Here is a 113,094-nt window from a genome sequence, read left to right as displayed (position 1 = left end):
AGCGAAATGGTCAAGCTGTTCTCGCACAAGGTCGACTTCGACCGCGATCTGAAGCCCGGCGACGACTTCACCATGATCTTCGACCGCAAGGTCACCGAGAGCGGCCGCACCATCGAGACGGGCGCCCTCGAATACGCCGCCATCAAGGGCGTGCAGTTCTACCGCTTCGAGCGCTCCAACGGCGACGTGCAGTACTTCGACGAGACCGGCAAGAACATCAAAGGCTTCCTGCTTCGCACCCCGGTCGACAACGCCCGCATGACCAGCCGCTTCGGCATGCGCCGCCATCCGATCCTCGGTTACAACCGCATGCACCAGGGGATCGACTTCGGGGCCGGCAGCGGCACGCCGGTCTTCGCGGCGGGCGATGGCGTGGTGGTCGAGGCGCGCCGATGGGGCGGGTACGGCAACTGGGTGCGCATCCGCCATTCGGGCGGTTTCGAGACCGGCTACGCGCACCTTTCGCGCTTCGGCAAGGGCGTGCGCGCCGGCCAGCGCGTCAGCCAGGGCCAGGTCGTGGCCTATGTCGGCTCGACCGGCGCCTCCACCGGCCCGCACCTGCACTACGAGATCTGGCAGCACGGCAAGCGCGTGAACCCGGTCGGGGCCAAGGTGCCTCAGGGCACCGTGCTGGCCGGCGGCGAGCTGGCCGCCTTCCGCGCCCAGAAGGCCCGCATCGACGCCATGATCAAGCGGCAGGACGCCGAGGACGGCGCCGGCCGCCTGGCCTTGGCCGACACCGTCCAGGCGCCCTCCCTGCGGCGCTGACGCCCAAGGCGTTCGGTGGCGCTTCCAACCATCGCGCGCGCGCACTAACGTCGCCCGTCGAACCGTGTTCGAGCGGAGGATCGTCTTGACCGCAGCCGCCCAGTCCAAGCCCCGCGCGCGTTACGCCGCCAAGCGAGACGCCATCATGGCGGCCGCCACCGAGGTGTTCGCCCAGCAGGGTATGAGCGGGTTCACCCTGGCGGCCGTCGCCAAGCGGATGGACCTGCACCCGGTCAGCCTGACCTACTACTTCAAACGCAAGGAAGACCTGGCCGCCGCGGTGCTGCACGACACCATCGGCCGCTTCGCCGCCATGCTCGACCAGGCCGAGGCGCGCAGCGCGCCGGCCGACCGGCTGACCACCTTCGTCGCCGCCTATTTCGAAACCCGCCGCCGCATCGCCCTCGGCGAGGAAGGCCCTCTGGCGCCGTTCAGCGAGGTCTATCTGATCGAGGGCGACCAGAAGCAGCCGGTGATCGACGCCTTCGAGGCGCTCTATGTCCGCATCGGGCGGCTGCTGAAGTCGGAGGACACGCCCTGGGTCGCCACCCTGCGCCGCCAGGGCCTGGCGCGGCTTGTGGTCAACCTGCTGACCTGGTCCGACAGCTGGCTGCCAGCCTATGCGCCCGACGACTACGGCCGCGTCGCCGCCCGCCTGGCCGACATCCTGGTGAACGGTCTGGCCGCTCAGGGCCGGGCCTGGCCCGGCCTGCCGTTGGTCGATCTGGGCGGCCCGGTCGCCGAGAACGACGAGGTGACGCGCGACCGCTTCCTGGTGGCCGCCACCAAGCTGATCAACCGTGAGGGCTATCGCGGCGCCTCGGTCGACAAGATCTCGGCGGAGCTGAAGGTCACCAAGGGCTCGTTCTACCACCACAACAGCGACAAGGACGAACTCGCCGTCGCCTGCTTCCAGCGCACCTTCGATCTGATCGAGCGCGCCAGGCGCGAGGCCGGCAAGGCTGGCTCGGGATGGGAGCGGCTGTGGCTGGCGGTGGTCTCCCTGGGCATGCACCAGGCCGAAGGCGGCGGCGGGCGAATCCTTCGCCACCATGCCTTGGCGGCGGTGCCGACGGCCATGCGCCGGCGCATGCTGCTTCGCTTCCAGCAGATCGGCAATTCGTTCGCCGGGATCATCTCGGACGGAATCGCCGACGGCTCCATCCGGCCCGTCGATCCGCTGCTGGCCGCCTACACCTCGATGGTGGTGTTCAACGCCTGCCTGCCGCTGGAGCCGAAAAAGACCCCGCCGTCGACCGAGGGCGTGATTGAGGAATACCTGCGGCCCTGCCTGCTCGGCTTCTTCGTCAAATAGGAAAGACGCCCGGGGTCCGGCCCCCGGGCGTCCTATCCCCTTCTTGTTGACGCTTACTTCTTGGCCACGGTCGCCGCCGGCTTGGCCCCGGCGACGCACTTGGTGAAGTGACCCTTGGCGTCGCGGCACTTTTCGGGCTTGGCCGCCGCGGCTGCAGCGGCCGGGCACTTGGCGAAGTGGCCCTTGGCGTCGCGGCAGGGCGCAGCCGAAGCAGCCCCCGCCATCGACAGGCCGGCCGTCAGCGCAAGCGCCGCGGTCCAGGCAAGAGTGCGGGACATGGCGTTCTCCCTGGGCTGGCGCGGCTACTTGGCCGCCGGGGTCGCCGCGGCGGCCGGAGCGGCCTTCTTCGCGCGGTGATGCTTCTTGTGATGAGTGGTCTTCGCCGGAGCGGACGCGGCCGGCTGGCCGCTGTCGGCGGAGGCCGGGGCGGGGGTGGCGGCGACCGCGGCGCCGGCCAGGACGAGCGAGGCGGCCAGCGAACCGGCAAGGAGGACGGAAGACTTCATTTGCTTGCTCCATGTGGCGGTGACGTCCGCCTGAGAAGGAGCTTCAGCCCGCCACCTCGCATCGGTCGGGCCGCCGTCTTACAAAAAGTTGAGCCGCGAACGAAAAAGCCCTCCCCGAAGGGAGGGCCGATATCGTCCGGAAAAGCGGGGCGATCAGTCGAAGACGATGACCGAGCGGGCCAGTTCGCCCTTCTTCATTTCCTCGAAGCCTTCGTTGACCTGCTCCAGCTTGATCCGCTGCGAGATCATCTCGTCCAGCTTCAGCTTGCCCGACATGTAGAAGTCGACCAGGCGCGGCATGTCGACCGGGAAGCGGTTCGAGCCCATCATCGAGCCCTGGATGCGCTTTTCCGACAGGAACGCGAACCCCGGCAGGGTCACGCTCTGGCCGATGGGGATCATGCCGATGACGTTGGCGGTGCCGCCGCGGCGCAGCATGCCGAAGGCCTGCTCGGCGGTCTTGGCCAGCCCGATGGCTTCGAAGGAGTGGTGGACGCCGCCCTTGGTCATCTCGATCACTTCCTTGACCGCGTCGGTCTTGGAGGCGTCGACGAAGTCGGTGGCGCCGAACTGCGAGGCCAGGTTGCCCTTCGAGGCGACCATGTCGACCGCGATGATGCGCGAGGCGCCGGCGATCGCCGCCCCGTTGATCGCCGCCAGGCCGACGCCGCCGCAGCCGATGACAGCCACGGTCTCCCCCGGGCGTACGTTCGAGGTGTGGATCGCAGCCCCCACGCCGGTCATCACCGAGCAGCCGATCAGCGCAGCGCGGTCCAAGGGCATGTCCTTGCGGATCGCAACGCAGGCATGCTCGTGGATCAGCATCTGCTCGGCGAAGGACGACAGGTTCAGGTACTGCTGCATCGGGCCGGTCGTGGCCTTCAGGCGCGGCTCCTGCTCGGCGTCCCGCTTGGTGTCGGGCGAGACGCACAGCGACAGGTGGCCGGTCAGGCAGAATTCACAATGGCCGCAATAGGCCGACAGGCAGGTGATGACGTGGTCGCCGGGCTTCACCGTGCGCACTTCCGAACCGACCTGCTCGACGACGCCGGCGCTCTCGTGGCCCAGCACCGCCGGCAGGGCGGTGGGGTACGAGCCCTGCATGAAGTGCAGGTCCGAATGGCAAAGGCCGGCGGCCTTGGTGCGGATCAGCACCTCGTGCGGGCCGGGCTTGTTGATCTGGACGTCCTCGATCTGAAGCGGCTTGCCCACTTCACGCAGCACTGCGGCTTTCATCTATCGCGATCTCCCCAAGCGTTTATCGAAGCCACGGTATGGCCGCAGCCTTGGTCACGCCAACCTTATCGCTGTTCAGGTGACGCTGGCCAAGGCGTTTTTGAGGATGTTCGCGGACTCGGTTCCCGGTCGCCGCGGGGAGGCCGGGAGCCAGGCAGGGCGATCCTACTTCGGGCCCCAGATCTCGGCCTTGCTTGTCGAGGACACCAGGCCGGTTCCGGACTTCGACAGGCTGGAGAGCGGCACGGTCTTGGTCTTGCCCTTGGACGACAGCGTCACCATCGCCGAGTCGCCTGTTCCCTCGACCTTGGAGATGGTCCCGATCGCGGCGCCGCTCTGGTCGGTGACCGAGGCGCCGGGGCGCAGGTCGGAATCGGTCAAGCGGGCGGCGGCGTCGCTTGCCCGGCCGGTCATCGCGTCCGGCGAGGGGCCGGTCATCGGATCGGGATTGACCGGGGGCGTCGCGGCCGCCGGCGGCGCCATGCCTGGACGTCCGCCGGGCGGTTCCTGGGCCAGCGCAGGCGTCAGGCTCACGCCCGCCAGCGCAAGCCCTGCGAGTAGCTTTACGATCATGTCTTTGCTCTCCTCGGGAGAGCCCACCCAGCCGGCCACAACCGCCGCCCGCGGCCTCCGGTTCCGGGCGTCAGGCGCTGACGTGCGTTCCCATGGGCCCCAGCCGCAGCCAAGCCGGCCGCGTCCAGGCGATCTTCGGCCAGGCCAGCAGCGGCCGGCGAACCGGAATGCAGGCCTCCAACGCGGCCAGCAGCGGTTCCACCGGGCCGTCGTTCAGGAAGTGATTGGCCCCGGGCACGCGCTCGAACCGGATGGGCCGCCGCGTCTTGGTTTCAGCCGCCAGCCGCTCGGCGGTTTCGATGGGCGCGAAGTCGTCCTTGTCCCCGTGGACGACGTGCACAGGGACCCGCACCCGCGCGAGCGCCCGGTGCAGATGCGCCAGTTGGCCCGGCTGGCCCGAGACCTCCAGGACTGCATGGCGCAGGTCGCGTGGGATGATCGCCAGCAGCCGCGCGCCCATGCCGACCAGCCAGCGCGCCGTCGGCCCGGACTCGCCGAAATAGCCTGACAGCAGCACCAGCCCGTGGACCCGCCCGGGGTTCTGCTCGGCCATGATCGAAGCGATCGCCGCGCCGTAGGATTGGCCGACCAGCAGCACTTTCTGGCCCGGCCGCGCCTGCAGCAGCGGCGCCAGGGCGCGCGCCTGGACCTCGATGTCGCCGACATACTCGACCGGCTCGGATCCGGCGTAGCCCGGCCGGTCGACCACCGTCATCTCGCGGTCCTGCGGCAGGGCGGCCAGGGCCGGTGCCCAATACTCAGCCCACGACGGGGCCCCGGTCACGACCACGATCTTCCACGGCGCCGGCCGCTCGCGCGGGGTCGTTATCGCCGACAGCTTCCAGCCCAGGCCTCCGCCAGCCTCGAAACGGACCCGGCGCACCAGGGTGTCCGGATAGTCGTCGGATGTCGGGACATGTTCAGTGCGGCCGGTGGCGGCGCACTCGATGCACGCCCATCCCATGGACAGCACGCCCTTGGGTCTCTTGCGGGACAATTCCTCAGCTCCAAACCAGGGATCCTGATCTGGGTGTGGAACGCGGCAGATCAAACGCGGTTCGCAAGGCCGGGCCTGTTTCGCGTCGGCGCAATCGCCGGTCAGGGGATCATCTGGATCTCGCGCACCTCGATCGGCAGGGTGATGGCCCGCGAGAGCTTTTCGGCCCAGGCGAGGGCCGCGGCCATGTCGGTCGCCTCCACGATGGTGAAGCCGCCGACATGCTCCTTGCTCTCGACGAAGGGGCCGTCGCTGATCCGCGCGACGCCGTCCTGCACGGTGACGACCTTGGCCGCCTCGGCCGGATGCAAGGCGTTCGAGGCGACCCAGGCGCCGGCCGCGATCATTTCGTCGTTTACCTTCTGCAGGTCACGCATGATCGGCTCCAGCACCTCGGGCGGCGGCGGCGGCCCGTCGGGCTGGCAGATGTTGAGCAGGTAACGCGGCATGGGATGTCTCCTTTGGCCCTGCCTCAACGACGAACGGGGCCGGCGCGGATCGACAGGCCGCCGGTCAGCCGGCGACCTTTTCCCGGATTTCGCGCTTCAGCACCTTGCCTGTCGGGCCGATCGGCAGAGCCTCCACGATGCGCACCTCGTCGGGCGTCCACCACTTCGCCACCCGCGCGGCCACGTGCGCCTTCAGCTCCTCCGGATCGGCGCTCTGGCCCGGCCGCAGCACGACCAGCAGCAACGGCCGCTCGTCCCACTTGGGATGCGGCACGCCGATCGCCGCGGCCAGCGCCACCGCCGGGTGCGAGGAGACCGCATCCTCCAGGTCGAGGGTCGAGATCCACTCGCCGCCCGACTTGATCACGTCCTTCGCCCGGTCGGTCAGGCGCAGATAGCCATCGGCGTCGATCGTGGCGATGTCGCCGGTGTCGAACCAGCCGTCCGCCTGGAAGGCCTGGGCTCCGTCGTTCTTGAAATAGGCGCTGGAGACCCATGGCCCGCGCACCTGCAGCGCCCCGGCGCTGACCCCGTCGTGCAGCAGCTCGGCGCCGTCGTCGCCCATGATCCGCAGGTCGACGCCCCACAGGCCCCTGCCCTGCTTCAGCTTGCGCGTCGTCGCCGCGCTCTCGTCCTCGCCGGCGTGCTTGGGCAGCGGTGTGTTGATGACGCCCAGGGGGCTGGTCTCGGTCATTCCCCAGATCTGGCGCACCGTCGCGCCGAGTTGCGTCTCCACCCGACTGATCAGCGAGGCGGTCGGCGCCGATCCGCCGATGGCGACGGTGCGCACCGTGGTCAGGGTCTGGCCAGTCTTGTCCAGGTGGTCCAGCACCCCGACCCAGATGGTCGGCACGCCCAGCAGGAAGCTCGCCCCCTCGTCCACCGCCAGCTCGCAGATCGACGGCCCGTCCAGCAGCCGTCCCGGCAGGATCAGCTTGGCCCCCACCAGCGGCGCCGCATAGGGCGTGCACCAGGCGTTGGCGTGGTACATCTGGGCGCAGGGCAGCACCGCGTCCCGGGCCGATAGGTTGAAGGCGTCCGGCGCGACCAGCGCCATGGCGTGCAGCACCGTCGAGCGATGGCCATAGAGCACGCCCTTGGGGTTGCCCGTCGTCCCCGAGGTGTAGCAGAGGCCCGAGGCGGTCCGCTCATCCAGCTCGGGCCAGTCGAACTCGGGCGAATTGGCCTCGATCAGGTCCTCATAGATCAGCGTGCCGGCCGGCGCCTCGGGCGGCAGGTGCGCGCGGTCGGTCATCGCCACCAGGGTCTTCACGGTCGAGAGCTTCGGGGCGATGTCGCGAACCAGTTCGCCGAAGGTGATGTCGAACAGGAGGATGGCGTCCTCGGCGTGATCGGCCACCCAGACCACCTGATCCGGGTGCAGGCGCGGATTGATGGTGTGCAGGACCGCCCCGATGCCCGAGACCGCGAAATAGAGCTCGAAGTGGCGGTGGGTGCTCCAGGCGAGCGTCGCCACCCGGTCGCCGGGCTTGACGCCCAGGGCGATCAGGGCGTTGGCCATCCGCTTGGCGCGGGCCAGGGCCTCGGCGTAGCCATAGCGATGGATCGGTCCCTCGACCGTGCGCGTCACCACCTCGCGCTCGCCATGATAGGCGGCGGCATATTCGAGGATCGACGGCAGATTGAGCGCGCGGTCCATCATCAGGGCCAGCATCCCGGGGTCCTCCAGTTCCGTTTTCGTTGTTTGGCAGGACCCTAAGTCGCCGGCCGGCGCGAAGCTAGCCGTCCAGACGTCCGCAATAGGCGAACACGACGCCCATCCACGGATGGGCGGTCAGCACCCGGAACCGATAGACCCCGTCGCGCGCGAACGAGACCGCCCGGATCTTGGGCGCCAGCGCCTTCGGCAGCCGCAGCCCCAGCAGCCGCCAGGAGTCGAAGCGCCAGGAAAAGCCGTCGCCCCGCACATGCGGCGAGAACCGGAACCGCAGCAGCCCCAGCCGCTCCTCGAACTCTCCGGGCGCATCGAGGTCGGTCAGCCAGGAGGAGAACCGCCGCGGCCCGAAATCGCGGGTCCAACGCTCGCCGCCGGGGCCTGGCGAAATGGTGACCTTGAGGTCGCGATAGGTTCCCGGCTCGGGCAGGCCGATCATCGCCCGCGACAGCCGTGCGATCAGGCTGCGCGCGCCCCGCGCCCTGCCAAGCCCCCCGAAGGTCCGCGCGGCGCGACGGTCGTGAACCGCGATCACCGGCTCGGGCAGCCGCGCCGCCTGCGGCCCCAAAAGCCGTCCCAGCAGGGCCGGCGCGGCCGGTGCGCCGACGTCCAGCCGCGTGACGATCGGCAGGTGCGCCAGCTCGGCCATGATCTCGTCCAGCGTGACCAGGCCGACGCAAGGCCCCGCGCCCGGCGCCGCCAGCCGGCCCTCGATGAGGCCGCGCAGCACCGCCGCGGCGGCCGCCACCGGCACATTCGGCCCGGCGTTCGCTTCGGCGGCCAGCGACCAACGGCCCCGCAGCGGCTCGCCATTCGCGCCCAGGCCCTCGGCTTCGACCACCATGCCGCCGCGGTCCGAGCCCAGCGGCGCGACCAGATCGGCCACGGCGCGCAGCGGTCCGGCCGCTGGCTCCAGAGACTTCACCAGACCCAGCCGCACCGCCCAGGCCAGCAGCCACAGGCCCAGGTGCAACGGAACGAGCTCCAGTCCGGCCAGGAACCTCGCCCGCGTGCGCGCACGTCCGGCCAGCACGTCCAGGTCCGGGGTTTCGCACAGACTGACCAGCCGCGGACCGACACCGGGGAAGTCGATGCGGCGCAGCCCGCTCCAGCCGGGCTCGGTCCGCCATTCGCGCCCGGCGAACACTCTCACGGGCCGCCCCGCATAGGAGAGGATGGCCCGCACCACCGACAGGCCGCGCGGCGCCCGGGCGCCGGGCGAGATCGCCACACTGGCCGTCTCGATCTCGCGCCACCCTTCGGTCAGCGCGTCGAGGGCTGCGTTGGAGAGCGCCGGGGTCGAGCTCGCCCCCGTGGCCGCCAGCACGCCGGCCTCTCGCGCCGCCGCGTCCAGGTCGGCCGCGAAGCTGGCGACGAAGGCGCGCCCGTCGGCGATGTCGACGTAGTGCGCGCCGGCGGCTACCGCCGTGCGCGCCAGGCGCAGATCGCCGGTCTGGAACGGTCCGGCCGCATCCACCACCGCCCAGGGGGCCAGATCCGCGAGGGTTTCTGGAAGGTCGCGGTCGAAACCTGCCGCTTGGCAGCCCAGTTCGTCGGCCAAAGCCTGCGCCCTGGCCAGGCCTCGCGCGGCCAGCACCAGTTCGACCTGGGGCCAGGGCGCCAGCAGTCGCGCCAGCCGCTCGCCGAACGCGCCGGTCGCGCCGACAAGGACGATCCGCCGCCTCACGCCTGCGGCGCTTCCAGGATGAACCGCGCCCGCATCTCGGGCGTGGGGACCATGCAGGTCCGACGCTTGCCCATCAGCTGGTAGCGATTGCGTGCGATCCAGCCATAGGCCGCGTCCCGCCAGGGCTTGGGAACCACGCGCACGGCCGCCAGCCAGCGCCAGGGCGCCGGCAGCCGCCGCGCCAGCCCGATCACCGCGTCCGAGCCCTCCAGCGCCCGGCCCTGGTCCATGAAGATGAAGCTGTCCGGCTGGTCAGGGTCGATCCCCGCCGCCTGCGCCAGGGCGCGGCCGTAGGGGGACTTGATCGGTGTGAAGCGCAGCGTCCCGCCGCGATCCAGGGCCAGGGCCAGTCGCACCGATCCTGAACAGAAGTTGCAGACGCCGTCGAACACCCAGACGCCGTCCGCCGCTTGGGTCATGTCAGGCCGCCATCCGCGCCTTGAACACCCCGTCCGGCAGCTCGCCCGCCCGCATCGGGTGGACGAAGAAATAGTCCTTCCAGGGCAGATCGGGATCGACGCAGGTCGTCTCCTCAAGCCGGTCGCCCTTGACCTCGAACATCCGATAGCCGCGCGAGCGGAAGACCTCGAGCACGGCCTCCGCCGAGCCGCCGAACCGCGCCTCCAGCATGACCGGGTGGATCTCGATCAATACGTGCGGACGGTCGCGGTCGATGATGTGTTCGGCGCCCTTCAGCGCCTTCAGTTCCGCGCCCTCGATGTCCATCCGGATGAAATCGACACGCCCCAGCCCCTGGCGCTCGCAATAGCCGTCCAGCGTCACCACCGGCGTGGGCTGCAGCTCCAGGCCCGCGTCCTCGAGGTCGGGCCGCACCTGGCCGGTCGGCGGCTCGGTCGCCACATAGGCGTAGGCGCGTCCCATGCGACCGGAGGTCTTCTTGGGTGTCACCAGCAGCAGTTCTCCCGGCATGTCGGCGACCGCGGCGTGCACCGGCCGCACTTGGCCGGCGATGCGGTGCCACGCCAGGCAGATCTTCAGGACCTCGAAAGTGAAGGCCGATGGCTCGAAGGCGTGGACCTGCGCCTTGGGCGCGACCTGGGTCATGACGTACGAATGGCGCCCGTCGCTCGCCCCGACGTGCAGGCACACTGGTGAACCGTTCAGAAGATCGGCCAGGTAGGGCGTTTCAGGCTCGTGCTTGGCCCAGCGCTTGTTCCTGCGCCAGGCGCGGAAGGCGTGACCAAGCACCCGTATCGAAGGCATGGGTACTTCCTCTTACGCCGCCTCTTTACGCCGCGTCCCGCGTGACCGTCATCATGTAGTTGATGTCGCAGTCGGAAGAGCGAGCCCAGCGTCCCGTCAGCGGCTCGTAGGCGACTCCATAGGGGCCCTGCACCGCCACCGGCTCCCCGTCGAGGAAGCCGCGCAGTTCCTCGGGCTTCAGGAACTTGTTCCAATCATGGGTGCCGACGGGCACCCAGCGCAGCACGTACTCCGCCCCGATCTTGGCCAGGGCCAGGGCCTTGAGCGTGCGGTTCAAGGTGGCGACGATCATCAGCCCGCCCGGCGCCACCAGCCGCGCGCAGTCACGCAGGTAGGCGCCGGGATCGGCCACGTGTTCGATGACCTCCATATTCAGCACCACGTCGAACGGCGCCTCGCCGCCCGCGAGCAGGTCCTCCGCGGTCGAGGCGCGATAGTCGATGGCGAGCCCCTGCTCGGCGGCATGGGCGCTGGCCGTGCCGATATTGCGCGCCGAGGCGTCGACCCCCGTGACCGCAAAGCCCAGTCGGGTCATCGGCTCGCACAGCAGGCCGCCGCCGCAGCCGATATCCAGCAGCCTCAACCCCTCGAACGGGCGGATGGCCTTGGCGTCGCGCCCGAACCGCAGCAGCGCCTGCTCGCGGATGAAGGCGAGCCGGCAGGGGTTGAACTTGTGCAGCGGTGCGAACTTGCCCTTCGGATCCCACCATTCGGCGGCGATGCGGGAGAACTGTTCGACCTCTTTCGGATCGATGGACGAAGCGGACGCGGAAGCCATGGAACCCTTTTCCTACCGCGCGGCGCACGGCGCCAGTCCCTATCGCCCCGAAAGGCCCCGAATGGGCGCCATCTTGCGCGCAACGCGGCGTTTCGACCCTCGGCAAGGCAGACATTGCCCCTGGCCGTCCACCCCGCTATTAGGCGCAGCCTTCCCTCTCAAGCGGAGCTCCTGCGCTGTCTCGGCTAGTGATGAAATTCGGCGGCACGTCCGTCGCCGACCTTGAGCGTATCCGGCGCGTCGGCCGCCTCGTGGCCGCCGAAGTCGCGGCCGGCCACAAGGTCGCGGTCGTGGTCTCGGCCATGGCCGGCAAGACCAATGAGCTGGTCGCCTGGACCGATGGCGCGGGCGCCGCGGCCCAGGGCCTGCCCTCGTCGGACGACGAGTACGACACCGTCGTCGCCTCGGGCGAGCAGGTGACCGCCGGCTTGCTGGCCATGACTCTGCGCAACATGGGCCTGCCGGCCAAGTCTTGGCTCGGCTGGCAGATTCCGATCATCGCCGATGACGCCCACGGCCGCGCCCGCATCGACGACATCCCGCCTGAGACGCTGAGCGCGGCGCTCGACGCCGGCGAGGTGGCGGTGATCGCCGGCTTCCAGGGCGTGACCCGCGACGGCCGCATCGCCACCCTCGGCCGCGGGGGGTCTGACACCAGCGCCGTGGCCATCGCCGCGGCGGTGAAGGCCCTGCGCTGCGACATCTATACCGACGTCGACGGCGTCTACACCACCGACCCGCGCATCGAGAGCAAGGCCAGGAAGCTCAACAAGATCTCCTACGAGGAGATGCTGGAGATGGCGTCGCTGGGCGCCAAGGTCCTGCAGACCCGCTCCGTCGAACTCGCCATGGCTCAGAACGTGCCGGTGCGGGTGTTGTCCAGTTTTGTCGAGCCCGGCGAAGCGCCCGGCCAAGGCACCATCGTGTGCGACGAGGAAGAGATCATGGAAAAGCGCATCGTGAGCGGCGTCGCCTACAGCCGTGACGAGGCCAAGATCAGCCTGTTCGGCCTGCCCGACCATCCGGGCGTGTCGTCCGAGATCTTCGGCGCGCTGGCCGACGCCAACGTCAATGTGGACATGATCGTCCAGAGCCACGCGCGCACCGCAGACACCGCGAACATGGAGTTCACCGTCGGCAAGCGCGACGCCCAGCGCGCGGTCGAGATCGTCCGCGCCGCCCAGCCGAAGATCGGCTTCGATGACGTGCAGGTGAACGAGGACGTCGCCAAGGTGTCGGTCATCGGCGTCGGCATGCGCAGCCACACCGGCGTAGCCAAGACCATGTTCCAGGCCCTGGCCGAGAAGGGTGTGAACATTCAGGTCATCTCGACCAGCGAGATCAAGATCAGCGTCCTGATCGACGCGGCCTATACCGAACTGGCCGTGCGCGCCCTGCACGCCGGCTTCGGCCTCGACCAGCTCTAGATCCTGAGCAGCACGCGACCCTGCTTTCCGCGGGTCGCGAACCGATCGAAGGCGGCGTCCGCGTCCGAAAGGTCGTAGACGCTGTCGATCACCGGCCGCAGCGTCCCCGCGCACCACGCCGCGATCAGACGCTTCAGCCGCGCCGGATCAGCGCGCAGCAGCATCAGCCACCCCGCCCGTTTCGGTGAGAGCATCGCGCGGAGGAACCCGCCGAGGTCCGCCGTCGGATTGGTGCTGACATAGGTTCCGCCGCGGGCCATGTACCGCGCCGCCTCGCCGAACGACGACCTGGCGGGCGTGTCGAGCACCAGGTTGAAGGCGTCGCCCTGCTGATAGGCCGCCGCCTCGTAAGTCCGCACCTCCGCCGCTCCCTGGCGCCGGGCGAAGTCCGCGTTCGCCGCTGAGCAGACGGCCGTGACCTGCGCGCCCCGGCTGGCCGCCAACTGCACGCCATAGGCTCCGACCCCGCCGGCCGCGCCGATCACCAGCGCCTTCTGGCCCGCCTTCAGGGGTGCGATCGCCTCCAGCACTTCGATCGCGGTCAGGCCCATGACCACCAGAGCCGCGGCGTCCTCGTCGAGCAGCTCGTCCGGGATCGGCGCAAGGTCGCGCTCGTCGATGGCGGCGAACTGCGCATGAGTGCGCGGCCCGTCCAGCACCGGCGAGTAGCCGATCACCCTCTGGCCGGCGCGGATACGGGCTCCGTCGCTACGCGCCACGCCGGCGAACTCGAAGCCGGTCAGCACCGGCCCTGTCTTGCGAAATTGCCGGACTTGCCGCGCCCAGCCTCCGGCTCGGACCTGGACGTCCATTTCGTTGACGGCGGAGACCTTCATCTCGACCAGCACCTGGCCCGGTCCGGGCCTCGGCGCCGGCGCCTCGACGATCCGGCAGGCGCCGGCCGCCACGTCCACCGCCAGGGCGCGCATGGTCATGACAGGGTCTCCATCCGCACGCCGAACCCGGTCAGCCGCTCCATCGCGCGGCGGGGATCGAGCGTGCCTTCCGGGAACCTCGGCCCCGGCGGCGGCGGAGCTGCGCCGTCCAGGCCCAGCAGCCGCTCGGCGCCGAGCAGCACGCCCAGCGCGGTCAGGTGCGCCTGCCCCTTCGGATCGCTGACCAGCACGCGCCGCTCGGCCGCCGTTCCATCGGAAAGGACGCCCGCGATCTCGACATACATGTCGTGCGACGCCGCCCCGCCGGCCGCCGTTCCCAGCGACCGTCCGGTCCCGAGATCGAAGCGCACGTCGCGCGCGCCGGTCGTCGCCGCCAGGGCCGGGGTGTCCATCACTCCCATCGGCACGGCGTCGAACGGCTCCAGCCCCGCGCCCCGCGACACCCGCCGGCCGCTGACCGCGGCGTCGAGGCTGGTCCAGGTTCCGGCCTCGCGCACCAGCGCCCGGCCGATAAAGCCGCCCGCATCGCTCGCCGTCATCGGCCCGATCGGGTCGGCATAGTCGTAGAACGCCGCCATATGCACCCGTTCGACGCTTGCGAAGGCCTCCGCGGCCGCCTGCGCCGCCAGGGTCAGCACGCCCGCCTGCCAGTGCCCCAGCATCAGCACCGGCGCCTTGGCCAGGGCCGCGGCCGCGATCACGGTCGAGCCCATGGTGTCGGTCGTCCGCGTGATCCCGATATGGGCGGCGCCCGCCTTCAGCGCTGCGGCCAGCAGGTTGTCGCCGGGGTCCTGCAGGGCGGCGATCACCAGGTCGACCGACCCGATTTGCGCCAGGCCCGGCCCCGGATCGTCAACCTCCAGCCGCACGGTCCGGGCGCCCAGTTCGGCGGCCAGGGCCGCGCCCGCCTCCGGCTTGCGCCCGCCCAGCACCAGTTCCAGGTCGTGGCCCGCCGCCCGCAGATGCCGCGCGACCCAGCCGCCGACCAGCCCGTACCCGCCCGCGATCAACACCCTCACAGCGTCACCGCCATGCGATATTCGGCCGGGAAGCGGTGGTCACGGGTCAGCTCGGGCGAGCGCAGCTCGGCGCGGATCCGCAGGCCCATGGCCTGGTAGAAGGCCACCGCAGGATTGTCCGCCAGCACGTCGAGCTGCAGCTCGCGATATCCGGCCGCCTTCGCCCGGCCGATCGCCGCCTTCAGCAGGTCGCGCCCCACGCCCTTGCCCCGATGCTGCGGCGGCGTGGACAGTGCGTGCAGGTAATAGACGTCATCAGGCACATGGGCGTTGAGGTAGCTCGCCTTCTCCGCCCGTTCGGCCAGGCCCGCGAACGCCTCGTAGGCGATCTCGCCGCGCGCGATCATCCCCGGCGCCAGCGCCGCCAGATTGTTCTTGAAGACGTAGAAGTTCGGTCCCGCGAAGCCGAGCTCAATTCCCAGCAACTCGTCGCCGTCCATCGCAGCGGTCGTGCAGGCCGCGCAGAACAGGGTCTCGGACGTGCGCCAGGAAACGGCGACAACCGCCTCCAGCAGGTCCGGTCCGCCGAACTGATAGTCGTAGCTGACCGGCCCGGTCGCGCGGATGAGGCCGGCGATCTGCGGCGCAAGCCGTTCCATCAGATCGCCGGCGTCCGCCGCCGCCAGCTCAAGGGTCTTGGCGCTCATCCCTACCTCCGCTAGGTTCTTATTACGAATCGTAAGTTACGAAACGTAAGTTATCTGTCAAGCGGGAGAAGGCGCCCTGTCCGCCAAGCGCATGTCCAAGGACCAGCGGCGCGCCCAGTTGCTGGAAACCGCCGCCGTCATCGTCCGGGCCGAGGGCACCGACGCCCTGACCCTGGCGCGACTGGCCGAACAGGCCGGTGTCACCAAGCCCATCGCCTACGAGCATTTCGGCACGCGCGCGGGGTTGCTGATCGCCCTCTATCGCTATTTCGACGAGCGCCAGGCGCAGGCCACGCAGGCGGCCTTGGCCAGCGACGCACGCACCCTGGACGACGCCGTCGCCATCCTGGCCGCCGCCTATGTCGACTGCGTGCTGCAGGCCGGCCCTGAGTTCGGCGCCATCGCCGCGGCGCTGTCGGCCAGCGAGGAGATGGAGGATTTCCGCCAGACCCTGCGCGACGGCTATGTCGACCTCTACCAGAAAGCCCTGTCGCGCTATGCCGACCTGCCGGGCAAGGCCGGGCGCGCGGTGCTGCACGGCCTGATCGGGGCGGCCGACACGCTCGGCGCGGCCGCGGCCGCCGGGCGGATAAGCCGCGCGGAAGCGGTCGCCGCGCTGTCGCGCATCATGCTTGGGGCGCTGTCGCTTTCCCGGTGAGGCGGAAGGCGCCCATCGCGCCCAGCACCGCCACCGGCAGCACCGAGGCGAACACCCAGAGCCCCGCCGCCCCGGCGGTATCGTCCGTCAGGCCTCCGGAGAAGCCGACCAGGTTCGCCACCGCGCCGGCCGCTGCGGCCCCGACCGCCGAGCCGGTCAGGCGCACCGTGGTCATGGCCGCCGCCCCGATCGCCCGCTCCTCGCCCTCGGGCAGGGAGGCGAGGATGCGCTGGCTCATGAACGCCCACGACAAGCCGAAGCCGCCGCCGAGGAACAGGCCGGCCACGATCACCCCGATCACCGAATGGGCGGGAAAGGCGAAGATTGAGAACAGCACGCCCAGAGCCGCGACGATCGATCCCAGACGGATCATCCTGACGGGCCAGGCCCCGCTCAGGTGCGCGACCAGCAGGCCCATGGCGGTCCAGGCCGCGGCCTCGCCGGCGACCACATAGCCGGCCTCCAGCGCCGTCAGGCCGTTCAGCTTCTGCAGGATCGCCGGGCCGTAGATCGAAAAGCCCATGGACGCGACGGTCATCAGAAACATCGCCGCAAAACCGGCGCCTGGAATGCTGGACAGGCTCCCGGCGCCGCGCGGCAGCAGCCGCACCCTCGTGCGTCCGTCCAGCCAAACCATCGCCCCCAGCAGCGCCACGCCCAGCGCGATCAACAGGCCCGAGCGCGTAAAGTCCCCGGCCAAATCGGCCAGACCGATGGCCGCCACGCCGGCGGCGATCAGGCCGAGCTGCGCCCACGCCACCTTCGCACCGGCGTCGCCCTGTTCGCCGCGGGGCAGCATCACATAGGCCGCCCAGGCCACCGCGAAGCCCTGGATCGCGAACAGCCAGAACACCCAGCGCCAGGCGTTCAGATCGGCGAAAATCCCGCCGATCATCGGTCCCAGCAGGCTCGCAACGCCCCAGATCGCCGTCACCGTCGCATAGACCCGCGGCAACAGTCGGTCGGGGAACATCAGGCCGATCGCGACCGAACAGAAGCCGACCACCCAGCCGCCGCCCAGTCCCTGCAGCACGCGCCCGATCAGGAAGCTCCAGATATCCGGTCCCGCCGCGCTCAGCGCGCAGCCCACGGCGTAGAGGATCGCCGCCGCGGCCGTCGCGCGCCGCAGCCCGAACCGCAGGGCCAGCAGGCCCGAGCTCGCCCCCGCCATCACCGACCCCAGCAGGAAGCCCGCCGTCGCCCAGCCGAAATAGGCGTAGCCTCCCAGGTCCGCGCCGACGCTGGGCATGATTGTCGCGGTGACCATCGAGTCGGCTGCGCTGATCCAGACGCCCAGGCAGATGAGCACGAAGCGCGGCAGCCGCCCCTCGCCGATCACGTCGGCCCAGCTCCCGTCGGCGCGCATTTTGACAATCTCCAACTTTGCATATTCGGCCTAGACCCGACGCCACGATTTTGCAATCATTCAGTTGTCAAATGCGCTCGACCTCCGAACAGATCCTGCTGCTGCTCAAGAGCAAGGGCCCGGCCTCGACCCGTTCCCTGGCCGAACAACTCGGCGTGTCGCGCCAGGGCGCTTTGCAGCAGCTTGAAAAGCTCGAGACGGAAGGGCTGGTGCAGTACGACCTGGAGCGCCAGGGCGTCGGCCGCCCCAGCCGCTCGTGGTCGATCAGCGCCAAGGGTCAGGACCGCTTCCCCAACACCCACGCCCAGCTCACCGTCGAACTGCTGGACGCCGTGCGCGCCGAGTTCGGCGAGGCCGGGCTTGAACGGCTGGTCCAGCGGCGCGAAGCGGCGACGCAGGCCGGCTATCGCCAAGCCATCGCCGAAACCGCCGACATCGCGGCGCGGCTCGACCGCTTGACCCGCCTGCGCGCGGCCGAGGGCTATATGGCCGAGTGGCGGCCGATCGAGGACGGCTATCTGCTGATCGAGAACCACTGCCCGATCTGCGCCGCCGCCGCGGCCTGCCAAGGCTTCTGCCGCTCGGAACTGGCGATGTTCCGCGCCCTGCTGGCCCCCGCCAGCGTCGAGCGCACCGAGCATGTCCTGGCGGGGGCGCGGCGCTGCGCCTATCTGGTCAGGCCATGGACATCATCGTCTTCGAGCACCTGACCGCCGAACAGCGCGCGCAATGCGCCGAGATCCTTCGAGAGGCCTTCGCCGCCGTCGAGGCCTACAGCGAACCGGGCGAGGCCGAGGCCGAGATTGAAAGCTTCTTCGTCGATCCCGACCGCTTCGCCATGGCCGCCGTCGAGAAGGGACGGGTGCTGGGTCTGGTCGGAGGGATCATCGCCTACACCCACGCAGTCGAGTTGCATCCGCTGGCGGTGGAGGCCGGCCATCGCGGGCGCGGGATCGGCGCGGCGCTGACCCGCGCGCTGGAGGAACGCGCCGCCGCGATGGGACGACTGACGGTCTATCTGGGAACCGACGACGAGGTCGGCGGGACCAGCCTCTTCGGCGCCGACATTTTCCCCGGCGCCCTGGCCAAGCTGGCGGCCATCGCGCCGACCACCGGCCATCCGTTCTTCTTCTATCGCAAGCTCGGTTACGAGCCGGTCGGGCTTATCCCCGACGCCAACGGGTTCGGCAAGCCGGACCTCTTGATGGCCAAGCGCGTGAAGGCGCCTTAGCCGGGCATCGGCAGCTGGAACTGCGGCGACCAGTGCATGGCCGTCCCGGCCACGACGTACCAGGTGACGAACAGCGCGCTGATCAGCGCGCCCGGCAGGTGGCTGCCTGTCCGCCGGTAGGTGAAGACCGCGACCACTGCGACGATGGCCATCAGCGGCACGAACTGGATGGCGATGATGGTGTTGAGCGCCTCGTCCGGCAGGGCCAGTCGGCCGGTCGTAAACAGCGCGCCGTACTGCACCGCCAGCAGCAGCACGAAGCCCGAGGCCAGCGCGGCGATCGCTACCGCATACTGGCGTCCCCGCCGCTGGCCGGCCAGGGCCAGCTGGCCGTGCAGGCTGCGCAGGGCGACGACGAAGAAGACCGTCCAGAACGGCAGATAGGCTAAGGCGACGACGGCGTGGGCCATGTCCAGCGGTCGCAGACCCACCACCCAAAAGCGGAAGTCGACGTGCAGCAAGCGGTCGACGACATGCACGGCGCCGACTGCGACGGCCAAGGTCAGCAGCGCGGCCGCCGCTGACCGCGGCCAGTCCGCTCGCAACGTATTCGGCGTCTTCAGCCACAGTCCCGCCAGCAGGGTGATCACCGCCCCGGCCATCGCCCAGACCACGAGCTGGTTGCCGATCCATTGCGGAAAGAGCGGCATTGGAAAGAACAGCATCCCCAGCTTCATCACCGGGAAGTAGGTGGCGGCCGGAACCAGCACCGTCAGCGCCAGGGCCGCCCACCAGCGCCCGCGGCGGGCCGACTGCTCGGGCTCGGCCGGCCGCGCCAGCCGCCGCAGCCAGCGCACGCCTAGCAGCAGCTCGAAGGTCGCCAGCATCAGGACCACCAGCCCGGTCAGCGCGATCAGCGTCCCGGCCTCCTTCCAGATCCAGATCTGGTCGCTCGGCGCCAGCGGCCGCGCCTCGCCGTCCAACACGGTCTGGAACCAGCCCACCGCCGGGGCGACGCCGCCGGCCGAGAAATGCTCCCACGGATGGGTGATCGGCGGGGTGTAAAGGACCTTGGCGCCGCCCGCGCCGATGTCGCCGTAGACGCGGCCGGGCTCAACCGGACCCGAGAGGCCGAACAGCGCCTGCATCGCCGCCGAGCGCGGGGCGTCGAACCCGCGCGGAACCTGCCACATCAACGGCGCGAACTCGTCATAGCCGCCGAAGACGATGGCCAGGTTGCGCAGATCGGCCTTGGCTTTCGATCCGAACACCGCCCCGATGGCGGGGGTCGAGCCCTCCAGCACCGCCGCCTTGTATCCGGTCGGATCGGAAGCCGCGGCCCCGACCACCGGCCCGCCGCCCAGGCTGTGGCCCTCCAGGCCGATATTGGTCTTGTCGACCTGCGGCAAGCTCTTGAGATAGCGCAGCGCCGCCGGACCGCCGAAGTCGTTCGCGCCGACGATGGCGTCCGACCCGCCATGCCCCGGCTGGTCCATCGCGACCACCACGAAGCCGCGCCGCGCCAGCTCGATGGCGAAGGCCGACTGCATTTCGCGGGTGTTGATGTAGCCGTGCGCCAGCAGCACGCCAGGCGCCGGCCGCGCGGGGCTCGCGCTCGGCGGCGTATAGACCAGGGCCGAGATCGTCGTGCCCCGGTCGCCCGCGATCCGCACGTCCTGCACCAGCGTCCCGCCGGCCGTCTGCACCAGATGCGCCAGCAGCGCGCCGATGAAGATCACCGCCCAACCGCCGACGAACGCCAGCCACCCCTTGCCCATCGCCGCCTCCCCAGACGAACCGCGTTCTGCGGGCGACTATGCTGTGGCGCCGGGCTGCGCGCCAGGGTCGCACGGCTGCGCTTAATGCGCGCAGCTTGACCTCACAAAGTCGCGCGGAGGGCTTTTCGTCTCCGTTCCGACGTTCAAAGCTGCTAGAGGGCGGTTGAGACAGGGAGAGAAGCCGTTTGATGGCCATGCCGGGCGTCGCCGTTCGCGGACAACGCAGCCTGCTGCGGCAGATACGCGAAGCGCTCGCCTCGGGCGGGCCGGCTCAGTCTCGCCTGGACATAGTGGTGCGCATCATCGCCGGGTCGATGGTCGCGGAGGTCTGCTCGCTCTACATGCGCCGCGCGAGCGGCGACATGGAGCTGTTCGCGACCGAGGGCCTCGATCCCGGCGCCGTGCACGTCACCCGCATGAAGCCGGGCGAGGGCCTGGTCGGCGAGATCATGCGCCTGGGCCGCCCGCTCAACCTGTCGGACGCTCCCAACCACCCAGCCTTCTCCTATCGCCCGGAAACCGGCGAAGACCCGTTCCACGCCTTCCTCGGCGTGCCGCTGCTGCGTGGCGGGCGCGCCATCGGCGTGCTGGTGGTCCAGAACCGCACCGAGCGCATCTATACCGACGACGAGGTCGAGGACCTCCAGATCGTCGCCATGGTGCTGGCCGAGATGGTCGCCGGCGGCGAGCTGGAAGGCGAGCTGAAGGGCGTCGAGATCGCCCCGCACCGGCCCGAACGGCTGATCGGCTCGCGCTTCGCCGACGGCCTGGCCCTGGGCGTGGCGGTCCTGCACGAACCGCCGGTCGCCCCCAGCCAGCTGCTGGCCGAGGACGTCGCCGCCGAGGAGGCCAAGCTGAAAGCCGCCGTCGCCGGCCTCCAGGCCCAGATCGACGACATGCTCAGCGGCGAGCACGGCTTGGTCGACGCCTCGTTCGAGGTGCTCGAGACCTACAAGATGTTCGCCCACGACCGCGGCTGGAACCGCAGCCTGGAGGACGCGGTTCGCAACGGCCTGACCGCGGAGGCCGCGGTCGAGCGCGTGCGCTCCGAGCATCGCGCGCGCCTCGGCCAGGCGCGCGATCCCTATCTGCGCGAGCGGCTGCACGACTTCGAGGATTTGGCCGACCGGCTGCTGCGCCACCTGTCCGGCGACGGCCACGCGGCGCGCGACCTGCCCGAGAACGCGATCCTGATCGCGCGGAACCTCGGCCCGGCCGACCTGCTCGAGTACGACCGCACCAAGCTGGCGGGCCTGCTGTTGGAGGAAGGCTCATCGGCCAGCCACGCGGCCATCGTCGCCCGCGCGCTCGATATCCCTTGCGTCGGGCGGCTGCCCGGCCTGCGTGACAAGATCTCCGAGGGCGACCCGGTCATCGTCGACGCCGAGACCGGCGAGGCCTATCTGCGCCCGCGCGCCGACGTCGTGAAGGCGCTCCAGGCCCGCCTGGAGGTCCGCAAGCAACGCCGCGCCGAGTTCGCCAAGCTGCGCGACACCCCGGCCTTCACCCGCGACGGGGCCAAGGTCACGCTGCTGATGAACGCCGGCCTCGACGTCGACCTCGACATTCTTGAGGAGACCGGCGCCGAGGGCATCGGCCTCTTCCGCACCGAATTCCAGTTCATGGTCGCCGAGGAGATGCCACGCTTCAACGCCCAGACGGCGCTCTACGGCCGGGTGATGGACGCGGCCGGCGACAGGCCGGTGACGTTCCGCACCCTCGATCTCGGCGGCGACAAGGTGCTGCCCTATCTGGAAGCCGAGCGCGAGGAGAACCCCGCCCTAGGCTGGCGCGCCATCCGCATGGGGCTGGACCGCCCCGCCCTGTTGCGATTGCAGCTCCGCGCCCTGATCGCCGCCGCCCGCGGTCGTCCCTTGCGGATCATGTTCCCCCTGGTGGCCAGCGTCGATGAGTTCCGCGCCGCCCGCGCCCTGGTCGACCACGAGGTCGCCTGGGCTCAGCGCCGCGGCCGCCCCGCCCCCTCGCGCCTCGATGTCGGCGCGATGATCGAGGCGCCGGCCGTGGTCTGGCACCTGGACGCCCTGTTGCCGATGACCGACTTCGTCAGCGTCGGCACCAATGACCTGATGCAGTACCTGTTCGCGGCAGACCGCGGGAACCCGCGGGTGTCGGACCGTTACGACTTCCTGTCGCCCCCGGCCCTGCGCGCCCTGGAGACCATTCAGAAGGCCTGCGAGGAGACCGGCACCCCGGTCTCGGTGTGCGGCGAAATGGCCGGGCGCCCGCTGGAGGCCTTCGCCCTGGTCGCCCTCGGCTTCGACCGCCTGTCCATGCCGCCGGCCGGCATCGGGCCGGTCAAGCAGATGGTGCTGTCCTGCGATCGCGAGGCCGCGCGCCGCGGCGTCCTCAGCCTGATCCGCGGCTCGGCCGGCTCGATCCGCAACGAGATCGAAACTCTCGCCCGCAAATTGTATCTGGCCATCTAGACTTCGTGCGGCGCGCGCAAGCGGTTCTTCATGACCGCGTCCGACTAGCGCATTGAATTTCAACGGCTCGAATGATATTCACAATAGAATATTAAGACCTTCACAGTAACGATGGCCGGGCGTGGTTTCGCCTTTAGATCGCAGCACCAGCAAGAGGCGCCAAGTAGCCATGCCGCTCGATACTGGCGGGGTTACCAACCTGAATTTGCGCGCCGATGGTCGCCGGCAAACGAACCGCCGCGAGACGCTGATTCCCACCATTGACGCGGGCCCCGATATTGGCGCGGCCCTGAAGGCGGCTCGCGAGTTCCGCGGCCAGGACCTGCAAGAACTCGCCGACTCCACTCGAATTCGCCGCAGCTATCTTGCCGCCATCGAGGAGATGCGGCTGGAAGAACTGCCCTCGCGGCCCTTCACCATCGGCTACATCCGCGCTTACGCCATCGCGCTGGGCTTCGACGGCGACGCGGCCGTCGAGCGGTTCCGCCGCGAAGAGCCGGCGCCGGACACCGCTCTGCGCGCGCCGGTCGGCGTCCAGGACGGCAAGGACCCGCGCCTGACCCTGATCGTCGGCGGCGGCATGCTGATCCTAGGCGCCATCATTCTATGGAACGTGGCGCAGCGCGCCATGACCCAGGACGCGCCGCCGCCGCATACCGCTCCGCCGGCCGCGGTCGCAAAGGCCAAGCTCGGCGCGGCCAAGGGGCCGGTTTCGCTGGGCGCGCCGCTCCCGGCGCCGGTCGAGTCGACCACGCCCGATCTCTACGAGACGCCCGGCCTCGCCGCGGCCACCGCCGCAGGCGGCCAGGCCGACGCCGTCTCGGCGGCCAAGAAGGCCGCGGCCGCCAATCCCCAGGCCCAGCCCCAGCAGCCGCAACAGCCGCTGCCGCCGACCTTCGCGCCCAAGGGCGCGGTCTACGGCGCTCAGCCGCAAGACTCGGTGATCACGCTCCAGGCCCGCAAGGGCGCTTCGCTGATCGTGCGCGGCGACGGCGGGGCGGCCTATTTCGCCCGCCAACTCTCGCCGGGCGAGGCCTATCGCGTGCCCAACCGCGCCGGCCTTGGGCTCGAGGTCTCCGACCCGGCCGCGTTCCAGGTCTTCGTGGGCGGCCAGAGCAAGGGCCTGATGCCGGCTCCGACCATGCCGGCCGCCAAGCTGCTGGACTAGCTTCCGCCTCCGGTCTCGGCGAAGTTGCCTCCTTTCGAGTACAGGAGGTTCCCGGTATGGCGGCTGACGCCAATCCCCCCAGCAACGCGGCCCAGATGGCCTCGCCGTCCTATCGCCTGGCCGCGCTGGACGAGGACTTCCTGCTCGGCGATTCGATGCGCGGCGTGCGCTTCCTGCTGGAGTACGCCAAGGCCGAGGAAGCCCTGCGCGCCTGGGGCGTGCGCTCCACCATCGTCGTCTTCGGCAGCGCCCGTATCGGCGAAAAGGGGCCCGGTCGCCACGCGGGCTGGTACGCAGCGGCCCGCGAGTTCGGCAAGATCGCCTCCGAACGCGGCGGTGCGATTCTGCGCAACGGCGGCCCCCGCGACAACGTCATCGCCACCGGCGGCGGGCCGGGGATCATGGAAGCGGCCAACCGCGGGGCGAGCGAGGCTGGCGCGCCCACGGTCGGCTTCAACATCACCCTGCCCTTCGAGCAGGAGCCGAACGCCTATTCCACGCCCGACCTGACCTTCCGCTTTCACTACTTCGCCATGCGCAAGATGCATCTGGCGATGCGCGCCAACGCTCTGGTGGTCTTCCCGGGCGGCTTCGGCACGTTTGACGAACTGTTCGAACTGCTGACCCTGCGCCAGACCCAGAAGGCGCCGCCCATCCCGATCGTCCTCTTCGACGAGGCCTACTGGCGCGCAGCGATCAATTTCGACGTCCTGGTCGCCGAAGGCATGATCCACCCGTCCGATCTCGACATCTTCCGCTTCGCCGAATCCGCTGAAGGCGTGTGGAAATGCCTCCTGGACTGCGGCCTCAAGCCCGGCGAGGACATCACCTAGCGGCCTCGCGTTTTGCCTCGGGAAGCCCTATTTTCCACGTCCATGAGCGTTCAAGACCATACCCACGTCCGCCCCTGGCGCATGATCGACCGTCGCGCCTCGCGCAAGATCCGTGTCGGCAAGGTCGAGGTCGGGGGCGATGCGCCCATCACCGTCCAGTCGATGACCAACACCCTGACGGCGGACGCGGCGGCCACCCTCGGCCAGATCCGCCAGTTGGAGGAGGCGGGCGCGGACATCGTGCGGGTCTCCTGCCCGGACGAGGATTCGACCAGGGCGTTCAAGACCATCGCCCGCGAGGCCAAGGTCCCGCTCGTCGCGGACATCCACTTCCACTACAAGCGCGGTATCGAGGCGGCCCAAGCCGGCGCGGCCTGCCTGCGGATCAATCCGGGCAACATCGGCTCGCCCGCGCGGGTCAAGGAAGTCATCCAGGCCGCGCGCGACCACGGCTGCTCGATGCGCATCGGCGTCAACGCCGGCAGCCTGGAGCCGCACCTTCTGGAAAAGTACGGCGAGCCTTGTCCCGCGGCCATGGTCGAGAGCGCGCTCGACCACGCCCGCATCCTTCAGGACAACGACTTCCACGAGTTCAAGATCAGCGTGAAGGCCTCCGACGTCTTCATGACCGTGGCCGCCTATCAGCAGTTGGCCGAGGCGATCGACTGCCCGCTGCACGTCGGCATCACCGAGGCGGGCGCGACCCGCACCGGCACCGTCAAGTCGTCGATCGGCATGGGCTCGTTGCTCTGGGCCGGCATCGGGGACACCATCCGCGTCAGCCTGGCCGCCGATCCGGTCGAGGAGATCAAGGTCGGCTTCGACATTCTGAAGTCGCTGGGCCTGCGCCACCGCGGGGTGAACATCATCGCCTGCCCGTCCTGCGCGCGTCAGGGCTTCAACGTCATCCAGACCGTTGAGGCGCTGGAACAGCGCCTGGCCCACATCGCCACGCCCATGAGCCTGTCGATCATCGGCTGCGTCGTGAACGGTCCCGGCGAAGCGCTGATGACCGACGTCGGCTTCACCGGCGGCGGCAAGGGCGCAGGCATGGTTTATCTGGCCGGCAAGCCGGACCACAAGATGGACAACGACAGGATGGTCGACCACATCGTCGAGCTGGTCGAGGCCAAGGCCGCCGAACTCGCCAAGGCCCAGGAAACGCTCGAAGCGGCCGAATAAAGCAGGCCGCTTCACATCTTGTTGGCGAAAGCGCTGCTAACCTCTCCCGCGGGGGATCGAGGTGCGCCGTGACCACTATTGCCGACAGCATGACCGATAACCGCCGGGCGATCGTCCGTATCGTCGCCGCCGAGATGGTGCACAACGCGTCTTCCATGGCGCGCGTCCACAACAACGACGTCATCGAATACATCGTCTTCACCGCGATCTGGGTGCTCAATAGCCAGCACCTGATCGGCGATCCGCGTTTCGCCGAGCTGAAGAACATTCCGCCCAACGCCACGCGCAAGCCTGTCGCAGTCGCGGAGCTCAAGCGCACCATTCCGATGCCCGAGGAAATCCTGCTGTCCTATCTGGAGCGGCTGATTGAACAGGGCTGGGTCGAGAAGATCGCTGGCGGCCTCGTCGTGCCGACCGCCGTCTTCACCCAGCCTGCCATGCTCAACGGGACATCGGAGCTGTATGAACGGGTCGTCGCCATGGTCCAGGCCATGCGCGTCGCCGGCTTCTCGTTCGGAGACGACGGCGCATAGACGGTTGACCGGCGGCGCCAAGCTTAAGCATAGATTGCTGCAGTGCAGTAAGAATGGGTGAGCGCGATGAGTGCAGGCCGGCCCGACAAGGACAATCGCCGCGCGGTGCTGCGCGTCTCGGTCTTCGAGATCATCAAGATCCTCAAGGCCTTCTCGCGTCTCCACGGCGGCGACATGTTCGCCCTGATGATCTTCAGCGCCATCTGGAGCGCCAACGGCGAGCACCTGATCGGCGACGCCCGCTACACGGGGCTGAATGAGATCGGCCCCGACAGCACCAGCGTGCCGGTCCCGCTCGAGGCGCTGTACCGCACCATCGGCGCGCCGCCCCAGATCATCGACGCCTACGTCGCCTCCTTCATCGAGATGGGCATCGTCGAGCGGGTGGGCGGGGGCCTGCAGGCCCCCGGGGCGGTCTTCACCTCCCCCGAGATGATGGAGGCGGCCAACGAGTTCTATGATCGCATGCTTGGCCTGGCGGCGGCCTTGCGCTCGGTAGGCTTCTCGTTTGGCGCGCAACCGCTTTCAAAATGAACATTGTCAAAGATGACGCCAGCGTCACCTCTTGCGCTTACCCGTCAGCCTTGATTAGGTGCCCGACCTAAACCCCAGGGAGGGACACCATGTCCGCGGACGGCAACTGGAAGATCACCATTCAATCGCCCATGGGCGCCCAGGAGGTCGAAGCCTCCATCACCACCAGCGGCGACACCTTCACCGGCTCGACCAAGGGCCGCATGGGTGAGCAGACGATCGAAGGCAAGGTCGCCGGCGACACCCTGACCTGGTCGACCGCCATCACCCAGCCGATGCCGATGACGCTCGAGTTCACCGCCACCGTGGCCGGCGACTCGATGAGCGGCAACGTGAAGCTCGGCGCCTTCGGCAACGCCCCGCTCTCGGGCGTGCGCGTCTAAGACGTCGCCGCGAAAGCGGACGGAAAGGGCTCCTCCTGGCGAGGAGCCCTTTTTGCTGCGCGTTTGGCAAGAACGGCCGAGAGCGTTAGAGAAGCCTCCCTCTTCGACAAGGTGACCGGCAGCCGTGCGTCTTCCCCAGGCCAGATTGGATCAGGTCCTCGACCGCTTCCGCGAGATCGAGGCGCGCATGGGCGCGGCGACCGACGGCGCGGAGATCGTGCGCCTGTCCAAGGAGCACGCCGAGCTCAAGCCGGTGGCCGACGCGGTGACCGCCGTCGCCCGCGCCCGCGAGGAACTGCCCGAACTGGAGGAAATGGCCAAGGCCGGCGACGCCGAGATGGCGGCCCTGGCCCAGGACGAACTGGCCGCCCTCAACGAACGCCTGCCCGCGCTTGAGCGCGAGGTCGCCCTGCTGCTGGCGCCCAAGGACAAGGACGAGAACGCCTCGGCCATCCTCGAGGTGCGCGCCGGCACCGGCGGCGACGAGGCGGCGCTGTTCGCCGGCGACCTCTTCCGCATGTACCAGCGCTACGCCCAGAACCAGGGCTGGCGGGTCGAGATCGACAGCGTCTCCGAGGGCGAGGTCGGCGGCTACAAGGAAATCATCGCCTCGATCACCGGCGACGGGGTGTTCGGCCGGCTGAAATTCGAGAGCGGCGTGCACCGCGTCCAGCGCGTCCCCGAGACCGAGGCCGGCGGGCGCATCCACACCTCGGCCGCCACCGTCGCGGTGTTGCCCGAGGTCGAGGACGTCGAGATCGAGATCCGCGACCAGGACCTGCGCATCGACACCTACCGCTCATCAGGGGCCGGCGGCCAGCACGTCAACAAGACCGACTCGGCGGTGCGCATCACCCACCTGCCGACCGGCATCGTGGTCACCTCGTCCGAGAAGTCCCAGCACCAGAACCGCGCCCGCGCCATGAAGGTGCTCCAGGCGCGGCTCTACGACATGCAGCGCGAGGCGCTCGATACCGCCCGCGCCGACGCCCGCAAGAGTCAGGTCGGCTCGGGCGACCGCTCCGAGCGTATCCGCACCTACAACTTCCCGCAGGGACGGGTGACCGACCACCGGATCAATCTGACCCTCTACAACCTGGCCAAGGTGATCGAGGGCGAGGCCCTGGACGACGTGATCAACCCGCTGATCGCCGAGGACCAGGCCGCGCGCCTGGCCGCCCTGGAAGACGAGTACAACTAGCGCCGCAAGACCTGGCGCACGCGCTCAGCCTGGCGGCGGCCGTCCTCGACCGCCTTTTCCCTCAGTTTCGAGACGTCCAGATGGAAGGCCAGGCCGACGCTGTCGGCCATGGCCGCGCCGCGCTCGCCCATGGGCGCAGGGGCGCCGGTCGTCGAATCCAGGGCCGTCTGATGCTCGATCTCGGCGTTCAGCTCCGCGCCCAGCAGCACGACCATCACCGAGAACCAGATCCAGGTCATGAACGCCACGACGGCCCCCAGCGAGCCGTAGGTGACGTCGAAATGAGCGACGTTGTTGAGATACCAGGAAAAACCCAGCGAACCGCCCAGCCAGGCCGCCGAGGCTAGCACCGCGCCCAGCGACACCCACCGCCAGCGCGCCCGCGCCCGGCAGGGCGCATAGCGATAGAGCAGCGAGAAGGCTCCCGCCGCCATGCCCCAAAGGATCAGCCATCGCAGCGGGATCCAGACCGCACCGAGCGCGGCCAGGCCCAGCCGCTCGAACATCAGGGGCGCGGCCACCAGCAGCGCGGTCATGATCACCAGGAACAGCAGCGCTCCGAAGGTGAAGAAGTAGGTCAGGGCCGTGCGCCGCACGATGTGACGCTTCTCCTCCTCGTCATAGGCGATGTTCACCCCGTCGAAGAGCGCCTTCATCCCGGCGTTGGCCGACCAGATCGACAGGAGCAGGCTGACCAGGAACGCGACCGACAAGGTCGCCTGGGGGCGCGTCGCCAGCCGCACCATCTGGTCGCCCACGATGTCGACCACCTCGCGCGGGAACACGCTCGACATCTCGCGCAGTTGGGTCTCCACCGCCGCCAGGTCGGCGAAGATTCCGTATAGCGAGACGAACACGCCAATCGCCGGGAACAGCGCCAGCAGGGTGTAGAAGGTCACCCCGCCAGCCACGGCCGGCAGGCGGTCGCGGCCGATCTCCTGATAGGTGCGCCAGGCGATATCCTTCCAGCCCAGCAGCGGGATGTGATGCGGCGCGCGCGCCAGCCGCCCGCGTCCCGGTTCGGCCGTATCGAAGGCGTCCGGCGGCGCTTGAACCTCCACGCTCAGATTGCCCGGTGCGGGCTTGCGGCTGCGCCGCCAGAGCTCGGTCATGGCGATCAGGCCAACCCAGGGCGCGGCGCGCCAGGCCAGGGACGCAAGGCGCTTCGTCCTGCTCGCGTCGCGATCCTGCGCCATGTTTTCTCCGCCTTCAGCCGCCCGAGCGCCAGAAACACCCCCGCTTCCGGGACGTTCCAGCCAAGCCTTACCAATCGGTCATTGGACTTGTCTCGGGCGCCCGGTGCACACCCGCCGTGGATGGGAGCAGACCTCATGAGAACCTGGATCGCAATCGCCGCCGCATTCGGGCTGGCCCAGGCCGCCGCCGCCCAGGCCGCCGAACCGGCCGCCCGCTGCCATGTCGGCGTCTATCGTCTCGCTGACGGCTCGCTCGTCGATGTCGCGCCCACCAAGGACGCCATGCGCTGGCGGCTGATGGACGGGCGCAGCGGCGAACTGAAGCTCGACTCCACCGGCGGCTTCGCCAGCACCCTCGGCTGGACCGGCCGCCCTGACGGCGTGCAGGTGGCCTTTGGAACCTGCGAGGACGAGCGCATCACCTTCGCCGGCCAGGCCGGGCAGAAGCTGAAGTTCAAGGCGATCGACACCACCTTCATGGGCGACGGCGTGAAGCTCGCCGGCCGCCTGGTCCTGCCCGAGGGTGACGGCCCGGTCCCGATCTCGATCCTGGTCCACGGCTCGGAGGATTATTCGGGCCGCGACCGCTACTTCGAGCAGCGCGCCTGGCCGGCCCAGGGCGTCGGCGTCTTCGTCTACGACAAGCGCGGCACAGGCGCATCGGACGGCAAGTACACCCAGGACTTCCGCGTCCTGGCCCGCGACGCCGTCGCCGCGGTCAAGGAAGCCCGCCGCCTGGCCGGCGCCCGCGCCGGCCGCGTCGGCCTCGACGGCGGCAGCCAGGGCGGCTGGATCGCCCCGCTGGCCGCCAGCCAGACACCGGTCGACTACGTCATCGTCCGCTTCGGCATGGCCGAGAGCGCGCTGGCCGAAGACCGCAGCGAGGTGCTGCTCGGCCTGAAGGAGAAGGGCTACGGCGAGGACGTCCTCGCCAAGGCCCGCAAGCTGACCGACATCACCGGCAAGATCATGGCCACCCGCTTCGAACAGGGCTGGGACGAGCTGGACGCCTTGCGCCAAACCCACGGCCGGGAGCCGTGGTTCAAGGACGTCGAGGGCGAGTACAGCGGCGAGATCGTCCACCACACCCGCGCGGAGGCCATCGAGCTCGGCCGCAAGGCCGACGTCGGCACCTCCTGGGACTACGAGCCGCTGCCCGTCCTCCAGAAGCTGGACACGCCGATGCTCTGGATCCTGGCCGGATCGGACCGCGAGGCCCCAGTCGAAGAGACCCGCCGCCGCCTGCTCGCCCTGGCCCAGGCCGGCCGCCCGGTCACGGTGATCGAGTTCCCCAAGACCGACCACGGCATCCTGGAGTTCGAGACCGCCGCCGACGGCGAGCGCACCCCGACCCGCTACGCCGACGGCTACTTCCGGGCGGACGTCGACTATGCGAAGACGGGAACCCTGCCGGGGCGCTACGGAGCGGCGCTGAGGTTGGCCGAGGCGCCGGCCAGACCCTGACCGGCTGCGGAACGCGCCGGCGCTTCGATCGAGGGAACATGAGCGGCCACGTCGCGGCGATCTATCGCCACCCCGTCAAGGGATTCACCCCGGAACGGCTGTCCCATGCCGACCTGACCGCCGGCGGGCCGTTCCCCTGTGATCGCCTGTTTGCGGTCGAGAACGGCCCCTCCGGCTTCGATCCCGCCGCGCCCGCCTGGGTGACCAAACAGAAGTTCACCGTCCTCGCGGCGATCCCGCAGGTGGCCAAGGCGCGCACCGCCTATGACGAGGAAACCGGCGTGCTGAGCGCCGCCGCAGAGGGCCTGCCGCCGTTCTCGGGCCGCCTGGCCGAGCCGCAGGCCCGCGAGGCCTTCGAGGCCTGGCTGGCTGACCTGATCGGCGAGGAGGACGTGCGCGGCCCGCTCAAGGTCGTGGACGCCCCCGGCCACCGGTTCATGGACCATCCCAAGGGCGACGTCTCGATCATCAACATGGCCAGCCTCCGCGACCTGGAGACCCGGATCGGCCGCCCGGTCGATCCGCTGCGCTTCCGCGCGAACCTCTATGTCGAGGGCTGGCCGGCCTGGGTCGAGAACGACTGGGAGGGGCGCGACCTGATGGTCGGCTTCGCCAAGGCCAGGGTCTTCAAGCCGATCGTCCGCTGCGTGGCGACCCATGTCGATCCGACCACCGCCGAACGCGACATGGATGTGGTCAAGGCGCTGTTCGACAACTATGGCCACATGAACCTGGGCATATACGTCCACGTCACCGAATCCGGGCGCGTCACCGTGGGAGACGCCGCCACGGCCCCCACCCTGGAGCCCATCGCATGACCATGACCCTGCTTCAGGCCTGGCAGTCGGCCAAGACGCGGCTCGAAGCCGTCGGGCTGGTCGGGCCGGTCATCGACGCGCGCCTGCTGGTGGAAGCTGCGGCGGACGCCACCCGCGCCGACATCGTCACCGATCCGCACCGTCCCCTGACGCCTGAACAGGAAAGCCGCCTCTCCGACTATGTCTCGCGCCGCGAGCGCCGCGAGCCGGTCAGCCACATCCTTGGTCGGAAGGGCTTCTGGAAGGTCATGCTGGCGGTCAACGCCGACGTCCTCACCCCGCGCCCCGAGACCGAGGTCATCGTCGACTACGTGCTGAAGCAGTTCCCCGAACAGATGGCCTTCAACATCCTCGATCTGGGCGTCGGTTCGGGCGCCATCATCCTGTCGATCCTGGCCGAGCGGCCGGCCGCCAAGGGCCTGGCCACCGACATCTCGGACGAGGCCCTGGCGGTGGCGCGTGAGAACGCCGCCAATCTGGGCCTGGCCTCTCGCGTGGCCTTCGCGCGCGGCGACTGGACCGCGGGCCTCGCCGACGAGAGCTTCGACGTCATCGTCTCCAACCCGCCCTATATCGCCAGCGACGTCATCGAGACCCTGGATCCCGAGGTGAAGCACTTCGACCCCCGCCTGGCCCTGGACGGCGGCCCGGACGGCCTCGACGCCTACCGCGCCCTGGCCCCGGAGATCATGCGCGTGCTGAAGCCGGGCGGCCTCTTCGCCGTCGAGATCGGCTACGACCAAAAGGACGCAGTCGAGGCGCTGTTTAACGCTGCGGCAGCCAGCGACGTATGGACGATCAAGGACTTGTCCACTCACGACCGTGTCGTCGTGGGCGTGAAAAACCCCTTGGAAACCCGCAAGTGAATCGCTAAGTCTTTATCTCGTCTCCACCCAATTCGCCGGTGCTAGAGGTTTGGGCCGTCCTGAGAAACCGGGACGGAAAACCGCTCCGGCAGGCGCGCAGGCTTAGCGTGTCTCGCGCCTCAAGGTCAGGGCGGACGACGGAGAACACTTACGTCTTCAACACGGACTTTCGGGCGAACCGCCCGATCAAGGCGAGAGGATAGACCGCGCGCACCCCGGCGAAGACCGACGCGGCGGCGGACATAAAGAATGAGAGATTTCAAGGGTATGAAGCGCCAGCGCGGCCGCAATCGCGGTGGCGGCGGCGGCAAGCCGCAGCAGCAGAACGCGAACCGGGCCTTCGACTCCAACGGGCCCGACGGCGTGAAGGTGCGCGGCAACGCCCAGCACGTCTTCGAGAAGTACCAGCAGCTCGCCCGGGACGCGTCGTCGTCCGGCGACCGCGTGCTGGCCGAAAACTACCTGCAGCACGCCGAGCACTATTTCCGCGTCGTGCGCGCCATGCAGCCGACTAAGCCCGCCGCCGAGATTCTCGGCCGCGACAACTTCTCCGGCGGCCTCGACATCGACTTCGAGGACGAGAGCGGCGCGCAGGCTGCGGCCGAGGCTGAAGCCGCCGCTGCTGCGGCGGCCGCGGCCGAGAGCGAAGGCGGCGAGGCCGGCGAAGGTGAAGGCCAGCAGGCGCGCGGCGAGCGCTGGCGCGACCGCGACGACCGCCAGCGTGATGATCGTCAGCGGGATGACCGTCGTGACCGTGACGACCGCCCGCGCGGCGACCGTTTCGAAGGCCGTGGCCGCGACCGTTGGCGCGACCGCGATGATCGTCAGCGCGATGACCGTCCCCGCGACGAGCGCCAGCGCGACGACCGCCCCCGTGAGGACCGCCAGCGCGACGACCGGCCGCGCGGCGAGCGCGAAGACCGCCGCGACCGTGACGACCGCCCGCGCGGCGAGCGTTTCGAAGGCCGCCGCGACCGCGATGAGCGCCCTGAACGTGGCGAGCGCCAGGAACGCGGCGAGCGCGATCCGCTGGCCGTCGTTGAGCCGCAGGCCGCCCCGCTGGTGTCGAAGGAAGACCGCCCGTCTCCCGTCCTGCGCGACGAGGACGGCGGCGAGAGCCACGCCCCGGCCTTCCTGAAGGCCCCGCGCGCGCCGCGTACGCCCAAGGCTCCGGCTGAGACGGCCGCGGTCGAAGGCGACGACAAGCCCAAGCCCCGCCGTCGCCGCGCCCCGCGCAGCTTCGAAGGCGGCGACGCCAACTCGAACGAAACTGAAGACGCCTGAGTTAATCTCCCTCCCCCTTGTGGGGAGGGTGGATCGCCGCGGAAGCGGCGAGACGGGTGGGGCCTTATGCATATCTGCAGTCCCCACCCAGTCCGCGTCGCGGTCTGTCCCTCCCCACACGGGGGAGGGAGCTCCTACCTAGAACCGATACCCCGCCCCGATGCGGAAGCTGCGCCCCGGCAGCGGCGCGTACTCCTTGAGGAACGAGGCGTGCTCGCGCGCCTCGACGTCGTTGATGTTCCGCGCCTCGACGAACACCTTCAGGTTCTTGTCGTGGAAGGGCGTGGCGGTGACCGAGGCGTTCAGCATCCGGTAGCTGTCGGTCGGCAGCTCGTACTCCGCCACCCGCTTCTGAGCCCCCACCTGGCGCAGCTCCAGCTTGCCGGTCCACCAGCCGCCCTCGAACACCGCCCGGCCGGTCAGCGACCACGGCGGGATGCGCGGCGGCACGCCCAGGTCGGTCTCGCCGCGGACGTAATCGGCCGCGCCCTCCAGGGTGAAGCTGCGATCCCCGTCCTGCCAGAGCTTGTAGGCGGCCTCCGCCTCGGCTCCGTAGAACTTCGCGTCGGTCTGGACGAAGTGATAGATGCGGAAGCCGGAGTCTTCGTCCACGTCGCCGGTGGCGCGCAGGTCGATGAAGCCGTCGTACTTCACCGCGAAGGCGTGCAGGTCCATCGACCACGGCCCGCCTGAATAGTGGAGGGTCGCGTCCAGCGAGTACGAGATCTCCTCGTCGAGGGCGGCGTCGCCGACCTCGAACTGCTGGGTCGCCGGGTGCGCCCCTTCCGAGAACAGCTCCTCCTCGGTCGGCGCGCGGCTGGTGCGCGAACCGCTGACGCCCATGAACCAGCCTTCGGCCGGGCGCAGGAACGCCCCGATCGAGGCTGAGACATTGGTGAAGTCGCGCTTGGCGATCTCGCTGTCCAGGGTGCGCTTGTCGACCCGCAGGCCGCCCTCGATCCCCCACGTATCCTTATCCAGCCGCTGCAGGGTGAAGATCCCCTGCTCGGTGATCTTGGTCTTGGGGATCAGCGCTTCTTCACCGATGGCGTCGAAGTTGCGCTGCAGAGCCTGGAAGCCGATCGCCCCCTGCCAGCCGTTACGGTCGGGCTGCACCAGTTCCAGGCGCCCTTCCCAGCCGTCGGACAGGAACTTGGTGCCGGCCTCCGCGCCCTCGTATTCGGTGTGGGTGTAATCGGCCCAACCGCCCGAGAAGCGGACCTTGTCGAACGGCCCCAGGTCCATGTTCAGCTCGCCCTGGGCGTCGACCCGCGTCTGCTCCAGGCCGATGGTCACGTCCTCCTCGGCGGCGATGCCGTAGGTGGTGTCGGTCTTCTTGATCGAGAGGCCCGCATACCCCTGCGAGCCGACGTAGGAGACGCCGCCGCCGTAGTTGGTCAGCTCGACGGCGCTGTTGACCACCTTGGTCTTCTCGCGCAGCGGGATCGGCAGGCCCTCCTGCTCGGCCAGCCGGCGCGACGTCTGCTCGACCGGGACCTCGTAGTCCTCGCTCTGGCGGCGCAGGCCGTCCAGGCTGAACACCCAGTCGCCGACCCCGTACTTGAAGGCGGCCGAGGCCATGTGCCCACGGTCGCCGCTGGAGCCCGACGCGAGCATCCGGCCGTGGAAGCCGTCCTCGATCTTATTGGGGATGCGGTCGTCGATGACATTGACGATGCCGCCGATGGCCGACCCGCCATAGGCCAGGGCCGAGGGCCCGCGCAGCACCTCGATGCGCTCGGCCTCCTGCGGGTCGGTCGCCACCTGATGGTCGGGCGAGAGGGCCGAGGCGTCGATCATGCCGACGCCGTTGGTCAGCACCAGCACCCGCGGGCCGGCCAGGCCCCGGATCACCGGCCGGCTCGCGCCTGGACCGAAGAAGGTCGAGCGCACGCCCGGCAGGCCCGACAGCACGTCCCCCAACCCCGCCGCCGGCGCAGTATCCAGGTCGTCCCGGTTGACCACGTCGACGCTGGTCGTGGTGGAGTCCATCGACACCACATAGGGCGCGCCTGTGACCACCACCTCCGACACTTCCTTGGGCGCGTCGTTGGCCAGGGCGGGGCCTGCCGCCAGCGCAAGGAGACTGGCTGCGGCAAGCAGTTGCGGCTTGATCATCGGGGCGCCTCGCGCACTGGCGGTCGCCCTTGAAGACTCGGGCGGCCGTTACGAAATAACACAAGCCCGTTATGAGATAACATAACCAGCCGTCAAGCGCCTTTGCTTGCCGATATGCGCGCGGAGAGGTAGCCAATGCACATGGGAACCGAGTGTCATCACGCGGACGGCGCGCATCCTGGCCTCAAGGGCGTGGCGCTCAACCGCGCGCTCAGCGCGGCCGAAAACCGTTGCGCAGCAACGCAGGAGCGGCTCACCACCCCCCGTCGGCGGGTGCTGGAGCTGCTGCTCGAATCCGACTCGCCCCAGAAGGCCTACGACCTGATCGCCGCCTTCGGCGAGCATGGCGAGCCGGCCAAGCCGCCGACTGTTTATCGGGCGCTCGAATTTCTCGAACGCCTGGGTTTTGCGCACCGGATCGAGAGCCTCAACGCCTACGTCCCCTGCCGGATCGACGGCGCCGAACATCGCGCCGCCTTCCTGATCTGCGACTGCTGCGGCGCGGCCGAGGAATTCGAGCCCGATTTCTCCAGCCAGCTCGCTGCGGCCGAGACGGCCGGCTATCAGGTCTCGACCATCACCCTGGAAGCCCGCGGCCGCTGCGCCGCCTGCCGGGCCGACTAGCCGCGCAGCCGCGCCATGCCGAGCGCGTCGACATACTCGCCGTCGCGGAACGCATAGCGCCGCATCACGCCTTCTCGCTCGAACCCAAACCGCTCATAGAGCGCGATCGCCCGCATGTTGTCGGTCCAGACGAACAGCTCGAGCCGCGTCAGGCCGAGCCACCGGTCGGCCTGCTCCACCGCCGCAGCCATCAGCGCCGTCCCGGCCCCGCGCCCGGCATAGGCGTCGTGCACGGCCATGCCCAGCACGCCGGCATGGGCGCGCCGCCCCTCCTGACGCCCAAGACCGAGCGTCCCGATCACCTTGCCCTCGATCACCGCCACCAGATGGGTCTCGGGCCGGCTTTCGAACTTCCTGGCGCGCTGGGCGACGCCGGTGAACGGAAACTGCATCGTGCCCCACACCGCGCGGGGCTGGTTCAGCAGTTCGGTCAGGTCTGGAACGTCCTCCGGCTCGGACGCCCGGATCGTGATTTCGCTCATGGTCTCTCCTCATGTCGGGGGAGGGACGGGCGCAAACAAAAAGCCCCGTCCGTCGCCGGCGGGGCTGGTGGTGGATGCGGCGGCTCGCCTCTAGCGCACGACGTCCCTCACCGGCCCGGCCTGGGCGGCGCAACGGGTCACATGCATAAGGATTACGACGGCTCGCATGGTTTAAGCTTAGAGCGAACGAAGGAATCGGAAAAGCCGGTGATCGAAGTCACCCCCGCCATCAGCCTGTCGGAAGACGAGATTGTCGAGCGGTTCATCCGCGCGGCCGGTCCCGGCGGCCAGAACGTCAACAAGGTCTCGACCGCGGTCGAGCTGCGCTTCGACGTGCGCCGCTCGCCCTCGTTGCCCAACGACGTCGCGGTGCGGCTGATGCGTCTGGCCGGGCGCAAGCTCACCCAGGACGGGGTGCTTGTGCTCACCGCCATGAGCTTCCGCACCCAGGAGCGCAATCGCGCCGATGCGCTGGAACGCTTGCTGGACCTGATCCGCAAGGCCGCCGAGCCGCCGCCCCCACCGCGCAAGAAGACCAAGCCGACCAAGGCCTCGCAGAAGCGCCGGGTCGACACCAAGGTCCGCCGCGGCGGCGTCAAGGCCATGCGCGGCAAGGTCCGCGGCGACGACTGACGCGCATTGATTTGACCTTCCGGCCCTTGGCGTCGGCGCCCTGCGGCGCATAAGGTGCGCGCGCCATGTCACGCACCCGCATCGTTTCCGCTTCCGCCGCCCTGCTGCTCGTCGCCGCCTGCGCGCCGACCCTGGGACCGCCCCCGCCGCCGCCTCCGCCGCGTGGGCCGCCACCCTCGGCCGGCGCCTTCCGGGCCGAAGACTTCTCGTGGTCGGCGGTGCCCGGTCCCGGCCGCATCGAGGGCCGCCTGGCCTATAAGGCCGGCCAGGTCCGCTATTCCTGCTCCGGCGCCGGCGTGGTGCTGACGCCCGAGACGCCCTGGACGCGCCGGCGGATGACCATCCTCTACACCTCGGCCGAGCGCGCCGCCCTGCCGGCCGACGAAGTCCGCGCCCGCACGCCCTCGGCGCCCAGCGGCGACTACTCGGCCTTCGTCAAGCGCACGGTCTGCGACCAGAACAGCCGCTTCAGCTTCTCAGGGCTCGCCAGCGGCGCCTGGTACGTAATCACCGTCGCCAAGCCGGTCGGCGGCCCAGGTCCAGACATCGCCATCATGAAGCGCGTCGAAGTCCGCGGCGGCCGCGTGGTTGCGGTGGATCTGTAGACAGGCGCCCAGCCCAGAACGAAAACGCCCCGGAGATCGCTCTCCGGGGCGTCGCTCGTTAGGCGGCCTTGGCGCTAGTGGACCTTGGCCTTGCCGATCTCCAGGCCCTCGGCGCCGGCGCCGACCTGGATGACCGATCCGTCCTCCAGCTCGCCGGCCAGCAGCTTGCGGGCGATGGGGTCGACCAGTTCCTTCTGGATCACGCGCTTCAGCGGGCGCGCGCCATAGACCGGGTCGTAGCCCTTGTCGGCCAGCCAGTGCATGGCGGCCGCGTCCAGGGCGATCGACATGCGCCGGTCGGCCAGCAGCTTCTCGACCCGCTGCAACTGGATGCCGACGATGTTGTCCATCTCCCCGCGGCCCAGCCGCTTGAAGAGGATGATCTCGTCGATCCGGTTCAGGAACTCGGGCCGGAAGTGGCGGCGGACCACCTCCATGACCATCGGCCGAGCGTCCTCGACGTCCTCGCCCTCGGCCTGGTTGGCCAGGAACTCGGACCCCAGGTTCGAGGTCATGATCAGGATGGTGTTCCGGAAGTCGACCGTGCGGCCCTGGCCGTCGGTCAGGCGACCGTCGTCCAGCACCTGCAGCAGCACGTTGAACACGTCCGGGTGCGCCTTCTCGACCTCGTCGAATAGCACGACCTGATAGGGCCGGCGCCGCACGGCTTCGGTCAGCGCCCCGCCTTCGTCGTAGCCGACATAGCCGGGAGGCGCGCCGATCATCCGGCTGACCGAGTGCTTTTCCATGTACTCGGACATGTCGAGGCGGGTGATCGCGCTCTCGTCGTCGAACATGAACTCGGCCAGGGCCTTGGTCAGCTCGGTCTTGCCGACCCCGGTGGGACCGAGGAACAGGAACGAGCCGATCGGCCGGTTGGGATCCTGCAGGCCGGCGCGGGCGCGGCGGACGGCGTCGGACACGGCGACCAGCGCCTCTTCCTGTCCGACCACGCGGCCGCGCAGGGCGTCCTCCATCTTCAACAGCTTTTCGCGCTCGCCCTCCAGCATCTTGTCGACCGGGATGCCGGTCCAGCGGCTGACCACGGCGGCGATCTGTTCGGCGTCCACGACCTCGGGCGAGATCGGGTTCTCGGCCGCGGCGTTTTCCTCATCGGCAAGACGGCGCTCCAGGGCCGGGATCTCGCCATAGGCGATCTCCGAAGCGCGCTGCAGGTCGCCGCGGCGCTGGGCCGCGACCAGCTCGGCGCGCAGCCGGTCCAGGGCCTCGCGGGCCTGGGCGGCCTGGCCGACCTTTTCCTTCTCGGACTTCCAGCGCGCGGTCATCTCCGCCGACTGGCCTTCCAGGTCGTCGAGCTCCTCTTCCAGCCGCTCCAGCCGCGCCTTGGAGGCGGCGTCCGGCTCCTTCGACAGGGCCTCGCGCTCGATCTTCAGCTGCACGATGCGCCGGTCGATCTCGTCCAGCTCCTCGGGCTTTGAGTCGACCGCCATGCGCACGCGGCTGGCCGCCTCGTCCACCAGGTCGATGGCCTTGTCCGGCAGGAAGCGGTCGGTGATGTAGCGGTTCGACAGGGTCGCGGCCGCCACGATGGCGCTGTCGGAGATGCGCACCCCGTGGTGCACCTCGTACTTCTCCTTCAGGCCGCGCAGGATCGACACCGTGTCCTCGACGGTCGGCTCGCTGACGAACACCGGCTGGAAACGGCGGGCCAGGGCGGCGTCCTTTTCGACGTGCTTGCGGTACTCGTCCAGCGTGGTGGCGCCGACGCAGTGCAGCTCGCCGCGCGCCAGGGCGGGCTTGAGCAGGTTCGAGGCGTCCATCGCCCCGTCGGTCTTTCCGGCCCCGACCAGGGTGTGCATCTCGTCGATGAAGAGGACGATCGAGCCCTCGGCCGCGGTGACCTCGCCGAGCACGGCCTTCAGCCGCTCCTCGAACTCGCCGCGATACTTCGCGCCGGCGATCAGCGCGCCCATGTCGAGGGCGTGCAGCTGCTTGTCCTTCAGGCTTTCGGGCACGTCGCCGTTGACGATGCGCAGGGCCAGGCCCTCGACGATCGCCGTCTTGCCGACGCCCGGCTCGCCGATCAGCACGGGATTGTTCTTGGTCCGGCGGCTCAGCACCTGGATGGTGCGGCGGATCTCCTCGTCACGGCCGATCACCGGGTCGAGCTTGCCGTCCCGCGCGGCCTGGGTCAGGTCGCGGGCGTAGCGCTTGAGCGCGTCATAGCCTTCCTCGGCCGAGGCGCTATCGGCGGTCTTGCCCTTGCGCATGGCCTTGGCGGCCTCTTCCAGCGCCGAGACGTTGGCGCCGGCGTCCTTCAGGGCCTTTGCCGCCTCCCCGCCTTCCTTGGCGATGGCGATCAGCAGCCGCTCGGTGGTGACGAAGGCGTCGCCGCCGGCCTTCGCCCCGGCCTCGGCCTCGGCGAAGACGCGTGCGGTCTCGGGCGCCATATAGAGCTGGCCGGAGCCGCCCTCGACCTTCGGCCGTTTGGCCAGCAAGGCGTCGGCGGCCTTATCGGCCTCGTCGGGACGTCCGCCCGCGCTCTGGATCAGTGCGCGGCTGAGGCCGTCCTTTTCTTCAAGCAGCACCTTCAGCAGATGCTCGGGCGCGAGTTGTTGGTGGCGCCGCGCCAGCGCCAGGCTCTGGGCCGACTGGATCGCCTGCTTGGCGCGGTCGGAATAGAGGTCGATGTTCATGCGTTCCCCTCGATAGGCGGATTGGCGAGGACGCCTTCACTAAGCACGGCCTCGCCTCGACGGGATGTAGTGTGGCCAAAGCGCCACACAAGCGGTTCGGGTTCCCGAATTCAGCTCGGCGGGTTGTTCTTTTCCAAAAACGCCGTGACCGCATTGAGCATAAGCAAACGGGTGTCGCCCCGCGACAACCAGTGATCCTCGCCGTCCATGATCGTCAGCTCGGCCTCCTGCCCCGCTGCTTTCAGGGCCTTCTGCATGATCTGACTCTGCTCCAGCGGCACCACCGTATCGTCGCGGCCGTGTATCAGCAGGATCGGCGTGGTCACGCCCTCGACCTTGGCCGCTGGGGAGCGGGCGACCAGGATCGGGTCGTTCGGGTCCTCGGCCCCCATGAACCGGATCCAGTAGCGCTGGGCCGTGCGCCCGTTCTGGGTCCGCGACCAGGCGACCATGCGCTTCAGGTCCGAGACGCCTGCCACGGAGGCTGCGCAACGATAGACGCCGCGGTCCAGGGTCGCCCCGGCCAGGGCCGCATAGCCGCCGTAGCTTGCCCCCACGATGCAGACCCGCTTCGGATCGATCACCCCCTGGCCGGCCAGGTGGCGCACCCCGTCCGACAGGTCGGTCTGCATCTTGCGCCCCCATTCGCCGAAACCGGCGCTGAGGAAGCTCCAGCCATAGCCGTCCGAGCCGCGGTAGTTGACCTGCAGCACCGCATAGCCGCGCGAGGCCAGCGCCTGGGCCCACCAGTCGAAGCCGGGCCGGTCGCGCACCGCCGGCCCGCCATGCGGCAGCACCACCAGCGGCAGGCGCTTCTCGGGCCGCCCTCGCGGCAGAGTGAGGTAGCCGTTCAGCTCCAGCCCGTCGGCGGCCTTGTATCGCACCGGCCGAACCGGCGAAATGTCCTGCGGCTTGAGCCGCTGATAAAGCCCGCCGATCCAGCTCGCCTTCTTGGTCGCCAGGTCGACATAGGCGTAGGCCGGCCCTTCGGTCGGCGAATCCACCTTCACCACCACCCGGCGTCGGTCGTCCGACCACGAGACCAGCCTTACGCCCTGGCCCGGATAGGCCTTCACGATCGCCGCCCAGACGCGCTGGTCCTGCGGCGCGAAAAACGACAGCTTGTCCTCGTCCCCCACCAGCGCCCCGACCCCGATCAGCTTGTGCGACACAGGGTCGAAGATCAGGCTGTCACCGTCGGAGTCGCCTAGCGGCTCGCCCATGGCGCCGGTCTCGGGCGAAAGTTCGCGCAGCACCCATTCCTCGCCCTGCTGGGTCGCGATCAGCACCGAGCGGCCGTCGCGGCCCAGCCCCATCAGTGCGGGCCGCTCCTGTCCCGCCTCGACGACCTTGACCTCGGGCCAGGCCGCGCCGCGCTTGATCCGCAGCGTCCAGCGCCCGGTCGCGTCGTTGATCGTCGCCTGGGCGGCCGGCTCGCCGCCCGCGTCCACCACCCAATCATAGGCGCCGTCGAAGCCTGGATGGACCAGTTTGGAGCGCCCGTACTTCAGCTCGACGCGATAGAGCGCCTGGCGTCCGACACCGCTGACGAAGTGGACGCCGGTGACCAGCACGACCGGCTTGCCGTCGATCATGCGGATCTCGGGCATGCTGGTGATGACGTTCAGCCCGTTCTCGGCGTCGCGCATCAATCGCTGCACCTTGCCGGTGTGCCGATTGTAGGCGGCCAGCATCAGGTACTCGCGGCGCGCCGACAGCACGAAGGCCACCCGCGCGGTCGTCGAGCTGGCGATCAGCAGGTCGTCCGGCCCGGCCCACGTCAGCTGGCGCACCTTGATGTCGCCGACCGACATCAGCTTCTCGCCGCTGCCATCGACCTCGCGGATCAGGATCCGGCGCTCGCCGCCCCCGGCGACCAGCACCGCCAGCCGCGCGCCGTCAGGCGAGATCGCCACCTGCTCGATGTCGGGAAGCTGGCCATAGGCCTCGAGCGGCGCAGCACCCGCCGCCCCCGCCATGATCGCCACGGCCGCAGCCAGCACCAGCGCCTTGATCACCAATCAGCCCTCCCCCGAAGACCGATCGACATTGGCCAAGCCTCGCCGCAGGCGCAACCCCCAGTTGGAGCGACGGACAGCTACTCGCGCGCCATCTCCGCCGCGCCGACCGCATCTCCGTCGAGGGCCTGGTCGGCGTCCATGGTCACGGTGACGGTCCTTAGCGCCCCGGTGAACCGGAACGGCTCGGCATAGTCGCCTACCGGGCTGCCCCGGTCGCGGCCGATGTCCAGGCCCGACCAGGAGATCAGCGTCATGAAGCCCATGTGGGTGCGGACTGTCCCGGCGTCCTTGCCGTCCACCGTCAGGGTGAAGCTGCGTCCATCGCCCTGGATCACCCGCACCCCCAGCCGGCGGCGGCCGGGCGCGATCGCCCCGTCCGAGCTGACCGTGGTCTTCGCCCCGCCGACATTCAGGGTGTGATGCAGCCGCCCGTCCCGCACGAACAGCGAATAGCCGCTGGTGGCGTCGCCGTGGGCGACCAGCACCCCTTCGTCGCCCTGGGCCAGGTTGACCTCGGCCTCGATGAAGTACGAGCGCGAGCGCACGTCCGGCGCGCAGTCGCCGGGCAGATGCCCCATGCCCTTGTGGAACACGAACCGCTTGCGCCCGCCCTGGTGGCGCAGAGCGTTCTCGGCGAAGCGTGGCCCGAAGCGGTCGTCCAGCGGCAACACCTTGCAGCGCTCGGCCTGCCGCCACCACTCCCCGACCAGCGCGGTCAGGCGCTCCGGTTCCTGCTCGGCCAGGTCCTGACTCTCCGAGAAGTCCTGCGCCAGGTGGTAGAGCTCCCAGCGATCGTTATCGAAGGGCGCGCCCGGTGGGTGGAACGCCACCGCCTTCCAGCCGTCCTGCACCAGGCCCCGGTGCCCGAACATCTCGAAATACTGTGGCTCGGCCTTCGACGGGGCGGCGGCGTCGGCGAGCGAGGCGGCGAAACTCGTCCCCTCCATCGGCGCCTGGACGACCCCGTTGATCGTCTCCGGCGGCGTAATTCCGATCAGGTCGAGCAGGGTCGGCGTCAGGTCGCAGGCGTGAGCGAACTGGCCCCGCGTCTCGCCCCGCGCGGCGATCCCGTTCTTCCACGAGACGACCAGAGGGTCGCGGATGCCGCCGCCATGGGTGTTCTGCTTGTAGCGCTTCAGCGGCGTGTTCGAGGCCATCGCCCAGCCGTGCGGGAAGTTCGAGTGGCTGTCGGGCCCGCCGATGTCCTCGATCCGCGCCAGCTTCTCCGGCATCGGTTCGAACTTCATGTTGTAGGGGCCCATGGCGTTGACGAAGCCCAGCGGCCCGCCCTCCTGGCTGGCCCCGTTGTCCGACAGCACCAGGATAAGGGTGTCGTCCTTGACGCCCGCCTCCTCCAGAAAGGCCACGAGGCGCGCCAGGTGGCGGTCGGCGTGGTCCAGCATGCCGGCGAAGGCGCTCTGCAGCCGGGTGAACACCTTCTGCTCGTCCGGCGAATGATCGGCCCAGGCCTTCACCCCGTCGTTGCGCGGCGGCATCCGCGTGTCCGCCGGCACGATCCCCATCGCCTTCTGACGCGCCAGCCGGCGCTCGCGCTCGACGTCCCAGCCATCCTGGAAGACCTCGTCGTAGCTGCGGATGATGTCCATCGGCGCCTGGTGCGGCGCATGGCAGGCGCCCAGCCCCATCCAAAGCAGCCAGGGCTGCTCAGGCGCATCGGCGAGGTGGTCGGCGATAAACCGGATCGATTCGTCCACCAGGTCCTCGGTCAGGTGGTAGCCGTCCCTGTACTTGCCCGGCGGATCGATCGGGGTGTTGTCGCGTACCAGCTCGGGCGAGAACTGGTCGGTCTCGGCGTCCATGAAGCCGTAGTAGCGATTGAAGCCCCGCCCCAGGGGCCAGCCGTCATAAGGGCCGGTCGCCCCGGTCTGGTTCAGCGGCGTCGCGTGCCACTTGCCGACCATATAGGTCCCGTAGCCGCTGGCCCGCAGGATTTCGGCCAGGGTGCCGGCCTCGGGCGCGATCTTGCCGCGATAGCCAGGGAAGCCGCTGTCGAAGTTGGCCAGGCATCCCATGCCCACCGAATGGTGGTTGCGTCCGGTCAGCAGCGCTGCGCGCGTGGTCGAGCACATCGCCGTGGTGTGGAAGCCCGTGTAGCGCAACCCCTGCGCCGCCAGGGCGTCGATGGTCGGGGTTCGGATCGGCGAGCCGTAGCAGCCGAAGTCCGAGAACCCCACGTCGTCGAACAGCACCACCAGGATGTTGGGCGCGCCCTTGGGCGGACGCGCCGCTTCCGGCCAATACGGGACCGAGTCCGCCAAGGTCCTGCCGATCTTCGCCGCGCCCGATCCCGACATTTTGGCAGACTCCATGCTAATTTATCGAGGTTGTCGCCTGGAAACGCCCGATTGGCAAGCCGGTGTTCTGCAACCAAGCCGGGCTTTTCCGGGTTTGAGGCCCAGGCCGCGCAAGCGCCTCCACCTCCCCGAAAGACACTTCCCATGATCCGTACCCTTCTTTTCGCCACGAGCGCCGCCGCGCTCGCCATGGCCGGCCAGGCCCATGCCGCCGGCTTCTATCTCCAGGAACAGTCGGTGAAGGGCGCCGGCCGCGCCTATTCCGGAGAAGTCGCCGACCAGGGCGTCTCCTCTCTCTGGTGGAACCCGGCCGCCATCGCCCGTTCGGGCCGTGAAGCCTATGTCGGCCTGCATGCGGTGTTCGTGGACGCCACGGTCGAGAACAAGGGCTCGACCATCACCTACCCGGGCGGGACGACCCTTCCGGTCCAGGGCGAGCCGCGCGGCTTCAACCCGATCCAGAACGGCGTCGCCCCGAACTTCGCCATCGCCATGCCGGTGGGGGACCGCTTCGCGCTCGGTCTGTCGGTCGCCGCGCCCTTCAATTTTACGACCGAGTACCGCAACAATTCTTGGGCCCGCTACGACGCCCTGACCTCGCGCCTGACCACCGCCGACCTCCAGCTCACCGGAGCCATGAAGGTCACCGACTGGCTCGACCTGGGGGTGGGCGTCAGCGGCCAGTACACCGACGCCAAGCTTTCGACCGCCTATCCGAACCTCTCGCCCCTGCTCGCCGACGGCGTCTCGCAGCTCAGCGGAGACGGCTGGGACTTCGGCTGGACTGTGGGCGCCCAGGCCCATCTGGGTGCGGTGACGCTGGGGGCCAGCTACCGCTCGGCCGTCGAGCACGACCTGGACGGCCGCGTCCTGGTCATGGGCCTGGTCGGTCCGCTGGCCGGCGCCAACCGCGACGTTTCCGGCTCGGCCAAGTTCACCACGCCGTGGATCGCCACCCTGGGCGGCCGCTGGCAGGCCACCGACAAGCTCGCCCTCAACGCCCAGGTCCAGCGTATCGGCTGGAGCGAGTTCGACGCCATCGAGGTGAACTTCGCCGGCGGCGGCGAAAGCCTGCGCCAGGGCTACAAGGACGTCACCTCGGGCGGGGTGGGCCTCGACTACGCCGTCAACGACCGCCTGACCCTGCGGGCCGGCGTCCAGTACGACCCGACTCCGACGCCGGACGGCGACCGGACCGCACGCGTGCCGGACGGCGACCGCTGGCTCTACGGCGTCGGCGCGACCGGCAAGGTCACCGACAGCCTCCAGGTCGACGCCGCGCTGGCCTATATCGACTTCGACAAGTCGGCCATCGCCCACGACACGGTCTTCTACGAAGGCACGCCTGCGGCCACGACGACCCGCCTGCGAGGCGAAGTCCAGGGCGAGGGCTACGTGATGTCGCTCGGCCTGCGGAAGACGTTCTAGGGCTGCTCGCACACCAAAGCGTGTCATCCCGGTCTTCGGCCAGAAGGCCCGGAACGGGATGACACATGGTGGGTGTCACTTCTGGTTCGCGTAGAGCTTCACCACCTCGTAGAGGAAGTCGCGCCCCTCATAGAGCGAGCGCACGCGGATTTTCTCGTTGAGGCCGTGGGCGCCGTTGCCGCCGATCTCGCCGAACATGCCCGAGAGGCCGTAGGTCGGCACGCCGACCGCGTTCAGGAACCGTCCGTCCGTCGCGCCCGTAGCCATGACCGGAACCACCGGAACGCCCGGCCACAGCTTGGCCGCGACCTTCTCGACCGGGCCCATGATCTGCTTGCTGAGCGTCGGCGGCGGGCTGACCGGGCTCGGCTCGCCGACGGTCGTCACCTTGATCGCGTCGTCGGCCAGCACCTTGACCAGGGTCTGACGCACGCTCTCGACGCTCTCACCCGGCAGGATGCGGCAGTTCACGTTGGCCTTGGCACGTTGCGGCAGGGCGTTGGGCGCGTGGCCGGCGTTGACCATGGTGGCGACGCAGGTGGTGCGCATCATCGAGTTGCGGCCCGGATCGCGCGCCACGATCGCTACCGCCTCGGCGTTGCCTGGGTCCTTTGCGACCTCGGCCATGGCCGCGCCGTTCGGCCCGCCCTCGATCTTGGCCATCTGCTCGAAATTGGCCTTCACCGCGTCGTTCAGCTTGATCGGGAAGTCGTACTCGCCCAGCCGGCTGAGCCCCTGCGACAGGTGATAGATCGCGTTGTCCTTCACCGGCGCCGAGGAGTGGCCCCCCTTGTTGGTCACTTCCAGGGTGTAGTCCTGGTAGACCTTCTCGCCGGCCTGAATCCCCAGCGAGACACGCGTCCCCTTCTCGTCCAGCCGCCCGCCCGCGCCCTCGTTCAGCACGAACTCGGCGTCCATCAGGTCGCGGTTGTTGGCGATCAGATACTGCACGCCGTTGAAGGTGTCGGGGGTCTCCTCGCCGCAGGTCAGGGCCATGCGGATGGTGCGCTTGGGCTTGAAGCCCTCGGTCTTGTAGCGGGCCAGGGTGTCGACCCACACCGCCGCCTGGGCTTTGTCGTCGCTGGCGCCGCGGGCGTAGAAGAAGCCGTCTTCCTCGACCAGCTTGAAGGGATCGCGCTCCCAGTCGGCGCGATTGGCCTCGACCACGTCGATATGGGCCAGCAGCAGGATCGGCTTGGCCTTGGCGTCGGTCCCCCTCAGCGTCGCCACCAGCGCCCCGTCCTTGGGCCGCTGCGGCGGCACGATGACCTGCAGCTCGGCGTCGGCGAAGCCTGCCGCCTTCAGCCGCGCGGCCATGGCCTGCGAGGCCGCGGTGCAGCTGCCGACCGACAGGGTCGTGTTGATCTCGATCAGCTCCTTGTAGAGGTCGCGGAAGGCTAGCTGGTCAGGCCGGGCCGTTTGTGCGGCCGCAGGCGAGGCGACGGCCGCGGCGGCCAGCAGGGCCGCAGCGGAAAATGTACGGATCATCGAACGCTCCCGAATGAATTGCAGGGACCGTATGGGGCGTGCGCGGCGGGAGCAATGGCGAGGGTTGTTCGGGCGGTCCCCGCAAATCCCGTCACCCAGACGACGGTTCAGTTCACGTCCGACTTCTTCGGCGGGCCAGGCGGCAGGGGCGCCACCGGCACGCCGTCCTCGGCCAGCTTGCGCACCTCGGCGGGCGAGGCCTCGCCATAGATGCCGCGGTCCTCGGACTTGCCCTCGTGGATGGCCCGCGCCTCCCTGGCGAAGGCGTCGCCGACATAGTCGAAGTTCTCCTCGACATGGGCGCGCACCTTGCCCATCGCCTCCATCACCATCGAGCGCATCTGCGGAGAGAGGTCGGGGGGAGCGGTCTTCTTGGTCCCCGACACCGCCGGGGCCATGATCTGCTTGGCCACCGCATGGCTGTCGCAGACCGGGCAGGCGATCAGTCCGCGTTCCGACTGGTCGTCATAGTCGGCGGAGGAGCCGAACCACCCCTCGAACGCGTGGTCGTGCTCGCAGGCAAGCGCATAGCGGATCATGCGATGGATATAGGCGTCGCGAAGGCCCGCGCATTGGGCAGGGCTGGAATCGCCGACCGCGCCTTGGCGACCGCCGCCAGGTCCAGGTCGACGACCAGCACGCCCGGCTCGTCGTGGTCCAGCTTGCCCAGCACCTCGCCCCACGGCCCGATCGCCAGGCTGCGCCCCCAGGTGCCGCGGCCATCCTCGTGGAAACCGCCCTGGGCCGGCGCCAGCACGAAGCTGCCGGTCTCGATGGCGCGGGCGCGCAGCAGGGTCTCCCAGTGCGCCTCGCCGGTCGGGCGCGTGAAGGCCGCAGGCGTCACGATCACCTCGGCCCCGGCCTGGGCCAGCGCCCGGTAGAGCGCCGGGAAGCGCACGTCGTAGCAGATGGTGAGGCCGAGCTTCAGCTCGCCGGCCCGCGCCGCCACCGCCCGATCTCCGGGCTCGTAGGTCTCGCTCTCGCGCGCGGTCTCGCCGGTCGGCAGGTCCACGTCGAACATGTGCAGCTTGTCGTAGAAGGCGGCGATCTCGCCGTCGGGCGTGATAAGGGCCGCCCGGTTCGCCGCCTTGCCGTCTGGCCGCTTCACCAGGGCCGAGCCGGCCAGGATGGTCACCGCCAGCTCCCTGGCCAGGGCCTGCAACCCCTTCACCACCGGGTCTTCTTCCAGCAGGGTCAGGACCGGCAGCAGCGCGGCCTTGTCCTTCTGCAGGATGTTCACGCCCTCGGGCGTGGCGATGAAGGTCGCCCCCTGCGCCGCAGCCTCGCGCACCAGCGGCGCCACATGCGCCAGGGCGGCCGCATGGCTGGCCGGGGTTCTCGTCTGGATCAGTCCGACGCGTACGGTCATGGCTTACCCGATAGGTCAGCCGGGCGCGCTTCTCAAGCCGCCAGCAGCGCGTCCAGCTTGCCGTCGTATTCCAGCGCCATCATGTCGTCGCAGCCGCCGATGTGCTGTCCGCCGATGAAGATCTGCGGGAAGGTCGCCCGGCCGTTCGAGCGCTGGATCATCTCCTGGCGCTTCTCGGGGTCGAAGGCGGCCTCGATCTCATTGAATTCCACGCCCTTCTTCTCCAGCAGCGAAACGGCGCGGATGCAGTAGGGGCAATAGGGCTTCGTATAGATGGTGACGTCGGCCATGGCTCATCTGGTACGGGTGGGACAGGTCGCTTCTATATGGCGCGATTTGCCGCTTCTTTAACCCTTGCGACGACTGCGACATCCACGCGCACGGCGCCGGCGGCCTTCAAGGCGCGCGCACAGCCTTCCAAGGTGGCGCCCGTGGTCATGACGTCATCGACCAGCAGCACCGCCCGTCCCTCGACCTGAGCGCGCCGCGCAGCCGGGACTTCGAAGGCGGCCGCCACGTTGCGCCGCCGCCCGCCCGCGGACTTGCCGCCCTGGCTGCCGGTGTCGCGTCGCCGCACCACCGCCTCCGCAAGGTAGGGCCTGGCCCACATCCGGGCCAGGGGCCGGGCGATCTCGGCCGCCTGGTTGAACCGCCGCCCCAGCAGGCGCGAGGGGTGCAGCGGCACAGGCGCTATCGCGTCCGCGTCCTCCAGCAGGTCCCGCGCGGCGCGGCTGACCCAGCGGGCCAACAGCGGCGCCAGGTCGGTGCGGTCGGCGTGCTTGAGCTGGAGGATCGGCCCGCGCGAGGCCTCGTCGTAGAGACACGCCGCCCGCCCCGGTCGAAGGCCCGCGGCCTGGCCATGCAATCAGCGCAGCGCACGCCGGCGCCGAGGTCGTACTCGAATGGCGCCCCGCAGCCGTCGCACAGCGGCCCGTCGATGAAATGGATGCGGCTCCAGGCGCCGGCCTCCAGCCCGATCGACAGGCTCGCGGCCCCGCGGTCGAGCGATTGGGGTGGGAAAAGCAGGTCCAGCGCGCTACGAACCGCCGCCTTCGTGCTGGCGCCGGGTTTCCACCAGGGCTCCGCATCGCCATCTGGATAGCTCAATGTCCGCCCCGCCCCGCCTCTTCGACCGCGATCTGCTCCGCGCCCGCCTGGATCGCGCCGCGCCCGGCTACGGCGCGGCCGACTTCCTGAAGGCCAGAGCCGCCGAGGACGCCGTCGTCCGCCTCGAGGCGATCATGCGCGACTTCCCGCGCGCCGTCGATCTCGGCGCTCGCAACGGGGCGTTCGCCAAGGCGCTGGCGCAAAGCGACGCGGCCGTGCGCGTCGGCTTCCTCGTCGAAGCCGACCTCTCGGCCCGCATGCTGGCCGGCCGCCCCGGCGCGCGGCTGGTCGCCGACGAGGAGCGCCTGCCCTTCGCGCCCGCCAGCCTCGACCTGGTGGTCTCGACGCTCGCCCTGCACTGGGCCAACGACGTGGTCGGCGCCCTGATCCAGATCCGCCTGGCGCTGAAGCCGGACGGCCTCTTCATCGGCTCCCTGCTCGGCGGCGCGACCCTGACTGAGCTGCGCCAGTCGCTGCTGGCGGCCGAAGCCGAGCTGACCGGCGGCGCCGGGCCGCGCGTCTCGCCCTTCGCCGATCCGTACGACGCCGCCGGCCTGCTCCAGCGCTCGGGTTTCGCCCTGCCCGTGGCCGATGTCGACCGCGTCACCGTCCGCTATTCGCACCCGCTGAAGCTGCTCGCCGACTTGCGGGCCATGGGCGAGACCAGCGTGCTGGCCGAGCGCCACCCCAAGGCGCTCACCCGGCAGGTTCTCGCCCGCGCCTTCCAGATATACGCCGAACGCTTCGCCGAGCCCGACGGGCGCCTGCCCGCCACCTTCGAGATCCTGACCCTCACCGGCTGGGCGCCCGATCCCAGCCAGCAGAAGCCGCTGAAGCCCGGCTCGGCCAAGATGCGCCTGGCCGACGCCCTGGGCGTGGTCGAGAACCCGCTGCCGCGGGACGAGGACTAGGCTCCCTGCGCCTCCGACCAGATAGTTGGAGACAAAATTTGATGGAAACCGAGGCGCCGCCTTCAAACTTGCGCGTTAGCATGGTGAAGCCGGGTCGCATTTTGGCCGCGTCTGGGCTTTAAACGCCGACCTCGGCTCGACACACCACCATAGGAACCCCTGTAGATGCGTATTGCTATCCTGGCCGCCGGCCTCCTCGGCGCCGCCGCCTGCGCCGCGTCCGCTCAAGCCCAGACCGCTCCGGCGGCCCCGGCTCCTGCCGCCGCCGCTCCGGCCCCGGCCCAAGGCGGCTTCACCGACGAGGACCTGAAGGCCTTCGGCGCAGCCATGGCCGAAATCCAGAAGATCAACGGCGAGTACGGCCCCAAGCTGGCGGCCGCCGACGCCGCGACCAAGACCGACGTCCAGAAGGAAATGATCGGCAAGATGGGCGCGGCCGTGCAGGCCAGCGGCCTGTCGCCCGACAAGTACAACGCCATGTCGGCCGCCGTGCAGAAGGACGCCGCCCTTCGCCAACGCCTGACCGAAGTGCTGAACGCCGCCCCGGCCGCCTAAGCGGACCTTTGCGGCGTAGCGAGATCGGCCGTCCGGGTTCGCCCCGGGCGGCCTTTTTCGTGCCCAGAGCGCCAACCCGTCAAAGCCTTTTGAGCACCGCCTTCCGCGCGGCGTCCAGCGCCACGACCACATCGGCCCGCGCCGGCATCTCGGCCAGGATCCAGCGGGTGAGCCGCTCGTAGTGGGCGATGAAATGAGCGACCTCGGCGTCGCTCATCGCCCGCTTGCCGCCGGCGCCCTCGCGCGCCAGCCGCTCGCGCAGCTTGCGCTCCTGCTCCCTGCGCCAGGCCAGCACGACCTCGAAGCCCGGCGCCTGCAACAGGGCCAGCAGGTCGAAACCGTCGAACAGGCCCCGATAAGATCCTGCGAGTTGCGCGTTCGCATAGCCGCGCCAGGTTCCGTCGGGGTCCAGCTCACGTTCCAGGTCGTTGACCGGGTCGGACAGGTCGACCGCCGGCTGCGGGAGCGCCCCGACGCACCAGCCCTCGAAGATCACGACGTCGGCTGGCCCCTCGAAAGCCGTGCTCTCGCCGCGGTCATCGGCGGCCTTGTCAAAGCGCGGCAGGACGGTGCGGCCCGGCCCCCGCAATTCGTCCAGCACCCGCATCCCCAGCGCGACGTCGTGGGTGCCTGGAACCCCACGGGTGGCCAACAACGGATGCACCCGCCGCCCCAGCGCCGTCCGCTCGGCCCGGGTCAGGTAAAGGTCGTCCAGCGACAGCACCGCGGCCCGCAGGCCCCGCTCCTCCAGAAGCTGCGCCAACACCGCGGTGAGGGTGGACTTTCCGCTGGCCTGCGGACCGCACAGCCCGACCACCACCCCGCCGGGCCGCGCCAGGTCGGCGATGCGCCCGGCGAGGGGAGCAGCGACCGCCGCGACCGTCTCGGCGTAGCTGGCCGGCAGGCGCTCGCGGGCCAGAAAATCGTCCATCCGCTTCAAACGCCTGCCTCCTCGGCGATCTGCGCCGCGATGGCCTTGAGCTGGCGTCGACGCGGCGATCCGGCTCGCCAGGCCATGACCACCTTTCGCCGCGGCTGCGGCTCGGGAAAGGCCGCCAGCGCGATGCGCGGATCAACCAGGTCGCGGGCGGCGATCTGCGGCAGCAGGGTGACGCCCTGGCCGTGCGCCACCAGTTGCAGCAGGGTCGTCAGGCTGGTGGCGCCGAAGGTCGAGAGGTCGGTCAACTCGCAGGCCGCCAGCGCCTGGTCGCGCAGGCAATGCCCCTCCTCCAGCAGGAGCAGACGGTCAGGCGGGACCTCGCGCGGGCTGGCGACGGCCAGCGGCTGGTCGGCCGGGCTGGCCAGGAGGAACGGGTCGTCGAACAGGCGCGCCGTCTCCATTCCCTCGCCGGCCAGCGGCAGGGCGGCGATCACCGCGTCCAGCGTCCCGGTCGCCAGCTCGTCCATCAGCTGGGTCGTGCGCGTCTCCCGCACCTTCAGCTCCAGCTCCGGCACGGCCGCCTCCAGGATCGGCAGCAGCCGGGGCAGCAGGTAGGGCGCGATGGACGGGATCATGCCCAGCGTCAGCCGCCGCGCGCGGGCGCCCTTCTGCTGGCGGGCATAGTCCTCCAGGTCCTTCACCCCCGCGGTCAGCGCCCGCGCCCGCGCCGCCAGGGCCTCGCCCTCCGGGGTCAGCGCCGCGCCGCCGCGCGCCCGGTCCACCAGCACAAGATCGAGCTCGGCCTCCAGGTCGCGGATCTGCATCGAGAGCGCCGGCTGCGTCACGTGGCAGGCTGCTGCCGCACGGCCGAAATGCCCCTCGTCGGCCAGGGCGGTCAGGTATTTGAGCTGTCGCAGGGTCGGCATGGGGATAAGATAGACTTATCGCTCGCCCCGGTGAACCGGCCCGAACTTATCGCGCCGTCGGCTCCGTTCCGGCTGGCGGACCGGCCGTTTCCCCCGCTCTTGATCGGTGCGCCGAGGCCCGCGATTGAGGGATCGAACGCCCTGCTCGGCAAAGGTGCGACATTTCGCCCTATCACACGCGCAACATGGCGCTGGCGTTGCCCCAAGACTCGCGCTCAACGTTTAGATGTTCCGCGCGGACTCGCGCAGAAACAGTTGAGGCCTAGCTTCGACCCCAGATGAGGCCCGCGGTGATCCGAGCTCACCGCGGGCCTTTTTCATGCGCCCAATCCGTGTCGGCGCCATGACAGGCGTCAAATCAGATCGCGCAGCCAGGCGATCAGCGGCGCATCGGCCGGCGGCATCGGATAGTCGGTCAGCTTGGCGGGCTTCACCCAGGCCAGGCCGGAATGCTCCTTGGCGGTGACCACGCCCTCCCACCGCCGCAGCAGGTAGAGCGGCATCAAGAGGTGGAAGTCGTCATAGGTGTGGCTCGCGAAGACGAAGGGCGCCAGGCAGGCGTGCGTCGCCCGGATCCCCAGCTCCTCGTCCAACTCGCGGATCAGGCACTGCTCGGGCGTCTCGCCGGCCTCGACCTTGCCGCCGGGAAACTCCCACAGGCCGGCCAGCTGCTTGCCGGGCGGCCGCTGGCAGATCAGCACCCGCCCGTCGGAATCGATCAGGGCGGCGGCGGCGACTAGGACCATGCGCTTGGCGTCAGACATGGCCGCTTCCTCGCGGGATGCGACGGGAAAGGCAAGAGGCGTTCAGGACCACAGCTCGAAGGGCTCCTCGATCTCCATCCCCGCCAGGAACCTCGCCAGCAGGCTCGGCAAGCGCCCCGGATAGAAACGCCCCGCATGGGCCTCGATCTCCGCAACCGGCCACCAGCGAAAGTCCGTATAGTCCTCCTTCTCGTAGTCGAGGCGTTCTGCGTCATCGATCGCGGCGCCCAGCCGCCCCAGCGTCACGGCGACCACCACCTCATGCTGCACTCGCCGTTCGCGCCGATAGCGGAACGTCGCCGTCCGCCGCCAGATCGGCGGACCGACCTGATCGGCTGCGGCCACGATGCCGGTCTCTTCGCGCAGTTCGCGCAGGGCCGCGTCCAGGTAGGTCTCGCCGGGATCGAGGCCCCCGCCGGGCAGTTCCCACCATTCGCCCAGCTCCGGCGCCGTGACGTCGCGGGTGCGGAACAGGAGAACGCACCCTTCCGAATCGAGCACCACGACGCGGACAGCTTGGCGCTCCGTCACGGGCAGGTCGTCGGGTAGTTGGACCATAAAACCTTCAATCCCTTACCGAACTTGACTTTCCGCGTTCCAGCGCCCATATCCCCGCTGCGCTGCAGCAAACGCGGCGCTATCGGCGCTCCAGCCGCGTGAGGGTTCCGCACCGCTGGAACTCGCTGTCGAGCGCCCGAAACGATCGCATAGATCGCCCCGCCACGCGGGGGCTTTCCACAAATGACCCGCGTCCCGCGCCCTCGCCATGTTCGAGCCGGCGCGCTCGGCGCATCCGTGAAAGACACATACGTTTTGACCAAGTTCACCGACCTCGGCCTCGACAAGATGCTGCTCAAGGCCCTCTCCGACGAGGGCTACGAGAAGCCGACCCCGATCCAGGCCCAGGCCATCCCCGGCGTCATGGCCGGCAAGGACCTGCTCGGCATCGCCCAGACGGGCACCGGCAAGACCGCCGCCTTCGCCCTGCCCATCATCCACCGTCTGGCCGCCGACAAGAAGGCCGCCCCGCGCCGCGGCTGCCGCGTGCTGGTGCTTTCGCCGACCCGCGAGCTGGCCACCCAGATCGCCGAGAGCTTCAAGGCCTACGGCAAGCACATGAACCTCTCCGTCGCCGTGATCTTCGGCGGCGTGAAGTATGGCGGCCAGATGCGCGCCATGGCGCCCGGCGTCGACGTGCTGGTGGCCACCCCCGGCCGCCTGCTCGATCACCTGCAGGAGAAGACCATCACCCTGCAGGGCGTCGAGATGTTCGTTCTCGACGAGGCCGACCAGATGCTCGACATGGGCTTCATCGTGCCGATCCGGCAGATCGTGAAGCACCTGCCGCGCGTGCGTCAGAACCTGTTCTTCTCGGCCACCATGCCGAGCGAGATCGAGAAGCTGGCCGGCGAACTGCTGCGCCCGAACCCGACCAAGGTCTCGGTCACCCCGCAGGCCACCACCGTCGAGCGCATCAAGCAGCAGGTCATCTTCGTCGAAACCGCCCGCAAGCGAGCCCTGCTCTGCGAACTGTTCGCCGAGCGCGACTTCAAGCGCGTGATCGTCTTCACCCGCACCAAGCGCGGCGCCGACCGGGTGGCCAAGTCGCTGGAAGCGGCCGGCGTCAACGCCGCGGCGATCCACGGCGACAAGAGCCAGGGCCAGCGCGAGCGCGCGCTCGCCGCCTTCAAGGCCGGCGACGTCCGCGCCCTGGTCGCCACCGACATCGCCGCCCGCGGCATCGACATCGACGCGGTCAGCCACGTCGTCCAGTACGAACTGCCCAACGTGCCGGAAGCCTATGTCCACCGCATCGGCCGCACCGCCCGCGCCGGCGCCGACGGCTCGGCCGTGGCCTTCTGCGCCGACGACGAGCGGGGTCTGCTGAAGGACATTCAGAAGGTCACCCGCCAGACCATCCCGGCCTTCGACCGCCGCAACGACCGCGGCCTGCACGTCATGACCCAGGCCATGCCGGAAGTGGCCGCCGAGCGCGCCGAGGCCGGCCGCAAGAACGCCGAGCGCAACGGCGGCGGACGCAAGCCGCAGGGCCGCAGCGACCTGCCGCCCGGCCTGCGCAAGCAGCGCAACCGCCCGGCCAAGGCCGGCGGCGGCGGCCAGCGCCAAGGCCAGCCCCAGCGCCACGCCGACCATCGTGGCGGCGGCCAGCGCGCCCACGGCGAACGTGCGGCCACCACGCCGATCGACCAGTCGCAGTTCAAGGGCCCCAAGCGCGGCGGCGCCAAGCCCGCCGAAAAGCGCTGGACCCCGCTGGACTAGCTTCAGAAATCCTCCCCCGCCGCTGGGGGAACAGATCGCCACGAGGCGGCCGCAAGCCTTCCTTCTCCCCTTGCGGGAGAAGGTGGCAGGCGAAGCCTGACGGATGAGGGGTGAGCGGCCTAGCCGCATCTCCCCCGCCAGTCATCACCCCGAAAGCCCCCTCATCCGACCCCGCTCCGCGGGGCCACCTTCTCCCGCGAGGGGAGAAGGATAGGCGCTCCCTAAGGCGCCGGGGTGGGCTTCAGCTTGCGCTTGAAGAAGTCCAGCGTCGTGACCGCCCGGTGCAGGCGGTGCGCCTGCGTCCAGCCGGCGCGGTGGCGCAGGCCGGGATAGGTCATCATCTCGAACGGCGTGCCCTTCGCCTGCAGCGCCGCCATCGCCTTGGTCGCATTGTCGAAGGTCACGTTGTCGTCGGCCATGCCGTGGATGATCATCAGCGTGTCGGGCGTCAGCCGCCCGAGCCGCGCCGTGACCTCGGCGTTCGCATAGCCGCTGGCGTTGTCGGCCAGCGTGCCCATGAACCGCTCGGTGTAGTGGGTGTCGTAGAGCGACCAGTCCACCACCGGCGCCCCGGCCACGCCCGCCGCATAGGGTGAGTTCTCCGCCGTCAGGGTCATCAGGGTCATGTAGCCGCCGTTCGACCAGCCCATGATCCCGATCCGGGCCGGATCGACATATGGCAGCGACTTCAGGTGGGCGACGCCCGCCAGCTGATCCTCGACCTCCACCACGCCCATGCGCCGGTCGATCGCCGTCTTGAACGCCACCGAGCGGTTCGGCGTGCCGCGGTTGTCCAGGGTGAAGAGGATGAACCCGGCTTCCAGATAGAGCTGGTCCTCCGGCTTCATCCAGGCCTTGTCGACAAGCGCCCCGGCCGGGCCGCCATAGACCTGCACGATCACCGGATAGGTCTTCGCCGGATCGAAGCCCGGCGGCGTCACCAGCGTCCACCACAGGTCCTGGCCGTCGGCGGCCTTGATGGTTCCGAACTGCGGCTCGCGCAGGCGCGAGACGTAGGGCCAGTAGGGATGGCCTTCCGCCAGCCGGTTTTCCTCTATCCAGCGCACCCGCGAACCGTCGGCCTTGTAGAAGGCCGTCTGCGGCGGGGTCTTGGGATCCTGATACGTCGCCGCGAAGGCCTTGCCCGACTTGGCCACCGAGGCCGTCCACCAGCCGCCGGCCGAGGTCAGGGCCTTCGGCTCGCCTGGCGTCTTGTACGAGACTTCGTAGATCCGCCGCTCAACCGGGGCGTCCTTGCTGGCGCCGAAGATCGCCATGCCGCGAGCCTCGTCCACGCCTTCCAGCGCGTCCACCGGCCAGTCGCCGTTGGTGACCTGGCCGATCAGCTTGCCGCCGGCGGCGTAGTGATAGAGGTGGCGGTTTCCCGACCGCTCGGACGACCACAGGAAGGTCCCGTCCTTCAACGGCTTGAAGTCGTCGGTCAGCTCCACCCAGTGCGCCGACGTCTCGGTCAGGATCACCTTCGCCGCGCCGGTGGCCGGATCGACCGCCAGCAGGTCCAGCCGCCGCTGGTCGCGCGCCTGCCGCTGGACGTACAGCGTCTTGCCGTCCCTGGCCCAGTCGACGCGCGCCAGGTAGATGTCGGTCTCCGGACCCAGGTCGACCTTGGTCCGCGCCCCGGTGGCGACGTCGGCGACATAGAGCTCCACCACCGCGTTCGGACGGCCGACGCGCGGATAGCGCTGGCGCACGATGGTCGCGCCGCTGGCGTTGATGTCCAGCCGCTCGACCACGTCGACGCCGGTCTGGTCGACATGCGTCAGGGCGATCTTGGTCTCATCCGGGCTCCACCAGTAGCCGCTCGAACGGCCCATCTCCTCCTGGGCGATGAACTCGGCGGTGGCCCAGCTCTTCAGCTCATCGCCGCCGCTGGTCAGGGCGCGCTCGGGGCCGCCCGCCGCAGGCGTCACATAAAGGTTGTCGTCCCGCACGAACGAGACGAACCCGCCCTTGGGCGAGACCTTGGCGTCGATCTCGTCCGCCGCCGTGGCGGTCAGCTGCGTCACCTTTCCGCCGGCCATGCGATAGAGGAACAGGTCGCCCTCGACCGGGACCAGGATGAAACGGCCTTGCTCGTCCCAGGCATAGTCGACCACGCCGCGGCTCTGCACGCCCTGGCGCTCGCGCCGGCTCTTCTCGGCCTCGGACAGCGCCTTTTCCTGCGGCGCCAGGCTGCGGGCGTCGATCAGCAGGCGCGCGGGCCCGCCCTTCACGTCGGCGATCCACAGATCGGTCATCCGCTGGTCGTCGGCCTTGGCCCGCAGATAGGTCACCGCCGCGCCGTCTGGCGAGACCTTCACGCCCTTGGCCAGCGGCCCGGACAGGTCCGGATCGGCGAACACCCGCTCGGGTGTCAGCTTCTCCGCATGCGCCGCGCCAAAGGTCATGAAGGCCGCCATCAGCCCCGCCGCCAACTTCATCGAACGCCCCCGGGAACGCTGGTCAGGACCTGTAGTCCCCGTTGATCGCCACGTACTGTTTTGTCAGGTCGCAGGTCCACATGGTCGCCGAGGCGCGGCCGACGCCGACGTCCACCGACACCTCCAGCTCCTGGTTCTTCATGTAGGCGCTCATCTTGGCCTCGTCGTAGGTCGGCGAAATCAGCCCGTCCTGCGCGGCGACCAGCGGGCCGAACATCACCTTGACCCGGTCGCGGTCGATCGGCTCGTCCGCCCGGCCCACCGCCATCACGATCCGGCCCCAGTTGGCGTCTTCGCCGGCGAACGCGGTCTTGACCAGCGGGCTCTCGCAGATGGTGCGGGCGATCTTGCGGGCGCTGGCCGAGCTCTCGGCCCCGGTCACCGTCACCTTCACGAACTTGCTGGCGCCCTCGCCGTCGCGGACCAGCTGCAGCGCCAGGTCCATCAGCACCGCCTCCAGCTTCACCCGGAAATCCGCCAGGCGCTTGTCGCCGGCCCGCGTGATGTTCGGCGCGCCCGACTGGCCGGTGGCGAACAGCAGCAGGGTGTCGTTGGTCGAGCGGTCGCCGTCCACCGTCACCGCATTGAAGGTGTTGCGGGTGTAGAGGTTGAGCAGGGTCTGCAACGCCGTCGAAGAGATCGCCGCGTCGGTGACCACGAAGGACAGCATGGTGGCCATGTCCGGGGCGATCATGCCCGAGCCCTTGGCGATGCCGGCGATGCGCACCTTTTCCCCGTCGATCGTCGCCTCTGCGTAGGCGCCCTTCGGGAAGGTGTCGGTGGTCATGATGCCGCGCGCGGCGGCGGCCCAGCCGTCGTCGTTCAGCTTGGCTTCCACGTCCGGCAGGCGATGGGTGATCTTGGCGTCGTCGAGCAGCACGCCGATCACGCCGGTCGAGGCCACCATCACGTCGCGCTGGCGGCAGTCGAAGCGCTTGGCGACGGCCGAGGCGACGCGCCGCACCGCGTCGGCGCCCGGCTTGCCGGTGAAGGAGTTGGCGCAGCCAGCGTTGACCACCAGGGCCCGCACGTCCGCGCCCTTGGTCATCTCCAGGTGCTTCTTGCACCAGTCGACGGGAGCCGAGCCGACCCCATGGCGGGTGAACACGCCCGCGCCAGACGTGCCCTTCACGAAGCGCATGACCATCAGGTCCTCGCGGTCGTGCTTGTAGAAGCCGGCCCGGCCGGTGGCCAGCTGCACGCCTGCGATCGGCGGGATTTTCGGAAACGGCACGGCCAGCGGCGAGACGGGCAGCGCACCCTTGGCCGGCTTGGCGGGTTCGGGCTTGGGCGTGGATTCGGGCTTGGGCTGCTTGGCGGTGGCGCGCTTGATCACGCGTTCCAGCGCTTCCACCGGCTTGGCCGCGGCTTCCAGCGCCTTGCCGGCGGTGGACTTCTTCTCGGCAGGCGCCTTTTTCGGCGCGGGGGGCTTGGTCATGGCTTGGCGGCCTTGGCTGGGGCGGCGGGCGCGGCGGGCGCGGCCGGAACTGGGGTGGCGGGAGCGGTCTTGGGGGCGTCGGCCGGTTCCTGCGGTCGCCCGGGAACATCCTGGGGCTGGCCGATCAGGGTCTGGACCTTCGCCTTGCTTCGCAGCTTCTCGAGCAGGTCGCGCACCTGGTCGTAGGTCAGGAAGCGCACGATCTGCGGCCGCGCCGCCTCGAAGGTGATCGGCTGCTCCAGCCGCTTGTCCTCGACCTTCAGGATCGCCCAGCCGCCCTCGACGGCGAACGGGCCGACGATATCGCCGACCTTCGCGCCCTTCAGGTTGGTCGCATAGACCTCGGGCATGACGTCGGCGGTGAAATAGCCCAGGTCGCCGCCGTTGAAGCGGGTGGCGGTGTCGGTCGAGCGCTCCATGGCCAGGGCCTCGAACGAGGCGCCGGTGGCGATCAGCTTGGCGATGGCCTGGGCGTCGGCCTGGCCGGCAACCACGATCTGGCGGGCGCGGACCTCCTCCGACTGCTTGGCCAGCTTCAGCTGCTCCTGGTAGAGGCCGCGGATGGCGTTGTCGTTGACAGCGTCCGAGACGACGCTTTCGACCAGCATGTCGCCCAGGATGCGCTCGCGCGCCGCGGCCAGCCGCTTCTGGGCGACCGGGTCCTTGTCCAGCTTGCGCTTCAGCGCCTCGGCCGCCAGCAGCTTCTGGTCGACCACCTCGTCCAGCACCCGGCGGAACAGGTCCGAGGAGACATCCAGCGGCTCGCCCTCGCCGATCAGGCCCTGGGCCACGGCCTCGCGCTTGACGTCGGAGGCCCAGACGGTCTCGCCATCGACCTTGGCCACGGCGCTGTCGCCCGGCTGGGGCGCGCTGTCGGTCCCGCCACGATCGCCGCAGGCGGCGAGCGCCAGGGCCGCGACCATCATCACGGTCGCGAGCGCCAGGGCGTTGGGGACGCGGCGGAAAACAGAGTTCGTCATCGGCGACGCACCTCGATAGCGAGAAACAGCCCGCGGTCTTCGCCCGTCCCTAGCCAACTCGGCGCGGGGATGCAAAGGTCGCGCCCGATCAAAGGCCCCGGGGAACGGATAACTGCCCCGTCGGTCTCATTTTTCGGAGGAATCATTTCATGACGCGTGAAGCCGTAATCGTCTCCTACGCCCGGACGGGCCTGGCCAAGTCGGGTCGCGGGGGCTTCAACATGACCCCGACCGTCACCATGGCCGCGCACGCGGTGAAGACCGCGGTCGAGCGGGCCGGCGTCGACAAGGCCGCCGTCGAAGACGTGATCCTCGGCAACGTCGGCCACGGGGCCGGCAACCTCGGCCGCCAGGCGGCGCTGCTGGCCGGCCTGCCGATCACCACCTCGGGCGTGACCGTCAACCGCTTCTGCTCCTCGGGCCTGCAGACCATCGCCACGGCGGCGAACTACATCCGTAACGACGGCGCGGACGTCGCGGTCGGCGCCGGCGTCGAGAGCCTGTCCTTCCCCGGCGGCGGCATGGGCGGCATGGAGAACTTCGACCCGGCCCTGACCGCCCAGTATCCGGCGATCTTCATGCCGATGATCGACACCGCCGACATCGTCGCCGAGCGCTACAAGGTCAGCCGCGAGGCCCAGGACGAGTACAGCCTGGAAAGCCAGCTGCGTATGGCCGCGGCTCAGCAGGCCGGCAAGTTCAAGGACGAGATCGTCCCGCTGGCGACCAAGATGAAGGTCGTCAACAAGGAGACCAAGGAAGAGAGCATCGTCGACTACGTCGTCGACCGTGACGAATGCAACCGCCCCGACACCACCATCGAGGGCCTGCGCAAGCTCCAGCCGGTCCGCGGCGAGGGCAAGTTCATCACCGCCGGCAACGCCAGCCAGCTTTCGGACGGCGCCGCCGCCGTGGTGCTGATGGAAGCGAAGGCCGCCGCCAAGGCCGGCGTCGAGCCGCTCGGCGCCTTCCGCGGCTGGGCCGTGGCCGGCTGCGAACCCGACGAAATGGGCATCGGTCCGGTCTTCGCCGTTCCGCGCCTGCTGGAACGTCACGGCCTGAAGATCGACGACATCGACATCTGGGAGCTGAACGAAGCCTTCGCCAGCCAGTGCCTCTATTCGCGCGACAAGCTCGGCATCGACCCGGAAAAGTACAACGTCAACGGCGGTTCGATCGCCATCGGCCATCCCTACGGCATGACCGGCGCGCGCCTGACCGGCCACATCCTGCTGGAAGGCAAGCGCCGCGGCGCCAAGTGGGGCGTCGTCACCATGTGCATCGGCGGCGGCATGGGCGCCGCAGGCCTGATTGAAATCTACTGATTTTATCAGGCCGCCCGTCGGCGCCCATCGCTCAGGAAGGCCGAAACCGCTCCGGCGGTTTCGGCGGGGCGCCGCAGGCCTGATTGAAATCTACTAAGACTTGAACGCTGACCTATCCCCCGCTCATCCCGGCGAAAGCCGGGACCCAAGCTGAATCTCAGCCGAGCGGGGGATAGGTTTTCTACACCTACATTCTCGCGAGCGGTCCGCGCGGCACGCTCTACGCCGGCAGCACCGACAACCTGCCGCAGCGGATTTTGGACCATAAGGCCAAGACCCGTCCCGGTTTCACCGCCAAGTACGATGTGACCCAGTTGGTCTGGTTCGAGTTCTATGAAACTCGCGAAGGCGCCTTTCGGCGCGGGCGCCAGATCAAGGAATGGAAACGCCGCTGGAAGATCGAGTTGATCGAGACGATGAATCCGGTCTGGCGCGACCTTTATCTCGAACTCAATAACCTGATCTCGTGAAGTTGAAGGGCCGCTTGGGTCCCGGCTTTCGCCGGGATGAGCGGTTGTGGGACGGTCACGCCGCGTTGACACTGGCATGGCCGCTGCTTAAGTCTCGCCCGCCCTGAAAAGAGCGGAATTTCCGGGCAGGCGAGCAGGCCAGACAGGGCCCCGCCGGGCCCCTCCCGCAATCCGGAACGACTTCCCTTGAGCATCTTCCAACGCTTCTTCGGCTCTTCAAACGACCGCAAGGTCAAGGCTCTCAACGCGCGGGTCGCCAAGATCAACGCTTTCGAGCCGAAGATGCAGGCGCTCTCCGACGACGAGCTGCGCGCCAAGACCCAGGAGTTCAAGGACCGCCTGGCCGCCGGCGAGACCCTCGACCAGATTCTCGAAGAGGCCTTCGCCGTCGTGCGCGAGGCCTCCAAGCGCGTCCTGGGCCAGCGGCATTTCGACGTCCAGATGGTCGGCGGCATGGTGCTGCACAACGGCGGCATCGCCGAGATGCGGACCGGTGAAGGCAAGACCCTGGTCGCCACCTCGCCCGTCTACCTGAACGCGCTCGCCGGCAAGGGCGTGCACGTCATCACCGTCAACGACTACCTGGCCCAGCTGCACGGCGACTGGATGGCCCAGGTCTACGGCTTCCTCGGTCTGTCGACCGGCGTCATCGTCCATGGCCTCAGCCAGAGCCAGCGCCAGGCCGCCTACCAGGCCGACATCACCTATGGCACGAACAACGAGTTCGGCTTCGACTACCTGCGCGACAACCTGGTCTACGACGCCAGCGAGATGGTGCAGCGCGGCCATCACTTCGTGATCGTCGACGAAGTCGACTCCATCCTGATCGACGAAGCCCGCACCCCGCTGATCATCTCCGGCCCGACCGAGGACCGCAGCGAGCTCTACAAGACCATCGACCTGGTCATCAAAGAGCTGATCCAGAACCCGGCGACGTTCGACCACGACGAGAAGCAGCGCCAGGTCATCCTGACCGAGGAAGGCTCCGAGACCGTCGAGGAGATGCTGGTGGCCGGCGGCCACCTGGAGCCCGACTCGGCCGGGCTCTATGACGCGGCCAATGTCTCGATCGTCCACCACGTGAACCAGGCGCTGCGCGCCAACGTCCTCTACACCCGCGAGAAGGACTACATCGTCCGCGACGGCGAGGTGATCCTGATCGACGAGTTCACCGGCCGCATGATGCATGGCCGCCGCCTGTCCGAGGGCCTGCACCAGGCCATCGAGGCCAAGGAAGGCGCCCATATCCAGCCCGAGAACCAGACCCTGGCCTCGGTCACCATCCAGAACTACTTCCGCCTCTACACCAAGCTGTCGGGCATGACCGGCACCGCGGCCACCGAGGCTCAGGAATTCGGCGACATCTACAAGATGGACGTGGCCGAGATCCCGACCAACCGTCCCGTCGCGCGCATCGACGACGACGACGAGGTCTATCGCACGGCCGACGAGAAGAACCGCGCGATCATCAAGCAGATCGAGGAATGCTATGTCCGCGGCCAACCGATCCTGGTCGGCACGGTCTCGATCGAGAAGTCCGAACAGCTTTCCGAGCTGCTGAAGGCCCACAAGTTCGAGCACAACGGCAAGAAGCAGAACGGCATTCCGCACAACGTGCTGAACGCCCGCTATCACGAACAGGAAGCGCTGATCGTGGCCGACGCCGGCGTGCCCGGCGCCGTCACCATCGCCACCAACATGGCCGGCCGCGGCACCGACATCCAGTTGGGCGGCAACATCGACATCCGCGTGCTCAAGTGGCGCGACGAGCAGAAGGGCCTCGGCATCGAGGTCACCCCCGAAGCCGCCGCTGAGGAGCGCCAGCGCATCGAGGCCGAAACCAAGGCCCTGAAGGAACAGGCCCTCGCCGCCGGCGGCCTCTACGTGCTCGGCACCGAGCGCCACGAAAGCCGCCGCATCGACAACCAGCTCCGCGGCCGGACCGGCCGTCAGGGCGACCCTGGCCACTCCAAGTTCTTCCTCTCCTGCGAAGACGATCTGCTGCGCATCTTCGCCGGCGAGCGCCTGGACGCCATCATGCGCACCTTCGGCGTCCAGGACGGCGAGGCGATCACCCACAAGTGGCTGAACGCGGCCATCGAGAAGGCCCAGAAGCGCGTCGAGCAGCGCAACTACGAAATCCGCAAGAACCTGCTCAAGTACGACGACGTCGTGAACGACCAGCGCAAGGCCGTGTTCGAGCAGCGCGCCGAGTTCATGACCGCCGCCGACCTCTCGGAAATCATCACCGAGATGCGCCAGGACACTGTCGCCGACCTGGTCGAGCGCCACCTGCCGCCCAAGGCCTATGCCGAACAGTGGGACATCGCCGGCCTGACCGAGCGCGTAAAGGAACTGCTGGGCCTCGACCTGCCGCTGGCCGACTGGGCCGCGGAAGAGGGCATCGCCAACGAGGAGTTCCAGGAGCGCCTGCAGAAGGCGGCCGATGAGCGCGCCGCCGAGCGCGAGCAGATGATCAGCCCCGAGCAGATGCGGGGCCTGGAAAAGAGCTTCCTGCTGCAGATGATCGATCTTCAGTGGCGCGAGCACCTGATGCACCTCGACCACCTGCGCAACGTCATCGGCCTGCGCGGCTACGGCCAGCGCGACCCGCTGAACGAGTACAAGACCGAGGCCTTCTCGCTGTTCGAGAAGCTGCTGGTCGACCTGCGCCAGAACGTCACCCGCTGGCTGATGACGGTCGAGTTCCAGTTCGCCGAGCCGGTCGAGCCGGTCGCGCCCCTGGCCGGCCTGACCGAAGTCCACATGGACCCGCTGACCGGCGAGAACATCGCCCAGATGGGCGCCCTGCCGGACGGCCTGTCGGCCGAACAGCGTCAGGCCCTGCCGATCACCGCGCTGCCGGACGGCTGGGAGCACACCGGCCGCAACGCTCCCTGCCCCTGCGGCTCGGGCAAGAAGTTCAAGCACTGCCACGGGGCGCTGGTCTAAGGCGTCCCGGCCGTGGCGGAGTACGTCCTCGAGGTCGAAGGCCGCTGCCCGGTCTGCGAGCAGCCGGCGACCTTCGCCTCCAAGGACGCCTGGCTGCGCGACCATTTCCTCTGCCTGTCGTGCGGCTCGCAGCCGCGCGAGCGGGCTCTGTTCTCGGTGCTCGCCCAGCTGCGGCCCGACTGGCGCAAGCTCGCCATCCATGAGAGCTCGCCGGGCACAGCGGCCAGCCGCCGGCTGGCCGATCAGGCGCCGGGCTATCTCGCCAGCCAGTATGACCCGTCGATCCCCTGGGGGTCTGTCCATCCGACCGGCGGCTGGCGCTCCGAGGATCTGGAGCGCCAGACTTTCGAGGACGAGACGTTCGACCTGGTCGTCACCCAGGACGTCATGGAACACGTCTTCGCGCCCGACCTGGCGGTGCGCGAGATCGCCCGCACCTTGAAGCCGGGCGGCCTGCACATCTGCACCGTACCGATCGTGAACAAGGAAAAGCCGTCGGTGCGCCGCGCCAGACGCCGCCCCGACGGCTCGGTCGAACACCTCTTGGAGCCGGTCTATCACGGCAACCCGATGAGCGCCGACGGCGCCCTGGTCACCGTGGATTGGGGCTATGACATCGCCGCCTGGTGGGATCGCGCCAGCGGTATGAGCACGACCGTCTTCACCATCGACGACATCGGCCGCGGCATCCGCGCGGAATACATCGAGGTCCTGGTATCGCGAAAGGGGCCGCTGCCGGACCTCTCGGGCGACCACCAGCCGCCTGGAGAGGTGCGCCGCGCGCCGTTGCCTGCGGCGCCACGCCGGGGCTTCTTCTCGCGCCTGCTGCCCTAGTTCGCCACCGCGTAGCGCAGCACTTTGCGGCTGCTCGCCGGCAGGTCCAGCCGCCACAGCAGATCGCCCGCGCTCGCCTCCTGCGGTCGGGGCCCAGCCACCAGCCGCCCCTGCCCTGCCATCCTGTGTCGGTATTCCACGCGCACCGGATGCGGCTTCCTGTTGAGGATCTCGACCTCCACCGTGCGTCGCTCGCGACCGTCGACATGCTTCTCCTCGACGATCCGCGGCTCGACCGTGACGTCGATCGCCTGCCCGATCTCCAGGTCGCCCTTCAAACCCACCGGCAGGTCGCGCTCGAGCCGATCCTCGCCCGCCAGGATGGTCCCGCCGCCGGCGGCGGGCTCCATCACCGCGACCGAGCCGGCCGGCAGCGGCTTTCCGAGCCCCTCGGCGACGCGGTTGTCCAGCCGCAACAGCACACGGGCCGGCTCCGCCTCGTCCCCGCCGTCGTAGTCGAAGGCGTAGACCCGCTGCACGGCCACCCTGGGCTGGTGCAGGAAGGCCACCTGCTTGATCTGCCGCGCGGCGATGCTGGTCGCCTCCGGCAGGCTGTAGAGCTTGTAGTCGCCGAGGTCGCTCTGCCGGGCCATGCCGGTCACGACGACTTCCTCGACAGCCTCCAAGCGCCGTTCCGCCCGCGGAACCGGCAGCGGTGGAATCGGCGGCCCGCCGGACGGCGCCACGCCCGACGCCCAGCAGAGCCGGGGTGCGGAGGCCCAGGGCGGGTCTATCGGCCGCGTTCCGTCGTCCCGCGACAGGTCGCCGGCCACCACATGTGTCGGCGTCTCGCCGAACCGCGCGCCGCTCATATTGGCCAGGGTGATCCAGCCGAACAGGTCGATGCTGCGCCCGTCCGCCGACAGCGTCGCCACATAGTCGGCCGACCAGCTCAGCCCGGTCGCCAGGTAGCTCAGCCGCACGTCCTGCGGCCCGCCCTTCTCACTCTCGACCACCATCGAGAAGGTGGGATCGGCCGCCAGACTCGGCGGCACGTCATCGAACACGATACGCTCGGGCAGGCCTGCGCAACCCAACGCCTCCAGTTTGCCGTCGATCTCCAGCACGACGCCGTCGCCCGCCGCCCGCACCACCGCCGGCCGCTCGGTCACCCGACCCGTCGCCGGATCGGTCCGCACGATCCGCACGGTGCGCCCGACCGACTTGACCATCAGCGCCGCCGGGCTCAGCAGATCGTAGTCGGCGTTGCGCTCCACCACCTGCGCCTTCAGGCCTTCCAGGGTTGCGGTCTGGGGAATGATCCGCTCGGCCACGCCGCGGAACTTCACCACCGAGCGTCCGGCCGGCAGGTCGAGACGCCGTGTTTCGGTGACCAGCGCCAAGCCTTCCTGCGGCGGGGCGTATCGCAGCCGCGCCGTCTCCACCGGCCCGTCGCGATAGATGGTCACCGCCACCGCCTGCGGCGCATCCGAGACCACGGCGGCCTGCGCCCGCGCCGCCCCGGGCAGGACCAGCAGCGCCAATAATGGCGCGAGCGGCTTCACCAGCCGACCTCGACGGTGAAAGTCAGCTCCTTCTCTCCCTCAGCCGGGGCGGTGACGTCCCAAGCCATCGAATGAGCGTCCAGCCTGCGGCCCGGCTGGCTCTCGGCGATCAGCTTCACCTCGCCCCACATGCCCATCTGGCGGATGTTCACCGTGGCCGGCGCCTTGCGCGCATTGCGCACCAGGTAGCGCATCTCGTAGCGCGTGCGGTCCTTCCAGACGCCCAGCGGCTTGACCGAGACCAGGGTCGGCAGCACGGTCACGTCGAACGCCTCGCCGGTCTTCACCGACAGTTCGGACCCTTGCGGCGTGTGGTCGATGCGGTTCTCGCCGATGAACTTGGCCTCGCCGGCGCCGTCGCGCATGTAGACCCGCACAACGCCGGCCGGCAGTTGCGCGCCCAGGCCGCCCGCCCGCGAATTGGCGAACTGCAGCGCCACGTCGGCATGGGCCGGCTCCTGCTGGCTCTCGAAGCCGCGGGCGCGATATTCGTACGCCTTGCGCGCCTGACCGCCGGTCACGTCCAGGAAGCTGACCTGCTTGGTCTGGTTATTGGCCACGGTCGTCCGCTCGGCCAGCGGATAGACGTAGTAGTCGGCGATGGCCTGTCCGCCGCTGGCCTCGGTCCCGCCGCTGGTCATCCCGCGCGAGGGCCTCGGCTGCTGCGCATAGGGCTGGTACCCGCCCTCCAGATTGACGTTGCCGGCGACGAGTTGCGTCCTGGCCTCAGGATAGTCCACGCCCGAGCTGTTGCTCAGCGTCACCCAGCCCTGCAAGTCCAGTTTACCGGCCTTTTCGTCGAACACCGCCACATAGTCGGCCTTCCAGGACAGGCCATGGGTCAGGTAGCGCAGCGTCGTGTCGCGCCGCCCGGCGCTCGCCGCCTGCACCGTCACCGACAGCGTCGGGCGCGCCCGCAGGTTCTCCGGGATCTTGTCGAAGATCACCCGGGTCGGCACGCCGTCCTCGCGCAGAACCTCGATGCGGTCGCCGATACGCAGAACCACGCCCTGGTTGACCGACAGCACCGTCGCCGTCTCGGTCGTCTGCGCGCCGGTGGCCGGATTGGTGCGCACGACCTGCACCTGCTTGCCGACGGCCTTCTCCATCAGCTTAGCCGGCGTCAGCAGATCGTAGTCGAAGTTCTGTTCGACGATTGCGATGTCCCGCCCGGCCAGGGCCACGGTCTCGGGCCGGATCTGGGCCGAAACGTCACGAAACTCCAGCCGCTGGCGCCCCGCGGCGACGTCCTGGCTGCGCACGTCCTGCACCAGGGCCAGGTTGGAGTTGTAGATCGTCAGCGAAAGGTCGCGATCGGCCGCGCTCGCCGAAGTTCCGACCGCCACGGCCAGCGCCGCCCCTATCCATGCCCGCAAGACGCTCACCCCTCCGTTGCACGCAAGACGCTCGCACAACCGATGAACCAAGTCGAGGCGGCCAGCCGGCCGGGTCGGTGATCTTGAACCTACGCGTTGCGGCCGGAGAAGGCTGGGCTCCGTGACCGGCCTTCTCCGGGGCGAGCGAAAGTCTGCGTCCTACACTCCGTTCGCCGCGCTGAGCACGGCCCGCACCGAGGCGGTCGCCACGTCCGCGTCCATGCCGACGCCGAAGATCGTGCGCCCGTCGCCCGTTCGGCACTGGACATAGGCCGCGGCCATGGCGTCGCCACCCGCGCCGATGGCGTGCTCCTGGAAGTCGCTGACGTCCAGCTTCACGCCGCAGTCGCTCTCCAGGGCCGCCAGCAGGCTGGAGATCAGCCCGTTGCCGCGGCCGCGGATGGTGATCTCGCGTCCGTCCAGCCGCAGTTCGCCGACGAACAGGCGTTGGCCGTCGCTGCGCGAGACGCCGGTCTCCTCGAAGCTGACCAGCTCGAAGCGCTGGCCCGGCGTCAGGCGATAGGCCCGCTCGAACGCGCCCCAGATATCCGCGGTGGTCAGCTCCTGGCTGGTCTCGTCGGCCAGTTGCTGCACCACGCGGCTGAAGTCGGCCTGCATCGGCTTGGGCAGCTTCAGCCCCTTGTCCTGCTGCAGCACCCAGGCGACGCCGCCCTTGCCCGACTGCGAATTGACCCGGATGACCGCCTCGTAATTGCCGCCCAGGTCGGCCGGATCGATCGGCAGGTAGGGCATGGCCCAGACCTCGTCATTGCGCCGGGCCCGCGCCTCGAAGCCCTTCTTGATCGCGTCCTGGTGGCTGCCGGAGAACGCCGTGAACACCAGCTCCCCGCCATAGGGATGGCGCGGGTGCACCGGCAACTGGTTGCAGTATTCGACCGTCTTCACGACGGTCTCCATGTCCGAGAAATCCAGCCCCGGATCGACGCCCTGGGTGTAGAGGTTCAGCGCCAGGGTCACCAGGTCGACATTGCCGGTCCGCTCGCCATTGCCGAACAGGCAGCCCTCGACCCGGTCGGCGCCGGCCATCACCGCCAGTTCCGCCGCCGCCACCCCGGTGCCGCGGTCGTTGTGCGGATGGACAGAGATCACTACGCTGTCGCGCCGCGACAGGCGCCGGTGCATCCACTCCACCTGGTCGGCATAGACGTTGGGACCTGCCGCCTCGATGGTCGCCGGCAGGTTCAGGATCACCGGCTTTTCGGGCGTCGGCTCCAGGACATCCATCACCGCCTCGCAGACCTCCAGGCTGAACTCGAGCTCGGCGGTCGAGAAGGTTTCGGGGCTATATTCATAGCTCCAGTCCGTGCCCGGCCGCTTCTCCGCCTGCTCGCGCATGATCCGCGCGCCCTCGACGGCCAGAGCCTTCACGCCCGCCCGGTCCAGGCCGAACACCACCTCGCGCCAGACCGGCGAGATGGCGTTGTAGAGGTGCACGGTCGCTGCGCGCGCGCCCTCCAGGCTCTCGAAGCTGCGCTCGATCAGGTCGCGCCGCGACTGGGTCAGCACCTGGATCATCACGTCGTCCGGCACGCGCCCCTGGTCGATCAGGCCGCGGATGAAGTCGAACTCCGTGGCCCCGGCCGAAGGGAAGCCGACCTCGATCTCCTTCAGGCCGATGGCGACCAGCAGGTCGAAGAAGCGCTGCTTCTTCTCGGCGTTCATCGGGTCGGCGAGCGCCTGGTTGCCGTCGCGCAGGTCGGTCGAGAGCCAGCGGGGGGCCTTGGTGACGACCTTCGACGGCCATTGGCGGTCAGGCAGGTCGACGGGCGGAAAGGGACGATACTTGACGGACGGGTCGCGCAGCATGGAGCGGCTCTCTCACAGGGAGGCGTACAGGAAGACAGATTGTGAGGCTTGCGTGCCGCCGCCGGGGCAGCCCTTTAGGTCCGGCGGCCGCCGGTAAGTCGCGTGACGCGGAGCAGGGCTGCAAAGGCGCTGACCATGCCGCCTTCATAGCGGCGGCCGGCGGCAGGTTCAACCGCGACGCTGCTTCAATTGCATGCGCACGAAAGCCACGGCCACGATCGAGAGCGGGCCATACATCGAGATCGCGTTTACCGCGAACACGGCCGACACGTTGCTGTCGTTCGTCCTCACGTCTGGAAACAGGGCGGCGCCGAAAAACGTCCAGAACAGGAGGTGGATCAGAGGCAGCAAGCCTCCGAGCGCTGCAAGCGCCGCCGCGCGGCGCCGTCCGTCCCGGAGCATCAGGCCCCCGAAAAGCAAGCAGAGCAGCGTCGCCGCCCACCCTCCGTACAGCATGTAGCCAAAGATGATGAGCTGGAGAGCATCGAGGTGGATGAAATCGTAGCTCGTCACGCGCCCGACCCCGTCGTGACAAAGGTCTCGCTCTCGATCACCCACTGGCCGCGCACCTTCTTCCAGGCCGCCAGATAGGGGCCGCTCGAACTCGCGTCCTTCCAGGTCGCCAGCCAGGTCCCGGTCTCGGCCGCCCGCTCGCCGGCCGGGTCGAGCGCCACGTCCTGGGTCGTGCGCGCATAGGTCACGAAGCTCGGATCGGCGAACTGCGCCTCGAACGCGGCGAGGATCGCGGGGGCGCCCATCAGCAGGCCGCCCTCGCCGGAGATCAGGGTCGCGCCAGGGTCGAAGAACGGCGCCAGCCGCCGCGCATCATGCGCGGCGATCAGCTTGTTGGTCAGCTTGCGGCGGGCGCGGATGGCGTCTTCGGGGGCGGTCATGCCCTGAGCCTTACCACACGGCACTCAGTGTCATCCCGGTTTCGGCGCAGCCGAAGACCGGGACCCATGAACACCAGATCACGCAGGATGCGGCTTCGTCCGCCTCAGAGCACACAGCGCGGCGCGAATGTCCCCCGAACAAGCGCTTGGCGCCGTCCGGGATGACACGCGAGGGGCCTACTCCGACACCCAGTTCCCGTGGAACCCGAACGGCACGCGGCGCGGCAGTTCGGCGGTTCCGATCGGGCCCTTGGCGACGTCCAGGGCGTCGAAAACCAGGAAATCGCTGCGGTTCTCGGCCGCCCGCCAGACCACCGCGGTCAGCCAGCCGTCGCCCTCGTCGGCGCCTTCCGAGCGCGGGGTGAACACCGGCTCGGACGTCATGTCCCCGCCGGACAGCTCATAGACCTGGCGCTTGCCGGTCTTCAGGTCCAGGTGGGCGATGGCGCTCTGCTTGATCGTCTTGGCGCCGCCCGGATCGGCCGCATACCAGCCATGGCGATAGGCGCTCCCGGCGAACCGCTCGTCGAAGCGCGGGAACTCGCCGTCCAGGTCGTCGATCGGCTCGACCTTGATGGCGTCCGAATTGCCCGACAGGTCGAAGGTCCAGCGCACCATACGTGCGGCGGTCTTCTGCCCGGGCGATCCGTCGGCGTTGGGGAACAGCGGCGCGGCCGGATATTCGAACACGTCGGCCACCAGCTTGCCGTCTTCCTCCCAGGCGTTCATCGGGTGGAAGACATAGGACGAGGGGGCGTTGAACCAGCGGATCGACGAGACGTCGCCGTCGCGGCGCATCACCGCCACGTGATTGCCCTTGTCCGGCTCCCAGGCGAAGGCCGGCAGGCCCTTCATCGCCCGCTCCAGGCTGCCGGTCAGCGGCAGCACCGGGAAGGCGACATAGTTCTCGGTCACCAGGAAATCGTGGATCATCGAGGAATAGGGCGCCTCGAAGTCGTCGCGCCGCACCACCTCGCCGGCGGCGTTGGTGACGCCGTAGCTGATGCCCGTGCCGAACGGCATCGGCCCGATGCCGTAGCCGAACCAGACCATCTCGCCGGTCTTGGGGTCGATCTTCGGGTGCGCGGTCACGCGGCCCTTGTAGGTCTCCGCCGGTCCCTTGGACTCCAGGCTCCGGGGCTGCATCTCGAAGGGCAGGTGGCCTTCCTCCAGCGCCAGCAGCTTGCCGGCATGGAAGACGATGTTGGTGTTGGCCACCCCGCCGCTGTCCTTGCCCAGCACGCTGGGATCGGTGGTCGCCGGATTGCCGAACGCGCCCCACAGCGCCCGGCCCGCCGCGTTCTCCGCTTCCCACTTGGGCGTGCGCACATAGCGGTTGCGGTATCCGACCTTGCCGTCCTCGACGTGGAAGGCGTGGACCATGCCGTCGCCCGAGAACCAATGGTAGTCGCCCCGCGGCTCGAACTGCGGGTTCGGGCCGGTGCGGTAGAGCGTGCCGCGCAGGCCCTTGGGGATTTCGCCCTTCACCACGAGATCGAAGTCGTCCTCGCTGCGGACCGGCGCGAAATTGCCGGCCAGATACGGATTGATGCGAACTTCGCCGTCCATCTGCGTCTTCTCCCTCTCTATGGTTTTCCCGGCGTTCAGGCCGGGCGGATGATGATGCCCTCGTCGGGGCTGGCGCGGCCGTCCAGCACCTCGCGATACGCGGCCAGCAGGGCGTCCGGGCCGGAGACCTGCTTCAGCTTCAGCCACGAGGCCTCTGCGCAGAACGCGCGCAGCGCCTCCATGAACCGTCCGTCCATCGCCTCGGGTCCCCACTCGGCGACCCGCTTGCGGATCTGGTCAGGGGCGAAGAACAGCACGCGGTCGGGACCGGGCATGTCCTGGGGCGTGCGGTCGGCCTGCCAGTGGGTGCCGCCGACGATGATGCTGCGCGCCAGGTCCTCGCCCAGGCCCTCGTGCACGGCGGCCGTCACCTTCGGATCGCCCGCGAAGTCGACATAGGCCACGCCCGATCCGATCACGCTGCCGGCCCGCTCGTAGGGAACCACCGCGTCGTAAAGGCCGAGCCCGCTCAGCAGCTCCGCACGCGAGGCCGACGTCAGGCCGACGACCTTCAGCCCGCGCCGCCTGGCGAACCAGGCCAGGCCCATCGCCGTCTTGCTCGACGCGCTCGACAGCACCAGCGTCCGGATCGCCGGATCCTCCGCCAGGAAGTCGTCCAGCAGCCACGAGGTCATGAAGAGCGGCCGCAGCAGCGCGCGATGGTCGTCCAGGTCGTCCTCGGGCGCCTGCGCATAGGCGTTGTAGGTCGGCGGCAGTTCGGCCCGGTGCGGGGCGGCGTCGATATAGCCGCCACGGCCCTTCAACAGCCGCGCGGTCATGTGGCTCGACATCGGCAGGTAGCCGAACAGGCGCAGGCCGACCGGCGCGTCGGGCGCACGGCTCTCGACCACGCGGGCGAAACCCCAGACCGGGATCTGGCCCCAGTCGCCCTCGGCCGGGAAGAATTTCCAGTAGCCGAAGGCGTCGCCGATCGCGCCATAGGTGATGTTGTTGGCGGTCAGGGCGAACCGTTCGACCTCCAGCCTGGCCTCGCCCTCGGCCAGCGCCTTGGCCGCCGTATCGCGCAGTTCCACACGGCCCAGATCGTTCCGCGCTACGAGCACGTCCCAGTGCGACATCGCTTCCTCGCCTTTTTACGTTGTAAATTTATTGCGTAAGAGTTACCCCAGGACAAGCCCTTTTCTTCGCTCGAGTCCGAAATGCCTCGCGTCCTGTCCGAATCCGACGTCGCCGACTTCCGCGAACGCCTCTGCGAGGCGGCCGAAAAGCTGTTCGCCGAGAAGGGCCCGGACGCCGTGACCATGCGCCAGCTGGCCTCCGAACTGGGCGTCAGCCCGATGACGCCGTACCGCTATTTCACCGACAAGGAAGACATCCTGGCGGCGGTGCGCACCAACGGCTTCAACCGCTTCGCCGAGGCGCTGGAGACCGCGCTGACCAAGACCCAGGGCAGCGCCAAGGCCAAGAGCACCGCGGTCGGCGAGGCCTATCTCGATTTCGCCTTCGCCCATCCCCAGACCTACAAGCTGATGTTCGACCTGAACCAGCCGCACGAGAAGGACTATCCCGACCTCGTCGCCGCCGCCGCCCGCGCCAACGCCATGCAGTCGGCCTATATCCGCGGCCTGGTCGAGTCGGGCGTCATGCAGGGCGACGCCAGCGAGATCGGCCTGATGTACTGGGCCGCCACCCATGGGGCCGTCACCCTGGAACTGGCCGGCAAGTTGCCCAAGGGCGCGGCCCGCACCCTCAGCCGCCAGCTCGGCCACACCCTCGCCAAGGGCCTGCGGCCGGGCGGCGCCTGACGCGTCATCCCGGTCTGCGAAGCAAGACCGGGATCCATGACAAGTTCGGCCGGCAGCCCCCTTGACGCCCCCAGGGGCAACCGCGCCAACTTCACCGCAACGAGAAGTTGGGGGAATTCACATGGTCCAGCCGTTCGAGGTCGCCTGGAGCGACGAGTCCGTCCAGGTGGTGCTGGATCAGGTCCGCGCCTATCCCTGGCCGCCCGCGCCGGCGTTCGACAACGGCTGGGTCTACGGCTGCGACGGCGGTTTCCTGAGGGACCTCTGCGAGCACTGGACCGAGCGCTACGACTGGCGTGCGGCGGTCGCCGACCTCAACCGGTTCCCGCAGTTCATCGCCCGGGTAGAGGACTACGACCTCCATTTCCTGCACGTGGTCGGCGAGGCTGGGGGCAAGCGGCCGCTGCTGATCACCCACGGCTGGCCCGGCTCGCACTACGAATTCTGGGGCGTGATCGAGAAGCTCGCCTTCCCCAGCCGGTTCGGCGGCCGGGCCGAAGACGCCTTCGACCTCGTCATCCCCTCCCTCCCGGGCTTCGGCTTCTCGTCCAAGCCGTCCCGTCCGATCGGCCAGCGCACGACCGCGCGGCTGTTCAACACCCTGATGACCGAGGTGCTCGGCTACCACACCTATCGCGCCCAGGGCGGCGACTGGGGCGCGATGGTCACCTCGTGGCTCGGCCACGAGCACGGCGGGAACGTGCTGGCCATCCACCTTAACATGATGGCCTTCCGCCCGGCCGGCGGCCCCAAGACCGAGGACGAGATGACCTGGATCGCGCGCCAGGGGTCGATGATGGACCTGATGGGCGCCTATTTCCGGCTCCAGGCCTCCAAGCCCCAGTCTCTGGCCTGGCTGGGCGCCGGCAACCCGGTCGGCCAGGCCGCCTGGATCGCCGAGCGGTTCCACGACTGGTCCGACCTCAGCCAGCGCCCGTTCGAGCAGGTCCATCCCAAGGACCGCCTGCTGACCAACATCATGATCTACGTCATGACCGGCAGCTTCACGACCGGCGCCTGGTACTATCGCGGCCTGATGGAGGAGCGCAGCCCGATGCTGGCCGAGGGCGAGCGCTGCCAGACCCCGACCGCCTTCGCCAACTTCCCGGGCGAACCGCTCTATTCGGCCCCGCCCCGCTCCTGGGCCGAGCGCGCCTACAACCTCGTCCGCTGGACCGAGCAGCCCCGTGGCGGCCACTTCGCCGCCATGGAAGAACCCGACCTCTTCGTCGCCGACGTGCGCGAATGGGCGCGCGACCTCTAAGGCCGCCGAACCCTACTCCCGCCCCACCGCCGCCAGCGCGCTCACCAACCGCGCCACCTCCAGCGGCTTTGGCACCAGGGCGTCCATGCCGGCCTCCAGGTACTCCGCTTCCTGGTGGGCCATGGCGTTGGCGGTCAGGGCGATGATCGGGACCCTCGCGCCGCCTTCTGTCGCCTCGCGGGCGCGGATCAGGCGCGTGGCCGTCGGGCCGTCCATCACCGGCATCTGCACGTCCATCAGGATCACGTCCCACCCGCCCTGGGCTGCGGCCTCGACCGCGGCCTCGCCGTCGGCCACGCAGACGACCTCGACGCCGAGCTGCCCCAGCAGGGTCTTCAGCACCGTCTGGTTGACGGGATTGTCCTCGGCCGCCAGCACCCGCAGCCCGTCCGCCGGCGTCGGCGCGGCGGCCTGCGGCGTCAGGCTCGGCGCCGTCTTCGCCCGGATCAGCGGCAGGGCCACGGTGAAGACGGCGCCCTCGCCGGGCTGCGAGGCGACCGCGATGGTCCCGCCCATCAGCTCGGTCAGCTCGCGGCAGATGGCCAGACCCAGTCCCGAGCCGCCGAAGCGGCGGGTGGTCGAGGCGTCCTCCTGCACGAACTTCTGGAACAGCGAACTCTGACGCTCCGGCGCGATGCCGGGCCCGGTGTCGGACACCTCGCAGACCAGCCTGCCGGCGCGCCGCAAAGCCCGCACCCGCACACGGCCCGCAGCGGTGAACTTCACCGCGTTGGACACCAGGTTGTGCACGATCTGGCGCACCCGGGTCGGATCGCCGGCCCAGACGCCGTTCAGGGCCGGCTCGACCTCCAGCTCAAGGTGCAGCCCCTTCTCGTCGGCCAGCGGGCCGAAGGTGGCGGCCACCCCCTGCATCAGGGCGACGATGTCGACGACCCCGTCCTCCAGTTCCAGCCGCCCGGCCTCGATCCGCGACAGGTCCAGAAGGTCGTTGAGCAGCGCCAGCAGGGTCTCGCCGGCCTGGCGCACGACGTCCAGCCGCCCGCGCTGGCGGTCGGACAGCTCGTCGCGGGCCATGGCCTGGGCCATGCCCAGCACCCCGTTCAGCGGCGTGCGGATCTCGTGGCTCATGGTGGCCAGGAAGGCCGACTTGGCGGCGTTGGCCGCATTGGCCGCGTCGCGCGCCTTGCGCAGTCGCTGGTTCAACTCCTTCAGCCGCCGCTCGGAACGTTTGATGTCCTCGATCGACTGTGTGACCACCACGCATCGCACCGGCCCCTCGCCCTGGAACCGCGCGGCGATCAGCCTGAACCACTCGCCGTCGCGCGCCTGATAGGCCCGGGTGAAACTGTCGGCCTGCCCCTCAAGCACCGAGCGCACGCCGCGGGTCAGCAGCTTGCCGCGCCCCCCGGGCAACCGCTCGAACACCGAAAACAGGTTGCGCCCCATGGGATAGACGTCGGTCTGGGTGATCGCCGCGCCCAGCTCCTTGAACGCCGAATTGGCCGCGATGATCGCCCCGGTTTCGTCGATCACCGTCAGCAGCGCCGGCAGGCCGTCGATCACGCCGCGGCCGAAGCGCTCGGACTCGCGCAGTTCGGCGATCGCATCGTGCTGGGCGGTGACGTCCTGGCTGGCGCCGTGCAGCGCCACGCAGCGCCCGTCGACCATCCGCGGCTCGCCCATCACCCGCAGCCAGATCGGCTCTCCGCCGGCCCCGATCGCCCGCGCCTCGAAGTCGATCCGTTCGCCGGTGCGGATGGCTTGGCGCACGTGCTCCAGCACCCATTCACGCTCGCTGGGCGCATAGATCTCGAGGGACGCGATGTGGTTCTCGACATGGGTCTTGCGGCCCAGCAGCTCGCCCAGCTCCGGGCTCCAGCGCACCACGCCGCCGTTCAGGTCGACCTCCCAGCCGCCCAGCCGCGCCATCCGGCCGGCCGACTTCAGCGCCAGCGACGTGGCGTTCAGCCGCTCACGCGTGGCGTGTGCGGCCGAGATGTCCGCGGTGATCACGATGAATCCGTCGAGCGTTCCGTCGGCCGCGAAGCTCGGCCGCATGTCGACGTCGACGTGGATGCGCCGCCCGTCCTTGGTCTGATCGACGACCTCGGTGCGGAAGCCTTCGCCGGCCGCCGCCGCCTCGTCCATGATCGCCCAGGCCTCGGGATCGGCGTCGGGAGAGCGCACCACCTCGGCAAGCGTGCGTCCCTTCACCTCGTCCAGCTCATAGCCGGTCATGGCCGTGAAGCCGTCGTTGACCCAATCGATCCGCCCGGCCGGATCGCACAGCACCACCGAATGCGGCGTCAGCCGGGCCACGCTCGCCAGCCGCGACGTCAGGTCGGCCGATTCGGTACCACCCATGCGCTACGCTCCCCCCGGGCGGCACCATGCCCCGCGACTATGAAAAAGCAGAAAACTCCGGGCTTCGCCGTGGCGTGAGGCCGCGCTACGAAGGCGCCCATGGCCCGCTACGATTTCGCTTCCGACAACACCGCCCCCGCCGCGCCCGAAGCCATGGAGGCGATCGTCGCCGCAAATTCCGGCTTCGCCTCGGGGTACGGAACCGATCACGTCAGCGCCCGCGCCGCCGACGCTGTCCGCGCCCTGCTCGACGCCGACGCCGAGGTGCGCTTCGTGGCCTCAGGCACCGCCGCCAACGCCGTGGCCCTGGCCGCCCTCTGCCGCCCGTTCGAAGCGGTGATCGCCCACGAGCACGCGCACGTCTGCACGGACGAGACCGGCGCCCCCGGATTCTTCGGCCACGGCCTGGGCCTGATCGGCCTTCCGGGCGCGTCGGGCCGTATCGACCCGGCCGCGCTCGCCGCCCCGCTGGCCCAGCCCGACGTCTCGCACCGCCAGTCGCCCGCCGCGCTCTCCCTGACCAACGCCACCGAGTACGGGACCGTCTATTCTCAGGACCAGCTCGCCGCCCTGATCCGGGCCGCCAAGGCCAAGGGGCTGGGCGTCCATCTCGACGGCGCGCGCCTGGCCAACGCCGCGGCCGCCGGCTTCGACCTCAAATCCATCGCCCGGCTCGGCGTCGACATCCTGGTGATCGGCGGCGCCAAGGCCGGCATGCCGCCGACCGAGACGGTGGTGATCTTCGACCGCGCCCTTGTCCGCCGCTTCGATGCACGCCTGAAGCAGAGCGGCCAACTGCCCTCCAAGGGCCGGTTCTACGCGGCTCCGTTCATCGGCATGCTCGAAAGCGGCGCCTTCACCGCCCGCGCCGCCCACGCCAACGCCATGGCCCGCCGCCTGGCCGCCGCCATGCCCTTTCCCCTCGCCCACCCGGTCGAGGCCAACGCCGTCTTCGTGCGCATGGACGACGAGGCCCTCGCCCGCCTGCACGCCGCCGGCTGGTTCGCCTACCGCTTCCTCGACGGCTCGGTGCGCTTCATGTGTTCCTGGGCCGTAACACCCGAAACGGTCGACGAGCTGGCGCAGACGCTCGACGCAATCGCCTAGGGCGCGCCCAGCGGGCGTCATACACCCCAAAAACGTCACATCGGGGCAATTTTTTCCGGTCACGCTTACATGTGTGACCGAATGACCGCACCGTGACGCATTTCCGTCAGAACTGCGTCAACTCCATTGCAGAGCTGTCACTTTCCGTTTGCGAGCGTAACACCTGCGTGACAGCTTGCCCCTCCGCCGTAACGACACGCGCCTCGGTTGTCACTTGGGAGTGACGCCACCTGCGATGAGCGTGTGCGACGGCCAAGGCGTCGGTCCCCAACCCGGCGTCTTTTTCGTCCCAACAAAGGCCGGGGGGCCAGATGAAAGTTGTAATGAAGAACGCGCTTCGAACCGTCCTGCTCGGTTCCGTTGCGGCGGCGAGCGTCGCCGTCCCGACCTATGCCTCGGCCCAGAACGACGTCGCCGTCGAAGAAATCGTCGTCACCGGTTCGCGCATCCGTCGCGACACCTTCAACGCCCCGGTGCCGCTATCGGTCGTCAGCAGCGAGCAGATCCGCGAGGCCGGCAACGTCTCGCTGGCCGAGACCCTGCTCGACATCCCGACCATCAACGCCAACACCAACGCCCAGAACTCGTCCTCGACGCTGTTCCTGGCCGGTCAGGCCCGCGCCGACATCCGCGGCCTGGGCGCGACCCGCACCCTGGTGCTGATGGACGGCCGCCGGATGGTGTTCTCCGACGCCTCGTCCCCCGCGGTCGACCTCAACCTGATCCCGTCGATGATGGTCGAGCGGGTTGAAACCGTCGCGGGCGGCGCCTCGGCGGTCTACGGCTCGGAAGCCATCGCCGGCGTCGTCAACTTCATCATGAAGAAGCAGCACGACGGCCTGGAGCTCGATGCGCAGGTCGGCACGTCCCAGGAGGGCGACGGCCAGGAATTCCGCATCGCCGGCCTGTGGGGCGGCAAGTTCCTCGACGACAAGCTGAACGTCCTGGTCGGCGGCGAAGTCTCGCGCCAGGAGCCCGTGTTCCAGCGTGACCGCGACTGGGCCTATCCGGGCCTGCGCCGCGACAACACCAAGAGCCCGCAGCCCTCGATCATGGCGAGCCGCTCCAACAGCTCGCAATACGCCACGTTCCAGCTGACGCCGACCCGCTCGGTCGTGCTCGACGTGCGCGATCCGACCAAGGTCGTGCGCCTCAGCGCCGCCTGCTCTACGCCGACCGTCCAGCCGACCTGCCAGGACGAGGCCCTGTTCTACGGCGCCGACTACACCGCCTTCCAGGCGAAGTCGGCCCGCGGCACCTTCCGCACCTACGTCGACTATCAGCTGTCCGAGAACGTCAAGGCGTTCGCCGACATCCTCTATTCGCGTGTCGACGGCTATGGCTACTTCTCGCCGGCCTTCTCCAACGCGGTCGGCGGCGGCACCATGCCGATCGTCTTCCGCGGCGACAACGCCTACCTGAACGGCGCCGGCGCCACGGCCTCGGCCCTGCGTACCGAGTGGCTCGCGGCCGGCCGCACCCTGGACCGCAGCACCACCGTCCAGATCGGCAAGACCTGGCGTGAGTTCGGCAACCGCGACGTGAAGACCGAGCGCAGCACCCAGCGCTACGTGATCGGCATGGAAGGCGGCTTCGAGGCCCTGTCGCGCAAGTTCAACTGGGATTGGTACGCCCAGTTCGGCAAGACCACCGGCACCACCACCTCGTACAACATCCCGAACCTCGCCCGCGTCCAGCAGGCGGTCGACGCGATCAACGTCGGCGGCCAGATCGTCTGCGCCGACCCGGTCGCCCGCGCCGCCGGCTGCGTGCCGTGGGATCTGGTCAACGGCCCGTCGCAAGCCTCGGTCCTGTGGGCCAACGGCTTCTCCTACACCGACCAGGAAGTGAAGCAGACGGTCGTCGCGGCGAACATCGCCACCGACCTCTTCGAACTCCCGGCCGGCCCGGTCGGCTTCGCCATGGGCGCCGAGTATCGCAAGGAAGAGAGCTTCTTCGCCCAGGACGCCCGCGGCGCCGCGGGCGCGCTGTTCTTCAACTCGATCGGCACCCGCGCTGGCGAATACGACACCAAGGAAGCCTACGCCGAACTGCGCGTTCCGCTGCTGCGCGACCTGCCGTTCGCCCATGAGCTGACCGTCGAGGCCGCCGGCCGCCTGGCCGACTACTCGACCATCGGCAAGACCGACCAGTACCGCGTGGCCATCGAATGGGCGCCGGTGAAGGACATCCGCTTCCGCGCCAACCAGGGCACCGCCGTCCGCGCGCCGAACATCGTCGAGCTGTACTCGCCGCAAAGCCGCAACTTCACCTCGGCCAGCGCCCCGGCCCAGGACCCGTGCGACAAGGCCAACTACGCCGCCGCCACCGCGGCCCAGAAGTCGGCCCGCAACGTGACCTGCGCCGCCGCCATCCCGGGCTGGAACGCGGCGACCTTCGAGTCGAACATCGGCACCGGCCGCCCGTCGACCCCGCTGCTGCAGGGCGGCAACCCGGACCTCGGTCCGGAAACGGCCAACACCTATCAGGTCGGCGTCGTCATCCAGCCGCGCTGGATCGAGGGCCTGCAGTTCTCGCTGGACTGGTTCAAGTACAACATCGAGGACCAGGTCGGCACGATCCCGATCAACACCCTGCTGACCAACCTCTGCTACGACAACGCCCAGCCCTACGCCTCGAACGCCTATTGCGCGCTCGTGCGTCGTGACCCGACCGGGACCAACGGCGGCGCCAAGCCGGGCGGCGTGATCGAGATCATCCTGACCAACCAGAACGTGGCCAAGGTGAAGGTCGAGGGTTACGACGCCTCGCTGCAGTACGGCTTCCGCACGGCCGACCTGTTCGACAAGGACTACGGCGACTTCGCCTTCCGGGTCGACGCGACGTGGATGTACAAGTGGGCCCTGCAGGGCCTGCCGGGCCAGGCCTACACCCAGTTCGCGAACACCATCACCAACGCGACGCCGGAGTGGAAGGCCCAGGCGACCATCCAGTGGACCCGCGAGAACCTCAGCCTGTCGTGGACCACGAACTACATCGGCTCGATGGCCTCGACGACGTCGTTCGCCCCGACCGCTCTGACGCCGTACTACACCGGCGACTACTACAAGCATGACGTGCGCGCGCGTTACCGCCTCAACGATCAGATCGATCTGCGCGGCGGCATCCAGAACGTGACCGACGAAACCCCGCCGATGCTGCCCGAAACCTATCAGGGCATCGGCACCGGCTCGTCGCAGTACGACAACCGCGGCCGTTACTTCTACGTCGGCGCGACCCTGCGCTACTAAGGCGAACGCCCGCTCCTCCGGGGGCGGGCGAACCACCGGCCTTCGGCGGAATCCCCGCCGCGGCCTGGAGAGCAGGAAAAACCCGCCGGGGCGCGAGCCTCGGCGGGTTTTCTTTATCTCGGCTATGGAGGCGCCCTTACGCCGGCACGGCTCGGCGCTGGAGCATGCCCGCCAGGCGGCCCTCGATGATTTCCTCGGCCTCGCGCACGATGCGGCCGACCAGTTCGGCGCAGGTCGGGATGTCGTGGATCAGGCCCTGGACCATGCCCGCCGACCAGATGCCGTGCTCGGGATCGCCGGCCTCGTAGACCACCCGCCCACGGGCGCCGGCGACCAGGTCCTTCACGTCCTCGAACTTGGCGCCGCCGCGGCGCTCGATGGCTACGACCTCGTCCGAGACCGCGTTCTTCGCCACCCGCGCGGTGTTGTGCATGGTGCGGAAGATCAGGTTCGTGGCCCGCTCGTCGTTGGCGACGATCTGCTCCTTCACCTTCTGATGGATCGGGCTCTCGACCGTGCACATGAAGCGGGTGCCCATGTTCACGCCGTCCGCGCCCAGCGCCAGGGCGGCGACCAGGCCGCGCGCGTCGCCGAAGCCGCCCGAGGCGATCATCGGGATCTTCACCTTCTCGGCCGCCGCCGGGATCAGGATCAGGCCGGGAATGTCGTCCTCGCCCGGGTGTCCGGCGCATTCGAAGCCGTCGATCGAGATGGCGTCCACGCCCATCCGTTCAGCCGACAGCGCGTGGCGGACCGCCGTGCACTTGTGGATCACCTTGATCCCGTGGGCCTTGAAGTGGTCGACGTGCTCCTGGGGCTTATAGCCGGCCGTCTCGACGATCTTGACCCCGCTGTCGATGATCGCCTGGCGGTACTCCGCATAGGGCGGCGGGCTGATCGCCGGCAGGATGGTCAGGTTCACCCCGAACGGCTTGTCGGTCAGCTTGCGGCAGCGGTCGATCTCGCGTCGCAGGTCGTCCGGGGTCGACTGGGTGAGGGCGGTGATGAAGCCCAGGCCCCCGGCGTTGGCCACGGCCGCCACCAACTCGGCGCGCCCGACCCACTGCATGCCGCCCTGCACGATCGGGCGCTCGACCCCCACGAGCTCGGTGAAACGGGTCTTCAAGGCCATGGCGCGCTCCCAAACGTTTGTTTGGAAGACAATGAAGCCGCCGACGCGGCGTCAGGCAAGTCTGTTTAGGCGAAGGCTCCGCGCGCGCTGGGCCCTATTGCAGCCCAGAGCGCCCGATCGCGTAGAAGCGGTCCGCCCGTTGCTTGCGCAGGGCGTCCACCGACAGGCCCGCGAGCTTGGAGAGCTCGTCCTCGACGGCGTCGCCCACGGCCTTGACCGTCGCGTCCTTGTCGGCGTGCGCGCCGCCAGCCGGCTCGTCGATGATCCGGTCGACGATCTTCATGCCGATCAGGTCCTGGGCGGTGATCTTCATCGCCTTGGCCGCTTCCTCGGCCGTGCGCGCGCCGCGCCAGAGAATCGAGTTGGCGCCTTCCGGCGGGATCACCGAATAGATCGCGTGCTCCAGGATCAGCACCCGGTTGCCGCAGGCGATGCCCAGCGCCCCGCCCGAGCCGCCCTCGCCGGTCACCACCGCGATCATCGGCGTCTCCAGCAGCAGGCACTTCTCGGTCGAGCGGGCGATGGCCTCGGCCACGCCGCGTTCTTCCGAGCCCACGCCCGGATAGGCCGCGGGGGTGTCGACGAAACTGATCACCGGCAGCTTGAAGCGCTCGGCCAGCTCCATCAGGCGGATGGCCTTGCGATAGCCCTCGGGCCGCGCATAGCCGAAATTGTGCTTCACCCGGCCGACCGTGTCGCGGCCCTTCTCGTGGCCCATCACCACCACCGGCTGGCCGCGGAAGCGCCCGAGGCCGCCCATGATCGCCTGGTCGTCGGCGAACTTGCGGTCGCCGCGCAGCTCGACGAACTCGTCGATCAGGCCGGCGCAGTAGTCGACGAAGTGCGGCCGGTCGGGATGGCGGGCGACCTGGGTCTTCTGCCAGGCGTCCAGCTTGGAATAGGCTTGTTTGCGGACCTCCTGGGCCCGCGCGCGCAAGGCGGCGATCTCGGCGTCCAGCGCGCCCGAGCCGGTCGTCTCCGACAGCTTGGACAGTTCCTCGATCTTCGCTTCGAGGTCGGCGATGGGGCGCTCGAACTCGAGATAGTGTGCGGCCATTCGAGGAATCTTCTCTGTACCGTTTGCAGAAGCGGCGGAAACTAGTGCCCTAGCGTTCGCCTCACAAGTACGAGGAACGGCCATCGCGGCGTCTGCGTCAAGCCGGCCCGATCCAACAACGAACGGGCCGCCGTGCAACCGGCTCCCACCGACCCACGTTCTCATAGCCGAGGTCGAGCCGACCGACGCCCGGCGGGAGGCCGGCGGATCCCCCTCGCAGCTTGCCCGCCCCGGCGGGTCTTTCGAGGAGCCAACCTATGCGAATGCTCAAGATCGCACTGGCGGCGACAGCGGCGCTTTCCGTGGCCCCGCCGGCCGCCCTCGCCCAGTATCAGTATCAGCCGACCGACCAGTACCGTCAGGATCTGCGCCAGTACGACAACGACCGCGCCGACTACGACGCCGCGCGCCGCGACTACGAGGTCCGCCGCGCCCAATGGGAACGCCAGCGCGAAAGCTACGACCGCCGTTGGGGCTACGGCGCCTATGAACGCGCCTATGGCCCGGCCCCGATCTGGGACAACGCGCGCTGGGACGCGAACCGCTACGGCTCCGACGCATCCTACGACAGCCGCGCCGAGTACGACCGCCGCCTGTCCGAGTACAACCGCGCCCGCGCCGCCTACGACCGGCGCTGGGGCTATGGGGCCTATGAGCGCCGCTACGGCCCGCCGCCGGCCTGGAGCGCCGACGATTACGGCCGCGACGCCTCCTACGTCAGTTCCGACCCGTCCTGCCGCAACCGCCGTGACAACAACTCGGTGGCCGGCGGCCTGATCGGCGCCCTGATCGGCGGCGCGCTGGGCTCCAACATCGCCGCCCGCAACGCCCGCACCGAAGGCGCGGTGCTCGGGGCCCTGGTCGGCGGCGGCATCGGGGTCGGCGTCGGCCGCGCCTCGGCCAAGTGCGACGATCGCGGCTACTACTACAGCTACGACCAGACGATCCCGTACCGCGAGAGCGACTACGACCGCGCCCGCCGCTCCGGCCGCTACGACTACAGCTACTACAGCAACCAGCGCTGCCGCCTGGCTCCTGCCCCGGTCGCCGGCGATGAATACCGCTACGTCCGCGTCTGCCCCGATCCGGACGGTCGCTATCGGATCACCGGGTAGCGAGACTAGGCGAACTCAAGGTGTCATCCCGGCCTTCCGCCACGCTCCAGCCGGGATGACACCTGATATTGCTCCCCCAGCGGGGGAGCATCTCGTTCCCGCTATCCTTTCCGCCCCAGCGGATGCTTCGTCTCGACCACCTCGCGCAGTCGCTCGCCCGCGACGTGGGTGTAGATCTGGGTGGTGGCGATGTCGGCGTGGCCGAGCAGCTTCTGCACGATGCGCAGGTCCGCCCCGCCCTCCAGCAGGTGGGTCGCGAAGGCATGGCGCAGCACATGCGGGCTGACCCGCGCCGGATCGATGCCGGCCTCCGCCGCCGCCTCGTCCAGCAGCTGGGCGAACCTGCGGGGCGTCAGCCGTCCGCCCTTGCCGCGAGAGGGAAAGAGCCAGGGATTGGCCGCGTCGCCTTTCGGGAGGAAGTCTTTGCGTACGGCGAGGTATGTCCGCACCGCCGCCCGCGCCGCCTCGTTCAGCGGGGCCAGCCGTTCCTTGCCGCCCTTGCCCTTGACGATCAGATAGGCCGGGTCGCGTGCGAGCGCCGCCAGCGGCAGGGCCGTCAGTTCCGAGATCCGCAGGCCAGAGGCGTAGGCCAGCTCGATCATGCAGGCCAGCCGCAGCCCCTGCCCGCCGTCCCGCGCGCCCGCCGCGGCGATGATCGCGTCGACCTCGGCCCGGCTCAGCACCTTGGGCAGCGGCCGGCCCTTCTTAGGCGCGTCCACCCGGCGCGAGGGATCATCGCTCCGCCAGCCCTCGCCCAGTACGAAACGGTAGAACTGACGCACGGAGGAACGCCGCCGCGCCGCCGTCGCTGGCGAGGCGCCACGGTCGCTGAGGGCGGCGAAATAGGCCTCCACGTCTTCGGCGCTGGCCGCCGCCAGGTCGCGCCCGCGGTGCTTCAGGAAGGCGTCGGCGTCGGCCAGGTCCTTGCCATAGGCGGTCAGGGTGTTGCGCGCGCTGGCTCGCTCGCCGGCCATCATTTCCAGGAAGGCTTCGATCCAGCCTGCGCTGCTTCCCATCGCCCCGTTCCCGCCTGCCGCCGCGCGAAGTTGGCGCGAGCGGTCCTGCTCGTGTAAGACCTGCGCCGTTCATGGACCGTTACACACCGCTGCGCGCCCGCACCATCGCCCTCGTGGGCCTCATGGGGGTTGGCAAGTCGAGCGTCGGCCGCCGACTGGCCAACGCCCTCGACCTGCCGTTCAAGGACGCCGACCATGAGATCGAGGCGGCCGCCGGCCGCACGATCCCCGAAATCTTCGCCGAGATGGGCGAGCCGGCCTTCCGGGAAGGCGAGCGCCGCGTGATCGCCCGCCTGCTGGATGACCCGCCGCATGTGCTGGCCACCGGCGGCGGCGCCTTCATGAACGACGAGACCCGCCGCCTCATCAAGGAAAAGGCCGTCTCGGTCTGGCTGAAGGCCGATCTCGACATCCTCGCCCGCCGCGTCTCGCGCAAGGACACCCGCCCCCTGGTCTCGGGCAAGGACCCGATGACCGTGCTGACCGAGCTCGCCGAGAAGCGCTATCCGGTCTACGGCCAGGCCGACCTGGTGGTGGAGACCGGCGACACCGCCCATCACGTCGCGGTCGACCAGATTCTCCGCGCCCTTTCCGCCCACCTGCAGGACCCGCCGCAATGAACCGCACCCTCCCCGTCGGCCTGGGCGATCGCGCCTATGACGTGGTGGTCGGCCACGGCCTGCTGGACGCCGCCGGAACCCTCTGCGCCCCGTTTCTGAAGCGCGGCCGCACCGCCATCGTCAGCGACGAGACCGTCTGGGGCCTGCATGGGCAGCGGCTGACCGCCGCCCTGGCCGCCGCCGGGATCGAAAGCCAGGCCATCGTCGTGCCGCCCGGCGAGCAGACCAAGAGCTGGGAGGGGCTGTCGCAGGTTTCCGACCGCCTCCTGTCGCTGAACCTCGACCGCGGCGACCTGGTCATCGCCTTCGGCGGCGGGGTGGTCGGCGACCTCGCCGGCTTCGCGGCGGCGATCTACAAGCGCGGGATCGACTTCATCCAGATCCCCACGACCCTGCTGGCCCAGGTCGACTCCTCGGTCGGCGGCAAGACCGCCATCGACACCCCTCAGGGCAAGAACCTGATCGGCGCCTTTCACCAGCCGCGCCTGGTGCTGGCCGACTTAGACGTGCTGGCCACCCTGCCCGACCGCGAGATGCGCGCCGGCTACGCCGAGGTGATCAAGTACGGCCTGCTGGGCGACTTCGCCTTCTTCGAGTGGCTGGAGGCCAACGGCGCGGCCGTCCTCGCCCGCGATCCGGACGCCTTGGCCTACGCCGTCGCCCGCTCGGTCGAGATGAAGGCCGAGATCGTCGCCGAGGACGAGAAGGAGGCCGGCCGCCGCGCGCTGCTCAACCTCGGCCACACCTTCGGCCACGCCCTGGAATCCGAGACCGGCTACGGCGAAGCCCTGCTGCACGGCGAGGCCGTCGCCGCCGGCAGCGCCATCGCCTTCCGCTTCTCGGCCGCGCAAGGATTGTGCCCGGGCCAGGACGCCGAGCGCGCCGAGGCCGCCATCGCCGCCGCCGGCCTGCCGACCCGCCTGTCGCAAGTCGCCTCCGGCGCCTTTCCCGCCGACGCCCTCGTCCGCCACATGGGCCAGGACAAGAAGGCCGAGGGCGGCAGGCTGACCTTCGTGCTCGCCCGCGCGCTGGGTGAGGCCTTCGTCGCCAAGGACGTGAACGCCCGGGCGGTGCGCGACTTCCTGGTCGCCGAGGGGGCGCTGCCTTGAGCATCCTGGCCGTCCTCGCGGGCCTGGCGCCCGCGCTGGTCGCCCTGCTCAGCCTCTCGGGCCTGATCTCGGCCGCAGAGACCTCGATGACCGCCGCCAGCCGTGCGCGCATGCACCAGCTGGAGCGCGAGGGCGACCGCGCCGCGCGCCGCATCAACCGCATGATGGCCGATCAGGAGAAGATGATCGGGGCCATCCTGCTCTCGAACAACGTCATCAACATCGGGGCCTCGGCCCTGACCACCATGACCCTGTCGGCGGCCTTCCCCGGCCCGGTCGGCGCGCTGCTGGCCACTGGCGTCATGACCGTGCTGATCGTCGTGTTCAGCGAAATTCTGCCCAAGACGCTGGCCATCGCCCGCGCCGACGACGTCGCCCGCGCCCTGTCGATCCCGACCTGGTGGGTGGTGAAGATCTTCGGCCCGCTCGCCAACGGCGCCCAGTGGATCGTGCGCCAGACCCTGCGGCCGTTCGGGATCAACCTCTCGATGGAGACCGACGTCCTGGCCGCCCACGAGGAGATCCGCGGCGCGGTCGAATACCACCACGCCGAGGGCCTGGTGGAGGCGCGCGACCGCCACATGCTGGGCGGGGTGCTGGACCTGTCCGAGATGGACGTGACCCAGGTCATGGTCCACCGCCGCTCGATCTCGATGATCGACGCCGACCAGCCGGCCCAGGACCTGCTCGACGAACTGCTGGAGACCGGCCACAGCCGCGTGCCGCTCTACCGCGACGATCCGGAGAACGTCGTGGGCGTGCTGCACGCAAAGGACGTTCTCGCCGCCCTGGCGCGCGCCGGCGGCAAGCTGGACGGTCTCGACATCCCGGCTCTCGCCCGCGAGCCCTGGTTCATCCCCGAGACGACCTCGCTCAAGGACCAGCTGGCCGGCTTCCTGAAGCGCCAGGTCCACTTCGCCCTTGTGGTCGACGAGTACGGCGCCCTGCAGGGCCTGATCACCCTCGAGGACATCCTCGAGGAGATCGTCGGCGAGATCGAGGACGAGCACGACAGCGCCCTGGAAGGCGTGCGCCGTCAGACCGACGGCTCGGTGGTGGTCGATGGCTGGGTCGCCATCCGTGACCTCAACCGTGCCCTGGACTGGGACCTGCCCGACGACGACGCCGTCACCGTGGCGGGTCTGGTCATCCACGAGGCCCAGACCATCCCCAAGGTCGGCCAGACCTGGACCTTCCACGGACACCGCTTCCAGATCGTCCGGCGCGAGCGCAACCAGATCACCGCGCTACGGGTTTCGCCCCGTCAACAGGCCGATCAAGACTAGTTCGGAAGACGTCTCCTCTTGACCAAAGTAAAAAATCGACCTTCGGTTGGACAAGACATGCATGCCAACCTGGGGGAGCGTGCGAAATCGTGGCGATGTCAGACGCTCCATTAGCCGACGTTGCGACGTTGGCGGCGGAACTGGCGAGCGCGCGTCAGGCGCTGGCCGAAGAGACGGTTCGCGCCGACGCCCTCAATCGCATCGCCGCGGCCATCGGGGCCGGGGGCGACCTGGAGCAGGTGGTCCAGACCGTCGTCGACGGCGGGGTGGAGCTGACCGGCGCGGCCTTCGGAGCCTTCTTCTACTTCACGGTCGAGGACGCCACGGGCGACCGCCTGACCCTCTACACGCTCTCGGGCGCGCCACGTTCGGCCTTCGAGCATTTCCCCATGCTGCGCAAGACCGCGGTCTTCGCCCCCACCTTCGACGGGACTGGCATCATCCGCTCCGACGACATCACCGCCGACCCGCGCTATGGCCGGAACGCGCCCTATCACGGCATGCCCAAGGGCCACCTGCCGGTGCGCAGCTATCTGGCCGTGCCGGTGGTCTCGCGCTCGGGCGAGGTGCTGGGCGGCCTCTTCTTCGGGCACCCGGAGCCGGCCCGCTTCACCGAGCGGCTGGAGCACCTGATGGCCGGGGTCGGCGCCCAGGCCGCCGTCGCCATCGACAACGTGCGCCTGCACAAGGCCGCCCGCGCCGAAGTGGCCGAGCGCCGCGCCGCGGAGGAACGCCAGCGCCTGCTGCTGAACGAGCTGAACCACCGCGTGAAGAACACGCTGGCCTCGGTGCAGTCGATCGCCCGCCAGAGCCTGCAGAACGCCGACGACGTCGTCACCTTCCGCCGCGCCTTCGAGGCCCGGCTGATGGCGCTGTCCCAGACCCACAACCTGCTGACCGCCCAGAACTGGGAAGGCGCCAGCCTGCTCGACATCCTGGCCGCCGAGCTGCGCCCGCACGGCGGCGGCCGAGCCGGCGGCGGCTCGCGTTTCACGCTCGAGGGCGAGGTCGACGTGAAGCTCAAGCCCAAGGCCGCGGTGGCGTTAGGCATGGCCGTTCACGAGCTGGCCACCAACGCTCTGAAATATGGCGCGCTTTCCGCGCCGGAGGGGCACGTCGCGCTGCGACTTCACCTGATCGGTCGGGAAGACGACAGACGGCTGGTCATCGAATGGGTGGAATCCGGGGGGCCTGCGGTCTCCCAGCCTGCCCGCAAGGGTTTCGGCAGCCGTCTTCTCGAACGCGGCCTCACCGGCGAACTCGCCGGGCGGGTCCGCCTGGACTATGATCCAGCAGGATTGTCCTGCCGAATGGAGTTGCCCTTGCGGGGTCTGGAGCCTTCTGAATGAGCGGAACCATCGATCTCGCCGGCCTGCGCGTGCTCGTCGTCGAGGACGAGATGATGGTCTCGATGCTCATCGAGGACATGCTCGAAGACCTCGGATGCAAGGTGGTCGGCCCCGCCTCCCGCCTCGACGAGGCCATTGAGCTGGCCAACAGCGCCGAGCTCGACTGCGCGGTGCTGGACGTGAACCTCGGCGGCCAGCCGATCTTCCCGCTCGCCGACCTGCTGCGCGAGAAGGGCGCCCCCTTCGCCTTCGCGACCGGCTATGGCGATGCGGGCCTGCGCGACGCCGACAAGGGCTCGCCCGTCCTCCAGAAGCCCTTCCGCGAAGGCGACCTCGCCCGCATCCTCGGCGAACTGCGTCTGAAGGCGGGCTAGGGCTTCCCCTCCGGGCAAGGTTGATGGCCTAACACGGCCGGTCCTCGGCCGGTGTCGTCCCGGTCTTGCTTCGCAAACCGGGATGACACCGCGAGATGGCCCCTTAAAGCCCCTTCGCCAACAGTCCGCCGAGCACCTTGTCCGGGGTCATGGGATAGTCGCGCAGCCGTACGCCGCAGGCGTTGTAGATGGCGTTGGCCACCGCCGCCCCGGCGCCGGCTATGCCCAGTTCGCCCACCCCCTTGATGCCCATCGGATTGGCCTTGTCGTCGGCCTCTTCGAGGAACATCGAGTCGAGATTGGCGATGTCGGCGTGCACAGGCACGAGGTACTCGGCCATATCCTGCGCGACGAACGATCCGAACCGCGGATCGACGGCGTTGACCTCGGTCAGGGCCGTGCCGACGCCCCAGATCATGCCGCCGGTGATCTGGCTCTTGGCGGTCTTGGCGTTGAGGATGCGGCCCGCCGCGAACACCCCGAACATCCGCCGTAGCCGCACCTCGCCGGCCACCTGGTCGACCCCAACCTCCGCGAAATGGGCGCCGTAGGTGTGTTGGGAATAGTCGCGCGCGTCCGCCGCGGGCGTGATCGAGCCCTCGACATAGACCCCCTCCGGCGCCGCGCGGGCCACCAGCGCGGCCAGGCTTTCGCTGCGGTTCTCGATGGCGATGTTGCCGTTCTCGAAGGTCACGAACTCCGCCGGCCCGCCGTAGAGCGGCGAGCGCGGGTCGCCCACCGCCAGCTCGGTCAGGGCCGCACGCAGGTTCATCGCCGTCTGGAAGGCCGCCGATCCGGCCGTGGCCGCCCCGAACTGCCCCCCCGAGCCGGGGGCCGGCGGCATGTCGCTGTCGCCCAGTTCGACCCGCACGTCCTCCAGCCGCGTCCCCATGGTCTCGGCCGCGATCTGGGCCAGGATCGTATAGGTGCCGGTGCCGATGTCGGTCATGCCCTGGCGCACGGTCACCAGGCCGCTGGCGTCGATGCGGATTCCCGCCTTGGCCGGCAGCAGGAAATTGCCCCGGATCGCCGCGGCCATGCCCATGCCGACCATCCAGCGGCCGTCGCGCACCTGGCCGGGGACCGGATTGCGGCGCTCCCAGCCGAAACGCTGCGCGCCCTCGGTCATGCAGCGCACCAGCTGGCGCACCGAGAACGGCTTGCCGGTCTCGGGATCGACGTCCGGCTCGTTGCGGATTCGCAGCTCGATGGGGTCGATCCCCAGCTTTTCAGCCAGCTCGTCCATGGCGCATTCCAGGCTGAGCATGCCCGGGGCCTCGCCCGGCGCACGCATCGGCCCGGCGTGCGGCAGGTCCATCTTCACCAGGCGGTGCCCGGTCAGCCGGTTGGGCGCCGCATAGAGGCTGCGCGAGAAGTTGGCCGCATGCTCGGTGAAGGTCGCATGGCGCGCGCAGTGCGTGGTCGCCTCGACCGCGAAGGCGTCCAGCCGTCCGTCCGCCTGCGCCCCCAGCCGCACCCGCATCTCCACCGCGGGGCGGTGGATGGTGCCGTGGAACATCTGCTGGCGGGTGTAGGTCACCTTGACCGGCCGCCCCAGCGCCCGCGCGCCCAGCGCCGCCAGCACCAGGTCCTCATAGGCTTGGCCCTTGCCCCCAAAGCCGCCGCCGATATAGCGCGTCGACAGCATCACATGCTCGGACGGGATGGCCAGGGTCTCGGCCAGGGCGTGCTGGCCGCCCTTCACCATCTGGATCGAGGTGTGGACCGTGACCTTGTCGCCCTCCCACCACGCCACGGTGGCGCAGGGCTCCATCTGCACATGGTTCTGGATCGGGCTGAAATAGGTCTCGTCGACCGTCACCGGCGCCTTGGCGTAGGCGCCTTCGAAGTCGCCGACCCGCATGTCCTCTTCGTTAGGCGGCGGCTCGGCCAGGCCGAAACTGGCCTTGAAATCGACCACCGCCGGCTCGGCCGCATAGTCGAAGACGATCAGCTCGGCGGCCGCCCGCGCGTTTTCGAAGGTGTCGGCCACCACGAAGCCGACCGGCTGGCCGTAATATTCGACCTGGTCACTGGCCAGGGCCGGGTTCGAGGCCCGCTGGCTGCGCGGATTGGCCCGCGTGCCGCGCGGCGCCTGGGCCGGGACGGTCTTGTGCGTCCAGACCAGCAGCACCCCCGGCGCGGCCTCGGCCGCGGAGGTGTCGACCGAGACGATCCGTCCGCGCGGAATGGCCGCCGTGGCCATCACCCCGATGGCCGGGGCCGAGGGCGCGGCCGTGTCATAGGCGTAGGGCGCGGTCCCGGTGACCTTCAGCGGCCCTTCGTAGCGGTCGACGCCCTTGCCGATCAGCCCGCCACGGTTCTCCGTCACCGGATTGGGCGCGGCCCAGTCGTGAACCGAGCTCATGAGGTCCTCCGCGCGTCTTCGATGGTCGCCGCGGTCAGGCGGCGCACCAGGGTCAGCTTATGGGTCAGGCGGTCCTCGGCCTGGGCCGTGGCGATCTGCGCCTGCGCCGCCTCGTCCGGCGATCCACCGCCCTCCAGCGCCGTCTCGGCGGCGCTTGCCCGCCAGGGCTTGGCCGCCACCGCGCCCAACGCCACGCGGTTCCCGGCCACCGCCACCATGGCCAAGCCATGGGCGTATGAAGCCCGGTCGCGCACCTTTGCATAGGCCTGGCCGCCCGGCGGGGGCGGCGGCAGGGTGATGGCGGTGATCAGCTCGCCGGCCGCCAGATGGGTCTCCACCTGGGGCGTCTCGCCGGGCAGGCGGTGCAGGTCCTCGACCTTGATCGCCCGGGTCGCGCCGTCGGGCGTCATGGTCTCGACGCTGGCGTCGAGCGCCACCAGCGCCACCGCCATGTCCGAGGTGTGGGTGGCGATGCAGGCCGGGCTGGCGCCGAAGATGGCCCCATAGCCGCCCGGCGCGCCGATGGCCGCGCAGCCCGATCCCGGCTCGCGCTTGTTGCAGGGCTTGGCCGTGTCGTAGAAATAGCCGCACCGCGTCCGTTGCAGCAGGTTGCCGGCGTTGGTCGCCTTGTTGCGCAGCTGGCCGGAAGCGCCCGACAGGATCGCCCGCGCCAGCACCGGATAGCGCTCGCGCACGGCGGGATGATTGGCGAGCTTCGAATTGGTCATGGCGCCGCCGATCTTCAGGCCGCCGCCGGCCATCTCCTCGACCCCGGCGAACGGCAGGCGCCCGACGTCGACCAGGTGGGTCGGCGTCTCGATCTCCAGCTTCATCAGGTCGAGCAGGTTGGTGCCGCCGGCCAGGAACCGCGCGCCGGGATTGTCGGCCACCGCCTTGACCGCCGCCTGGGCGTCCTGCGCCCGCTCATAGGTGAAGGGCTTCATGCGCCGTCTCCGGCCAGGTCGCGGATCGCCGCCAGGATCTGAGGATAGGCCGAGCAGCGGCAGATGTTCCCGCTCATGCGCTCGCGGATCTCCGCATCGGTCAGGCTGACGCGCGCCGTCAGGTCCGCGGTCTCCTTGCTGGCCCAGTCGTCGGCCGCCTCCTGCAGCATTCCCACCGTCGAGCAGATCTGCCCGGGCGTGCAGTAGCCGCACTGGAAAGCGTCGTGGCTCAGGAACGCCTGCTGCACCGGGTGAAGGTCGCCTGGCGTTCCCAGCCCTTCGATCGTCGTCACCTGGTCGCCGTCGTGCATGGCCAGCAGCGACAGGCAGGAATTGATCCGCGCCCCGTTCACCAGCACCGTGCAGGCGCCGCACTGGCCGTGGTCGCAACCCTTCTTCGAGCCGGTGAGCCCCAGGTGCTCGCGCAGGGCGTCCAAAAGGGTCGTGCGCGGATCGACATCCAGCGTCCGCCCCTCCCCGTTGACCGTGATCGTCGTCCGCATCGGCACACCTCCCCAGATGTGAGCGCTCACATACTTTTGTCTTACAGTCCCACGCGCCTCGGGACGCGTGAAGTTTAGCTAGGTCTGTTCGCCAGGCGCCAGCGCCTTGAGCGACAGAGCGTGCACCGGCCCGGCCAGTTCCGCCGAAAGAGCCTTGTAGACCAGCCGCTGGCGCACCACCTTGGACGCTCCGGCGAACGCCGCGGACTCGATCAGCACGTTGAAATGACTTTCGCCCCCCGGGGTTGCGCCGGCATGGCCGGCGTGACGCGAGGAGTCGTCCTCGATCTCCAGCCGGCTGGGTGCGAACGCTTCGGTGAGCTTTTGGTGGATGGCCTCAAATATGGCGCCCATCGGATCGATGTTCAATTCTTGAAAGGGACTTCGGGAGCCTCATACTTGGCCCATGGCCGGCGCGTTTCAATACAAGCCTAAATTCGTCGATATCCGGGTGCGTCCGCCCTCCTCCGAGGAAGAGGCCGCCCGCAACGACGACGTCTTTACGCTCAAGCCTGGGGAACGGGCTTGCGATCACCCGGGCTGCCGGGTGGCGGCGACGGCGCGCGCGCCCAAGTCGCGCGACTTGCTGAACGAGCACTACTGGTTCTGCCAGCCGCACGCGGCCGAATATAACAAGCAGTGGAACTTCTTCGCCGGCATGAGCGAGGGGGAGATTCGCCAGCGCCAGGCTCAGAGCGCCACGGGCGAACGCCCGACCTGGCAATTCAAGGCCAGCAAGTTCTCGCGCGAGGCCGCCGCCGCAGCCCACGGCTTCGGCAAGGGCCAGGGCTATGCCGACCCCTTCAACCTGTTCGGCGCCGGCGCCCGGCCCCAGCACAAGGCCGAAGCGGCGAGCAGCGGCCGCAAGCTCGGCAAGCTGGAACGCAACGCCCTGGCCGACCTCGATCTGGACGAGGACGCCGACGGCCCGGCCATCCGCGCCCGCTACATCGAGCTGGTCAAGCGCACCCACCCTGATTCCAACGGCGGCGACCGCTCGGCCGAGCACAAGCTCCAGCGCGTCATCAAGGCCTACCAGCTCCTGAAGAAATCCAAGTTGGCCTGAGACGGCGCGTCATCCCGGATCTTCCGGAAACTGCTTGGCCGCGTCGCAGATCTCGTACCAGGCCGGCTTGACCGACACCCATTCGTGGAAGCGGTTGCGCACCTGCGGGTCGTCGTCCAGGCAGTGGGCGGCGATCGGGAAGCTGTCGGCCTCCGAGGCGATCTCCCCCAGCCCCGTCCCGCACAGGCGGCAGAAGCAGCGGGCGTATTTGAACGGCGGCTGCGGCTCCCAGCACGCCACCTCCTCGCGTCCCTGCACCCAGGAGAGGGCCTCGCGCTTGACGATCACGAACGTCCCGGCCCCGGCCTTGCGGCAGCGCGAGCAGTGACACGTCCCCATCATGGTCGGCGGCGTGGCCAGCTCGAATCTCACCGCCCCGCAGTTGCAGCTTCCCCGGATCATTGTCGCCTCCATCCTTGAGCGCCCAATCTGCCGCCGCCCTCCTGCCAGCCGACTGTCAGCATGCGGCAAGCCCGCGCGACGATCCGCTGGGCCCGCGCCGGCCGCCTCCATACCCATTCCAAGATTGACCCTCAGACCCTGGCCCTCAATAAGTTCGGAAAACAGACTCGCGCGTCGAGGAAAGTCGGGGGACCATGAAGCGTTGCGGCGCCGCGGGGCGGATCGGGTTGTTTGCGGCCTGGTGTCTGGCGCTTGGACTTCCATCTCTCGCCTGGAGCGCCGAGCCCGCGTCGGGGGCGCCGACGAGCTTCCCGGCAGGCTTCTTCAGCCAGTACAATCCGACGACGGCGGCGGATATCGTGGCCCGCGTGCCGGGCTTCGACCTGCAGGACGGCGCCGAACGGCGTGGCTTCGCCGCCAGTTCCGGCAACCTCCTGATCAACGGCGAGCGGCCGAGTTCCAAGACCGCGCCCTCGGAGATCCTCAAGCGCATCCCGGCCGGCGCCGTGGTGCGGATCGAGCTGCTGTCGGGCGCCGACGCCGGATCGGACATCCGCGGTCAGTCCCAGATCGTCAATGTCGTGGTCGCCCCCTCGGCGCTGAAGGGCGGGGCGACGACCATTGCGACGGGCCTGCGCTATATCCAATACTCCAACCGCATAGGCTGGGCGTTCCAGGCGTCTCGCTCCTTCGCCTTGTCCGCCAACGCAGACCTGGCGGTGGACATCCAGGCGCCCAACACCCTGGGCCGCAGCGTGAACCGTGAAGTGCTGATCTCGGGCGCCGACGTCGTCCAGGGCTTCCGCTATCAGTACGGCCAGGCGCGCAACATGAGCCTGCAAGGTTCGGCTCACCTCAACTGGCGGGCCACGCCCCTGGATACAGTCAACCTCAACGTTCAGTACGTTCCTGTCTGGAACTCCGGCGTCAACGCCCAGTACGAATCGGCCGTGACCGGCGCCTTGCGCGCCCATGTCGAAGGCGAGACCCAGTACGACAACAATTTCACCACCGAGATCGGCGGCGACTGGGAACATCGCTTCTCGCCGGTCCTGTCGCTCAAGCTGATCGGCCTGATCTCCGACGCCAGCGTCGACCAGACCGACCGCTATTGGATCCATACAGCCCCGGCCAGCGACCTGCTGCGCACCCAGGCCAGGACCACCCGCAGCGGCGAACGCATCGCGCGCGCCCAGGTCAAGTGGAGCGCCCTTCCCGGCCATGCCCTGGAGTTCGGCGCGGAAGGCGCATTCAATTTCCGCGACACTACGCTCGACATCGTCAGCCAGGCTCCCGGCGGCCCGCCGGTCCGCGCGTCCCTGCCAGTGGCCAACGCCCGGGTGGAGGAGGTCCGCGGCGAGGTGTTCGCCTCGGATTCCTGGCAGGCGAGCCCGGCCCTAACCCTTGAGGCGGGCCTCAATTTCGAGTTCTCCAGGATCACCCAGACCGGCGACCAGCAGCAGGAACGCAAGCTCCACTATCTGAAGCCGCGCGTCTCGGCGACCTATGTGGCCAGCCCGCGAAACACCTTGCGCTTCAGCCTGCTGCGCGACGTCGCGCAGCTCGACTTCGCCGAGTTCAGCAGCGCGGTCGACTTCTTCAACGCCTCGGCCATCCAGGGCAATCCCGACCTCGTGCCCGAGACAGCCTGGAAGGCGCGGCTGGAGTGGGAAACCCGCCTGGCCAGCCGTACGGCCCTGACGCTGGCCGTATTCGCCGACCGCGTGCAGGACGTTCACGACCTCGTCGACATCGGCGGCTTCGACGCCTACGGCAACATCGGCGACGGTACGCGCATGGGCGTCGAGGTGCGCGGCTCCACCCCGCTCGGCTTCGTTGGCCGCCCCAACGCAGAGCTGCGTTTCAGCGGCCTCTACCAGCAGACCCGTGTCACCGATCCGATCACCGGCGAGGACCGCTCGTTCTCGGTCCCCGCCGAGCGCCAGGGCACGCCTTCCGGCTCGGCGACCTTGAACGGCGGCGCCAAGGACTGGGCCTATCTGGTGAATTTCCGCGACAACCTGCCGAACATCGCCTCGGCATGGGGCGCGACCCTCGTCCAGTGGGCCGGGCGGAACGAATACCGCCGCGCCGAGGCGTTCCACTACGTGCGCAAGACCCCGCGCCTCGATGTCTTCTTCGAGACGACCGCGGTCAAGCCGGTGACCATTCGCCTCTACGCCAACAACGTCCTCGTCTCCTCGGAGGACCGCACCCGCACCTTCTACGTCGGCGACCGGGCCTCAGGCGCCGTGCAACGCTACGAGGTGCGCGAGGGGCTCGGCGGCCCCGAAGGCTCCCGCACCTATGGCTTCCTGATCTCGGGACGGTTCTAGGCTGCAAATAAGTTTCAATTTGCAAGTCATAGGCCGTCTGCTAGACGCCCCTCGACCTGAGGGAGGCGAAGGCCATGAGCAGCTACCACCTGAACCGGCGCGATCTCGACTTCCTGCTGTTCGACTGGCTGAAGATCGAGGACCTGCTGGGGCGCGAGCGGTTCGCCGAGCATTCGCGCGAGACCCTGGCCGCCGTGCTCGACCTCAGCGAGGACCTGGCCGCCGACGCTTTCGTCCCGGCCTACAAGCCCGCCGACCAGCGCGAGCCCTGGCTCGACAATGACGGCGTCCACGTCATCCCCGAGATCGCCGACGCGGTCCGCGCCTACGCCGCCGCGGGTCTGACGGCCGGAAGCTTCGACGCCGATCTGGGCGGCCTCCAGGCGCCCATCGTCGCGGCCACCGCCTCCATGGCCTGCTTCATGGCCGCCAACATCTCGGCCTCGGCCTTCCCGATGCTGACCATGGCCAATGCGCGTCTGATCGCCACCTTCGGCTCGCCGGCCCAGGTCGAGGCCTTCGCCCGGCCGCAGATCGAGGGCGCGGCGCTCGGCACCATGTGCCTCTCCGAACCGCAGGCCGGCTCCTCGCTCGCCGACATTTCCACCCTGGCCCAGCCGGACGGCGAAGACGCGCTGGGCGCCCGCTACCGCCTGCGCGGCGGCAAGATGTGGATCTCAGGCGCCGACCACGACATCACCGGGAACATCGTCCACCTGGTGCTGGCCAAGACCCCGGGACCGGACGGCAAACCCCTGCCGGGGGTGAAGGGCATCTCGCTCTTCATCGCGCCCAAGGTTCTGGCGGACGGCTCGCGCAACGATGTCGTCGTCACCGGCCTCAATCACAAGATGGGCTATCGCGGCATTCCCAACACCGTTCTGGCCTTCGGCGACGGCGCGCACACGCCGGGCGGCCGCTCCGGCGCGATCGGCTACCTGGTCGGCGAGGTCGGCCAGGGCCTGGCTCAGATGTTTCAGATGATGAACGAGGCCCGCATCAATGTCGGCCTCGGCGCGGCCATGCTCGCCTATCGCGGCTACCGCCAGTCGCTGGCCTACGCCCAGGAACGCCTGCAGGGCCGACCCGGCGGCGCCAGCGCGCCGGCCCCGATCATCGGTCACCCGGACGTGCGCGCCATGCTGTTGGCCCAGAAGGCTTATGCCGAAGGCGCCATCGCCCTCAGCCTCTATTGCGCCCGCCTGCTGGACGAGGAGCAGACCGGCGAGCCCACGGCCCGCGAGACCGCGCGGCGCCTGCTCGACCTCCTGACCCCCGCCGCCAAGACCTGGCCGTCCGAGATGGGCCTGGCCGCCAACGACCTCGCCATCCAGATCCACGGCGGCTACGGCTACACCCGCGACTTCGACGTCGAGCAGATCTACCGCGACAACCGCCTGAACCCGATCCACGAGGGCACGACCGGCGTCCAGGGGATCGACCTGGTCGGCCGCAAGCTGGCCCGCGACCCGGCCGCTTTGGCCGAACTCCGCACGCGGATGGAAGCGACCGCCGCAAAGGCGCAGGCCCATCCTGACCTCGCTCCTTGCGCCGCCGCCCTGCGCGCCGCGTTCGACCGGCTGGACGCCTTCGCCGGGACCATCGAGACCCCGCTCTCGCCCAAGGCCCTGTCCGGCGCCACAAGCGCCCTGCGCGCCTTCGGACACGCCGTCGTCGCCTGGCTCTGGCTCGACATGGCGACGGCCGCCAGGACCCCAGCCGCCGAAGCCCTGGGCGACGACGCCTTCCTCGCCGGCAAGGTCGCCGCCTGCCGTTTCTTCTTCGAGCAGGAAGTTCCCCGCATCGCCCTCTGGCTCGACCTGGCCGCGACCGGCTCGGACAGCGTACTGGCGATCCCGGACGAGGGGTTCTAGGACCGGAACTCCAGCCCGCGCCCTACGTTCGCCCTCCGGCAAGGAGGCGCCCATGACCGCCGTTCCCGACCCGCGCAAGGGCATGCCCAGTCCGCAGCTCGACGAGACGCAGTTCCGCGCCCGCTACCTCTCGGCCTTCGCCGACCCGGGCTTCGAGCCGCTCGCCGTCGAGCTGGAGAAGATCGTTCGCGTGGCGTGGGAAGCCTACAGCGCCGGCCGCAAGGCCCCGCGCACCCGCAAGGCCGGGCCCGGCTACGCCGATCCCGACTACGACCTGTCGCTGGACTGGATCGCGGCCAAGGAGGCCATCGCCGCCGCCCAGGCCCGCCACGACGACAAGGCCGGCCCCTGCCGCATCCTGCTGATCAACGGCTCCTCGCGCAGCGAGCACACCTGTCCGGGCGAGATGTCCAAGTCCTGGCGCCTGTGCGAGATCGCCCACGGCGAGATGACCGCCGAGGGACTGGAGGTCGAGGTCCTGGACCTCTCGCGCCTTGCGTCGGAGTACGGCCGCGAGATTCACCCCTGCAAGGCCTGCTTCTCGACCGCCCCGGCCCTCTGTCACTGGCCATGCTCCTGCTACCCGAACTACGGCCTGGGCCAGGTCCACGACTGGATGAACGAGATCTACCCGATGTGGGTCCAGGCCCACGGGATCATGATCGTCACCCCGGTGAACTGGTACCAGACCTCCTCGCCGCTCAAGCTGATGATCGACCGCCTGGTCTGCGCCGACGGCGGCAATCCCGACCCCACCCTCACCCACGGCAAGGATGCGAAGAAGGCCAAGGCCGAGGAGCTGAAGGGCTGGCCCTATCCCAAGCACCTGGAGGGCCGGGTGTTCTCCGTCGTCGTCCACGGCGACGTGGAGGGCGCAGAGAACGTCCGCCGCAGCCTCTCGGACTGGCTGCGCTTCATGGACCTCGCCCCCGCCGGCGTGAACGCCGAGCTCGACCGCTACATCGGCTATTGGGAGCCCTACGCGACCAGTCACGAGGCTCTCGACGCCGACACCGCGATCCAGGAGGAAGTCCGCAACGCCGCCCGCACCCTTGTCGAGGCCGCCAGGGCTCGTCACGCCGGCAAGCTGCTGATGGCCGGACGCCGCCTGAAGCCGGCGCGGCAGAAGTAGGGCCAGGCCGGGCGCGCCTTCCCCGCCACGCGCCGCCCGGCTAAGCTCTACCCTAGCGAAAGTAAGGGGCGGCGCGTGATTGTCGGTATTGACCTTGGCACGACCAACAGCGCGGTCGCGGTCTGGCGCGAAGGCAAGGTCGAGTTCATTCCCAACAGCCTCGGTGCCATGCTCACCCCGTCCGCCGTCGGCCTCGACGACGACGGCGCCCTGCTGGTCGGCCTGGCGGCGCGCGAGCGCCAGGCCACCCATCCGCACCTGACGGCCTCGGCCTTCAAGCGCTATATGGGCGCGTCCCGCCAGACCCGACTGGGCGGCAAGGACTATCTGCCCGAGGAGCTCTCGGCCCTCGTTCTCGCCAGGCTCAAGGCCGACGCCGAGGCCTATCTGGGCGAGCCGGTGCGCGAGGCGGTCATCACCGTTCCGGCCTATTTCAACGACAAGCAGCGCAAGGCCACCCGCCGTGCCGGCGAGCTGGCCGGGCTGAAGGTCGAGCGGCTGCTGAACGAGCCGACGGCCGCCGCCCTCGCCTACGGCATCCACGAGCTGGCGGACGAGACCCGCTTCCTGGTCTTCGACCTGGGCGGCGGCACCTTCGACGTCTCGGTGCTGGAGATCTTCGAGGGGGTGATCGAGGTTCGCGCCTCGACCGGCGACAACCGGCTGGGTGGCGAAGACTTCAACGCCGCCCTGATCGATCTGGTCCGCGAGCGGCTGCCGCCCGAATGGGGCCGCCCGGAAGCCGACGAGACGCTGCTGGCCCGCCTGCGCGAAGCCGCCGAGCGCGCCCGCCGCGCCCTGACCGGCCAGGGTGAAGCCGAGCTCGCGGTCACTTGGCGCGACCAGGCTTGGTCGACCTCCATCTCCACCGACGCCTACGAGGCGGCGGTGGCCTCGCTGCTGACCCGGCTGCGCGAGCCGGTGCAGCGTGCGCTGCGCGACGGCGACATCCAGGCCGGCGACCTCAAGGAAATCCTGCTGGTCGGGGGCGCCACGCGGATGCCGGTGGTGCGCAAGGCGGTGACCCGGATGTTCGGCCGCTTCCCGGCCAACAGCATCGACCCGGACCTGGCGGTGGTCGCGGGCGCGGCCGTGCAGGCCGCCCTCAAGGCGCGGCATGCGGCCCTGAAGGACGTCGTCATGACCGACGTCTGCCCCTACTCCCTCGGCGTCGACGTCGTGGAGATGGGGCCGAACGGCGTCCTGCGCAGCGGCGTCTTCTCGCCGGTGATCGAGCGGAACACCGTGGTGCCGGCCAGCCGCATGAAGGTCTTCTCCACCGCCCAGACCGGCCAGAAACTGGTCGAGTTCGGGGTCTACCAGGGCGAGGCGCGGCTGGTGGCCGACAATATCCGCCTGGGCAAGGTCTCCGTCCCTGTGCCGCCTGGCCGGGCGGGCGAGATCGCGATCGAGTGCCGCTTCAGCTACGACGTCAACGGCCTGATCGAGGTCGACCTCTTCGTGCCCCAGAGCGGCCAACGCCGCCAGCTCGTCATCGTCGACGAGGAGGACGGCCCGGCCCCTGACCTCGACGACCGCCGCGCCGCCCTGGCCGCTCTGAAGGTCCATCCGCGCGACGAGGACGCCAACCGCGCGGCCATGGCCCGGGCCGAACGCTGCTTCGAAGCGTTCCTCGGCGAGCGGCGCGCCTATGTCGCCCAGCTCATTCTTCGGTTCGAGGCCGCCCTGGAGCGCCAGGACCCGCGCCACGCCGACTCCGCCCGCCGCGAGCTGCTCGCTGCGCTGGACGAGCTCGAAGGCGAGACCTACCTGTGAGCGACGTCTGGAACGTGCTCGGCCTCGAGGCGACGCAGGACCGCAATGCGATCCGCCGCGCCTACGCCCGGCGGCTGCGCGCGACCCATCCGGAAGACGACCCCGACGGCTTCATGCAGCTGCGCGAGGCTTATGAGCACGCCCTGGCGTGGCTCGACCACGCCGAGGCCATGGCCGCCATGGAAGCCGCCGAGGCCTCCGACGCCATCGAGGCCGAGGACGTCGAATCCGGCCTGGGCCAGCCTGTGGAGGCGCAGCTTTCCGCCGGCCCCGAGCCCGGCCTCCCCGACGTCCAGGCCGAGCATCATCGCCGCGTCGCGCGCCTGGGCGAACTCGTCGCCGCCGAACAGCCCGCAGATCCCGCGCGCGTCGAAGCGGCCTTCGCCGACCTGCTCGCCTCGCCCGCGATGGACGAGATCGACACGGCGGCCAGCACCCAGGATTGGATCGCGCGGTTGATCCTGCACCACGCCCCGCATTCCGATCCTCTGGTCGGCCACGCGATCCGCGCCTTCGGATGGGACAGCCAGACGCTGCGTCCGCGCGATGGCGGCCTGGCCGACGCGGTCCTGGCCCGCGCCGATGACATCGCCCTGCGCGGCGATCTCCTGCGGCGAGCCAACCCGCACCACCGCGCCTTCGCCGCCCTGCGTCGTCCGGCTGCGGCGACCCCGCCGCTTCGCGAGCGTTGGTCGCCGGCCTTCGAGGCGCGCATGACGCAATTGCTGGCCACCGTGCTGCGGATCCGGCCTGGCCTGCAAAGCGACGTCGATCCGCAGAGCCTGGCCTTCTGGGCGCAGCGGCTCCAAGGCCCGCGCCTGTCCATGGCCGCCCGCTGGTTCGCCGTCCTGGCGCCGCTGGCGCCCGCGCTCCTTGTCCTGCTGCTCGGCGAGCCGTTGGCCGCCGCCGTGGTCCACGCCGCCGGCTGCGGCGCCGCTCTGCTGGCCGCGGCCGCCTACAGCTACGGCCTGGCGGTGCTCCGCGCCCGTTGGCGCGACGACTGGAAATGGCGCAGCCCGTGGTGGTGGCGGATCGGCTGGCTGCCGACCGGCCTGGCGGTGGTGCTGGCGTCGGGCCTGGCGCCTGACAACGCCTTCTCGGTCGCCGCGGTCGTCGTCGCCGGCTGCCTGCTGGCGGTCTGGGCGGCGGTGACCGGCGACATCGCCCGGCTGGGCTCCTGGCGAAACTGGCTCTCCAACATGGCCTGGCTTCAGGCGCCTCTGATCGGCTGCTGGGCGGTCCTGCAGGTTGCAGCCCCCGCTGCGGCCCCTGCGCCGTTGGCCTTCGCGGCCGCCGGACTGGCGCTGGCGCTGGTCCTGGCCGGCGCCGATCCTACCGAGCTGATCTTCGCAGAGGCCGCGCCGCGGGTGCGCGCCGCGATCCTGGCCGGCCTGTTGGTGGCCACGCTCGCCGCCGGGCTGGTGCTGCTCGCGGCTTGGCGCGGCGCGGCGCCCGCGCCCTTGGCCGCCGCTGCGACCGTCGCCGTGGTCCTGGCCCTGCGGCCGGCCGCGCCGATGCTCGGCGCCGACAGCCTGCAGTCGCGTTACTGGCTGATGCTGATCCTGCTGCTGCTCATGATCGCGCTCAGCGAGACCCTCGGTTGGCTGCTCGCCTGCGGTCTCTGGCTGCTGGTCGGCGCCGGCTTCACCATCGTCGCCTGCATGCTGGTCGAGCGCGACAGGCGGCGCGCCGAACTCGCCGCCGCCTGACGCCGGCCCTTACAGCCCGGCCGCGAACAGATCAACCTTGCCGATCTTCGTCCCATGCGCGCGCAGGATCGCGTAGGCCGTCGAGAGGTGGAAATAGAGGTTGGTGGTGGCGAACACGCTCAGCCACTGGCCGGTCGGCAAGGTCGGCTTCATGTCGCCGCCGATGGTGAAGGTCAGCGGAACCTCGTCGCGCCCGGCGAACTGCTCGGGGGTCAGGCCCGCCAGATAGGCCTTGGCCTGCGCGATCGCCGCCTTCAGGCCGGCGGCGTCCAGGTCGTGCGCGACCTCGGCAGGCAGTTCCAGCCCCGCCGCCCGCGCCGGCCACTGCTGGGCGAAGTTGGCCACCACCGCCAGCTGGAAGCTCAGCGGGTTCATGTCCTCGATCAGCCGCCAGCTCAGCATCTCGGCCTCGCCGACGCCCAGCTCGGCGGCGCGCTCGAGCCCCTTGTCCAGCAGGTGCGCCGCCGTGGCGAGCTGGCGCGAATACATGTCGACGAAGGTGTACAGGTTGACGCTCACGGCGCGGTCTCCTCCCCTCGGGCCGCCCTTCGCCGCCCGCTTGCGACGCACTTAGGAAGCTGCGCCGTTCAGCGCCAGGGCAAGGCCGGCCAATCCTCCTCCCCGATCATCCCGGCGAAGGCCGGGACCCAGATTCATCCACCGAGCTCAGAGGTTCAGACGTCCAAAGCACATCCCTACGACCTGGGTCCCGGCCTTCGCCGGATGATCGGGATTGGGGCCTAAACCACCGCCTCGCCCGCTACGGTCGTGCGGTGCATGACCCGCAGGTGGCCGTCATAACCGCCGTCGGCGTAGTGCACGGTGCAGCGGTTGTCCCACATCAGCAGCATCCCTTGCGCCCATTTGTGGCGATAGACGAACTCGTCCTGGGTCATGTGCGCGAACAGGAAGCCGAGGATGGCGTGGCTCTCCTTCAGCGTCATGCCCTCGATCCCCACCGTGTAGACCGGGCTGACATAGAGCGCCTTGCGGCCGGTGACCGGATGGGTGCGCACCAGCGGGTGGGCGATGGTCTTGTCGGCCTCGGGCGAGACGATGATCTCCATCGTCCGCTTGGCGGTCTCCTTGGCGAACACCCCTTGCGTGCCATACGCCCGGCTCGCCGAATGCACGGCGCGCAACGGCGCCAGCACCGCCTTCATGGCGTCCGACAGCGCGTCATAGGCCCGGGCGCAGTCGGCGAACAGGGTGTCGCCCCCGACCGGCGGCGTGACCTCCGAGCGCAGCAGGGTCGCGGCAGGCGGCTCCGCCTGGAAGCTCCAGTCCGAGTGCCATCCGGCCCCGAAATTGGTCGCGGTCTCCGTGGCCTCGCGGCGCAGCTCCAGCACGTTGGGATGGCCCGGCATCGGCTTGATGAACGGGTCGATCCCGAACGGCCCGATCTGCAGGGTGAAGGCCTCCAGCGCCTCCAGGCTCAGCGGCTGGTCGGGAAAGGCCAGCACCGCGTGCCGCGCCCAGGCGTCCTTCACCGCCGCCAGGTCCGCGCCCGCCAGCGGCGCGGCCAGGTCCAGGCCCGTGACCTGCGCCCCGAAACCGCTCTCCTGCGGCGTCACCGTGATGCCCATGCTCGTCTCCTCCGCGGCCGCGTGTCCCGGCTTGAGGGTCAGACTAGGCAAACGCATTTGATCCCGCGCGCCGTTCTTTTGACATTTCGCGCCAGATTGCTTGGCCGTTCGTGGCGCGCGGCTAAGGTGGCGGCATGAGCGGCGCCCTGACCATCATGACCGGCTGGATGAACGCGGCCCTCGACGGCCTGGTCGCCCAGGGGCTGGACCGCGCTGCCCTCACCGCCGGCCTGCGCGGTTTCGAGGCCGGTCGCGCGGCGGCCTCCTCCCGCGTCGACGTCTCGGCCGCCCGGCGGCTCTGGCGGCGCGCGGCCCTGCTCGATCCCGACCCTCTGCTGGGCTTCAAGGTCGGCGCGGCCCTGCCGATGCAGGCCAGCAACGTGGTCTCCATCCTCACCGCCCACAGCGCCACCCTCGGCCAGGCGCTTGAGATGCTGGTGCGCTACGGGGCCCTGGTCAGCGCCAGCGGCGGCTACCGCGTCCGCCGCGACGACGAAGGCCTGCACCTGACCTACGTCCCGGCCCCCGATCCGGTCGAGGTCAGCCGCCTGCAGGTCGAGTCCGTCCTCGCCACCACGGCGGCCCGCCGCTCTGCCTTCGCCTCCGGGGCGCGACCCTCCCGCGTGGTGCTGATGGCGGCGGGCGCCGCCCCGGCCCGTCTCTACGAGGACTACCTGGGCCTGCCCGTCGCCTTCGCCGAGCACGCCGGTCTGGTCTTCCCCACCAGCGCCCTCGCCATGCCGATCCCCGGCGCCGATCCGCGCCTGCTGGAGCTGAACGCGGCCTATGCCGAGGGCCTGCTGCACGCCCAGCGCCGCGCCGACGCCCTCTGCGACGAGGTCCGCGCCGTGGTCCGCCGGCAGGGCTTCGTTCCCGACGTCGTCGCCGTCGCCGCCGAGCTCGGCCTCTCGACCCGCAGCCTCCAGCGCCGCCTCACCGAGGCCGGCGCCAGCTTCACCGCCCTGCGCGACGAGGCGCGGATGACCGAGGCCATGCTGCTGCTGGCCCGCTCCCAGCTTCCCCTGCCCGACCTCGCCCGCCGGCTCGGCTATTCGCAGGAAAGCGCTTTCTCCCGCGCGGTTAAGGCCTGGTGGGGCAGCGCCCCCCGCGACCTGCGGCGCGATGCGGCCTAGGCCTTCGATGCCTCGAACACCGCCAGTTGCGCGGCGAACGCGCGCTGGTAGGCCGGGCGGCCCACGCCGCGGGCGATATAGGCCAGGATCGTCGGATGCTGCTCCAAGAGACCCGTCGGCTCCATCCGGCGCAGCACCGTCACCATCATCAGGTCGCCGGCGCTGAACTCGCCGTCCAGCCATTCGCTGTCGCCCAGCCGCGTGGCGAGCTGGCCCAGCCGGTCGTGGACGCGCCCGTCCAGCATCGGCAGGCGCTCGGCGTACCAGGGCTCGTCGCGCTCGACCACAAAGGCCAGCGAGCGCTCGTTGATCGGCGGTTCGACCGTGTTGAGGGCGGCGAACATCCAGCCGATCGCCCGCATCGGCGCCTGCGGCTCCTGCGGCAGGAGGCCCTCGTGCGTTTCGGCGATCCGCAGCACGATGGCCCCGGACTCGAACAGCACCAGGCCGCCTTCCTCATAGGTCGGGATCTGCCCGAACGGGTGCAGCGCCATGTGCGGCGCCTGCTTCATCGCGCTGAACGACACCAGCCGCACGTCATAGGGCTGGCCGACCTCCTCGAACGCCCAGCGCACGCGCATGTCGCGGGCCAGGCCCATGCCGCGGTCGGGCGAGGCTTCGAAGCCGGTGATGGTCGGGGTCATGTCTTCCTCCGCTCGGTGTCCGCCGAAGGACGAACGGGCCGCGGCGCCTCCGACACCCGCCGCGATTTTTCCTCCTCCGCCGCCGGCGGTCTGCGGCTTTCACCGGCAATTGGTCTGCCCTCGCCGGGCAAATCCGGCTAAACACACGCCCCGGCCTCAATCGGACCCTACGTCACGCGCAAACAGCCGTTTGCATCGCCCCCGTAACCTTGTAATCGAACCGCGCCATGACCTCTTTCGCCAATACGCAAGAAGACAAGCTGATCGCCCTGGTGCCGGACAAGAAGGTGTCTGTCCGCGAAACCTTCGGCGTCGACGTGGACATGACCGTGCCGGCCTTTTCCGAGCGCGACGCCCACGTGCCGGACATCGACCCCGCCTACCGGTTCGATCCCGAAACCACCAAGGCCATCTGCGCCGGTTTCGCCTTCGACCGCCGCGTCATGGTCCAGGGCTATCACGGCACTGGCAAGTCGACCCACATCGAGCAGGTCGCCGCGCGCCTCAACTGGCCGCTGATCCGGGTGAACCTCGACAGCCACGTCAGCCGCATCGACCTGGTCGGCAAGGACGCCATCGTCCTGAAGGACGGCAAGCAGGTCACCGAATTCCGCGAGGGCATCCTGCCCTGGTCGATCCAGCGCCCGGTGGCCCTGGTGTTCGACGAATACGACGCCGGCCGCCCCGACGTGATGTTCGTCATCCAGCGCATCCTGGAGGCCCAGGGCAAGCTGACCCTGCTCGACCAGAACCGCGTCATCCGCCCGAACCCGTTCTTCCGGCTGTTCTCCACGACCAACACCATCGGTCTGGGCGACACCACCGGCCTCTATCACGGCACCCAGCAGATCAACCAAGGCCAGATGGACCGCTGGTCGATCGTCACGACGCTGAACTACCTGGCGCACGACGTCGAAGCCGCCATCGTGCTGGCCAAGGCGCCGCACTACGACACCGCCGAGGGCAAGCGCACCATCGCCGCGATGGTGCGGGTGGCCGACATGACCCGCAACGCCTTCATGAACGGCGACATCTCGACGGTCATGAGCCCGCGGACCGTGATCACCTGGGCGCAGAACGCCGAGATCTTCGGCGGCGACATCGCCTTCGCCTTCCGCCTGACCTTCCTCAACAAGTGCGACGAGCTGGAGCGCGGCGCCGTGGCCGAGTTCTTCCAACGCGCCTTCGGCCAGGACCTCCCGGAATCCACCGCCCGCGTGCGTGTGGCCTGAGGCCTTCTCTCGGGCGGGACCGCCGGCGGCGCCAAGTCGCCGGCCCTCGCGGCGTGAATGGATTGTCCGGCCAGCCCAAGTCCGGCCGATATCCAGGACCAAGGTTCGCGCGGTCAGCACCGCGTCATGCGGCGCGCCTCCAACTTGTCGGCGAAGATGTCCGAACATAGGGCCAACCTCAACGTCCGAAACCGACCCGTTGCGGACAATCAGAACATCGGCTTGTGGAACCTGGACCTGGGGCTAAGCTAGTAACCATGCCCCACCAATTTGTGCCCGCTCCGGTGATTTTCGGCTGCTTGTTACTTACGTCTTGCTCGCCACGCGCGGATGTACTCGTCCGCCTACCTAGCCCGGACGGACGGCTGGATGCGGTGCATGCGCAGCCTAAGACCGGCGCGACCGCGGGCTTTGTCGATTGGGTCTACATCGTACCGCATGGCGCGAAACCCCAAGGCGAGCCAATCTTTGTCGCCGACAAGGTGAGCCCCGTCCTCAACATACAGTGGTCCGGTCCAAGCCTGACGATCAGGGCACAGACCGCGCGGGTGTTCACGTCGACGTCCGGGGCGAAGGTGGGGGGCAGCGTCGTCCCCATCCGAGTGCAGATCGCCAATCTGGAGGAGTGATGTCCGCTAACCACCGAGGCTGTGTGAAAACGTCGAAGCAGCTTAGCTTTTGAGCCTCGGACATGGGCTTTCGGGGGTGCGGATGGCGCGCTTCATCGAGGGTGAGGATCGGCGCCAGGGTGCGCTGCTTCCTGAGT

At 69.4% G+C, this 113,094-nt stretch carries 99 protein-coding genes and 1 pseudogene (1 of these 100 only partly in view); 47 read left to right on the top strand and 53 right to left on the bottom strand.

Annotation, left to right across the window (positions count from 1 at the left end):
* Positions 1-768, top strand: partial view of a peptidoglycan DD-metalloendopeptidase family protein gene (locus tag ACE3T2_RS00500; RefSeq protein WP_374653566.1) — the 3' portion only. Its footprint begins 591 nt before the window's first position; the window shows 768 of its 1,359 coding nt (coding positions 592-1,359); its start codon lies off the left edge, out of view; the stop codon is at positions 766-768.
* An 85-nt stretch (positions 769-853) separates the two neighbouring features.
* Complete coding sequence (locus tag ACE3T2_RS00495; RefSeq protein WP_374653564.1) at positions 854-2,083, top strand: TetR/AcrR family transcriptional regulator; 1,230 nt, start codon at positions 854-856, stop codon at positions 2,081-2,083.
* Positions 2,084-2,136: 53 nt separating this feature from the next.
* Here ACE3T2_RS00495 and ACE3T2_RS00490 read toward each other — a convergent pair whose 3' ends face one another.
* The 11 genes from ACE3T2_RS00490 to ubiG form a co-directional block, all read right to left on the bottom strand.
* Positions 2,137-2,361 (bottom strand): hypothetical protein, encoded by a 225-nt coding sequence (locus ACE3T2_RS00490; RefSeq protein WP_374653562.1) that lies wholly within the window; start codon positions 2,359-2,361, stop codon positions 2,137-2,139.
* Positions 2,362-2,385: 24 nt separating this feature from the next.
* Positions 2,386-2,589: a hypothetical protein gene (locus ACE3T2_RS00485; protein ID WP_374653560.1), complete on the bottom strand. Its 204-nt coding sequence runs from the start codon at positions 2,587-2,589 to the stop codon at positions 2,386-2,388.
* Positions 2,590-2,742: 153 nt separating this feature from the next.
* Positions 2,743-3,825, bottom strand: a complete 1,083-nt coding sequence (locus ACE3T2_RS00480) for a Zn-dependent alcohol dehydrogenase (protein ID WP_374653558.1) — start codon at positions 3,823-3,825, stop codon at positions 2,743-2,745.
* 165 nt (positions 3,826-3,990) lie between these two features.
* Complete coding sequence (locus tag ACE3T2_RS00475; protein WP_374653556.1) at positions 3,991-4,398, bottom strand: hypothetical protein; 408 nt, start codon at positions 4,396-4,398, stop codon at positions 3,991-3,993.
* A gap of 70 nt (positions 4,399-4,468) precedes the next feature.
* Positions 4,469-5,395: an alpha/beta fold hydrolase gene (locus tag ACE3T2_RS00470; protein ID WP_374653554.1), complete on the bottom strand. Its 927-nt coding sequence runs from the start codon at positions 5,393-5,395 to the stop codon at positions 4,469-4,471.
* 101 nt (positions 5,396-5,496) lie between these two features.
* Positions 5,497-5,844, bottom strand: coding sequence for a YciI family protein (locus ACE3T2_RS00465; protein WP_374653552.1), 348 nt, complete (start codon positions 5,842-5,844; stop codon positions 5,497-5,499).
* A 64-nt stretch (positions 5,845-5,908) separates the two neighbouring features.
* Positions 5,909-7,519, bottom strand: a complete 1,611-nt coding sequence (locus tag ACE3T2_RS00460; RefSeq protein WP_374653550.1) for a long-chain fatty acid--CoA ligase — start codon at positions 7,517-7,519, stop codon at positions 5,909-5,911.
* A 64-nt stretch (positions 7,520-7,583) separates the two neighbouring features.
* On the bottom strand, positions 7,584-9,206 hold the full coding sequence (locus ACE3T2_RS00455; RefSeq protein WP_374653548.1) for a DUF4166 domain-containing protein: 1,623 nt from the start codon (positions 9,204-9,206) through the stop codon (positions 7,584-7,586).
* Positions 9,203-9,625 carry a thiol-disulfide oxidoreductase DCC family protein gene (locus tag ACE3T2_RS00450; protein ID WP_374653546.1) on the bottom strand — a complete coding sequence of 141 codons (423 nt, stop codon included), beginning with the start codon at positions 9,623-9,625 and terminating at the stop codon, positions 9,203-9,205. The genes ACE3T2_RS00455 and ACE3T2_RS00450 overlap by 4 nt, the downstream gene beginning before the upstream one ends.
* 1 nt (position 9,626) lies before the next feature.
* Complete coding sequence (locus ACE3T2_RS00445) at positions 9,627-10,430, bottom strand: FkbM family methyltransferase (RefSeq protein WP_374653544.1); 804 nt, start codon at positions 10,428-10,430, stop codon at positions 9,627-9,629.
* 25 nt (positions 10,431-10,455) lie between these two features.
* A complete protein-coding gene (gene ubiG, locus ACE3T2_RS00440; protein WP_374653542.1) occupies positions 10,456-11,208 on the bottom strand; it encodes a bifunctional 2-polyprenyl-6-hydroxyphenol methylase/3-demethylubiquinol 3-O-methyltransferase UbiG in 753 nt (250 codons plus the stop codon).
* A 176-nt stretch (positions 11,209-11,384) separates the two neighbouring features.
* Here ubiG and ACE3T2_RS00435 point away from each other — a divergent pair, with 176 nt between their 5' ends.
* Positions 11,385-12,635, top strand: coding sequence for an aspartate kinase (locus tag ACE3T2_RS00435; protein WP_374654041.1), 1,251 nt, complete (start codon positions 11,385-11,387; stop codon positions 12,633-12,635).
* Here the strand turns inward: ACE3T2_RS00435 and ACE3T2_RS00430 are convergent.
* From ACE3T2_RS00430 to ACE3T2_RS00420, 3 genes are read right to left on the bottom strand one after another with little or no spacing between them, the layout of a single operon-like run.
* A complete protein-coding gene (locus ACE3T2_RS00430; protein ID WP_374653540.1) occupies positions 12,632-13,570 on the bottom strand; it encodes an NAD(P)-dependent alcohol dehydrogenase in 939 nt (312 codons plus the stop codon). The two genes, ACE3T2_RS00435 and ACE3T2_RS00430, sit on opposite strands and share 4 nt — an antisense overlap.
* A complete protein-coding gene (locus ACE3T2_RS00425; RefSeq protein ID WP_374653538.1) occupies positions 13,567-14,550 on the bottom strand; it encodes a hypothetical protein in 984 nt (327 codons plus the stop codon). The genes ACE3T2_RS00430 and ACE3T2_RS00425 overlap by 4 nt, the downstream gene beginning before the upstream one ends.
* Complete coding sequence (locus ACE3T2_RS00420) at positions 14,547-15,197, bottom strand: GNAT family N-acetyltransferase (RefSeq protein WP_374653536.1); 651 nt, start codon at positions 15,195-15,197, stop codon at positions 14,547-14,549. Before ACE3T2_RS00420 ends, ACE3T2_RS00425 begins: the two co-directional genes overlap by 4 nt.
* 91 nt (positions 15,198-15,288) lie before the next feature.
* Here ACE3T2_RS00420 and ACE3T2_RS00415 point away from each other — a divergent pair, with 91 nt between their 5' ends.
* Positions 15,289-15,855 carry a TetR/AcrR family transcriptional regulator gene (locus tag ACE3T2_RS00415; protein WP_374653534.1) on the top strand — a complete coding sequence of 189 codons (567 nt, stop codon included), beginning with the start codon at positions 15,289-15,291 and terminating at the stop codon, positions 15,853-15,855.
* Here the strand turns inward: ACE3T2_RS00415 and ACE3T2_RS00410 are convergent.
* Positions 15,824-17,221 carry an MFS transporter gene (locus ACE3T2_RS00410; RefSeq protein ID WP_374653532.1) on the bottom strand — a complete coding sequence of 466 codons (1,398 nt, stop codon included), beginning with the start codon at positions 17,219-17,221 and terminating at the stop codon, positions 15,824-15,826. The genes ACE3T2_RS00415 and ACE3T2_RS00410 overlap by 32 nt on opposite strands.
* Positions 17,222-17,292: 71 nt before the next feature.
* On the opposite strand from ACE3T2_RS00410, the gene ACE3T2_RS00405 reads away from it, so the two are divergent.
* Positions 17,293-17,931, top strand: a complete 639-nt coding sequence (locus ACE3T2_RS00405; protein WP_374653530.1) for a helix-turn-helix transcriptional regulator — start codon at positions 17,293-17,295, stop codon at positions 17,929-17,931.
* Complete coding sequence (locus tag ACE3T2_RS00400) at positions 17,904-18,452, top strand: N-acetyltransferase family protein (protein WP_374653528.1); 549 nt, start codon at positions 17,904-17,906, stop codon at positions 18,450-18,452. The genes ACE3T2_RS00405 and ACE3T2_RS00400 overlap by 28 nt, the downstream gene beginning before the upstream one ends.
* Here the strand turns inward: ACE3T2_RS00400 and ACE3T2_RS00395 are convergent.
* Positions 18,449-20,170, bottom strand: coding sequence for an alpha/beta hydrolase (locus ACE3T2_RS00395; protein ID WP_374653526.1), 1,722 nt, complete (start codon positions 20,168-20,170; stop codon positions 18,449-18,451). The two genes, ACE3T2_RS00400 and ACE3T2_RS00395, sit on opposite strands and share 4 nt — an antisense overlap.
* Positions 20,171-20,358: 188 nt before the next feature.
* On the opposite strand from ACE3T2_RS00395, the gene ptsP reads away from it, so the two are divergent.
* From ptsP to prfA, 8 genes are all read left to right on the top strand, one after another.
* Complete coding sequence (gene ptsP / locus ACE3T2_RS00390; protein ID WP_374653524.1) at positions 20,359-22,617, top strand: phosphoenolpyruvate--protein phosphotransferase; 2,259 nt, start codon at positions 20,359-20,361, stop codon at positions 22,615-22,617.
* Between the two features lie 169 nt (positions 22,618-22,786).
* Positions 22,787-23,785 (top strand): helix-turn-helix domain-containing protein, encoded by a 999-nt coding sequence (locus tag ACE3T2_RS00385; RefSeq protein ID WP_374653522.1) that lies wholly within the window; start codon positions 22,787-22,789, stop codon positions 23,783-23,785.
* A gap of 56 nt (positions 23,786-23,841) precedes the next feature.
* The gene (locus ACE3T2_RS00380) at positions 23,842-24,618 is read left to right on the top strand and encodes an LOG family protein (protein WP_374653520.1); all 777 of its coding nucleotides are present in this window, start codon (positions 23,842-23,844) and stop codon (positions 24,616-24,618) included.
* Positions 24,619-24,660: 42 nt separating this feature from the next.
* Positions 24,661-25,800: a flavodoxin-dependent (E)-4-hydroxy-3-methylbut-2-enyl-diphosphate synthase gene (gene ispG, locus ACE3T2_RS00375; RefSeq protein ID WP_374653518.1), complete on the top strand. Its 1,140-nt coding sequence runs from the start codon at positions 24,661-24,663 to the stop codon at positions 25,798-25,800.
* Positions 25,801-25,868: 68 nt separating this feature from the next.
* Positions 25,869-26,333, top strand: a complete 465-nt coding sequence (locus tag ACE3T2_RS00370) for a hypothetical protein (RefSeq protein ID WP_374653516.1) — start codon at positions 25,869-25,871, stop codon at positions 26,331-26,333.
* 57 nt (positions 26,334-26,390) lie between these two features.
* Positions 26,391-26,867, top strand: coding sequence for a hypothetical protein (locus ACE3T2_RS00365; protein WP_374653514.1), 477 nt, complete (start codon positions 26,391-26,393; stop codon positions 26,865-26,867).
* Positions 26,868-26,956: 89 nt separating this feature from the next.
* Positions 26,957-27,250 (top strand): hypothetical protein, encoded by a 294-nt coding sequence (locus ACE3T2_RS00360; RefSeq protein ID WP_374653512.1) that lies wholly within the window; start codon positions 26,957-26,959, stop codon positions 27,248-27,250.
* A 124-nt stretch (positions 27,251-27,374) separates the two neighbouring features.
* Entirely contained in the window at positions 27,375-28,451 is a 1,077-nt protein-coding gene (gene prfA / locus ACE3T2_RS00355) for a peptide chain release factor 1 (RefSeq protein WP_374653510.1), read from the top strand.
* Here the strand turns inward: prfA and ACE3T2_RS00350 are convergent.
* Positions 28,448-29,647, bottom strand: a complete 1,200-nt coding sequence (locus ACE3T2_RS00350) for a YihY/virulence factor BrkB family protein (RefSeq protein ID WP_374653508.1) — start codon at positions 29,645-29,647, stop codon at positions 28,448-28,450. The genes prfA and ACE3T2_RS00350 overlap by 4 nt on opposite strands.
* Positions 29,648-29,782: 135 nt before the next feature.
* Here ACE3T2_RS00350 and ACE3T2_RS00345 point away from each other — a divergent pair, with 135 nt between their 5' ends.
* The 4 genes from ACE3T2_RS00345 (at position 29,783) to ACE3T2_RS00330 (ending at position 34,079) form a co-directional block, all read left to right on the top strand.
* Positions 29,783-31,111, top strand: a complete 1,329-nt coding sequence (locus tag ACE3T2_RS00345; protein ID WP_374653506.1) for an alpha/beta hydrolase family protein — start codon at positions 29,783-29,785, stop codon at positions 31,109-31,111.
* 38 nt (positions 31,112-31,149) lie between these two features.
* Entirely contained in the window at positions 31,150-31,929 is a 780-nt protein-coding gene (locus tag ACE3T2_RS00340) for an MOSC domain-containing protein (protein WP_374653504.1), read from the top strand.
* Positions 31,926-32,795, top strand: coding sequence for a peptide chain release factor N(5)-glutamine methyltransferase (prmC, locus tag ACE3T2_RS00335; RefSeq protein WP_374653502.1), 870 nt, complete (start codon positions 31,926-31,928; stop codon positions 32,793-32,795). Before ACE3T2_RS00340 ends, prmC begins: the two co-directional genes overlap by 4 nt.
* Positions 32,796-33,044: 249 nt before the next feature.
* Positions 33,045-34,079: a DUF4167 domain-containing protein gene (locus ACE3T2_RS00330; protein ID WP_374653500.1), complete on the top strand. Its 1,035-nt coding sequence runs from the start codon at positions 33,045-33,047 to the stop codon at positions 34,077-34,079.
* Positions 34,080-34,217: 138 nt separating this feature from the next.
* Here ACE3T2_RS00330 and ACE3T2_RS00325 read toward each other — a convergent pair whose 3' ends face one another.
* Positions 34,218-36,197, bottom strand: a complete 1,980-nt coding sequence (locus ACE3T2_RS00325) for a TonB-dependent receptor (protein ID WP_374653498.1) — start codon at positions 36,195-36,197, stop codon at positions 34,218-34,220.
* Between the two features lie 141 nt (positions 36,198-36,338).
* Here ACE3T2_RS00325 and ACE3T2_RS00320 point away from each other — a divergent pair, with 141 nt between their 5' ends.
* A complete protein-coding gene (locus ACE3T2_RS00320) occupies positions 36,339-36,821 on the top strand; it encodes a Fur family transcriptional regulator (RefSeq protein ID WP_374654039.1) in 483 nt (160 codons plus the stop codon).
* On the opposite strand, the gene ACE3T2_RS00315 is transcribed toward ACE3T2_RS00320, so the two are convergent.
* Entirely contained in the window at positions 36,818-37,303 is a 486-nt protein-coding gene (locus ACE3T2_RS00315; protein ID WP_374653496.1) for a GNAT family N-acetyltransferase, read from the bottom strand. The two genes, ACE3T2_RS00320 and ACE3T2_RS00315, sit on opposite strands and share 4 nt — an antisense overlap.
* Positions 37,304-37,510: 207 nt before the next feature.
* Here ACE3T2_RS00315 and arfB point away from each other — a divergent pair, with 207 nt between their 5' ends.
* Entirely contained in the window at positions 37,511-37,936 is a 426-nt protein-coding gene (arfB, locus tag ACE3T2_RS00310; protein ID WP_374653494.1) for an alternative ribosome rescue aminoacyl-tRNA hydrolase ArfB, read from the top strand.
* A 65-nt stretch (positions 37,937-38,001) separates the two neighbouring features.
* On the top strand, positions 38,002-38,541 hold the full coding sequence (locus ACE3T2_RS00305; RefSeq protein ID WP_374653492.1) for a hypothetical protein: 540 nt from the start codon (positions 38,002-38,004) through the stop codon (positions 38,539-38,541).
* 74 nt (positions 38,542-38,615) lie between these two features.
* Here ACE3T2_RS00305 and clpB read toward each other — a convergent pair whose 3' ends face one another.
* The 3 genes from clpB to ACE3T2_RS00290 all read right to left on the bottom strand — a co-directional run bounded on the left by clpB (position 38,616) and on the right by ACE3T2_RS00290 (position 45,534).
* On the bottom strand, positions 38,616-41,198 hold the full coding sequence (gene clpB / locus ACE3T2_RS00300; protein WP_374653490.1) for an ATP-dependent chaperone ClpB: 2,583 nt from the start codon (positions 41,196-41,198) through the stop codon (positions 38,616-38,618).
* Positions 41,199-41,308: 110 nt separating this feature from the next.
* The gene (locus ACE3T2_RS00295; protein WP_374653488.1) at positions 41,309-43,216 is read right to left on the bottom strand and encodes an alpha/beta hydrolase family protein; all 1,908 of its coding nucleotides are present in this window, start codon (positions 43,214-43,216) and stop codon (positions 41,309-41,311) included.
* An 80-nt stretch (positions 43,217-43,296) separates the two neighbouring features.
* Positions 43,297-45,534 carry a sulfatase-like hydrolase/transferase gene (locus tag ACE3T2_RS00290; protein WP_374653486.1) on the bottom strand — a complete coding sequence of 746 codons (2,238 nt, stop codon included), beginning with the start codon at positions 45,532-45,534 and terminating at the stop codon, positions 43,297-43,299.
* Positions 45,535-45,678: 144 nt separating this feature from the next.
* On the opposite strand from ACE3T2_RS00290, the gene ACE3T2_RS00285 reads away from it, so the two are divergent.
* Positions 45,679-46,962: an outer membrane protein transport protein gene (locus ACE3T2_RS00285; protein ID WP_374653484.1), complete on the top strand. Its 1,284-nt coding sequence runs from the start codon at positions 45,679-45,681 to the stop codon at positions 46,960-46,962.
* Between the two features lie 75 nt (positions 46,963-47,037).
* On the opposite strand, the gene ACE3T2_RS00280 is transcribed toward ACE3T2_RS00285, so the two are convergent.
* The 5 genes and pseudogenes from ACE3T2_RS00280 to ACE3T2_RS00260 form a co-directional block, all read right to left on the bottom strand.
* Entirely contained in the window at positions 47,038-48,450 is a 1,413-nt protein-coding gene (locus tag ACE3T2_RS00280) for a M20/M25/M40 family metallo-hydrolase (protein ID WP_374653482.1), read from the bottom strand.
* A gap of 107 nt (positions 48,451-48,557) precedes the next feature.
* Positions 48,558-48,989 carry a DUF1178 family protein gene (locus tag ACE3T2_RS00275; protein WP_374653480.1) on the bottom strand — a complete coding sequence of 144 codons (432 nt, stop codon included), beginning with the start codon at positions 48,987-48,989 and terminating at the stop codon, positions 48,558-48,560.
* Positions 48,986-49,819 (bottom strand): carbon-nitrogen hydrolase family protein, encoded by an 834-nt coding sequence (locus ACE3T2_RS00270; RefSeq protein ID WP_374653479.1) that lies wholly within the window; start codon positions 49,817-49,819, stop codon positions 48,986-48,988. Before ACE3T2_RS00270 ends, ACE3T2_RS00275 begins: the two co-directional genes overlap by 4 nt.
* Before the next feature lie 32 nt (positions 49,820-49,851).
* Positions 49,852-50,109, bottom strand: a complete 258-nt coding sequence (grxC, locus tag ACE3T2_RS00265) for a glutaredoxin 3 (protein WP_374653477.1) — start codon at positions 50,107-50,109, stop codon at positions 49,852-49,854.
* Between the two features lie 32 nt (positions 50,110-50,141).
* Positions 50,142-50,851: pseudogene (locus tag ACE3T2_RS00260) on the bottom strand (ComF family protein).
* A 74-nt stretch (positions 50,852-50,925) separates the two neighbouring features.
* On the opposite strand from ACE3T2_RS00260, the gene ACE3T2_RS00255 reads away from it, so the two are divergent.
* Both ACE3T2_RS00255 and ACE3T2_RS00250 read left to right on the top strand, forming a co-directional pair.
* The gene (locus ACE3T2_RS00255) at positions 50,926-51,837 is read left to right on the top strand and encodes a methyltransferase domain-containing protein (RefSeq protein ID WP_374653475.1); all 912 of its coding nucleotides are present in this window, start codon (positions 50,926-50,928) and stop codon (positions 51,835-51,837) included.
* 165 nt (positions 51,838-52,002) lie between these two features.
* The gene (locus ACE3T2_RS00250) at positions 52,003-52,392 is read left to right on the top strand and encodes a DUF4168 domain-containing protein (protein ID WP_374653473.1); all 390 of its coding nucleotides are present in this window, start codon (positions 52,003-52,005) and stop codon (positions 52,390-52,392) included.
* Between the two features lie 79 nt (positions 52,393-52,471).
* Here the strand turns inward: ACE3T2_RS00250 and ACE3T2_RS00245 are convergent, their stop codons facing one another.
* The 4 genes from ACE3T2_RS00245 to ACE3T2_RS00230 all read right to left on the bottom strand — a co-directional run bounded on the left by ACE3T2_RS00245 (position 52,472) and on the right by ACE3T2_RS00230 (position 55,520).
* Positions 52,472-53,323 (bottom strand): kinase, encoded by an 852-nt coding sequence (locus tag ACE3T2_RS00245; RefSeq protein WP_374653471.1) that lies wholly within the window; start codon positions 53,321-53,323, stop codon positions 52,472-52,474.
* A 5-nt stretch (positions 53,324-53,328) separates the two neighbouring features.
* Positions 53,329-54,198 carry a LysR substrate-binding domain-containing protein gene (locus tag ACE3T2_RS00240; protein ID WP_374653469.1) on the bottom strand — a complete coding sequence of 290 codons (870 nt, stop codon included), beginning with the start codon at positions 54,196-54,198 and terminating at the stop codon, positions 53,329-53,331.
* 353 nt (positions 54,199-54,551) lie between these two features.
* On the bottom strand, positions 54,552-54,962 hold the full coding sequence (gene mutT, locus ACE3T2_RS00235; protein WP_374653467.1) for an 8-oxo-dGTP diphosphatase MutT: 411 nt from the start codon (positions 54,960-54,962) through the stop codon (positions 54,552-54,554).
* Positions 54,963-55,004: 42 nt separating this feature from the next.
* A complete protein-coding gene (locus ACE3T2_RS00230) occupies positions 55,005-55,520 on the bottom strand; it encodes an NUDIX hydrolase (protein WP_374653465.1) in 516 nt (171 codons plus the stop codon).
* 255 nt (positions 55,521-55,775) lie between these two features.
* Between ACE3T2_RS00230 and ACE3T2_RS00225 the strand changes: the two genes are divergently transcribed.
* A complete protein-coding gene (locus ACE3T2_RS00225; RefSeq protein WP_374653463.1) occupies positions 55,776-57,242 on the top strand; it encodes a DEAD/DEAH box helicase in 1,467 nt (488 codons plus the stop codon).
* Between the two features lie 221 nt (positions 57,243-57,463).
* Here ACE3T2_RS00225 and ACE3T2_RS00220 read toward each other — a convergent pair whose 3' ends face one another.
* From ACE3T2_RS00220 to ACE3T2_RS00210, 3 genes are read right to left on the bottom strand one after another with little or no spacing between them, the layout of a single operon-like run.
* Complete coding sequence (locus tag ACE3T2_RS00220; RefSeq protein WP_374653461.1) at positions 57,464-59,683, bottom strand: S9 family peptidase; 2,220 nt, start codon at positions 59,681-59,683, stop codon at positions 57,464-57,466.
* Positions 59,684-59,705: 22 nt separating this feature from the next.
* Complete coding sequence (argJ, locus tag ACE3T2_RS00215; RefSeq protein ID WP_374653459.1) at positions 59,706-61,121, bottom strand: bifunctional glutamate N-acetyltransferase/amino-acid acetyltransferase ArgJ; 1,416 nt, start codon at positions 61,119-61,121, stop codon at positions 59,706-59,708.
* Positions 61,118-62,101 (bottom strand): peptidyl-prolyl cis-trans isomerase, encoded by a 984-nt coding sequence (locus ACE3T2_RS00210; RefSeq protein ID WP_374653457.1) that lies wholly within the window; start codon positions 62,099-62,101, stop codon positions 61,118-61,120. The genes argJ and ACE3T2_RS00210 overlap by 4 nt, the downstream gene beginning before the upstream one ends.
* A 149-nt stretch (positions 62,102-62,250) precedes the next feature.
* On the opposite strand from ACE3T2_RS00210, the gene ACE3T2_RS00205 reads away from it, so the two are divergent.
* The 4 genes from ACE3T2_RS00205 to ACE3T2_RS00190 all read left to right on the top strand — a co-directional run bounded on the left by ACE3T2_RS00205 (position 62,251) and on the right by ACE3T2_RS00190 (position 67,682).
* Positions 62,251-63,426 (top strand): acetyl-CoA C-acyltransferase, encoded by a 1,176-nt coding sequence (locus tag ACE3T2_RS00205; RefSeq protein WP_374653455.1) that lies wholly within the window; start codon positions 62,251-62,253, stop codon positions 63,424-63,426.
* Between the two features lie 191 nt (positions 63,427-63,617).
* Positions 63,618-63,896 (top strand): GIY-YIG nuclease family protein, encoded by a 279-nt coding sequence (locus tag ACE3T2_RS00200; RefSeq protein ID WP_374654037.1) that lies wholly within the window; start codon positions 63,618-63,620, stop codon positions 63,894-63,896.
* A 186-nt stretch (positions 63,897-64,082) separates the two neighbouring features.
* On the top strand, positions 64,083-66,848 hold the full coding sequence (gene secA, locus ACE3T2_RS00195) for a preprotein translocase subunit SecA (RefSeq protein WP_374653453.1): 2,766 nt from the start codon (positions 64,083-64,085) through the stop codon (positions 66,846-66,848).
* 12 nt (positions 66,849-66,860) lie between these two features.
* Entirely contained in the window at positions 66,861-67,682 is an 822-nt protein-coding gene (locus tag ACE3T2_RS00190; protein WP_374653451.1) for a class I SAM-dependent methyltransferase, read from the top strand.
* On the opposite strand, the gene ACE3T2_RS00185 is transcribed toward ACE3T2_RS00190, so the two are convergent.
* From ACE3T2_RS00185 to ACE3T2_RS00155, 7 genes are all read right to left on the bottom strand, one after another.
* Complete coding sequence (locus tag ACE3T2_RS00185) at positions 67,679-69,187, bottom strand: DUF4139 domain-containing protein (RefSeq protein WP_374653449.1); 1,509 nt, start codon at positions 69,185-69,187, stop codon at positions 67,679-67,681. The genes ACE3T2_RS00190 and ACE3T2_RS00185 overlap by 4 nt on opposite strands.
* Positions 69,184-70,572, bottom strand: coding sequence for a DUF4139 domain-containing protein (locus ACE3T2_RS00180; RefSeq protein WP_374653447.1), 1,389 nt, complete (start codon positions 70,570-70,572; stop codon positions 69,184-69,186). Before ACE3T2_RS00180 ends, ACE3T2_RS00185 begins: the two co-directional genes overlap by 4 nt.
* A 150-nt stretch (positions 70,573-70,722) precedes the next feature.
* On the bottom strand, positions 70,723-72,390 hold the full coding sequence (gene leuA / locus ACE3T2_RS00175) for a 2-isopropylmalate synthase (RefSeq protein WP_374653445.1): 1,668 nt from the start codon (positions 72,388-72,390) through the stop codon (positions 70,723-70,725).
* Between the two features lie 168 nt (positions 72,391-72,558).
* The gene (locus tag ACE3T2_RS00170) at positions 72,559-72,903 is read right to left on the bottom strand and encodes a hypothetical protein (protein WP_374653443.1); all 345 of its coding nucleotides are present in this window, start codon (positions 72,901-72,903) and stop codon (positions 72,559-72,561) included.
* Positions 72,900-73,283, bottom strand: a complete 384-nt coding sequence (locus tag ACE3T2_RS00165) for a nuclear transport factor 2 family protein (RefSeq protein WP_374653441.1) — start codon at positions 73,281-73,283, stop codon at positions 72,900-72,902. Before ACE3T2_RS00165 ends, ACE3T2_RS00170 begins: the two co-directional genes overlap by 4 nt.
* 177 nt (positions 73,284-73,460) lie before the next feature.
* A complete protein-coding gene (locus ACE3T2_RS00160; RefSeq protein WP_374653439.1) occupies positions 73,461-74,852 on the bottom strand; it encodes a carotenoid oxygenase family protein in 1,392 nt (463 codons plus the stop codon).
* Between the two features lie 35 nt (positions 74,853-74,887).
* The gene (locus tag ACE3T2_RS00155; protein WP_374653437.1) at positions 74,888-75,931 is read right to left on the bottom strand and encodes a DUF2855 family protein; all 1,044 of its coding nucleotides are present in this window, start codon (positions 75,929-75,931) and stop codon (positions 74,888-74,890) included.
* Positions 75,932-76,012: 81 nt separating this feature from the next.
* Here ACE3T2_RS00155 and ACE3T2_RS00150 point away from each other — a divergent pair, with 81 nt between their 5' ends.
* A complete protein-coding gene (locus tag ACE3T2_RS00150; RefSeq protein WP_374653435.1) occupies positions 76,013-76,618 on the top strand; it encodes a TetR/AcrR family transcriptional regulator in 606 nt (201 codons plus the stop codon).
* Between the two features lie 121 nt (positions 76,619-76,739).
* Positions 76,740-77,882: an epoxide hydrolase family protein gene (locus ACE3T2_RS00145; RefSeq protein WP_374653433.1), complete on the top strand. Its 1,143-nt coding sequence runs from the start codon at positions 76,740-76,742 to the stop codon at positions 77,880-77,882.
* Between the two features lie 12 nt (positions 77,883-77,894).
* On the opposite strand, the gene ACE3T2_RS00140 is transcribed toward ACE3T2_RS00145, so the two are convergent.
* The gene (locus tag ACE3T2_RS00140) at positions 77,895-80,207 is read right to left on the bottom strand and encodes an ATP-binding protein (RefSeq protein WP_374653431.1); all 2,313 of its coding nucleotides are present in this window, start codon (positions 80,205-80,207) and stop codon (positions 77,895-77,897) included.
* 99 nt (positions 80,208-80,306) lie between these two features.
* Here ACE3T2_RS00140 and ACE3T2_RS00135 point away from each other — a divergent pair, with 99 nt between their 5' ends.
* Both ACE3T2_RS00135 and ACE3T2_RS00130 read left to right on the top strand, forming a co-directional pair.
* On the top strand, positions 80,307-81,314 hold the full coding sequence (locus tag ACE3T2_RS00135; protein ID WP_374653429.1) for a beta-eliminating lyase-related protein: 1,008 nt from the start codon (positions 80,307-80,309) through the stop codon (positions 81,312-81,314).
* Between the two features lie 323 nt (positions 81,315-81,637).
* On the top strand, positions 81,638-84,565 hold the full coding sequence (locus ACE3T2_RS00130; RefSeq protein ID WP_374653427.1) for a TonB-dependent receptor plug domain-containing protein: 2,928 nt from the start codon (positions 81,638-81,640) through the stop codon (positions 84,563-84,565).
* A 136-nt stretch (positions 84,566-84,701) separates the two neighbouring features.
* Here ACE3T2_RS00130 and ACE3T2_RS00125 read toward each other — a convergent pair whose 3' ends face one another.
* The gene (locus ACE3T2_RS00125; RefSeq protein WP_374653425.1) at positions 84,702-85,697 is read right to left on the bottom strand and encodes an NAD(P)H-dependent flavin oxidoreductase; all 996 of its coding nucleotides are present in this window, start codon (positions 85,695-85,697) and stop codon (positions 84,702-84,704) included.
* 94 nt (positions 85,698-85,791) lie between these two features.
* Complete coding sequence (locus tag ACE3T2_RS00120) at positions 85,792-86,754, bottom strand: acetyl-CoA carboxylase carboxyltransferase subunit alpha (protein ID WP_374653423.1); 963 nt, start codon at positions 86,752-86,754, stop codon at positions 85,792-85,794.
* Between the two features lie 263 nt (positions 86,755-87,017).
* Between ACE3T2_RS00120 and ACE3T2_RS00115 the strand changes: the two genes are divergently transcribed.
* Positions 87,018-87,869 (top strand): hypothetical protein, encoded by an 852-nt coding sequence (locus ACE3T2_RS00115; protein ID WP_374653421.1) that lies wholly within the window; start codon positions 87,018-87,020, stop codon positions 87,867-87,869.
* 101 nt (positions 87,870-87,970) lie between these two features.
* On the opposite strand, the gene ACE3T2_RS00110 is transcribed toward ACE3T2_RS00115, so the two are convergent.
* Positions 87,971-88,885: a site-specific tyrosine recombinase XerD gene (locus ACE3T2_RS00110; protein WP_374653419.1), complete on the bottom strand. Its 915-nt coding sequence runs from the start codon at positions 88,883-88,885 to the stop codon at positions 87,971-87,973.
* A gap of 71 nt (positions 88,886-88,956) precedes the next feature.
* Here ACE3T2_RS00110 and ACE3T2_RS00105 point away from each other — a divergent pair, with 71 nt between their 5' ends.
* The 5 genes from ACE3T2_RS00105 (at position 88,957) to ACE3T2_RS00085 (ending at position 93,623) form a co-directional block, all read left to right on the top strand.
* Complete coding sequence (locus ACE3T2_RS00105; protein WP_374653417.1) at positions 88,957-89,505, top strand: shikimate kinase; 549 nt, start codon at positions 88,957-88,959, stop codon at positions 89,503-89,505.
* Complete coding sequence (gene aroB, locus ACE3T2_RS00100) at positions 89,502-90,614, top strand: 3-dehydroquinate synthase (protein WP_374653415.1); 1,113 nt, start codon at positions 89,502-89,504, stop codon at positions 90,612-90,614. The genes ACE3T2_RS00105 and aroB overlap by 4 nt, the downstream gene beginning before the upstream one ends.
* A gap of 2 nt (positions 90,615-90,616) precedes the next feature.
* Positions 90,617-91,900, top strand: a complete 1,284-nt coding sequence (locus ACE3T2_RS00095; protein WP_374654035.1) for an HlyC/CorC family transporter — start codon at positions 90,617-90,619, stop codon at positions 91,898-91,900.
* A 95-nt stretch (positions 91,901-91,995) separates the two neighbouring features.
* Complete coding sequence (locus tag ACE3T2_RS00090) at positions 91,996-93,249, top strand: sensor histidine kinase (RefSeq protein WP_374654033.1); 1,254 nt, start codon at positions 91,996-91,998, stop codon at positions 93,247-93,249.
* Positions 93,246-93,623, top strand: a complete 378-nt coding sequence (locus tag ACE3T2_RS00085) for a response regulator (RefSeq protein ID WP_374653413.1) — start codon at positions 93,246-93,248, stop codon at positions 93,621-93,623. Before ACE3T2_RS00090 ends, ACE3T2_RS00085 begins: the two co-directional genes overlap by 4 nt.
* Positions 93,624-93,726: 103 nt before the next feature.
* Here ACE3T2_RS00085 and ACE3T2_RS00080 read toward each other — a convergent pair whose 3' ends face one another.
* From ACE3T2_RS00080 to ACE3T2_RS00065, 4 genes are all read right to left on the bottom strand, one after another.
* Positions 93,727-95,991, bottom strand: a complete 2,265-nt coding sequence (locus tag ACE3T2_RS00080) for a molybdopterin cofactor-binding domain-containing protein (protein WP_374653411.1) — start codon at positions 95,989-95,991, stop codon at positions 93,727-93,729.
* Complete coding sequence (locus ACE3T2_RS00075; protein WP_374653409.1) at positions 95,988-96,935, bottom strand: xanthine dehydrogenase family protein subunit M; 948 nt, start codon at positions 96,933-96,935, stop codon at positions 95,988-95,990. Before ACE3T2_RS00075 ends, ACE3T2_RS00080 begins: the two co-directional genes overlap by 4 nt.
* The gene (locus tag ACE3T2_RS00070; protein WP_374653407.1) at positions 96,932-97,438 is read right to left on the bottom strand and encodes a 2Fe-2S iron-sulfur cluster-binding protein; all 507 of its coding nucleotides are present in this window, start codon (positions 97,436-97,438) and stop codon (positions 96,932-96,934) included. Before ACE3T2_RS00070 ends, ACE3T2_RS00075 begins: the two co-directional genes overlap by 4 nt.
* Before the next feature lie 78 nt (positions 97,439-97,516).
* Complete coding sequence (locus ACE3T2_RS00065) at positions 97,517-97,792, bottom strand: BolA family protein (protein WP_374653405.1); 276 nt, start codon at positions 97,790-97,792, stop codon at positions 97,517-97,519.
* Between the two features lie 52 nt (positions 97,793-97,844).
* On the opposite strand from ACE3T2_RS00065, the gene ACE3T2_RS00060 reads away from it, so the two are divergent.
* On the top strand, positions 97,845-98,504 hold the full coding sequence (locus tag ACE3T2_RS00060) for a J domain-containing protein (protein ID WP_374653403.1): 660 nt from the start codon (positions 97,845-97,847) through the stop codon (positions 98,502-98,504).
* A 9-nt stretch (positions 98,505-98,513) separates the two neighbouring features.
* On the opposite strand, the gene ACE3T2_RS00055 is transcribed toward ACE3T2_RS00060, so the two are convergent.
* Positions 98,514-98,906: a GFA family protein gene (locus ACE3T2_RS00055; RefSeq protein ID WP_374653401.1), complete on the bottom strand. Its 393-nt coding sequence runs from the start codon at positions 98,904-98,906 to the stop codon at positions 98,514-98,516.
* A 194-nt stretch (positions 98,907-99,100) separates the two neighbouring features.
* On the opposite strand from ACE3T2_RS00055, the gene ACE3T2_RS00050 reads away from it, so the two are divergent.
* The 5 genes from ACE3T2_RS00050 to ACE3T2_RS00030 all read left to right on the top strand — a co-directional run bounded on the left by ACE3T2_RS00050 (position 99,101) and on the right by ACE3T2_RS00030 (position 107,733).
* On the top strand, positions 99,101-101,242 hold the full coding sequence (locus tag ACE3T2_RS00050) for a TonB-dependent receptor plug domain-containing protein (protein ID WP_374653399.1): 2,142 nt from the start codon (positions 99,101-99,103) through the stop codon (positions 101,240-101,242).
* A 74-nt stretch (positions 101,243-101,316) separates the two neighbouring features.
* The gene (locus tag ACE3T2_RS00045; RefSeq protein WP_374653397.1) at positions 101,317-103,116 is read left to right on the top strand and encodes an acyl-CoA dehydrogenase; all 1,800 of its coding nucleotides are present in this window, start codon (positions 101,317-101,319) and stop codon (positions 103,114-103,116) included.
* A gap of 52 nt (positions 103,117-103,168) precedes the next feature.
* On the top strand, positions 103,169-104,248 hold the full coding sequence (locus ACE3T2_RS00040) for a flavodoxin family protein (protein WP_374653395.1): 1,080 nt from the start codon (positions 103,169-103,171) through the stop codon (positions 104,246-104,248).
* Between the two features lie 75 nt (positions 104,249-104,323).
* On the top strand, positions 104,324-106,024 hold the full coding sequence (locus ACE3T2_RS00035; RefSeq protein WP_374653393.1) for an Hsp70 family protein: 1,701 nt from the start codon (positions 104,324-104,326) through the stop codon (positions 106,022-106,024).
* The gene (locus ACE3T2_RS00030; RefSeq protein ID WP_374653391.1) at positions 106,021-107,733 is read left to right on the top strand and encodes a hypothetical protein; all 1,713 of its coding nucleotides are present in this window, start codon (positions 106,021-106,023) and stop codon (positions 107,731-107,733) included. The genes ACE3T2_RS00035 and ACE3T2_RS00030 overlap by 4 nt, the downstream gene beginning before the upstream one ends.
* 9 nt (positions 107,734-107,742) lie before the next feature.
* Here ACE3T2_RS00030 and ACE3T2_RS00025 read toward each other — a convergent pair whose 3' ends face one another.
* Entirely contained in the window at positions 107,743-108,252 is a 510-nt protein-coding gene (locus tag ACE3T2_RS00025) for a DUF1993 family protein (RefSeq protein WP_374653389.1), read from the bottom strand.
* Between the two features lie 221 nt (positions 108,253-108,473).
* On the bottom strand, positions 108,474-109,376 hold the full coding sequence (locus ACE3T2_RS00020) for a TauD/TfdA dioxygenase family protein (RefSeq protein WP_374653387.1): 903 nt from the start codon (positions 109,374-109,376) through the stop codon (positions 108,474-108,476).
* A gap of 77 nt (positions 109,377-109,453) precedes the next feature.
* On the opposite strand from ACE3T2_RS00020, the gene ACE3T2_RS00015 reads away from it, so the two are divergent.
* Positions 109,454-110,452 carry an AraC family transcriptional regulator ligand-binding domain-containing protein gene (locus ACE3T2_RS00015; protein WP_374653385.1) on the top strand — a complete coding sequence of 333 codons (999 nt, stop codon included), beginning with the start codon at positions 109,454-109,456 and terminating at the stop codon, positions 110,450-110,452.
* Here ACE3T2_RS00015 and ACE3T2_RS00010 read toward each other — a convergent pair.
* Positions 110,449-111,096: a glutathione S-transferase family protein gene (locus ACE3T2_RS00010; RefSeq protein WP_374653383.1), complete on the bottom strand. Its 648-nt coding sequence runs from the start codon at positions 111,094-111,096 to the stop codon at positions 110,449-110,451. The genes ACE3T2_RS00015 and ACE3T2_RS00010 overlap by 4 nt on opposite strands.
* A 227-nt stretch (positions 111,097-111,323) precedes the next feature.
* Here ACE3T2_RS00010 and cobS point away from each other — a divergent pair, with 227 nt between their 5' ends.
* Entirely contained in the window at positions 111,324-112,328 is a 1,005-nt protein-coding gene (cobS, locus tag ACE3T2_RS00005) for a cobaltochelatase subunit CobS (RefSeq protein WP_374653381.1), read from the top strand.
* The last annotated feature ends 766 nt before the right edge of the window (positions 112,329-113,094 follow it).

The organism is Phenylobacterium sp. (assembly GCF_041919955.1).
GTDB lineage: Bacteria > Pseudomonadota > Alphaproteobacteria > Caulobacterales > Caulobacteraceae > Phenylobacterium.
Note: the sequence above shows the minus strand (reverse complement) of the source record. Positions and strands in the feature narration are given on the sequence as shown.

Bases quoted from the DNA above. Each gene is read 5' to 3' on its own strand.
- ACE3T2_RS00490 (WP_374653562.1), bottom strand. From the start codon at position 2,361: ATGTCCCGCACTCTTGCCTGGACCGCGGCGCTTGCGCTGACGGCCGGC.
- ACE3T2_RS00485 (WP_374653560.1), bottom strand. From the start codon at position 2,589: ATGAAGTCTTCCGTCCTCCTTGCCGGTTCGCTGGCCGCCTCGCTCGTC.
- ACE3T2_RS00480 (WP_374653558.1), bottom strand. From the start codon at position 3,825: ATGAAAGCCGCAGTGCTGCGTGAAGTGGGCAAGCCGCTTCAGATCGAG.
- ACE3T2_RS00475 (WP_374653556.1), bottom strand. From the start codon at position 4,398: ATGATCGTAAAGCTACTCGCAGGGCTTGCGCTGGCGGGCGTGAGCCTG.
- ACE3T2_RS00465 (WP_374653552.1), bottom strand. From the start codon at position 5,844: ATGCCGCGTTACCTGCTCAACATCTGCCAGCCCGACGGGCCGCCGCCG.
- ACE3T2_RS00460 (WP_374653550.1), bottom strand. From the start codon at position 7,519: ATGCTGGCCCTGATGATGGACCGCGCGCTCAATCTGCCGTCGATCCTC.
- ACE3T2_RS00450 (WP_374653546.1), bottom strand. From the start codon at position 9,625: ATGACCCAAGCGGCGGACGGCGTCTGGGTGTTCGACGGCGTCTGCAAC.
- ACE3T2_RS00445 (WP_374653544.1), bottom strand. From the start codon at position 10,430: ATGCCTTCGATACGGGTGCTTGGTCACGCCTTCCGCGCCTGGCGCAGG.
- ubiG (WP_374653542.1), bottom strand. From the start codon at position 11,208: ATGGCTTCCGCGTCCGCTTCGTCCATCGATCCGAAAGAGGTCGAACAG.
- ACE3T2_RS00430 (WP_374653540.1), bottom strand. From the start codon at position 13,570: ATGACCATGCGCGCCCTGGCGGTGGACGTGGCGGCCGGCGCCTGCCGG.
- ACE3T2_RS00420 (WP_374653536.1), bottom strand. From the start codon at position 15,197: ATGAGCGCCAAGACCCTTGAGCTGGCGGCGGCGGACGCCGGCGATCTG.
- ACE3T2_RS00415 (WP_374653534.1), top strand. From the start codon at position 15,289: ATGTCCAAGGACCAGCGGCGCGCCCAGTTGCTGGAAACCGCCGCCGTC.
- ACE3T2_RS00410 (WP_374653532.1), bottom strand. From the start codon at position 17,221: ATGCGCGCCGACGGGAGCTGGGCCGACGTGATCGGCGAGGGGCGGCTG.
- ACE3T2_RS00405 (WP_374653530.1), top strand. From the start codon at position 17,293: ATGCGCTCGACCTCCGAACAGATCCTGCTGCTGCTCAAGAGCAAGGGC.
- ACE3T2_RS00400 (WP_374653528.1), top strand. From the start codon at position 17,904: ATGGACATCATCGTCTTCGAGCACCTGACCGCCGAACAGCGCGCGCAA.
- ACE3T2_RS00395 (WP_374653526.1), bottom strand. From the start codon at position 20,170: ATGGGCAAGGGGTGGCTGGCGTTCGTCGGCGGTTGGGCGGTGATCTTC.
- ptsP (WP_374653524.1), top strand. From the start codon at position 20,359: ATGGCCATGCCGGGCGTCGCCGTTCGCGGACAACGCAGCCTGCTGCGG.
- ACE3T2_RS00385 (WP_374653522.1), top strand. From the start codon at position 22,787: ATGCCGCTCGATACTGGCGGGGTTACCAACCTGAATTTGCGCGCCGAT.
- ACE3T2_RS00380 (WP_374653520.1), top strand. From the start codon at position 23,842: ATGGCGGCTGACGCCAATCCCCCCAGCAACGCGGCCCAGATGGCCTCG.
- ispG (WP_374653518.1), top strand. From the start codon at position 24,661: ATGAGCGTTCAAGACCATACCCACGTCCGCCCCTGGCGCATGATCGAC.
- ACE3T2_RS00360 (WP_374653512.1), top strand. From the start codon at position 26,957: ATGTCCGCGGACGGCAACTGGAAGATCACCATTCAATCGCCCATGGGC.
- ACE3T2_RS00350 (WP_374653508.1), bottom strand. From the start codon at position 29,647: ATGGCGCAGGATCGCGACGCGAGCAGGACGAAGCGCCTTGCGTCCCTG.
- ACE3T2_RS00345 (WP_374653506.1), top strand. From the start codon at position 29,783: ATGAGAACCTGGATCGCAATCGCCGCCGCATTCGGGCTGGCCCAGGCC.
- ACE3T2_RS00340 (WP_374653504.1), top strand. From the start codon at position 31,150: ATGAGCGGCCACGTCGCGGCGATCTATCGCCACCCCGTCAAGGGATTC.
- prmC (WP_374653502.1), top strand. From the start codon at position 31,926: ATGACCATGACCCTGCTTCAGGCCTGGCAGTCGGCCAAGACGCGGCTC.
- ACE3T2_RS00330 (WP_374653500.1), top strand. From the start codon at position 33,045: ATGAGAGATTTCAAGGGTATGAAGCGCCAGCGCGGCCGCAATCGCGGT.
- ACE3T2_RS00325 (WP_374653498.1), bottom strand. From the start codon at position 36,197: ATGATCAAGCCGCAACTGCTTGCCGCAGCCAGTCTCCTTGCGCTGGCG.
- ACE3T2_RS00320 (WP_374654039.1), top strand. From the start codon at position 36,339: ATGGGAACCGAGTGTCATCACGCGGACGGCGCGCATCCTGGCCTCAAG.
- ACE3T2_RS00315 (WP_374653496.1), bottom strand. From the start codon at position 37,303: ATGAGCGAAATCACGATCCGGGCGTCCGAGCCGGAGGACGTTCCAGAC.
- ACE3T2_RS00305 (WP_374653492.1), top strand. From the start codon at position 38,002: ATGTCACGCACCCGCATCGTTTCCGCTTCCGCCGCCCTGCTGCTCGTC.
- clpB (WP_374653490.1), bottom strand. From the start codon at position 41,198: ATGAACATCGACCTCTATTCCGACCGCGCCAAGCAGGCGATCCAGTCG.
- ACE3T2_RS00290 (WP_374653486.1), bottom strand. From the start codon at position 45,534: ATGTCGGGATCGGGCGCGGCGAAGATCGGCAGGACCTTGGCGGACTCG.
- ACE3T2_RS00285 (WP_374653484.1), top strand. From the start codon at position 45,679: ATGATCCGTACCCTTCTTTTCGCCACGAGCGCCGCCGCGCTCGCCATG.
- ACE3T2_RS00280 (WP_374653482.1), bottom strand. From the start codon at position 48,450: ATGATCCGTACATTTTCCGCTGCGGCCCTGCTGGCCGCCGCGGCCGTC.
- ACE3T2_RS00275 (WP_374653480.1), bottom strand. From the start codon at position 48,989: ATGATCCGCTATGCGCTTGCCTGCGAGCACGACCACGCGTTCGAGGGG.
- ACE3T2_RS00270 (WP_374653479.1), bottom strand. From the start codon at position 49,819: ATGACCGTACGCGTCGGACTGATCCAGACGAGAACCCCGGCCAGCCAT.
- grxC (WP_374653477.1), bottom strand. From the start codon at position 50,109: ATGGCCGACGTCACCATCTATACGAAGCCCTATTGCCCCTACTGCATC.
- ACE3T2_RS00255 (WP_374653475.1), top strand. From the start codon at position 50,926: ATGTCCGCCCCGCCCCGCCTCTTCGACCGCGATCTGCTCCGCGCCCGC.
- ACE3T2_RS00250 (WP_374653473.1), top strand. From the start codon at position 52,003: ATGCGTATTGCTATCCTGGCCGCCGGCCTCCTCGGCGCCGCCGCCTGC.
- ACE3T2_RS00245 (WP_374653471.1), bottom strand. From the start codon at position 53,323: ATGGACGATTTTCTGGCCCGCGAGCGCCTGCCGGCCAGCTACGCCGAG.
- ACE3T2_RS00240 (WP_374653469.1), bottom strand. From the start codon at position 54,198: ATGCCGACCCTGCGACAGCTCAAATACCTGACCGCCCTGGCCGACGAG.
- mutT (WP_374653467.1), bottom strand. From the start codon at position 54,962: ATGTCTGACGCCAAGCGCATGGTCCTAGTCGCCGCCGCCGCCCTGATC.
- ACE3T2_RS00230 (WP_374653465.1), bottom strand. From the start codon at position 55,520: ATGGTCCAACTACCCGACGACCTGCCCGTGACGGAGCGCCAAGCTGTC.
- ACE3T2_RS00220 (WP_374653461.1), bottom strand. From the start codon at position 59,683: ATGAAGTTGGCGGCGGGGCTGATGGCGGCCTTCATGACCTTTGGCGCG.
- argJ (WP_374653459.1), bottom strand. From the start codon at position 61,121: ATGACCAAGCCCCCCGCGCCGAAAAAGGCGCCTGCCGAGAAGAAGTCC.
- ACE3T2_RS00210 (WP_374653457.1), bottom strand. From the start codon at position 62,101: ATGACGAACTCTGTTTTCCGCCGCGTCCCCAACGCCCTGGCGCTCGCG.
- ACE3T2_RS00205 (WP_374653455.1), top strand. From the start codon at position 62,251: ATGACGCGTGAAGCCGTAATCGTCTCCTACGCCCGGACGGGCCTGGCC.
- leuA (WP_374653445.1), bottom strand. From the start codon at position 72,390: ATGCTGCGCGACCCGTCCGTCAAGTATCGTCCCTTTCCGCCCGTCGAC.
- ACE3T2_RS00165 (WP_374653441.1), bottom strand. From the start codon at position 73,283: ATGACCGCCCCCGAAGACGCCATCCGCGCCCGCCGCAAGCTGACCAAC.
- ACE3T2_RS00160 (WP_374653439.1), bottom strand. From the start codon at position 74,852: ATGGACGGCGAAGTTCGCATCAATCCGTATCTGGCCGGCAATTTCGCG.
- ACE3T2_RS00155 (WP_374653437.1), bottom strand. From the start codon at position 75,931: ATGTCGCACTGGGACGTGCTCGTAGCGCGGAACGATCTGGGCCGTGTG.
- ACE3T2_RS00150 (WP_374653435.1), top strand. From the start codon at position 76,013: ATGCCTCGCGTCCTGTCCGAATCCGACGTCGCCGACTTCCGCGAACGC.
- ACE3T2_RS00145 (WP_374653433.1), top strand. From the start codon at position 76,740: ATGGTCCAGCCGTTCGAGGTCGCCTGGAGCGACGAGTCCGTCCAGGTG.
- ACE3T2_RS00140 (WP_374653431.1), bottom strand. From the start codon at position 80,207: ATGGGTGGTACCGAATCGGCCGACCTGACGTCGCGGCTGGCGAGCGTG.
- ACE3T2_RS00135 (WP_374653429.1), top strand. From the start codon at position 80,307: ATGGCCCGCTACGATTTCGCTTCCGACAACACCGCCCCCGCCGCGCCC.
- ACE3T2_RS00130 (WP_374653427.1), top strand. From the start codon at position 81,638: ATGAAGAACGCGCTTCGAACCGTCCTGCTCGGTTCCGTTGCGGCGGCG.
- ACE3T2_RS00125 (WP_374653425.1), bottom strand. From the start codon at position 85,697: ATGGCCTTGAAGACCCGTTTCACCGAGCTCGTGGGGGTCGAGCGCCCG.
- ACE3T2_RS00120 (WP_374653423.1), bottom strand. From the start codon at position 86,754: ATGGCCGCACACTATCTCGAGTTCGAGCGCCCCATCGCCGACCTCGAA.
- ACE3T2_RS00115 (WP_374653421.1), top strand. From the start codon at position 87,018: ATGCTCAAGATCGCACTGGCGGCGACAGCGGCGCTTTCCGTGGCCCCG.
- ACE3T2_RS00110 (WP_374653419.1), bottom strand. From the start codon at position 88,885: ATGGGAAGCAGCGCAGGCTGGATCGAAGCCTTCCTGGAAATGATGGCC.
- ACE3T2_RS00105 (WP_374653417.1), top strand. From the start codon at position 88,957: ATGGACCGTTACACACCGCTGCGCGCCCGCACCATCGCCCTCGTGGGC.
- aroB (WP_374653415.1), top strand. From the start codon at position 89,502: ATGAACCGCACCCTCCCCGTCGGCCTGGGCGATCGCGCCTATGACGTG.
- ACE3T2_RS00090 (WP_374654033.1), top strand. From the start codon at position 91,996: ATGTCAGACGCTCCATTAGCCGACGTTGCGACGTTGGCGGCGGAACTG.
- ACE3T2_RS00085 (WP_374653413.1), top strand. From the start codon at position 93,246: ATGAGCGGAACCATCGATCTCGCCGGCCTGCGCGTGCTCGTCGTCGAG.
- ACE3T2_RS00080 (WP_374653411.1), bottom strand. From the start codon at position 95,991: ATGAGCTCGGTTCACGACTGGGCCGCGCCCAATCCGGTGACGGAGAAC.
- ACE3T2_RS00075 (WP_374653409.1), bottom strand. From the start codon at position 96,935: ATGAAGCCCTTCACCTATGAGCGGGCGCAGGACGCCCAGGCGGCGGTC.
- ACE3T2_RS00070 (WP_374653407.1), bottom strand. From the start codon at position 97,438: ATGCGGACGACGATCACGGTCAACGGGGAGGGGCGGACGCTGGATGTC.
- ACE3T2_RS00065 (WP_374653405.1), bottom strand. From the start codon at position 97,792: ATGGGCGCCATATTTGAGGCCATCCACCAAAAGCTCACCGAAGCGTTC.
- ACE3T2_RS00060 (WP_374653403.1), top strand. From the start codon at position 97,845: ATGGCCGGCGCGTTTCAATACAAGCCTAAATTCGTCGATATCCGGGTG.
- ACE3T2_RS00055 (WP_374653401.1), bottom strand. From the start codon at position 98,906: ATGATCCGGGGAAGCTGCAACTGCGGGGCGGTGAGATTCGAGCTGGCC.
- ACE3T2_RS00050 (WP_374653399.1), top strand. From the start codon at position 99,101: ATGAAGCGTTGCGGCGCCGCGGGGCGGATCGGGTTGTTTGCGGCCTGG.
- ACE3T2_RS00045 (WP_374653397.1), top strand. From the start codon at position 101,317: ATGAGCAGCTACCACCTGAACCGGCGCGATCTCGACTTCCTGCTGTTC.
- ACE3T2_RS00040 (WP_374653395.1), top strand. From the start codon at position 103,169: ATGACCGCCGTTCCCGACCCGCGCAAGGGCATGCCCAGTCCGCAGCTC.
- ACE3T2_RS00020 (WP_374653387.1), bottom strand. From the start codon at position 109,376: ATGCGTTTGCCTAGTCTGACCCTCAAGCCGGGACACGCGGCCGCGGAG.
- ACE3T2_RS00015 (WP_374653385.1), top strand. From the start codon at position 109,454: ATGAGCGGCGCCCTGACCATCATGACCGGCTGGATGAACGCGGCCCTC.
- ACE3T2_RS00010 (WP_374653383.1), bottom strand. From the start codon at position 111,096: ATGACCCCGACCATCACCGGCTTCGAAGCCTCGCCCGACCGCGGCATG.
- cobS (WP_374653381.1), top strand. From the start codon at position 111,324: ATGACCTCTTTCGCCAATACGCAAGAAGACAAGCTGATCGCCCTGGTG.